The 115343-nt window shown below is 43.7% G+C and carries 112 protein-coding genes, 5 tRNA genes and 1 other annotated feature (1 of these 118 only partly in view); of the genes, 62 read left to right on the top strand and 55 right to left on the bottom strand.

All coding sequences use genetic code 11. The features are described 5' to 3' along the window. Both rhaI and CYL31_RS17400 read right to left on the bottom strand, forming a co-directional pair. Window positions 1–49: the start of an L-rhamnose catabolism isomerase gene (rhaI, locus tag CYL31_RS17405; RefSeq protein ID WP_212916409.1), read on the bottom strand. 1244 nt of this gene lie to the left of the window's left edge; only the first 49 of its 1293 coding nucleotides appear in the window; its start codon is at window positions 47–49; its stop codon lies off the left edge, out of view. A 36-nt stretch (window positions 50–85) separates the two neighbouring features. After that, window positions 86–2176: a bifunctional rhamnulose-1-phosphate aldolase/short-chain dehydrogenase gene (locus tag CYL31_RS17400; RefSeq protein WP_212916408.1), complete on the bottom strand. Its 2091-nt coding sequence runs from the start codon at window positions 2174–2176 to the stop codon at window positions 86–88. A 237-nt stretch (window positions 2177–2413) separates the two neighbouring features. On the opposite strand from CYL31_RS17400, the gene CYL31_RS17395 reads away from it, so the two are divergent. The 6 genes from CYL31_RS17395 (at window position 2414) to CYL31_RS17370 (ending at window position 9588) form a co-directional block, all read left to right on the top strand. Further along, window positions 2414–3196, top strand: a complete 783-nt coding sequence (locus CYL31_RS17395; RefSeq protein WP_169459278.1) for a DeoR/GlpR family DNA-binding transcription regulator — start codon at window positions 2414–2416, stop codon at window positions 3194–3196. Between the two features lie 62 nt (window positions 3197–3258). Further along, on the top strand, window positions 3259–4254 hold the full coding sequence (rhaS, locus tag CYL31_RS17390) for a rhamnose ABC transporter substrate-binding protein (RefSeq protein ID WP_212916407.1): 996 nt from the start codon (window positions 3259–3261) through the stop codon (window positions 4252–4254). 108 nt (window positions 4255–4362) lie between these two features. Continuing rightward, a complete protein-coding gene (locus CYL31_RS17385; RefSeq protein WP_212916406.1) occupies window positions 4363–5862 on the top strand; it encodes a sugar ABC transporter ATP-binding protein in 1500 nt (499 codons plus the stop codon). Further along, the gene (locus CYL31_RS17380; protein ID WP_212916405.1) at window positions 5856–6854 is read left to right on the top strand and encodes an ABC transporter permease; all 999 of its coding nucleotides are present in this window, start codon (window positions 5856–5858) and stop codon (window positions 6852–6854) included. Before CYL31_RS17385 ends, CYL31_RS17380 begins: the two co-directional genes overlap by 7 nt. Before the next feature lie 8 nt (window positions 6855–6862). Next, window positions 6863–7882, top strand: a complete 1020-nt coding sequence (locus CYL31_RS17375; protein ID WP_205113485.1) for an ABC transporter permease — start codon at window positions 6863–6865, stop codon at window positions 7880–7882. Next, the gene (locus tag CYL31_RS17370; RefSeq protein WP_212916404.1) at window positions 7879–9588 is read left to right on the top strand and encodes an L-rhamnose mutarotase; all 1710 of its coding nucleotides are present in this window, start codon (window positions 7879–7881) and stop codon (window positions 9586–9588) included. Before CYL31_RS17375 ends, CYL31_RS17370 begins: the two co-directional genes overlap by 4 nt. Window positions 9589–9720: 132 nt before the next feature. Here the strand turns inward: CYL31_RS17370 and CYL31_RS17365 are convergent, their stop codons facing one another. The 5 genes from CYL31_RS17365 to CYL31_RS17345 all read right to left on the bottom strand — a co-directional run bounded on the left by CYL31_RS17365 (window position 9721) and on the right by CYL31_RS17345 (window position 12163). Beyond that, the gene (locus CYL31_RS17365; RefSeq protein WP_212916403.1) at window positions 9721–9954 is read right to left on the bottom strand and encodes a hypothetical protein; all 234 of its coding nucleotides are present in this window, start codon (window positions 9952–9954) and stop codon (window positions 9721–9723) included. Then, window positions 9951–10409 (bottom strand): Tse2 family ADP-ribosyltransferase toxin, encoded by a 459-nt coding sequence (locus CYL31_RS17360; RefSeq protein ID WP_212916402.1) that lies wholly within the window; start codon window positions 10407–10409, stop codon window positions 9951–9953. Before CYL31_RS17360 ends, CYL31_RS17365 begins: the two co-directional genes overlap by 4 nt. A gap of 459 nt (window positions 10410–10868) precedes the next feature. After that, entirely contained in the window at window positions 10869–11144 is a 276-nt protein-coding gene (locus tag CYL31_RS17355; RefSeq protein WP_212916401.1) for a helix-turn-helix domain-containing protein, read from the bottom strand. Window positions 11145–11225: 81 nt separating this feature from the next. After that, on the bottom strand, window positions 11226–11603 hold the full coding sequence (locus CYL31_RS17350) for a hypothetical protein (RefSeq protein WP_212916400.1): 378 nt from the start codon (window positions 11601–11603) through the stop codon (window positions 11226–11228). Between the two features lie 128 nt (window positions 11604–11731). Beyond that, entirely contained in the window at window positions 11732–12163 is a 432-nt protein-coding gene (locus CYL31_RS17345) for a hypothetical protein (RefSeq protein WP_212916399.1), read from the bottom strand. Between the two features lie 14 nt (window positions 12164–12177). On the opposite strand from CYL31_RS17345, the gene CYL31_RS17340 reads away from it, so the two are divergent. After that, window positions 12178–12459 carry a type II toxin-antitoxin system Phd/YefM family antitoxin gene (locus tag CYL31_RS17340; RefSeq protein ID WP_249411622.1) on the top strand — a complete coding sequence of 94 codons (282 nt, stop codon included), beginning with the start codon at window positions 12178–12180 and terminating at the stop codon, window positions 12457–12459. Window positions 12460–12510: 51 nt separating this feature from the next. Here CYL31_RS17340 and CYL31_RS17335 read toward each other — a convergent pair whose 3' ends face one another. Further along, complete coding sequence (locus CYL31_RS17335) at window positions 12511–13659, bottom strand: alpha-hydroxy acid oxidase (RefSeq protein ID WP_212916397.1); 1149 nt, start codon at window positions 13657–13659, stop codon at window positions 12511–12513. A gap of 115 nt (window positions 13660–13774) precedes the next feature. On the opposite strand from CYL31_RS17335, the gene CYL31_RS17330 reads away from it, so the two are divergent. From CYL31_RS17330 to CYL31_RS17315, 4 genes are all read left to right on the top strand, one after another. Then, a complete protein-coding gene (locus tag CYL31_RS17330; RefSeq protein ID WP_212916396.1) occupies window positions 13775–14674 on the top strand; it encodes a LysR family transcriptional regulator in 900 nt (299 codons plus the stop codon). A gap of 83 nt (window positions 14675–14757) precedes the next feature. Further along, window positions 14758–15000, top strand: coding sequence for a hypothetical protein (locus CYL31_RS17325; protein ID WP_212916395.1), 243 nt, complete (start codon window positions 14758–14760; stop codon window positions 14998–15000). Window positions 15001–15053: 53 nt separating this feature from the next. Further along, a complete protein-coding gene (gene lepB, locus CYL31_RS17320; protein ID WP_212916394.1) occupies window positions 15054–15857 on the top strand; it encodes a signal peptidase I in 804 nt (267 codons plus the stop codon). A gap of 44 nt (window positions 15858–15901) precedes the next feature. Next, window positions 15902–16564: a hypothetical protein gene (locus CYL31_RS17315; protein WP_212916393.1), complete on the top strand. Its 663-nt coding sequence runs from the start codon at window positions 15902–15904 to the stop codon at window positions 16562–16564. Window positions 16565–16646: 82 nt separating this feature from the next. Here the strand turns inward: CYL31_RS17315 and CYL31_RS17310 are convergent, their stop codons facing one another. The 7 genes from CYL31_RS17310 to CYL31_RS17280 all read right to left on the bottom strand — a co-directional run bounded on the left by CYL31_RS17310 (window position 16647) and on the right by CYL31_RS17280 (window position 23317). Further along, the gene (locus CYL31_RS17310) at window positions 16647–17252 is read right to left on the bottom strand and encodes a DoxX family protein (RefSeq protein WP_249411621.1); all 606 of its coding nucleotides are present in this window, start codon (window positions 17250–17252) and stop codon (window positions 16647–16649) included. A gap of 122 nt (window positions 17253–17374) precedes the next feature. Then, window positions 17375–18352 (bottom strand): 2-hydroxyacid dehydrogenase, encoded by a 978-nt coding sequence (locus tag CYL31_RS17305; protein ID WP_212916392.1) that lies wholly within the window; start codon window positions 18350–18352, stop codon window positions 17375–17377. Between the two features lies 1 nt (window position 18353). After that, window positions 18354–19313 carry a sugar kinase gene (locus CYL31_RS17300; RefSeq protein ID WP_212916391.1) on the bottom strand — a complete coding sequence of 320 codons (960 nt, stop codon included), beginning with the start codon at window positions 19311–19313 and terminating at the stop codon, window positions 18354–18356. A 27-nt stretch (window positions 19314–19340) separates the two neighbouring features. Then, a complete protein-coding gene (locus CYL31_RS17295; RefSeq protein WP_212916390.1) occupies window positions 19341–20600 on the bottom strand; it encodes a TRAP transporter large permease in 1260 nt (419 codons plus the stop codon). Next, complete coding sequence (locus CYL31_RS17290; RefSeq protein ID WP_072840685.1) at window positions 20585–21082, bottom strand: TRAP transporter small permease; 498 nt, start codon at window positions 21080–21082, stop codon at window positions 20585–20587. The genes CYL31_RS17295 and CYL31_RS17290 overlap by 16 nt, the downstream gene beginning before the upstream one ends. Before the next feature lie 54 nt (window positions 21083–21136). Then, window positions 21137–22132: a TRAP transporter substrate-binding protein gene (locus CYL31_RS17285; protein WP_212916389.1), complete on the bottom strand. Its 996-nt coding sequence runs from the start codon at window positions 22130–22132 to the stop codon at window positions 21137–21139. 168 nt (window positions 22133–22300) lie between these two features. After that, a complete protein-coding gene (locus CYL31_RS17280; protein WP_212916388.1) occupies window positions 22301–23317 on the bottom strand; it encodes a LacI family DNA-binding transcriptional regulator in 1017 nt (338 codons plus the stop codon). A 134-nt stretch (window positions 23318–23451) separates the two neighbouring features. Between CYL31_RS17280 and CYL31_RS17275 the strand changes: the two genes are divergently transcribed. From CYL31_RS17275 to CYL31_RS17265, 3 genes are all read left to right on the top strand, one after another. Beyond that, window positions 23452–24525: a zinc-binding metallopeptidase family protein gene (locus tag CYL31_RS17275; RefSeq protein ID WP_212916387.1), complete on the top strand. Its 1074-nt coding sequence runs from the start codon at window positions 23452–23454 to the stop codon at window positions 24523–24525. Between the two features lie 162 nt (window positions 24526–24687). Further along, window positions 24688–25032 carry a DUF6172 family protein gene (locus CYL31_RS17270; protein ID WP_212916386.1) on the top strand — a complete coding sequence of 115 codons (345 nt, stop codon included), beginning with the start codon at window positions 24688–24690 and terminating at the stop codon, window positions 25030–25032. A gap of 271 nt (window positions 25033–25303) precedes the next feature. After that, window positions 25304–26119: a DUF2076 domain-containing protein gene (locus tag CYL31_RS17265; RefSeq protein ID WP_212916385.1), complete on the top strand. Its 816-nt coding sequence runs from the start codon at window positions 25304–25306 to the stop codon at window positions 26117–26119. Window positions 26120–26188: 69 nt separating this feature from the next. Here CYL31_RS17265 and CYL31_RS17260 read toward each other — a convergent pair whose 3' ends face one another. Together CYL31_RS17260 and CYL31_RS17255 are read right to left on the bottom strand one after the other, a co-directional pair. Next, window positions 26189–27544 carry a multicopper oxidase family protein gene (locus tag CYL31_RS17260; RefSeq protein WP_249411620.1) on the bottom strand — a complete coding sequence of 452 codons (1356 nt, stop codon included), beginning with the start codon at window positions 27542–27544 and terminating at the stop codon, window positions 26189–26191. Continuing rightward, window positions 27541–28455 (bottom strand): LysR family transcriptional regulator, encoded by a 915-nt coding sequence (locus tag CYL31_RS17255; RefSeq protein ID WP_212916384.1) that lies wholly within the window; start codon window positions 28453–28455, stop codon window positions 27541–27543. Before CYL31_RS17255 ends, CYL31_RS17260 begins: the two co-directional genes overlap by 4 nt. Before the next feature lie 107 nt (window positions 28456–28562). Between CYL31_RS17255 and CYL31_RS17250 the strand changes: the two genes are divergently transcribed. Continuing rightward, window positions 28563–29486 (top strand): DMT family transporter, encoded by a 924-nt coding sequence (locus CYL31_RS17250; protein ID WP_212916383.1) that lies wholly within the window; start codon window positions 28563–28565, stop codon window positions 29484–29486. A 25-nt stretch (window positions 29487–29511) separates the two neighbouring features. On the opposite strand, the gene CYL31_RS17245 is transcribed toward CYL31_RS17250, so the two are convergent. Continuing rightward, a complete protein-coding gene (locus CYL31_RS17245; RefSeq protein WP_212916382.1) occupies window positions 29512–31347 on the bottom strand; it encodes an ABC transporter ATP-binding protein in 1836 nt (611 codons plus the stop codon). A 193-nt stretch (window positions 31348–31540) separates the two neighbouring features. Between CYL31_RS17245 and CYL31_RS17240 the strand changes: the two genes are divergently transcribed. The 6 genes from CYL31_RS17240 (at window position 31541) to CYL31_RS17215 (ending at window position 37112) form a co-directional block, all read left to right on the top strand. After that, window positions 31541–32776, top strand: coding sequence for a cystathionine gamma-synthase family protein (locus tag CYL31_RS17240; protein WP_212916381.1), 1236 nt, complete (start codon window positions 31541–31543; stop codon window positions 32774–32776). Window positions 32777–32934: 158 nt separating this feature from the next. Next, the gene (locus tag CYL31_RS17235; protein ID WP_212916380.1) at window positions 32935–33741 is read left to right on the top strand and encodes a transporter substrate-binding domain-containing protein; all 807 of its coding nucleotides are present in this window, start codon (window positions 32935–32937) and stop codon (window positions 33739–33741) included. Between the two features lie 108 nt (window positions 33742–33849). Beyond that, on the top strand, window positions 33850–34797 hold the full coding sequence (locus CYL31_RS17230; protein ID WP_212916379.1) for an amino acid ABC transporter permease: 948 nt from the start codon (window positions 33850–33852) through the stop codon (window positions 34795–34797). A 1-nt stretch (window position 34798) separates the two neighbouring features. Further along, the gene (locus tag CYL31_RS17225) at window positions 34799–35536 is read left to right on the top strand and encodes an amino acid ABC transporter ATP-binding protein (RefSeq protein WP_249411619.1); all 738 of its coding nucleotides are present in this window, start codon (window positions 34799–34801) and stop codon (window positions 35534–35536) included. 329 nt (window positions 35537–35865) lie between these two features. Further along, window positions 35866–36756, top strand: coding sequence for a LysR substrate-binding domain-containing protein (locus CYL31_RS17220; protein ID WP_212916378.1), 891 nt, complete (start codon window positions 35866–35868; stop codon window positions 36754–36756). A gap of 80 nt (window positions 36757–36836) precedes the next feature. Beyond that, entirely contained in the window at window positions 36837–37112 is a 276-nt protein-coding gene (locus tag CYL31_RS17215; protein ID WP_283248210.1) for a TIGR03643 family protein, read from the top strand. Window positions 37113–37158: 46 nt separating this feature from the next. Here CYL31_RS17215 and CYL31_RS20880 read toward each other — a convergent pair whose 3' ends face one another. Next, complete coding sequence (locus CYL31_RS20880) at window positions 37159–37578, bottom strand: YebG family protein (RefSeq protein ID WP_212916377.1); 420 nt, start codon at window positions 37576–37578, stop codon at window positions 37159–37161. A gap of 127 nt (window positions 37579–37705) precedes the next feature. Between CYL31_RS20880 and CYL31_RS17205 the strand changes: the two genes are divergently transcribed. The 8 genes from CYL31_RS17205 (at window position 37706) to CYL31_RS17170 (ending at window position 45293) form a co-directional block, all read left to right on the top strand. Beyond that, window positions 37706–38578 carry a mechanosensitive ion channel family protein gene (locus tag CYL31_RS17205; RefSeq protein ID WP_212916376.1) on the top strand — a complete coding sequence of 291 codons (873 nt, stop codon included), beginning with the start codon at window positions 37706–37708 and terminating at the stop codon, window positions 38576–38578. Then, window positions 38575–39165: a DUF1439 domain-containing protein gene (locus CYL31_RS17200; RefSeq protein ID WP_249411618.1), complete on the top strand. Its 591-nt coding sequence runs from the start codon at window positions 38575–38577 to the stop codon at window positions 39163–39165. Before CYL31_RS17205 ends, CYL31_RS17200 begins: the two co-directional genes overlap by 4 nt. A 112-nt stretch (window positions 39166–39277) precedes the next feature. After that, on the top strand, window positions 39278–39757 hold the full coding sequence (locus CYL31_RS17195; RefSeq protein WP_212916375.1) for an FKBP-type peptidyl-prolyl cis-trans isomerase: 480 nt from the start codon (window positions 39278–39280) through the stop codon (window positions 39755–39757). A gap of 246 nt (window positions 39758–40003) precedes the next feature. Beyond that, window positions 40004–40360, top strand: coding sequence for a hypothetical protein (locus tag CYL31_RS17190; RefSeq protein WP_212916374.1), 357 nt, complete (start codon window positions 40004–40006; stop codon window positions 40358–40360). A gap of 15 nt (window positions 40361–40375) precedes the next feature. Further along, window positions 40376–41752, top strand: a complete 1377-nt coding sequence (locus tag CYL31_RS17185) for a class II fumarate hydratase (protein ID WP_212916373.1) — start codon at window positions 40376–40378, stop codon at window positions 41750–41752. A gap of 350 nt (window positions 41753–42102) precedes the next feature. Next, window positions 42103–42594 carry a MarR family winged helix-turn-helix transcriptional regulator gene (locus CYL31_RS17180; protein WP_212916372.1) on the top strand — a complete coding sequence of 164 codons (492 nt, stop codon included), beginning with the start codon at window positions 42103–42105 and terminating at the stop codon, window positions 42592–42594. A gap of 2 nt (window positions 42595–42596) precedes the next feature. Next, window positions 42597–43787 carry an HlyD family secretion protein gene (locus CYL31_RS17175; protein ID WP_212916371.1) on the top strand — a complete coding sequence of 397 codons (1191 nt, stop codon included), beginning with the start codon at window positions 42597–42599 and terminating at the stop codon, window positions 43785–43787. Window positions 43788–43796: 9 nt separating this feature from the next. Beyond that, window positions 43797–45293 (top strand): DHA2 family efflux MFS transporter permease subunit, encoded by a 1497-nt coding sequence (locus tag CYL31_RS17170; RefSeq protein WP_212916370.1) that lies wholly within the window; start codon window positions 43797–43799, stop codon window positions 45291–45293. A gap of 89 nt (window positions 45294–45382) precedes the next feature. Here the strand turns inward: CYL31_RS17170 and CYL31_RS17165 are convergent, their stop codons facing one another. Together CYL31_RS17165 and CYL31_RS17160 are read right to left on the bottom strand one after the other, a co-directional pair. Then, window positions 45383–46078 (bottom strand): aspartate/glutamate racemase family protein, encoded by a 696-nt coding sequence (locus tag CYL31_RS17165; protein ID WP_212916369.1) that lies wholly within the window; start codon window positions 46076–46078, stop codon window positions 45383–45385. A 115-nt stretch (window positions 46079–46193) separates the two neighbouring features. Next, window positions 46194–46649 carry a GNAT family N-acetyltransferase gene (locus CYL31_RS17160; RefSeq protein ID WP_212916368.1) on the bottom strand — a complete coding sequence of 152 codons (456 nt, stop codon included), beginning with the start codon at window positions 46647–46649 and terminating at the stop codon, window positions 46194–46196. Between the two features lie 153 nt (window positions 46650–46802). Between CYL31_RS17160 and CYL31_RS17155 the strand changes: the two genes are divergently transcribed. Further along, the gene (locus CYL31_RS17155) at window positions 46803–47267 is read left to right on the top strand and encodes a GNAT family N-acetyltransferase (RefSeq protein WP_212916367.1); all 465 of its coding nucleotides are present in this window, start codon (window positions 46803–46805) and stop codon (window positions 47265–47267) included. Between the two features lie 17 nt (window positions 47268–47284). Here CYL31_RS17155 and CYL31_RS17150 read toward each other — a convergent pair whose 3' ends face one another. Both CYL31_RS17150 and CYL31_RS17145 read right to left on the bottom strand, forming a co-directional pair. Further along, window positions 47285–47548 carry a DUF3820 family protein gene (locus tag CYL31_RS17150; RefSeq protein WP_100188303.1) on the bottom strand — a complete coding sequence of 88 codons (264 nt, stop codon included), beginning with the start codon at window positions 47546–47548 and terminating at the stop codon, window positions 47285–47287. A 59-nt stretch (window positions 47549–47607) separates the two neighbouring features. Next, window positions 47608–48498: a LysR family transcriptional regulator gene (locus CYL31_RS17145; protein ID WP_212916366.1), complete on the bottom strand. Its 891-nt coding sequence runs from the start codon at window positions 48496–48498 to the stop codon at window positions 47608–47610. 193 nt (window positions 48499–48691) lie between these two features. On the opposite strand from CYL31_RS17145, the gene CYL31_RS17140 reads away from it, so the two are divergent. Together CYL31_RS17140 and fghA are read left to right on the top strand one after the other, a co-directional pair. Next, complete coding sequence (locus CYL31_RS17140) at window positions 48692–49807, top strand: S-(hydroxymethyl)glutathione dehydrogenase/class III alcohol dehydrogenase (RefSeq protein WP_212916365.1); 1116 nt, start codon at window positions 48692–48694, stop codon at window positions 49805–49807. A gap of 65 nt (window positions 49808–49872) precedes the next feature. Then, on the top strand, window positions 49873–50703 hold the full coding sequence (fghA, locus tag CYL31_RS17135; RefSeq protein WP_212916364.1) for an S-formylglutathione hydrolase: 831 nt from the start codon (window positions 49873–49875) through the stop codon (window positions 50701–50703). A gap of 53 nt (window positions 50704–50756) precedes the next feature. On the opposite strand, the gene CYL31_RS17130 is transcribed toward fghA, so the two are convergent. Then, entirely contained in the window at window positions 50757–52271 is a 1515-nt protein-coding gene (locus CYL31_RS17130) for a cobyric acid synthase (RefSeq protein ID WP_212916363.1), read from the bottom strand. An 86-nt stretch (window positions 52272–52357) separates the two neighbouring features. Between CYL31_RS17130 and cbiB the strand changes: the two genes are divergently transcribed. The 6 genes from cbiB to CYL31_RS17100 all read left to right on the top strand — a co-directional run bounded on the left by cbiB (window position 52358) and on the right by CYL31_RS17100 (window position 56590). After that, window positions 52358–53338 (top strand): adenosylcobinamide-phosphate synthase CbiB, encoded by a 981-nt coding sequence (cbiB, locus tag CYL31_RS17125; RefSeq protein WP_212916362.1) that lies wholly within the window; start codon window positions 52358–52360, stop codon window positions 53336–53338. Continuing rightward, the gene (locus tag CYL31_RS17120; RefSeq protein WP_212916361.1) at window positions 53323–54441 is read left to right on the top strand and encodes an aminotransferase class I/II-fold pyridoxal phosphate-dependent enzyme; all 1119 of its coding nucleotides are present in this window, start codon (window positions 53323–53325) and stop codon (window positions 54439–54441) included. The genes cbiB and CYL31_RS17120 overlap by 16 nt, the downstream gene beginning before the upstream one ends. Next, the gene (cobU, locus tag CYL31_RS17115) at window positions 54438–54950 is read left to right on the top strand and encodes a bifunctional adenosylcobinamide kinase/adenosylcobinamide-phosphate guanylyltransferase (RefSeq protein ID WP_212916360.1); all 513 of its coding nucleotides are present in this window, start codon (window positions 54438–54440) and stop codon (window positions 54948–54950) included. Before CYL31_RS17120 ends, cobU begins: the two co-directional genes overlap by 4 nt. A gap of 98 nt (window positions 54951–55048) precedes the next feature. Further along, window positions 55049–55546 carry a xanthine phosphoribosyltransferase gene (gpt, locus tag CYL31_RS17110; RefSeq protein WP_212916359.1) on the top strand — a complete coding sequence of 166 codons (498 nt, stop codon included), beginning with the start codon at window positions 55049–55051 and terminating at the stop codon, window positions 55544–55546. 253 nt (window positions 55547–55799) lie between these two features. Then, window positions 55800–56207 carry a DUF2914 domain-containing protein gene (locus CYL31_RS17105; protein WP_212916358.1) on the top strand — a complete coding sequence of 136 codons (408 nt, stop codon included), beginning with the start codon at window positions 55800–55802 and terminating at the stop codon, window positions 56205–56207. Between the two features lie 50 nt (window positions 56208–56257). Next, a complete protein-coding gene (locus tag CYL31_RS17100; RefSeq protein WP_012071338.1) occupies window positions 56258–56590 on the top strand; it encodes a DUF1904 family protein in 333 nt (110 codons plus the stop codon). 421 nt (window positions 56591–57011) lie between these two features. Here the strand turns inward: CYL31_RS17100 and astB are convergent, their stop codons facing one another. The 4 genes from astB to CYL31_RS17080 all read right to left on the bottom strand — a co-directional run bounded on the left by astB (window position 57012) and on the right by CYL31_RS17080 (window position 62027). Beyond that, window positions 57012–58358, bottom strand: coding sequence for an N-succinylarginine dihydrolase (gene astB, locus CYL31_RS17095; protein WP_212916357.1), 1347 nt, complete (start codon window positions 58356–58358; stop codon window positions 57012–57014). Between the two features lie 33 nt (window positions 58359–58391). Beyond that, entirely contained in the window at window positions 58392–59864 is a 1473-nt protein-coding gene (gene astD / locus CYL31_RS17090) for a succinylglutamate-semialdehyde dehydrogenase (RefSeq protein WP_212916356.1), read from the bottom strand. 26 nt (window positions 59865–59890) lie between these two features. Beyond that, a complete protein-coding gene (astA, locus tag CYL31_RS17085) occupies window positions 59891–60943 on the bottom strand; it encodes an arginine N-succinyltransferase (RefSeq protein WP_212916355.1) in 1053 nt (350 codons plus the stop codon). Between the two features lie 70 nt (window positions 60944–61013). After that, window positions 61014–62027 carry an arginine N-succinyltransferase gene (locus CYL31_RS17080; RefSeq protein ID WP_212916354.1) on the bottom strand — a complete coding sequence of 338 codons (1014 nt, stop codon included), beginning with the start codon at window positions 62025–62027 and terminating at the stop codon, window positions 61014–61016. Between the two features lie 154 nt (window positions 62028–62181). Between CYL31_RS17080 and CYL31_RS17075 the strand changes: the two genes are divergently transcribed. Continuing rightward, complete coding sequence (locus tag CYL31_RS17075) at window positions 62182–62403, top strand: DUF1653 domain-containing protein (protein WP_212916353.1); 222 nt, start codon at window positions 62182–62184, stop codon at window positions 62401–62403. Between the two features lie 21 nt (window positions 62404–62424). On the opposite strand, the gene CYL31_RS17070 is transcribed toward CYL31_RS17075, so the two are convergent. The 4 genes from CYL31_RS17070 to CYL31_RS17055 all read right to left on the bottom strand — a co-directional run bounded on the left by CYL31_RS17070 (window position 62425) and on the right by CYL31_RS17055 (window position 68748). After that, window positions 62425–63405 (bottom strand): LysR family transcriptional regulator, encoded by a 981-nt coding sequence (locus CYL31_RS17070; RefSeq protein WP_212916352.1) that lies wholly within the window; start codon window positions 63403–63405, stop codon window positions 62425–62427. Between the two features lie 92 nt (window positions 63406–63497). Beyond that, window positions 63498–66587 carry an efflux RND transporter permease subunit gene (locus CYL31_RS17065; protein ID WP_212916351.1) on the bottom strand — a complete coding sequence of 1030 codons (3090 nt, stop codon included), beginning with the start codon at window positions 66585–66587 and terminating at the stop codon, window positions 63498–63500. Beyond that, window positions 66587–67699, bottom strand: coding sequence for an efflux RND transporter periplasmic adaptor subunit (locus CYL31_RS17060; protein ID WP_212916350.1), 1113 nt, complete (start codon window positions 67697–67699; stop codon window positions 66587–66589). The genes CYL31_RS17065 and CYL31_RS17060 overlap by 1 nt, the downstream gene beginning before the upstream one ends. 140 nt (window positions 67700–67839) lie before the next feature. Continuing rightward, a complete protein-coding gene (locus tag CYL31_RS17055) occupies window positions 67840–68748 on the bottom strand; it encodes a LysR family transcriptional regulator (RefSeq protein WP_212916349.1) in 909 nt (302 codons plus the stop codon). A gap of 177 nt (window positions 68749–68925) precedes the next feature. Here CYL31_RS17055 and CYL31_RS17050 point away from each other — a divergent pair, with 177 nt between their 5' ends. After that, window positions 68926–70416, top strand: a complete 1491-nt coding sequence (locus tag CYL31_RS17050) for a CoA-acylating methylmalonate-semialdehyde dehydrogenase (RefSeq protein ID WP_072840641.1) — start codon at window positions 68926–68928, stop codon at window positions 70414–70416. Window positions 70417–70476: 60 nt separating this feature from the next. Here CYL31_RS17050 and CYL31_RS17045 read toward each other — a convergent pair whose 3' ends face one another. Continuing rightward, window positions 70477–71643: a GGDEF domain-containing protein gene (locus tag CYL31_RS17045; RefSeq protein WP_212916348.1), complete on the bottom strand. Its 1167-nt coding sequence runs from the start codon at window positions 71641–71643 to the stop codon at window positions 70477–70479. A 37-nt stretch (window positions 71644–71680) separates the two neighbouring features. Between CYL31_RS17045 and CYL31_RS17040 the strand changes: the two genes are divergently transcribed. Continuing rightward, window positions 71681–72295: a COG3904 family protein gene (locus CYL31_RS17040; protein ID WP_212916347.1), complete on the top strand. Its 615-nt coding sequence runs from the start codon at window positions 71681–71683 to the stop codon at window positions 72293–72295. A gap of 34 nt (window positions 72296–72329) precedes the next feature. Then, complete coding sequence (locus CYL31_RS17035) at window positions 72330–72617, top strand: DUF1289 domain-containing protein (protein ID WP_072840638.1); 288 nt, start codon at window positions 72330–72332, stop codon at window positions 72615–72617. A 25-nt stretch (window positions 72618–72642) separates the two neighbouring features. Here CYL31_RS17035 and radA read toward each other — a convergent pair whose 3' ends face one another. The 4 genes from radA to glnK all read right to left on the bottom strand — a co-directional run bounded on the left by radA (window position 72643) and on the right by glnK (window position 77444). Next, on the bottom strand, window positions 72643–74031 hold the full coding sequence (gene radA, locus CYL31_RS17030) for a DNA repair protein RadA (RefSeq protein ID WP_212916346.1): 1389 nt from the start codon (window positions 74029–74031) through the stop codon (window positions 72643–72645). Window positions 74032–74092: 61 nt separating this feature from the next. Further along, entirely contained in the window at window positions 74093–75622 is a 1530-nt protein-coding gene (locus tag CYL31_RS17025; RefSeq protein WP_100188287.1) for a carbon-nitrogen hydrolase family protein, read from the bottom strand. Window positions 75623–75800: 178 nt separating this feature from the next. Next, window positions 75801–77066: an ammonium transporter AmtB gene (locus CYL31_RS17020; RefSeq protein WP_100188286.1), complete on the bottom strand. Its 1266-nt coding sequence runs from the start codon at window positions 77064–77066 to the stop codon at window positions 75801–75803. A 39-nt stretch (window positions 77067–77105) separates the two neighbouring features. Continuing rightward, complete coding sequence (gene glnK, locus CYL31_RS17015; protein WP_012071322.1) at window positions 77106–77444, bottom strand: P-II family nitrogen regulator; 339 nt, start codon at window positions 77442–77444, stop codon at window positions 77106–77108. A 491-nt stretch (window positions 77445–77935) separates the two neighbouring features. Between glnK and CYL31_RS17010 the strand changes: the two genes are divergently transcribed. Further along, window positions 77936–78175 (top strand): accessory factor UbiK family protein, encoded by a 240-nt coding sequence (locus CYL31_RS17010; protein ID WP_212916345.1) that lies wholly within the window; start codon window positions 77936–77938, stop codon window positions 78173–78175. A gap of 1 nt (window position 78176) precedes the next feature. Here the strand turns inward: CYL31_RS17010 and CYL31_RS17005 are convergent, their stop codons facing one another. Next, on the bottom strand, window positions 78177–78392 hold the full coding sequence (locus CYL31_RS17005) for a TIGR02450 family Trp-rich protein (protein WP_212916344.1): 216 nt from the start codon (window positions 78390–78392) through the stop codon (window positions 78177–78179). Between the two features lie 107 nt (window positions 78393–78499). Between CYL31_RS17005 and CYL31_RS17000 the strand changes: the two genes are divergently transcribed. The 3 genes from CYL31_RS17000 (at window position 78500) to rep (ending at window position 83402) form a co-directional block, all read left to right on the top strand. Further along, a complete protein-coding gene (locus CYL31_RS17000) occupies window positions 78500–80011 on the top strand; it encodes a YifB family Mg chelatase-like AAA ATPase (RefSeq protein ID WP_212916343.1) in 1512 nt (503 codons plus the stop codon). 255 nt (window positions 80012–80266) lie between these two features. Further along, window positions 80267–81196: a bile acid:sodium symporter family protein gene (locus CYL31_RS16995; protein WP_212916342.1), complete on the top strand. Its 930-nt coding sequence runs from the start codon at window positions 80267–80269 to the stop codon at window positions 81194–81196. A 157-nt stretch (window positions 81197–81353) separates the two neighbouring features. Further along, window positions 81354–83402: a DNA helicase Rep gene (gene rep, locus CYL31_RS16990; RefSeq protein WP_212916341.1), complete on the top strand. Its 2049-nt coding sequence runs from the start codon at window positions 81354–81356 to the stop codon at window positions 83400–83402. A gap of 12 nt (window positions 83403–83414) precedes the next feature. Here the strand turns inward: rep and CYL31_RS20760 are convergent, their stop codons facing one another. Beyond that, entirely contained in the window at window positions 83415–83879 is a 465-nt protein-coding gene (locus CYL31_RS20760; RefSeq protein WP_249411617.1) for a c-type cytochrome, read from the bottom strand. Window positions 83880–83973: 94 nt separating this feature from the next. Between CYL31_RS20760 and CYL31_RS16980 the strand changes: the two genes are divergently transcribed. Further along, window positions 83974–84050 (top strand) — tRNA-Arg (locus CYL31_RS16980). A gap of 151 nt (window positions 84051–84201) precedes the next feature. Beyond that, complete coding sequence (locus tag CYL31_RS16975) at window positions 84202–85188, top strand: PIN domain-containing protein (protein ID WP_212916340.1); 987 nt, start codon at window positions 84202–84204, stop codon at window positions 85186–85188. On the opposite strand, the gene CYL31_RS16970 is transcribed toward CYL31_RS16975, so the two are convergent. The 13 genes from CYL31_RS16970 to CYL31_RS16910 all read right to left on the bottom strand — a co-directional run bounded on the left by CYL31_RS16970 (window position 85169) and on the right by CYL31_RS16910 (window position 99144). Continuing rightward, window positions 85169–85534, bottom strand: a complete 366-nt coding sequence (locus CYL31_RS16970) for a tyrosine-type recombinase/integrase (protein ID WP_212916339.1) — start codon at window positions 85532–85534, stop codon at window positions 85169–85171. The genes CYL31_RS16975 and CYL31_RS16970 overlap by 20 nt on opposite strands. 49 nt (window positions 85535–85583) lie before the next feature. Then, window positions 85584–86441: a ribokinase gene (locus tag CYL31_RS16965; RefSeq protein WP_212916338.1), complete on the bottom strand. Its 858-nt coding sequence runs from the start codon at window positions 86439–86441 to the stop codon at window positions 85584–85586. A 1-nt stretch (window position 86442) separates the two neighbouring features. Further along, window positions 86443–87300 (bottom strand): MurR/RpiR family transcriptional regulator, encoded by an 858-nt coding sequence (locus tag CYL31_RS16960; RefSeq protein WP_212916337.1) that lies wholly within the window; start codon window positions 87298–87300, stop codon window positions 86443–86445. Further along, a complete protein-coding gene (locus CYL31_RS16955) occupies window positions 87300–88271 on the bottom strand; it encodes an ABC transporter permease (protein ID WP_212916336.1) in 972 nt (323 codons plus the stop codon). Before CYL31_RS16955 ends, CYL31_RS16960 begins: the two co-directional genes overlap by 1 nt. A 20-nt stretch (window positions 88272–88291) precedes the next feature. Continuing rightward, window positions 88292–89794, bottom strand: a complete 1503-nt coding sequence (locus CYL31_RS16950; protein WP_212916335.1) for a sugar ABC transporter ATP-binding protein — start codon at window positions 89792–89794, stop codon at window positions 88292–88294. A gap of 14 nt (window positions 89795–89808) precedes the next feature. Next, window positions 89809–90858, bottom strand: coding sequence for a sugar ABC transporter substrate-binding protein (locus CYL31_RS16945; protein WP_212916334.1), 1050 nt, complete (start codon window positions 90856–90858; stop codon window positions 89809–89811). A 53-nt stretch (window positions 90859–90911) separates the two neighbouring features. After that, window positions 90912–91892 carry a sugar phosphate isomerase/epimerase family protein gene (locus tag CYL31_RS16940; protein WP_212916333.1) on the bottom strand — a complete coding sequence of 327 codons (981 nt, stop codon included), beginning with the start codon at window positions 91890–91892 and terminating at the stop codon, window positions 90912–90914. A 332-nt stretch (window positions 91893–92224) separates the two neighbouring features. Beyond that, window positions 92225–94327 carry a TonB-dependent siderophore receptor gene (locus tag CYL31_RS16935; protein WP_212916332.1) on the bottom strand — a complete coding sequence of 701 codons (2103 nt, stop codon included), beginning with the start codon at window positions 94325–94327 and terminating at the stop codon, window positions 92225–92227. A 94-nt stretch (window positions 94328–94421) separates the two neighbouring features. Further along, window positions 94422–95231, bottom strand: coding sequence for an ABC transporter ATP-binding protein (locus tag CYL31_RS16930; protein ID WP_212916331.1), 810 nt, complete (start codon window positions 95229–95231; stop codon window positions 94422–94424). Beyond that, window positions 95228–96268 (bottom strand): FecCD family ABC transporter permease, encoded by a 1041-nt coding sequence (locus CYL31_RS16925; protein ID WP_212916330.1) that lies wholly within the window; start codon window positions 96266–96268, stop codon window positions 95228–95230. The genes CYL31_RS16930 and CYL31_RS16925 overlap by 4 nt, the downstream gene beginning before the upstream one ends. Next, complete coding sequence (locus CYL31_RS16920; RefSeq protein WP_212916329.1) at window positions 96265–97287, bottom strand: FecCD family ABC transporter permease; 1023 nt, start codon at window positions 97285–97287, stop codon at window positions 96265–96267. Before CYL31_RS16920 ends, CYL31_RS16925 begins: the two co-directional genes overlap by 4 nt. Continuing rightward, the gene (locus CYL31_RS16915) at window positions 97284–98261 is read right to left on the bottom strand and encodes an iron-siderophore ABC transporter substrate-binding protein (RefSeq protein WP_212916328.1); all 978 of its coding nucleotides are present in this window, start codon (window positions 98259–98261) and stop codon (window positions 97284–97286) included. The genes CYL31_RS16920 and CYL31_RS16915 overlap by 4 nt, the downstream gene beginning before the upstream one ends. Before the next feature lie 133 nt (window positions 98262–98394). Further along, window positions 98395–99144: a helix-turn-helix domain-containing protein gene (locus tag CYL31_RS16910; RefSeq protein ID WP_212916327.1), complete on the bottom strand. Its 750-nt coding sequence runs from the start codon at window positions 99142–99144 to the stop codon at window positions 98395–98397. A 172-nt stretch (window positions 99145–99316) separates the two neighbouring features. On the opposite strand from CYL31_RS16910, the gene CYL31_RS16905 reads away from it, so the two are divergent. Continuing rightward, window positions 99317–100489, top strand: a complete 1173-nt coding sequence (locus CYL31_RS16905; RefSeq protein ID WP_212916326.1) for a hypothetical protein — start codon at window positions 99317–99319, stop codon at window positions 100487–100489. Window positions 100490–100508: 19 nt separating this feature from the next. Here CYL31_RS16905 and nhaR read toward each other — a convergent pair whose 3' ends face one another. Then, window positions 100509–101405 (bottom strand): transcriptional activator NhaR, encoded by an 897-nt coding sequence (gene nhaR / locus CYL31_RS16900; protein ID WP_212916325.1) that lies wholly within the window; start codon window positions 101403–101405, stop codon window positions 100509–100511. 125 nt (window positions 101406–101530) lie between these two features. Here nhaR and CYL31_RS16895 point away from each other — a divergent pair, with 125 nt between their 5' ends. Continuing rightward, a complete protein-coding gene (locus tag CYL31_RS16895; RefSeq protein WP_212916324.1) occupies window positions 101531–101944 on the top strand; it encodes an HPF/RaiA family ribosome-associated protein in 414 nt (137 codons plus the stop codon). A 155-nt stretch (window positions 101945–102099) separates the two neighbouring features. On the opposite strand, the gene CYL31_RS16890 is transcribed toward CYL31_RS16895, so the two are convergent. Next, complete coding sequence (locus tag CYL31_RS16890) at window positions 102100–102549, bottom strand: regulatory protein RecX (protein ID WP_212916323.1); 450 nt, start codon at window positions 102547–102549, stop codon at window positions 102100–102102. A 196-nt stretch (window positions 102550–102745) separates the two neighbouring features. On the opposite strand from CYL31_RS16890, the gene CYL31_RS16885 reads away from it, so the two are divergent. The 9 genes from CYL31_RS16885 (at window position 102746) to CYL31_RS16845 (ending at window position 110155) form a co-directional block, all read left to right on the top strand. Then, window positions 102746–103999 carry a D-amino acid dehydrogenase gene (locus CYL31_RS16885; RefSeq protein WP_212916322.1) on the top strand — a complete coding sequence of 418 codons (1254 nt, stop codon included), beginning with the start codon at window positions 102746–102748 and terminating at the stop codon, window positions 103997–103999. 31 nt (window positions 104000–104030) lie between these two features. Further along, window positions 104031–105128 (top strand): alanine racemase, encoded by a 1098-nt coding sequence (gene alr, locus CYL31_RS16880; protein WP_212916321.1) that lies wholly within the window; start codon window positions 104031–104033, stop codon window positions 105126–105128. A gap of 225 nt (window positions 105129–105353) precedes the next feature. Beyond that, complete coding sequence (gene alaS / locus CYL31_RS16875) at window positions 105354–107972, top strand: alanine--tRNA ligase (RefSeq protein WP_349304765.1); 2619 nt, start codon at window positions 105354–105356, stop codon at window positions 107970–107972. Window positions 107973–108032: 60 nt separating this feature from the next. Then, window positions 108033–109274 (top strand): aspartate kinase, encoded by a 1242-nt coding sequence (locus CYL31_RS16870; protein WP_212916320.1) that lies wholly within the window; start codon window positions 108033–108035, stop codon window positions 109272–109274. 145 nt (window positions 109275–109419) lie between these two features. Further along, window positions 109420–109608, top strand: coding sequence for a carbon storage regulator CsrA (gene csrA, locus CYL31_RS16865; protein ID WP_072840609.1), 189 nt, complete (start codon window positions 109420–109422; stop codon window positions 109606–109608). Between the two features lie 58 nt (window positions 109609–109666). Continuing rightward, window positions 109667–109756 (top strand) — tRNA-Ser (locus CYL31_RS16860). A 59-nt stretch (window positions 109757–109815) separates the two neighbouring features. Then, window positions 109816–109892, top strand: a tRNA-Arg gene (locus tag CYL31_RS16855). A gap of 56 nt (window positions 109893–109948) precedes the next feature. Then, window positions 109949–110025, top strand: a tRNA-Arg gene (locus tag CYL31_RS16850). A 53-nt stretch (window positions 110026–110078) separates the two neighbouring features. Then, a tRNA-Arg gene (locus CYL31_RS16845) sits at window positions 110079–110155 on the top strand. A gap of 68 nt (window positions 110156–110223) precedes the next feature. On the opposite strand, the gene CYL31_RS16840 is transcribed toward CYL31_RS16845, so the two are convergent. Next, the gene (locus tag CYL31_RS16840; protein ID WP_212916319.1) at window positions 110224–111234 is read right to left on the bottom strand and encodes a tRNA dihydrouridine synthase; all 1011 of its coding nucleotides are present in this window, start codon (window positions 111232–111234) and stop codon (window positions 110224–110226) included. A gap of 92 nt (window positions 111235–111326) precedes the next feature. Here CYL31_RS16840 and CYL31_RS16835 point away from each other — a divergent pair, with 92 nt between their 5' ends. From CYL31_RS16835 to CYL31_RS16825, 3 genes are read left to right on the top strand one after another with little or no spacing between them, the layout of a single operon-like run. Continuing rightward, the gene (locus CYL31_RS16835) at window positions 111327–111635 is read left to right on the top strand and encodes an OadG family protein (protein WP_249411616.1); all 309 of its coding nucleotides are present in this window, start codon (window positions 111327–111329) and stop codon (window positions 111633–111635) included. A 41-nt stretch (window positions 111636–111676) separates the two neighbouring features. Continuing rightward, on the top strand, window positions 111677–113476 hold the full coding sequence (gene oadA, locus CYL31_RS16830) for a sodium-extruding oxaloacetate decarboxylase subunit alpha (RefSeq protein WP_212916318.1): 1800 nt from the start codon (window positions 111677–111679) through the stop codon (window positions 113474–113476). Between the two features lie 19 nt (window positions 113477–113495). Further along, window positions 113496–114668, top strand: a complete 1173-nt coding sequence (locus CYL31_RS16825; protein ID WP_212916317.1) for a sodium ion-translocating decarboxylase subunit beta — start codon at window positions 113496–113498, stop codon at window positions 114666–114668. Window positions 114669–115218: 550 nt separating this feature from the next. Further along, window positions 115219–115338: a sequence feature (16S ribosomal RNA rRNA prediction is too short), on the top strand. Window positions 115339–115343: the final 5 nt, after the last annotated feature.

Here is a 115343-nt window from a genome sequence, read left to right as displayed (position 1 = left end):
GCTTGGCGTTGTGTTCTTGCAGCAAGTTTTGATCAATTAATTGTTTCATGATAATTCCTTTTTATTGTTCTTTTTAATCAATGCTCTAGCGAGTAAACGACGGTGCGTGACCCGCATCGACATTAAGAATATTCCCCGTCGATTTCGACGACGCATCAGACGCAAAGAAGTAAATGGCTTCGGCAATATCTTCAGGAAAAACATTCAGCTTTAACATGCTGCGTTGTCGATAATGTTCTTCTAAATCATCGGTAGACAGTTTATAAGCGCTGGCTCTTTCTTCTTTCCATTTACCAGTCCAAATTTTTGAACCTCGCAACACTGCATCCGGGTTGACCACATTGGAGCGAATACCAAGCGGTGCACCTTCTAGAGCAACACAGCGGGCAAGCTGAATCTCAGATGCTTTTGCAACGCAATAGGCGCTGGCGTTTGCACTGGCAACCAAACCATTTTTACTGGCGATAAACACCATGTTGCCGCCCATGTTCTGTTGTTTTAGCAGACTAAAGGCTTCACGAGCAACTACGAAGTAACCTGTTGATAAGATGCTTTGGTTTTTATTCCATAGAGCAAGAGTGGTTTCTTCTAATGGTGCAGAAGACGCAATACCTGCGTTGGAAACAACAATGTCCAAGCCGCCAAATGCCACAGCGCAATGTTTTACCGCACGGATAACATCGTCTTCGTTAGTCACATCCATCTTGATACTAGACGCGCAATCTTTGCTAAATTCGCTGTTCATATTCGCCTGAGCGGTCTTCAGAGCGTCTTCGTCTATGTCCATCAGTACGATATTAGCGCCTTCTTTGGCGAGACGTTTTGCTGTCGCAAGACCAATGCCGCCAGCGGCCCCAGTCACCAAGGCGATATGACCAGCCAAGGACTTGGGTTTTGGCATGCGTTGCAGTTTGGCTTCTTCTAATAGCCAATATTCAATGTCGAAAGCTTCTTGTTCTGGCAAGCCGACATATTCGCTCACACTGTCTGCGCCGCGCATGACATTAATGGCGTTAACGTAGAATTCCCCTGCGATTCGTGCTGTGGCTTTGTCTTTGGCAAAAGACAGCATGCCGACGCCAGGTATCAAATAAATTACTGGATTTGGATCGCGCATGGCAGGGCTGTTATCGCGTTTACAGCGGTTGTAGTAACCCGCGTAATCTTCACGGTAATCAGCAAGGCTTTGGTCTAGTGACTCGATCACTTCATCAAGGTTGTCGTTTTCTGGATTGTAATTGACCACAAATGGACGAATTTTGGTGCGCAAGAAATGGTCTGGGCAAGAGGTGCCAAGCTTGGCAAGTCGGTCTAAGTCTTTCGAATTGACGAACTGTAGTACTTCGTCTGAAGCGTTGAAGTGACCAATTTGACGTTGTTTTTCGCTGGTTTTGCCACGAATCAATGGCATTAAGCTAGAAACCACTTGTTGGCGTTTTTCATCAGGCAGGGTTTTAAATAACTCGCCACCAAAGGCTGCTTTGCCTGCGCTTTGTTGTTCCAGCCATGTTTGTGCTTTGTTAATAATGTTCAGTGAGTTGAGGTAACAATCTTTGTTGCCATTTGACCAAGTGAAAAGACCGTGGCTTTCTAATACAACACCTTTAAGGTGAGGATTCTCGGTGGCGATTTTATGCAAATCCATACCCAACTGAAAACCCGGACGACGCCAAGGAAGCCAGCCAATTTCACCGTTAAAAATGTTTTCAGTCAGTTGTTTGCTGTTTTTGCTTGCCGCAATAGCAATTACCGCGTCTGGGTGAAGGTGATCCACATGGAGGTAAGGTAAATACGCATGAAGCGGCGTATCGATACTGGCGGCGCGGGAGTTTAGGTTGTAAGTACAATGCGGAAGGTAAGCGACCATCTCATCTTCAAACTCAAGCCCGCGATAAAGCGGCAAAAGCTGATTCAGTTTGTCCATATATAGAGTGGAAAAGCCATCCAATCCCATGGAGCCAATATCGCCGCCAGAACCTTTTACCCATAATACGGTGGTCTTTTCTCCAGTAAGAGGGTCGTCCATTTGCAGCTTTGCTGAGGTATTACCGCCACCATAATTGGTCACGCGCATGTCAGAACCAAGCAAGTTTGATCGATATTGCAATAATTCGGGTTCAGTCAGAAGGGACGCGTCAGCATCGTTCCAAAGATTGGGTAGTAAGTTAGTAGACATCGTTTAACCTCAAGTTCCGTCTTTTTTATGGCCTAAAGCGTTGTTTTATGGCTATTAATCAAAGACTTTAAATTTATTTTTGTTATGCACAATCAGCGGGTTAGAATGATCGATAGCGTTCATACTAGAACAAAAATAATCATTTTCAAGCATTTTTTATCTTTTTACATATATTTTGATCGATAGTGCTTGATAATGATTGAAAATAAATTATATTGATTATCGAGGATTTAATCGATGCACGAAATTGAAAGGCATAGAGTGATCTTGTCTGAAGTTGAAGCTCGACCTATTGTGACGGTAGCGCACCTAGCCGACGTGCTAGGCGCTTCAGAAGCAACGGTTCGAAGAGATATCAGCTTTTTAGACAAGCAAAAGAAACTACGTCGGGTGCGAGGAGGGGCGGAAGCCATTAATCCTCCTTCTGATGTGAGTTTATTGGGAAGGCCTTACTCGGTTAGTCAAACAATTAACATGGACATAAAGCGTTGTATTGCGAAAGCGGCGGTGGATTTATTATCGGACAATATGTCAATAATGATCAGCGGCGGCACAACGACAGCGGCTATGTCTGAGTTTATGCGTGGCTTAAAGCTGCAAGTGCTGACCAATTCGTTTTCCATTGCTGATCAGTTGATTAAAAAGAGTAAGTGCAGCGTTACCGTGCCGAGCGGAAAAATCCATCGGGAACAGAATATTATTTTGAGTCCGTTTCCAGATGATATTTCCAACCACACCTACGCTGATGTTCTTTTTATCGGTGCATATGGCATTAATTCTCACGGTGTGATGGAGACAGATCCACAAATCGTACAAGCGGTAATGAAATTGATAAATCGAGCAGATCAGCGGGTGCTTTTGGTTGATAGTACAAAATTTCAAAACCGATCAAGTATGATCATTTGTCCTCTTTCACAGATAGATATCGTCATCACGGACGATGGAATAGATAACAAGAGTAAAGAAGTGATCAAAGCGGCAGGCTGTCGTTTGATCATAGTAGAAAAACAAAAACAATAAACCGCGTCTCGGATACGACAACTTCTTGTTGTGTGACGATGAGCGCGCTCTTGGAGATAATTATGAAAAACAAACTCATCACGGCATGTGTGTTGGCTTCTGCAACTTTATTTGCTTCTGGTACGTATGCAGCGGATCAGGTTCGAGTGGCGTTGTTAGTGAAGGCGTTAGGTATTGGCTTTTTCGAAGCGGCGTACCGCGGTGCAGAAGAAGCCAAGAAAGAGTTAGGCGATGTGGAGGTTATTTACACTGGGCCAACTTCGACCACAGCGGAAGGCCAGATTGAAATCATCAACTCACTGATCGCGCAGCGTGTTGATGCGATTGCCGTGTCTGCAAACGATGCGGATGCCTTGGTTCCTTCCTTGAAAAAAGCTCAACAACGTGGCATTAAAGTCATCTCTTGGGATTCAGGCGTAGGCAAAGAGGGACGCCAAATTCACTTAAACCCTTCCAGTAATAGCCTAATTGGCGAAATGAACGTACAGCTTGCGGCTGACGCCATTAAAGCCAAAGGCAAAAAGTCCGGTACTTTTGCCATCCTGAGCGCAACGCCAACCTCGACCAACCAAAATATTTGGATTGGTGAGATGAAAAAATCTCTCAGTAAATTCCCTAACTTAAAACTTGTTGATACCGTTTACGGTGATGACTTAGCGGATAAGAGTTTCCGTGAAGCAACAGCCTTGATCAAAAATCACCCAGATCTAGATGTCATCGTGGCACCAACTACCGTTGGTATTTTGGCCGCAGCGCAAGCTGTTAGCGACATGGGCTTAACGGGCAAAGTCTATGTGACAGGTTTGGGCCTACCTTCTGAATTAGCAGGTCATGTGCACAGCGGTGCGATTCATAGCTTTGCAATCTGGAACCCAATCGATCTTGGTTATTCAGCAACCATGCTGGCGTACAACCTTGTGAAAGGTAAAGGTACGAAAACCGAGATTCCAATGGGTCGTATGGGTACGCTTGAAGTAGACAAAAATGGCGACGGCGCAATGGCGAAGCCCTTTATCTACGATGCTTCAAACGTTGATGAATTCTCTTCTATTTTCTAGTCGCTATTAACCCTCTATCAGCCTCCCTTTGTGTCTTTAAAGGGGGGCTAGGATGGGGGACTTGTTCAATAATTTCATAATGAACCAATAACAATAAGAGCTGCCGTTATGAACAATGCAATTTTTAGTTTAAAAAAGGTGAGTAAGGTTTTTCCAGGCGTGAAAGCGTTGGATGGTGTCGACCTTCATCTTTATCCTGGCCAAGTGACTGCTTTGGTCGGTGAAAACGGTGCAGGTAAATCGACGCTGGTAAAAACCATGACTGGCATTTATCAGCCGGATGGTGGGGAAATTATTTTTAACGGCAAGCCTGTGCAGTTTCATTCCCCTCACGATTCTTATGCTTTAGGCATCACTGCGATTCATCAGGAAACCGTTTTGTTTGATGATTTGACGGTGGCAGAGAATATTTTCTTAGGGAACTATCCGCTGACCAAACGCTTTTCTATAGATTGGGCTGCGATGGAGGCTAGATCACAAGAAATTCTGTCGTCAATTAATGCCCACATGGACCCTAATCAAATTTTACGCGAGCTAAGTATTGGCCAGAAACACATGGTCGGTATCGCTCGCGCTTTGTCAGTTGACGCCAAAGTGGTGATTTTGGATGAGCCGACGGCGGCCTTGTCTCATCATGAAATTCACGAATTATATGAATTGGTGAATACCTTAAAAAGCCAAGGTAAAGCGATTCTTTTTATAACCCACAAGTTCGATGAGATTTTTACCTTGGCGGATCGCTATACCGTGTTTCGTGATGGTTCTTTTGTGGGCGAAGGTTTTATCAAAGACACCAACGAGGCGCAGTTAGTGGAAATGATGGTAGCGCGCAGCATCGAAGCCACTTATCCGAAAAAAGACGTAGAAATTGGCGAGACACTATTAGAAGTGAGTAACTTATGCCACACAACTGAGTTCGCTAATATTAGTTTTAGTTTGAAAAAAGGCGAAATCCTTGGCGTTTATGGTTTGGTAGGTTCAGGCAGAACGGAAGTGATGCAGGCTTTGTTTGGCACTACGGATCATGTAACTGGCTCTGTCAAAATGAATGGTAAAGAAGTGATTATTCACTCACCGAAAGAAGCCATTGATAACGGTATTGTTTATGTGCCAGAAGAACGTCAGAAACAAGGCATCGTGTTGGAATTGCCTATTTATCAGAACGTTAGCTTGCCGCAGATGGAACGTTTAGCGAAGCACGGACAAATCGACCAAGAAGGCGAAATGGCACTGGCTCGCCAATATTGTGAGCGCTTGCAAGTGAAAGCGTCTTGTTGGGATGAGAAGGTGATGAACCTCTCAGGCGGTAATCAGCAAAAAGTCGTTATCGCCAAATGGCTCGCCACCAACCCGAAAGTGATTATTTTGGACGAGCCGACTAAAGGTATCGATATAGGATCGAAAGCCGCGGTGCATGAGTTTATGTCTGAGCTGGTGGATTCTGGCTTGTCTGTGATCATGGTGTCGTCAGAGTTACCGGAAATTCTCGGCATGTCAGACCGTATTTTGGTGATGAACGAAGGCTTAATTGTCGGTGAATTATCACGTGCTGACGCGACGCCAGAGAAGGTGGTTTCGCTTGCGACTGGAGGCAGTGTGACATGTTAAAACGTTTAATTTACTCCCGTGAAGGCGTGCTCAGCATCATTGTGCTGGCGATGTTTTTTGGTGTTGGAGTGATCAGTCCTGATTTTATTAGCCTATCGAATAGTGTCAGTATTTTTAATGACACCTCAATTCTGATCATGTTAGCTCTGGGGCAGATGTTGGTGATTCTAACCCGTTGTATTGATTTGTCTGTGGCGGCCAATGTGGCTTTTACCGGCATGTTTGTGGCCATGGTGAATCAATATTTTCCAGAACTTCCTATGGCATTACTGATATTTTTATCCTTGTTTATTGGCGCCTTGCTAGGGGCGATTAATGGCTTATTTGTTTGGCTATTAAAAGTGCCTTCTATTGTTATTACCCTTGGTACCATGAGCATTTATCGTGGCGCGACCTTTTTGTTATCGGACGGCGCCTGGGTGAACTCTCACCAAATGAGTGAGTCTTTTATAGGTTTACCCCGCTATGAAATTTTATCCATGCCCGTGCTTGGCTGGATGGCCGTCGCTGCCATTATCTTATTTTTCTGGGCGATGAAGTTCAGTGTATGGGGACGTAATTTCTATTCTGCCGGCGGCAATCCAATGGCCGCATTTTACTCAGGTGTAAACGTGGGTAAGGTGCAATTTTATGCTTTTTTAGTGTCGGGTACCTTGTCTGGATTATGTGGTTATTTGTGGGTCTCGCGCTTTGCAGTTGCCTATGTGGACGTAGCCAATGGCTTTGAACTGCAAGTAATCGCGGCGTGCGTGATTGGTGGTGTGAGTATCGTTGGCGGTTTGGGCACTGTGGTGGGTTGTGTGATTGGCGCCTTATTTATCGGCGTGGTGAATAACGCCTTGCCAATTATTGGTGTCTCACCGTTTTGGCAAATGGCGATTTCTGGTTTGGTCATTATTATCGCCGTCATTGCCAATGCAACATCTGGCAAAGATAAGGCGCGGATTATCTTACGTAACCCCAATGCAAATGACGAAATACGAGCTAATTAGAGGCGCATATGGATACAACAATAAAAAAATCAGCAACGCCGGATTCAATGTTTACCAGCAAACTACAGGGCTTGCTGCGCTGGGAAAGTTTTTTGGTCTTAATCGTCTTTTTAGTCTGCGTGATGAATTCTTATTTATCCCCTTACTTTTTAGACCCTTGGAATCTATCGGATGCGACCTTTAACTTTACCGAAAAAGCCTTAATCGCTTTGCCGATGGCAATGCTGATTATCGCCAAAGAAATTGATATTTCTGTGGCGGCGATTATTTCGCTTTCCAGTACCTTGATGGGGTTAGTCGCACAAATGGGCGCACCCGTTTATGCGGTCGCATTTGTTGGTATTTTGGCGGGGGCGGCTTGTGGTCTGTTTAATGGCGTCTTGGTGACGCGTTTCAAGATTCCCTCCATTGTGGTGACAATCGGTACCATGAGTTTATTTCGTGGTATCAGTTATATCTTGTTGGGCGACCAAGTTGTACGTGACTATCCAGATGGCTTTGAGTTCTTTGGGCAGGGGTATGTTTATTGGGTATTCTCGTTTGAGCTGGTGTTGTTTGCCTTCTTTGCTTTGGTGTTTTATTGGTTGCTGCATCGCACTACGTTTGGCCGTTACACCTATGCGATTGGTAATAATCCGACGGCGTCTTATTATTCGGGGATCAAGGTGGATAAGCATCGTTTGATCCTGTTTACCTTGGTTGGTGTGATGTCTGGTGTTGCCTCTATTCTGCTTACTTCACGTTTGGGCAGCACGCGCCCAAGTATCGCCATGGGTTGGGAACTCAGCATTATTACCATGGTGGTTCTAGGGGGCGTGAGCATCCTTGGTGGCAGCGGAACCATTGCTGGCGTGGTGTTGGCGGTGATTCTAATGGGCTTGGTCACCTTTGGTATGGGGCTGTTAAATATTCCAGGCATCGTCATGACGATTATCGTTGGCGTGATGTTAATCACTGTTGTGAGCTTACCCGTACTGATTACTATGTATAAAACTTCCCTAAAACGAAAAGAGGCAAAAGCGTTATGAGATATGCCTCAGTGATGTATTTACACAAAGGCTGTGAAGAAGAATACAAAAAACGTCATGATGAACTTTGGCCAGAATTGGCGGAGCATCTTAAGCAACATGGCATCCGTAATTATTATATTCACTTGGATGCTAATGAGAGTGATCGAAACGAAAACCGATTGTATGCCACTTTCGACGCAGACGATCTGGATTCACAAGCCTTAGCGGATCATCCAGTGATGCAGCGTTGGTGGGAATACATGGCGGACATTATGGAAACCAAAACCCCATCGTTTGAACCTGTCGCCGATGCGTTGCAAGAAGTGTTTCGTTTTAATGTGTTGCAGCCTGATAAAACGCGCGTGGTGGCGGTTTTAGATATTGGTAAAACCAACATTAAGATCTGCCTAATGGACGGGCAAACTGGCGCGTTATTGCATATTGAAAAGCGTGTTAATGGCGTGGTTGACGTGCCGCCATATCCACATGTGGATGTGGATTCAATATGGCAATGGATCAAGGACACCCTGGCCGATTTAGCCCAGCGCTACTTTATTGCCAGCATTGCGATTACGACACATGGGGCAACCATTGCCTGTATGAAGGGCGACCAACTTGCCTTGCCGGTTCTGGATTATGAATACGATGGTGTGTCTGAGTTAAAAGAAGAATACGACGCTGCACGCCCAGATTTTAGTGAGTCTTTTAGTCCGAGATTGCCCCAAGGCTTGAACTTAGGTGCGCAATTGTTCTGGCAGCAAAAACGCTTTGCAGATGAGTTTGCAACAGTCGATTCGTTACTCTTGTATCCGCAATATTGGGGCTATAAACTCAGTGGAAATAAAGCCGCTGAAGTCACCTCGTTAGGTTGTCATACCGATCTGTGGAATCCGACCAGCTGTCAGTTTTCTACTTTTTGTGAACAACAAAAATGGGCGGAGCGCTTTCCTGAAGTCATAGAGACGGGCGCCAAGCTTGGTACCATCTTGCCTGACTTAGCCAAAGAAATTGGCTTGCCTACGAGTTGTGTTATTTTCAATGGCATCCATGACTCCAACGCCTCGTTAGTGCCTTACATCGGTCAGCCGATGGAAAAACTCACCGTAGTGTCTAGCGGCACTTGGACAGTTATCGCCACCATCAATGGCAAGCTGGATTCATTACACGAAGACAAAGACATGCTTGCCAATGTGGACGCTCTTGGCCGCGCTACCCCGACGATTCGTTTCATGGGCGGACGCGAGTGGGAGCAACTGCGCAGCCTCAGCAAAGCGACCTTAAGCGATGTGAACTTCATTTTAGAAAACGGTATTTTGGCTATTCCTGCCTTTGCCAAAGGCGGCGGGCCATTTGCCCACTGCGAAGGGCGTATTATTGACCGAGGCATTGAATTAACGCCTGCTCAGCAGTCTGCTTTGGCGGATGTGTACGTGGCTTTGATGACGGATTATTGTCTGGATCTGATGGACAACAGCGACACCGTGATTGTCGAAGGCGCGTTTAGCAATAACATCAATTTTCTCACCTTATTGGCTTGTATGCGCAACCAAAATGAAATCTACGCCTCTCGTGATGTTACCGGCACCTCCGGCGGTGCTGCATTGCTTTCTAACAAAAGCCTAAAACTAAAAGGCCGCCTCAGCCTTGCTTTGTGTGACGCACAAATAAAACCACTGCTGAACCTGTATCGTCAGCAATGGCGGGATTTAGTGGGAGAGTTATGAGGGGATGTCTCTTTCGAAAAATCCAATAAGTATCAGGTTTGAAACTTTAATACTTATTGGATTATAGATTTACTGCTAATGCACGCAGTCAGAATTTTTATTTTAGTTACTCAGTTAAGGCGATGATATACATTATTTTTTTCTTACCAGCCTGTTGTAAGGAAGAAGACTTTGGTTTTCTTTAGCAATTTTAGTGTATTCCTCTTCAAGCCAGCCTTGACAGTTTTCTAAGCAAAGTAAATGTTCTTCATAATCTGCAACGTCTTCAATAGTTTCACTCGATAAGAATTTTTCGTTATATGTTATTGAGTCATTTAACGCGGATACTAAGAGCATCAAATATTGCTCGGATATTTCAAGTTTCATACAGCCTCTTTTGCCATAAGAGCAGCAAGTTGGTTAAGTCGGTTTTTGAATTGAGATAGTGGCATATCGAAAGCGGGTGCTATCGTATAATGTGTTGCTCCCAAGCGTGAGTTAAGTCTGTCTTTCACGATAGCCAACCCGTGAGGAAGCACAGTTCCTTGAGGAATTTTATAATATTCCCATGACTTACCTTTGAAGGTGTTTGGTTTATCAAAGGTACTTATTCCTCTTGGTGTGGGGCGACACGATACCCATTTAATTCCAGCCTTAAGGGAAATAGATATGTCTGCAGGCCGCGGTTGACCATTTGAAAGAATTTTATCTTGTTCTACAAGACCAAACACTGTCCCTTGATCAGAGACTCTTTTAGCTCTCCATAGATTCACAGGGGACTTTTCGAAATATCGATCAATATCACCAGTAGAAATCAATATGTCCTTTAATATCTCAGCCATTCTAATACTCCATTTATAATTACTAACTAGCGGCAAGTTGTTGTTATGATAAGGCCCCATTTAGATTCGCATACTAACAGTACCATCATATTTACAAGGTGTTAGTTTTTATGAGTTTGGCTGCTACCCTGCAAACTTGGCTATACTTAAGTGAATTCTACATGAGCATCTAATATTGGGTAAAGTGCTGAAAACGAAATCTACGCCTCTCGTGATGTTACCGGTACGTCTGGCGGCGCAGCCTTGCTGTCTAACAAAAGCCTAAAACTAAAAGGCCGCCTCAGTCTCGCCCTGTGTGATGCAAACATAAGACCTTTGCTTAATCTTTATCGTCAGCAATGGCGCGACTTGGTGGTGGAGTTGTAGTGTCAAACCACTATCAACGCCTTACTCCGACACTGTCGTGAACACTTCATGAGGCGTTGCGGGTGGTTTTCTATAGTTTTGTAAATGGAAAAATCACACCAAACGGATTTCTAGTTTTTTACCCAGAGCAGTAGCGAAACGTTCAAGAGTCGATAGCTTTACATCATCAGAGTGGTTTTCAATACGAGAGATGGCGCTTTTTTGGGTGTGTAGTTTTAACGCTAACTCATCTTGTGTTAACCCTGCACTTTTTCGTGCTTCTTTGAGCAATACACCAAATTTAAAGGCTTGATAACCTTCCTCGTAACCTTCAGCAAAATCCTTATCGATGGCTTTGCGGTCTGCTAAATACTGTTTTAAATCACTCATGTTTCTTCCTCGCTAAATAGTCGTGACGACGACTCTCTGCAATCTTGATGTTTAGTATTTGTTAATGTTATGTGGCGACTATTAAAATGGAGGGTCTTTACTTTCTATATTGCTATGGTGGTAATTATCTATTATTTCTAAGGTTGACAAAAACTCGGGTGTTTCTGTATATCTTTCTAGTGTAGATAAATAAATATATCTAGATGGTGTGGGTAATGAGAAAATAAATAGGTCATTGATTATTTTGTTTGATACTATGATGAAGTCGCTGAAATTTTTTAAAAGTAGATTGTTTTTTTCATGGAAGTCACCAAGACCTTCTTCAAAAGAAATACAATTATTCTCTTTAAAGCTTAATAAATTAATTGTTTCATTTATAAAGTAGTATAATCTGAAAATCATTCCTTCTTTATTTTCTGTTGTGGTTAAATCTTGGTTTAAAACTCTTATTTTATTCAAGAAGCACATAAAAAAATCATCGTATTGGGCATAGTATTGAAAATTTACATAATCGTTTCTAGGAAATATTTTTTGGTACAACTGTCCTTTTTCATAAAATTCAATTTGATATTTTTTTTCTAATTCTACTAAGAAGTAAAAAAAAATTCTCTATGTTTGATACAGTTTTCAAATGAGTTCTTTGAGTCAGTTTGAGTTATCTGTGCCGCTGTTTGAACAGATCTATGATGGGCCGCTACTAGCCCTGTAAGAGGCAACGACAAAGCAAGTAGCCATACGGGAACTTTAAAGATTTCATATGTGTTAAATATACATGCTGATCTAAAGCAAACATCATAAGTCCAGAGCTGCTCTGCATGAAAAATCAGTCCAGAAAAAATAGCGAATGTAAGAGTAGGCAGTAGATAAGCAAGTTTAAAGAGCTTGAGCTGGCTAAGGTTTGGGTTATCGTTATCTGTGTCTTCTCTCCACCACGATGCAAGTCTTCTCAACATAGAAATTCCTTTAGCAGATGCTTTATTTTGTGATTTTTTTCCGTCACCATAAGTTTCAATGTTCAAGCATGGCGATGCAAATGAAATTTTCCGAAGATGTGGTGCCTCTTTCTGATCTCAAGATAAATCCTGGGAAAGTGGTTAGCAGGACGCAAGAAACACACAGGCCTATCTTGTTAACAAGCCGAGGTCGTGGCGTTGCCGTTGTTCAGAGCTTAGAAGAGTATGAAAAAGCCGCAGAAGAACTTGGTTTTCTTCGTGCTGTTTATCAAGGTTTGGAAGAAGCTCGTGACGGTAATACGATTTCACTTGAGGACGCGAAGAAAAGTTTAGGGGTTTTAGGTGCTATCAATACAAATTAACCCCTCCCTAACCCTCCCCTTGGAAGACAAAAGGGGAGGGTACTGTTAGCTTTAAGACCTAAACCGCAGGTTCTCTCTATTGAGTTGATCAATTGATGTTTTGCCCATGAGTTTCATGTCTCGTTCGAGTTCGGCTTTCATCAGTCCGAGTGCGCGTTCGACGCCAGGTTGCCCAGCGGCAGCGAGTGGATACAAGTACATGCGGCCGATGCCGACGGCTTTGGCGCCGAGGGATAAGGCTTTGAGCACGTGGGTGCCGCGCTGTACGCCGCTGTCAAAGATGACATCGATCTCGTCGCCCACTTCATCGACGATTTCCGCTAGTTGGTCAAAGGAGCTGCGTGAGCCGTCAAGCTGGCGTCCGCCATGGTTGGAAATGATCACGCCAGTGCAGCCAATTTCTACCGCTTTTCGAGCGTCTTCTCGGCTCATTATGCCTTTTAAGCAGAACTCTCCATCCCAGAATTTTACCATTTCCGCCACGTCATCCCAGTTCATCGATGGGTCGAGCATGTTGGTAAAATAGTCGCCAATCGAGGTCGCGCCAGAACCCATGTCGATGTGTTCCTCCAACTGCGGCAAACGGAATTTTTCGTGGGTCACGTAGTTAATGCCCCACATGGGTTTGAGAACAAATTGCAGCATGCCTTTTAGGTTTAATTTAAAAGGAATGGCGAAGCCGGTGCGAAGGTCGCGTTCTCGGTTGCCGCCAGTAATGGAATCGACCGTCAGCATCATCACTTGTACGCCGGCGTCTTTGGCTCTTTGCATCATGGCACGGTTAAGTTCACGGTCTTTATGGAAGTAAAACTGATAGACCTGCGGCGTGGTGGTTTGCTTAGCAATTTCTTCCATGCTGACTGTGCCAAGGGACGATACGCCAAACATGGTGCCGTATTTTTCGGCGGCATTGGCAACGGCTCTTTCGCCATCATGATGGAATAATCGCTGCAAAGCAGTCGGCGAACAGTAGATGGGCAGGGCGAGTTTTTGTCCCATCACGGTGACGGATAAATCTACGTCTTTCACGCCAGTCAGGACACTGGGCACTAGGTCACAGGTTTCAAATGCGGCTGTGTTGCGGCGGTAAGTTGTCTCGTCGTCGGCACCACCATCAATGTAATTGAAGATCGGGCTTGGTAGGCGTTTTTTGGCTAGAGTGCGAAAGTCTTGGAAGTTGTGGCAGTCTTTGAGACGCATGAATTCTGCTCCTTTTATTTTGTTCATTCACTATAGACTGTGTTCTATTTATAATAAATACGACATAAACTAATAAACTCTTTCTAAAAACGCCTTAATAGAAAAGGATACAACATTGAACGCAGCCGATTTAACACTGTTTGTGAATGTAGCGGATGCAGGGTCTTTTAATAAAGCGGCACAACAAGTAGGACTGTCGACACCAGCCTTAAGTAAGCGCATTAGTAAGCTTGAACAAGATCTCGGCGCGCAGTTGATTCATCGAACGACAAGACGGCTCAGCCTTACCGAAGCAGGGGAGAGCTTATACGTTCACGCCAAGAATATAGAAGGCCAAGTGAGCGATGCCATCGCCTCGGTATCCGCTTTTAGTCAAGGTCTCACAGGCACGATAAAGATGTCCGTGCCGACGATTTCTGGGGAATTGTTATTGGCTGAAGCGGTGGCGGAGTTTTGTCAAAAATACCCGAATATCACCGTGGACATGCGCCTTGAAAATGACTTTGTGGATCTGGTTGGCGAAGGATTGGATCTGGCGATTCGGACCGGTAAGTTGGAAGATTCAAGCCTAATTGCCAAGCCTTTGATTCAATCAAATTGGATAGTCTGTTGCTCGCCAAGTTACATCGAGCGTCATGGTGACGTCAGCAGCTTAGAAGCACTGAAAGATCATAATTGCTTAGCTTACACCTACCAAGCGCAAGGCTCGTTTGATTGGCGCTTTACTCGAAACAACATTGAAGAAAGTGTGCGCATCAGCGGTAGTTTCGCTACGAATAACGCTCAAGCATTACGCAAGGCCGCCTTGGCTGGTTTTGGAATCGTCTATGTGCCGCGCTGTTGTGTGTATGAAGATTTGCTGCAAGGTAAGCTCATCGTCATCTTGACGGATTATCAACCGCGCCGACTGGGGGTTTACGCCATTTATTCTTTTACTAAATACCTGCCAGAAAAACTGAGGTTATTAATAGAGCATATAAAGCAGGCGTATCAGGATAAGAAAGAATATTTTTAAAAGGTCGTTTATAGAAGGTGCTTTTCATTTATCTGTTTTGTCCTTATTCTTAATTTTTTAGTGGTTTTATGATGGGAGCTCTTATGTCTGGTCAAGGTTCTGGCGGCAATGTAATTGCTGCACTTTGTAATGTTTTTATTCCTGGATTAGGTCAATTGGTCCAAGGCCGAATCTTTATGGCATTGTTCTTTTTTGTGGCAACTGCTGTGAGTTATGCCTTGGGCGCGACCGTTATTTTATTTTTCATGTGGTTGATTGGAGCGGTATTTCATCTCTGGTCTATCATTGATGCTGCGCGTTTTTCTCGGTTTCGTGTGGGTTTATGATACGCAGTTAAGTTGATTGCAGGCAAACAGTAATAATTGAAGGGAATCAATACGTGATTAAGAAAAGAAAGCCTATTGTGGCATTACCATTATCAATCCTATCGCCGGGCTTTGGTCATGTGTACGCAGGCGATCTTAAAAAAGGTTTATGGCTGTTTTTTCTGCAAATCAGTGGACTTTTTGTATTTGGAAAGCTTGGTTGGCTATCGACAGCTTATGGCATTTGGCTTTTGATTCTATTTTTGCTGTGCCTGTATTTGTACGCCATGTTCAGTGCTGTGCGACTCGCTTTAGCTAATAAAGCCTACGAATTGAAACCTTATAACCGTTGGTATTGGTATCTGGCTATTTGTGCTTTAGTACTAGCGCTTGGTCAAACTCTGATGTCTTATCGTGGCTCTTGGTTGGGCTTCGAACTCTATAACGTCCCCTCTCGCTCTATGATGCCGACGCTTCAGCCTGGTGATTACATTGCCGTTGACACACAAGATCAGTCTTTAAATGTTGGCGATGTGGTGGTATTGCCTTATCCCAATAATAGACAAGTGTTATTTACGAAGAGAATCGTTGCCTTAGGGAATGACAAGGTCTCGATTAAAGATGGTCAAGTTATGTTAAACGGTAAGCCTGAATTTGCTGCTTCAGTTGATGAGAGTTTCAGGCGCAGTGATGTCTCTATTTCTATGCCAGAAAGAGTTGTGCCAGAAGGCCAAGTATTTGTGTTGGGTGATTGGCGAGACAATAGTAACGACAGCCGTTATTGGGGCACTGTTCCTGAATCTGATGTGATTGGTATAGTCACCTATATTTGGCTTTCAAAAGAGTTTAGTCGAATTGGTAATAAGATTAAGCAGTAATAGATTTAAATAAAAAAATTTGAATCTAAAAATAAGGAAATCAAATGAGTGGTAATATTTGGGATGTTTTTATTCAAGCAAGAGAATCAGCTAAAAGTGAAAAATACCCAGAAGCGTTGGCTCAGTATGAGTATTTTTTTGATCATGCCTTAGCTGAAGATGTTTCATTAAGTGGTGTTCGTGCATCTTATTGTTTGTCTGAATGGGCAGCTCTCGGAGAGAAACTGCCAGAGGCCAAAATACATTTAGAAGTGAGGAGAGTCAAAGCGCTAAGCTTGTTCGAAGAAACAAAGAGCCTTGATTATTTCCGCGATTATGTCTCCATTTGCCGAGCGCTAGATTGCGATGATGTTATTTCAACATTCGAGCGCTATTCTCAAACCGACAAGCCATTGGCTGCGATGGTATTTTCTTCACTGGATGAGCTTCTCATTGATGCTGAACGTTGGGACCTTTGTAAACCGTATGTAGAACGTTGGTTGAATAAATACGACCTTTTGGTCCGCGCGCTTGATACGGATATGACATTGAGTAAATCCATAATCGAGGTATTTAAGGAGAACTTGATAACGGTGGTTAATCGTACTTTAGTGATGTTACATCAGTGCGAGGAAGGAGATAAAAAATCGGCGTTCTTTAATCATGTATCCAATAGCTTAGATGAGCTAGGCTTTTCTGAACTAAAAGCCAAAATGGTTGTACTGTAGTTTTTATTTAGAAAGATAGAATAAGAATTAATGAAAGGAAGAGATGGCGTAAATCTCTTCCTTTTTTAAATGGCATAAAACGTTAGAACTGTTTTTTAAGTAGACGATCTAGTGAAAAATGAGCCCCACCGAACGCAGCGATTAAAAATGCACCAGCAGTCCAGAAGATAGAGGCCAGTTCTGCTTTTAGTTGTACTGAAGTAAGAAAAGCACCGCCGCCATCCGCTAAGCGTTTTATACCATTTGGAGTAAAAAAATCACTACCGGCATTTATGACATCGATGCCTGCTTGAGTTAATAAAGCATCGCCATAAGGATGAGCGAAATGGAACCATAATGTAATGGCTAACATGACAGCATTTGCCAGAGCGATTGGTCGAGTTAGTAAACCCACCGCAATGAACATACCGCCAAAAAATTGCATCCCCGCCAACATTGGTGACCAAAGCCAACCTGGATAGAAGCCTAAGTTTTCAACAAAGCCGACTTGAGCAAAGGGAGCTATGATCTTTGGCCAGCCCTCAACAACAAGCATTCCGCCGATAACAATACGGAACAGTACCCAACCAAATGGTTGAGCAAACGCATTGTAGAAGCTGCTCATAAATGGCAAATAAAGGTTATTTTTTTCGTTTTTAAAAACAGGTGATTTAGACATGCTATCCCTCTCGACTTTAGTGGTTTCCATAACGGCTTCCATAAGTAAAAGAGTAGCATTAGCAATTTTATGACAGCTGATTTGGATCAATATATTGTTACTAAAAGAAGCGAGCAGACTAATATCGAAGTAGAGAACAGATAGCCAAAAGGCTATCTGTTTAACAAATGTTGATTGGCGCAGTTTTGTGATACATCCCCATTAAGTGCATTGATCAGGTTGTCCACAGCGCAAGTAATCATAGCAAGGCGTGTTTCTGCTGTTGCCGAGCCAATATGGGGAAACAGTACAGCGTTATCTAGTTTACAAAGCGGTGAGTCGCCTGGTAGCGGTTCGACTTCAAAGACATCTAAACCCGCCGCGCGAATAGTGCCATTGCTTAAGGCGTCGACAAGAGCCGCTTCGTCAATCACTTTACCGCGGGAACCATTAATGAAAATGGCGCTTTTCTTCATCATGGCGAATTCTTTTGCACCAATCAAACGTTCGGTTTCCGCGGTTAGCGGCGTCATCACACAGACGAAGTCGGATGTTTTCAGCAGTTCTTCCAAGTTCATGTAAGTAGCGTTTAGATCTTGTTCGGCGTCTAGTTTGCGGCTTCGGTTGCTGTACTGAATCTTCATATCAAAACCAAAATGTCCGCGTTTGGCAATGGCATAACCAATGCGGCCCATACCAATAATGCCAAGGGTTTTACCGTGCACATCGGTACCGTAAAGTGCTTCGCCTATGTTACTAGTCCAGCGACCTTCTCGCACCATGTTCGATAGTTCAACAGCGCGTCTAGCTGTGCACATTATTAGAGTAAACATGGTGTCGGCGGTAGTTTCGTTTAGTACGCCTGGTGTATGCATTAAGGGAATGCCACGTTCGGTGAGATAATTTAAATCATATAGATCTGTGCCGACGGAAATTGTTGATGCGGCTTTTAGCTTGGGTGCAAGGCTCAATAGCTCTGAGCTCATTTTGGTGCTGGTTCCAATTAAGCCTTCCGCGTCAGCAAGAGCGGCGATAAAAGCAGCTTTGTTATCTTCATTGATGCCATTAAAGAAGATGACATTAAATTGATCATCGAGTCGCTGGCGCTCTGCTGCTGGAATGTCTCGGTATAAAATGACTTTTTTCTTCATTTTATGACTCCTGTTCTAACTGTCTCAGTATGGCTCTAGTTGGCAAGCCTTCGCTGTCGCCACGAACTTGCACAGTTAAAGAGCCTAGCAGATTGCCCCGGCGAGCGGCTTGTTCCATTGCTTTTCCTTCAAGCAACGCAGATATCACGCCAACGGCAAAGCTATCTCCCGCACCAACCGTATCGACCACTTTTGCTACAGGAAAGCCAGCGACGGTGCCAGATTCACCATTACTGGTTTTAAAGTATGCGCCTTTGCTACCGAGTTTGACGATAACCGTTTTGACGCCATGCTGGAGATAAAAGTCCGCAATCACTTCAGGTTGGTCGCTACCCGCGAGGATTTTGCCTTCTTCTATGCCTGGTAGAACGATGTCACTGGCAAAGGCAAACTCATTAATAGTGGCGACCATGGTTGCTTGATCAGGCCATAGGGAAGGGCGCAAGTTGGTATCAAATGAAACGCTGCAGCCTTGTTTTTTGGCGAGTTCTAACGCGTGTTTCGCTGCGTCTCGCATCGATACTGATACGGCTGCAGAGATGCCAGTAAGATGCAAATGTGCGCCCGCTTTGAATAAGGTGTTGTCGATGTCAGTAGTGCTTAATGTTGACGCAGCAGAGTTACGACGGAAGTACTCTACTTTAGGATCGCTGCCATCGGTGACATTGGATTTCAGCATAAAGCCAGTGGCGTGATTGGTACTTTCAGAAATCCAGTCCGTACGAATGTTCTCTTTGCTGATCGCTTGGCGAATAAATTGACCAAAACTGTCTTTACCGACTTTGCTAATGTAGCTGGCTTCAAAACCTAAACGTGCCATACCAATAGCAACGTTAACTTCCGCCCCAGCTAAAGAGCGATGGAATTCTTCTATGTCAGCAAGTTGGCCAGGTGTGTTGGCCACAAACATGGCCATGGCTTCACCAAGAGTGACAAAAGAGTGTGTTTGTTTTGTTTCCATAATGGATGATTCCTTCTTGATTTTCTCTTAGATCAATAACATAAATGGCATAAATATAACGGCAACCAGTACTAGTATAATGACAGAAATATATGGCATAACCGCTTTGAATGACTTGTCTATGGACAGTTCACCGATGGCGCTTGCTATTAACAAACACAAACCATAAGGCGGTGTAATTAAACCAATGGATAAAGTGATGATAACGACTATGCCAAGCTGAACAGGGTCGACCCCTAATGTAAGTGCTACAGGGTAAACAACAGGCACAAACAGCACCATGGCAGGAATGGCATCCATGAAGGTACCGACAAATAGAAAGAAGGCCACAATAATGAATAGGAATAAGTATTCATTGCTGCCCATTCCACTGAAAAATCCCGATACCATCGCGTTGATTTGGTAATAGCCGAGAAACTCCCCGAGAGCTGAGGCCGCAGCTAAAGCGAAGAGTGATAAACAGCTTAGTTTTAATGTTTCGGTAAAAATCTTTGGCAAATCTTTTAGGCTGATGGATTTATAGTAAAACGCGCTGACGAAGTAAGCATAAACGGCGGAGAAAGCGGCCGCTTCTGTTGGAGTGAAGACACCAAAAACAATACCGCCAATAATGATAAGAGGCGTGATCATTGCTGGAATGGCATCTTTTGTTAATGCTATAAATTCCGTACGACTGATTTTTTCTGCTTTTGGTAAGTTGTCACGTTTGGCAATAATACTAATGACAAACATCATTCCAAGTCCGATCAGAATTCCGGGAACCATGCCGCCGATAAACAATTGTCCAACAGAGGTGTTGGTTAATCCGCCATAAATTACCATCGTAATACTAGGTGGAATAATGCCTCCAATGGTAGAAGAAGCCGCGGTAACTCCAACTGACATTTCGCGACTGTAGCCTTTGTTTATCATGTTAGGTATGAGGATTTTACCTACGCCAGCAGTATCGGCGGTAGACGATCCGCTTACACCAGCAAACAACATAGATACCAACACGTTTGCGTGACCAAGTCCGCCCGGTTTACGACCGACTAAGGCGATAGAAAAGTTGATAAGTCGATGAGATATCTGGCCGCTGTTCATGATGTTGGCTGTTAGTACAAAGAGTGGCACAGCGAGCAACACATAAGAGTTCAGGCCGTAGAACATCTTCATTGGGATCATGGTCGTTGGCGCGCCAGTCATGGTGCCGATACCCACTAAAGACGCGATGCCGATAGAGAAGGCAATGGGTATCCCAAGAATAATAAGACCAACAAACAGTAAGGTGATTAGCGCGAGTTCCATGAAGCCCCCTTGAAGCAAGATAATGTTTTTGCTTCGTTGTAGATGTTATCCACCAGATAAACACTGGAGCTAATAAAGGTGATTGGCATAATGAGCCATACATAGCCTTGTCGAAATTCAGGGATACTGATCCAGCGCGAGTTCCAAAATGCTTGAGTGATTTCAACGCTGTATAGCGAGCAGAATAAACAGAAAATCAACATGATAAGATTCTGAATGATTACTAAAACCGAGCGCTTATCGCCTTGGAAATAATGTGTGAGAACGTCAAAACCAAAGTGTTTGTTTTCTTTTACCATGACTGCTGTGCCAAGGAACATGGCCCAGATAAAAGAATTCACGGCGATTTCTTCCGTCCATAACACCGAAATACCTAGGTAGCGAGTAACTACTTGAATCAAGGTCGCGGCGAGGAAAATCACCAGTAGCAAAACGCCTAAACTGATTTGGAGTCGAGCAATAAAATTAGTCAGTATTTTCATACCATATATCCTTGATGCTCCGAGGCGTCCTCGGAGCTAGGCTAGCAGAGAGCGTTATTTAGTCTGACGGATGGTTTCAAGAACCTCTGTCATACCATTTTTCGCCGCCCACTGATCTTGGATAGAGCGTGCTTTTTCAATGAAAGGAGTGCGGTCTAACGTATTAACGATGGCACCATCATCAATGGCTTTTTGCTTGTAAGTCGATTCTTCACTGTATAACGCTTGGCGTTCCGCTTGAGTCGCTTCTTTCACTGCTTGGTTGAAGGCTGCGCGCTGTTCATCATTGAAGCTTTCCCAGACTGAATTTCGCACTAGCAATAGACGAGTGGTGTAGTCGTGACCGGTTTCAGAAATGTATTTGCCATTTGCTGTTTTGTGGTGCTCCATTGGAACGAAGTAGGGATAAGCGTTTTCGGCCGCATCAACCACATTGCTTGATAGTGCTTGGTAAAGTTCAGCCCAAGCTACAGAGGTTGGAACTGCGCCGATTTCTTTCCAGTATTGAGATACCACACCGGATGTTTGGGTACGGATTTTCATGCCTTTTGCGTCTGCAAAGCTATTAACCGGTTGCTTGCCATACCAGTGGCGTACACCAGCGGTCCAATAAGCGGCCACACGATACTTTTCACCTGATTTGGTATAGATGATGTCGGCAATATCTTTACCTACTTTGCCATCAACCACTTTTTCCCAATGGCTGTAATCGTTAAACAAGTACAACAAAGAGAACAGGTCTACTTCTTCAATACCTGATGACGTCATAAAGCCAGGTGAAACGAGAACCATGTCCGCGCCGCCAAGTACTAGTTTTTCAACCAATTCATTTTCATTGGTGCCAATGGTTCCTGCGTGTACTTCTACATTGAAAAGGCCTGATTTATCAGCGACTTCTTTCAGTTTCAGCATGCCTGTTTGGTATGGGCTAGAAAGGTTGGTTTGGTTGTGGGCAGCAACGATTTTAATCGTGTCAGATTTGGTTGAATCATCACTGCATCCAGCGAGAGAAATGGCAGCAGCGGTTAGCAGAGTAAATAGTTTTTTCATGGTAACTCCATTATGGATCGATTTTTATGATTATGGTGATCACACTTTAGGCAAAAGACGATATCATGGAATCGATTCCATGAATAGCCTTCGCCAATCGCTTTTAAAGAATTTTATGGCTATTTTTTGTTCAATTTGATTTTGTCTAAAGACTGTTTTGTGAAAGCGTTAAGTGGAATGACGAACAATGAGCTCAGCTTTGAGTTTGATGTGTTGTGGGGCTTCGTTGTTACCTTGAACTCTAGCAAGCAATCGCTCGCAAGCGGTTTGACCTATGAGTTGCGTTGGCTGGCGCATGACTGTTATGCCGCCTTCGAATAGTTGTGCCCATTCTGGGTCGTCTATGCTGATTAAACCAATTTGCGTGCCGATGCGAATGTCTAGCTGCTTCAAGGCTTTCGCTGTACTCATCATGGCAACACCGTTGGTGGTGAAGATGGCTTTTTTGCGCTTTGGGTGAGCGGCGATGAAGTCTGTAATGACCTTGACTAATAAGCTGACGCTCATCTTTTCGATTTCAATGACATCGCAGGTTATGTTGTCGTTTTCTTTGGCGAAAGCTTGAATGGCGTCGACCCTTGCTTGGCGAGGATCAATTGCGATGGATTCGGTAACCACTAAAATAGATTCATAAGTTTGGGCTTGTAGGTGTTCGCAAGCCTCTTTTGCTGCGGCTTCGTTGTCGAGTCCGATCGTATCGAAGCCGAGGGAAGTATTGATCCTATCAACCAATACCAAAGGACAGGAAATGCGCTTTAAGTTGCTGACTTGTTTTTGTGCCATGCCAGCCGTGTTGACGATGATGCCATCGACTCGGTGGGCTTCGAGCAAGGATAAATAACTGTCTTGTAAGTCTTTTTTGTTATCTGTATTACATACCATCAGCATGTAGCCTTCACGGCGACAAACGTGCTCTATTCCTTGTAACACATCGATAGAATAAGGGTTGGTCACATCTGCGAGTAATAATCCGATCAGTTTTGAGTGTCCAGCTCTGAGCATGCGAGCCGAATGGTTAGGACGAAAATCAAGATGAGCAATGGCTTGCGCGATTTTTTCTCGCAACTCTTCTGATAATTTGTCTTGTTCCCCGTTAAGGTAACGTGAAACACTGGTCTTACCCACTTTGGCGTATTTTGCCACATCTGAAATGGTGGTGAAGCTTTTGTTATTTTTCTTCAGCAATGTGTTGTCTCAATGGCTAGATTAACGGAAAGAACATCCATACGCGCAAATAAAGAGGTAGGCGTTTTTCCGTACTGTAAACTATGATCCTAGCGGGACGCAATTATAGACAGTCTTTTAATAGCAGGAGCACTATGAAAATTTTCAGCTGCCAGCAATGTGGACAGACGGTGTTATTTGAGAACACTCATTGCGAGCAATGTTCTTCATCATTAGGTTTTTTGCCAGATCAATTGGTGATTAGCGCGTTAAAGACAGTTGATAATGCTTGGTATGCGATGGCTGATAAATCCATTCCTGCAAAGCGTTGGTATTACTGTGAGAACCATCAGCACCAAGTGTGTAACTGGTTGGTAGAAGAGGGTGGAAGTACGTTTTGTGTTGCGTGTGAATTGAATCGCCATATTCCTAATTTAGGTAAAATAGAGGAGCGTCAGGCGTGGCAGCAGTTAGAATTTGCTAAGCACCGGTTGGTGTATTCTATATTGCGTCTTGGCTTGCCTTTGATCAGCAAAAAAACGGAGCCAGAAGATGGTTTGTCGTTTGATTTTATTTCTGAAAATAACGTGGTGCCAGAAGATGTGAGCGCCATGACAGGCCATGCTTCTGGACAAGTGACTATTAACGCTGCAGAGGGCAATTCGGTTGATCGTGAGCAAATGCGCGAGGACATGAAAGAGTCTTATCGAACCGTTATAGGTCATTTTCGCCATGAAATTGGTCATTATTATTGGGATCAGCTGGTTTTTGATGATGAACAGGTTTTAGCCGATTTTAGGGCTCTTTTTGGCGATGATCGTGCCAGTTACGCCGATGCGTTAGAGGCTCATTACAAAACGCCAAACCCAGATTGGCAGCAGTCTTTCGTGAGTGTGTATGCGTCTTCACATGCTTGGGAAGATTGGGCAGAAACTTGGGCGCATTACCTGCATATTGTCGATACCCTGGAAATGGCCAGTGATCTTGGTTTGAGTCTGCAGCCTGTTGGTTCAAATCGACAAAATCTCGCTGTAATGGTGAATATTGATCCTTATCGACACGATAATTTCGATGAGATTCTTGCGCAATATGTGCCGCTAACTTTTGCAGTAAACAACCTAAACCGTGGCATGGGGCAACCGGATTTGTATCCTTTTATCTTGGTTCCAGCGGTACGTGATAAGTTGGCTTTTATTCATCGTTTATTGATGGCTTATCAAGCTGAATAACGGGTAATTAAAGTAAAACTGTCTGATATGTGGCTGGTGGATTGCCAGCAGCTGTGTATTTTAACGACTAATTCATGGCGACAAATAAGGCGATCCGTTATCATGCTCTGCAATGGGAGCATGATAACCTCAGCTCCTGATCTTTAATCCTTTAGGATCCCAATGAAAAAGACCTTTAAGTTATCTCACCCAACCATCAAATACCCACGCCTAATCGAAGCAACGAAAAACGAAGTTAAAAAATATTTAAAAAGAGAGCGCAATAAAAAATTGCCAGAATACGCTGACTTTTGGGGATTTGATTGCCGCTTTGGTCAAACCGAAGCCTTGGCTGAAGAGATTCATGTTGCTCAAATCAATGAAAAAATCAGCTTTGCTGAAAGCAAAGAGTGGACTGAGTTCTACCTTGAAATTCTAGCCACGCCAGCACAACGTACAAAACGTGACGCTGCTGACGAGCAAGAAGATGAATATCTAGAAAGTGAAGAGCACGACGAAGATCGATAAGCAATGCTATTTGATCACAAACATTAAACGCCAGATCATATCTTGATCTGGCGTTTTTGTTTTCAGCCTAGTGCTTTGTGTATTGTTCGCAACTAAGTAAAAATCTTAACTCATTTCAAGATCTTGTTTCCTTTTTCCTGACTCTTTAATCACTTGTTCGCGAGTCGGGCGGCCTTATCATTAAGAGATCGCAGGCCCCTTTTTTTATTTGCCTGCTGACTATTTTTATAGACCTTTGTGCAAAGGTAATATTTAGGTTGGAGATAAAGTGATGAGTAACGACGCGAGCGGTTTAATTGATAGTTTGTTTGAGCGTATTAATATTGCTGAGAAAAACACAGGTGAGCGGGACAAAGAAGCAGAAGCGCAGATTAACAAACACCTTGTTGCGAATCCAGCTGCTCCTTATTACATGGCGCAAACTATCATCATGCAAGAAGCCGCGTTAAAGCAGTTAAATACTCGGGTAGAAGAGCTAGAGCGTAAAGCGTCGGCAAAGCCTAATTCTGGTGGATTCTTGTCTGGGTTATTTGGTGGCGAGCAGGGTGCTTCACAAGAGTCAGTGAAACAAGGTTCAGGTTGGAGGAGAGGTAATTTCTCTCAACCAGGCTTTCAACAGCCCAACAATCAACAGGCAGGCAATCAAGCTTATAACCAACAGCGAGGTACTGGGCGAGGTAGTAGCTTTTTAGGTGGCGCCTTGCAGACCGCCGCTGGCGTGGCTGGTGGCATGGTCGTTGGGAATATGTTGATGAACATGTTTAGCCATCATTCCGAAGCGGACATGGCCAATGTTATTAATGAAACGCCTGCGGCCTCTGATCTTGGGCAAGAGCCAGATATTGGACCCGCATCAGATTCTGGGCAGGAGAGTTTCGCCGATAGCGGTGGCGCAGACCAAGGTGGATTCGGTCAGGCGGGTTTTGATCAATACGGTGAGAGTTTAGACCCTAATCGAGGCTTTGGGCAGGCAGGTTTCGATCAAGCTAATATGGATCAAAGTGACATTGATTCTGGCGGTGTTGATCAAGGTGGATTTGACGACATGGGCGGCTTTGATGACTTTGGTGACGATGACTTTATTTAGTCATAAGCTCTAATAAGTAAAGAGACCAGATTAATTTCGAATCTGGTCTCTCAGTGAGAATTTTATGCTTTATGTCACTTCAACAAAACTCATAAAGCCTGTTTTTAAGTGTTCGATAATATGGCAGTGATACATCCAACGCCCAGGGTTATCGGCAACTAGCGCAGCAAACACGGTTTCGTTTTGACCAAGTAAAACCGTATCCGTATGAAATGGTGTGATGTCTTTTTTATTCGATTTTAAAACCGTGAAAGTATGACCATGTATGTGAATCGGATGGTGATATTGGGTTAAATTCGACAGCTCGAAAATGTAGGTTTTGCCGCGCTCTAATGTGGCAAGAGGGTCAGGAATGTGGCCTTTTGACATGCCTTCCCACGAGCGGCGATTCATCGTCCAGAAGTTGTAGCTGACTTCGCCACCTTTCTCAATCGGCGTAATGTTCGCGTTCCACTCGAAAGCAAATTTAATGGTTTCTGCGTTATCTAAATCTGGTGCGGGAATTGGGTTGAGTGGCAGCTTAGGTAAGCTGCGGTCTTTAAGTTGGCTCGCCACGGCTTTGATGGTCACCATGGGTTTACCCTTGTGTTTAAAGGTGACGGTTTCTCCAACTTTGCTAGGCGCGATTACACCAAGGTCAAGGCGCATGCCAGGCGCTGTCATATGTTGGGTTAAGGCTACGGGTTCGGTGATTGGGTTACCGTCTATGGCGATGATTTGCGCTGCGGGATCGGTTGAGTTTATTTGATACATCACTGTGTTATCGACGTTCAAGAAGCGCACTCGAATCGCGCCGCCGGCAGGCACGTCATAAGTTGGATGGATTTCACCATTGATCGTCATCACTCGACCGGGTGTTCCCATGCGAAAAGCATTTTGTGGCGTTGTCAACGCGGTAAAAGAGCCATCGTCTTTGATGTGCCAGTTTTTCATGCAAAGCACCAGATCTTCATCAAAATCTGGCTTTTCGGCTTCATCTACAATTAGTGCGCCAACCAAGCCTTTACCAAGCTGTTCGACGCTGTTCATATGTGGGTGATACCAGAAAGAGCCAGCATCGGGCGGCGTGAACTCATAGTCGAAGGTTTCGCCGGGCATGATGGGTGGTTGGCTTAAAAACGGCACGCCATCCATTGCAATCGGGATTCTCATACCATGCCAATGAATCGTCGTCGGCTCGTTTAACTTGTTGATTACACGAATACGAATCAGCTGATGTTGCTTGGCGCGAATTACAGGCGCAGGATAACCGCCATTAAAGCAAAGCGCTGGCGTGCTGCCGCCAGAAACAATGTTTACATCGGCTGGCGCGACGATCAATTCATAGTCGAAACCAGCAGACGGCGTAGCAGCAAGAACGACTCTAGGCAGTGTACTTGTCATGGCTACTAAAAGGCTGGATTTTATAAAATTACGTCGGTTCAAAACGGTTTTTCCTGTGCATGCTGTGAATGGTTTGATGGTGATTCACCATGATTATTTTGTTTAATCATCTGAGTGAAAGCGTCTAAAGCGGGAAATTGACCACCATCATTGCGCCAAATAAAGTGGTTTTCAATGGTTTCTAGTTCTTCGAATTCATATCCGACTAATCCCATGCCCGATTGATATTGTTCGTAGATGCCTTTTGGAACCAGTGATATGCCGCTTCCCGCGCTGACACAGCCAATGATGGTGCCGTAGCTGGCGATACTGGTAATGGGCGCTTTTACCTTGTTTTGATTGAGCCAAGTTGCTAGTGCGGCTCGATATGGGCAAGGTTCCGGCCACATGAAGATGGTTTTTCCCTCTATATCCTTCACGGACTTGATGGGATCGGCAGAGGTGGAGGAAATAAGCACCAGATCTTCATTGAAGAACGTCGTACTGTCTACAAAGGATCGGTCAATATCAACGGCGACAATTGCACCATCCAGTCTGTGATGTTGTATATCGTCTAAAAGTTGTGACCAAGTGCCGGTTTTAAATTGCAGTTCAACGTTCGGATATTGCGTGTGAAACTTTGTCAGCATAGGCGGTAAACGACTGGTTGCCGAAGACTCAATGGCACCAATTCGCAGTGGGCCAGATGGCTCTGACGTTGGGTCAACCGCGCGCTTGGCTTCTTCGGTTAGCGATAGAATTTTATCCGCATAGGTTAGAAATACTTCTCCAGCTGGCGTAATGCGCAAGCCGCGTCCTTCTCGGTAAAACAAGGTGGTTTTTAGCTCTGTTTCCAGGGCTTTAATTCTCGCCGTGACATTAGAAGGAACGCAGTGTAATGCAACGGACGCTTGCGCCACACTGCCAAGATTGGCAACCATTTTAAACATTCGAATTTGAGCGAGTTCCATCATTCATTCCAAGTGAATACTGACCTCAGTATTCGTTAATTGTTGTATTGAGCCTTTCTCTTAATACTAACTCCTTCTTAGACGGCGAGTGAATTTTAAAAGGGTTATATATGCAAAAGGTGAATAGAAAGACGGAGGCCAAGCTGGTTATTGCTACGATGTTTGTTGTGGTGTGTTGGGCGTATTCACCCATTGGTATTCATATCGGCCTTGCATCATATTCGCCCGGTCAGTTAGCGTTATTACGCTTTATCATTGCCTCTGTTTTTATGGGAATGGTAGCGATTTATCAGGGTGTGCAAGTGCCTAAATTTAAGGATATTCCCTTGTTGTTTGTGCTTGGTTTTTTTGCCGTAGCCTTACATCACATTGCGCTAAATTTTGGTCAGCGCGGTGTGAGTGCAGGGGCGGCGAGTGTGTTAGCGCAATCGACGCCGATTTTTACCGTAATTATTTCGCGCTGTGTGTTAAAGGAGCGGATTAATGCATGGCGTTGGTGCTGTGTATTGGGCGGCATGATAGGCGCGGTGATCGTAGTGATCGGTGATAAAGGCATCGGCAATATCAACTTTAATGGTTTATTGATTCTTGTGGCGGCTTGCTCTTGGAGTGTGTATTTCATTCTGCAAAAACGTTCTTCGCAGAGTTACAGTACCTTAACCATGGTGTGTTATACGGTGTGGACAGGCACAGTAGTTTTGTTGGTATTTTCTTCTGGGTTGTTGACCTCTATGTTGGATTCTAACTTTCAGGTAAATTTTGCAGTGGTGATTTTGGGCATTTTTCCGAGCGCATTGGCGTACGTGGCTTGGGCTTATGTTTTGTCGCACACAGAAGTCAGTAAAATATCCATTGTGCTGTATTTGATTCCGCCTACTGCTATGGTAATGGCCTCGTTTGTTTTGGGTGAGTTGCCTTCTGCTTTGGTTATGCTTGGTGGCGGTATTGTGATTTTAAGCGTATTGGCAATGAGCCTAGAAAAAGTGTGTCGCCATAATGTCTTTGTTAAAAGACTGTATGGCAAAATACGTTAGTGGCTATTTATAGCAATGCGCCTAGCTATTTATAACCCTGCGCCTGCAAGGTAAACAAATGTGCGTATTGGCCTTGTTGAGCTAATAGTGACTCGTGGGTGCCGCGCTCTTTAATTTGCCCATGTTCCATGACAATAATCTCGTGTGCGAGACGAACGGTGGAGAAACGATGTGAAATCAGAATCGCCATTTTGTCTTTGGTGTGTTTTTGAAAATGCTGGAAAATATTGGCTTCGGCTTGGGCGTCCATGGCTGCGGTCGGCTCGTCTAATACCAAAATATCCGCGTCTTCGCGCATAAAAGCACGCGCCAAGGCGATTTTTTGCCATTGCCCACCAGACAATTCTTGTCCGCCACGGAACCAGCGGCCAAGTTGGGTGTGGTAACCTTGTTCCAGCTCATCAATAAAGTCGGTGGCCTTGCCAAGTTCCGCTGCTTTTTTCCAGCCAGTTTGATCATTAAATCTGTCGTTGTCGCCCGCGCCGATGTTTTCACCAACAATAAATTGATAACGCACAAAGTCTTGGAATATCACGCCAACACGCTTCAGTAGTGCACTTTCTTCCCATTCCAGTAAATCTAAGCCGTCTAGCAAAATGCGCCCTTGTGTTGGGTTATAAAGACGAGTCAGCAGTTTAATGAGAGTGGTTTTGCCTGAGCCATTTTCACCGACAATCGCTAGGCTGTGGCCAGGGCGAATGTGTAGATTGATGTTGGCAAGTGCGGGTCGTTCGCTACCTGGATATTGGAAAGAGACATTTTCAAAACGAATGCCATCGTTTGGAGTTGGCCCTACTAACAAACCGGATGTTGAAAGCGGCGTTTCTTGTTCTAGATACTCGTAGAGATTGGATAAATACAAATTGTCTTCGTACATGCCACTAATGGCGGTAAGAGAAGCGGAAACCGAACTTTGACCTTGTTTGAATAACAGCAAATACATTGTCATTTGCCCCAAAGTAATCGCGCCAATAATGGTATCGCTGACGATCCAACCATAGGCGCCATAAAACACCAAAGTACTTATCACGCCAAGGGCGAAGCCCCAGCTTTCGCGACGCAAAATCAGTCGCTTACTTTCTTTGAATAGTTTGATGAATATTTCTGTGTAACGCTGTAAAAAACGATCACCCAATTGATATAGGCGAACTTCTTTTATGTTGTCTTCCCGAGCCAATAAGGTTTCTAAATAGTTTTGCTGACGCACTTCTGGCGAGCGCCAACGAAACATCAAAAAGGCATCGCCAGAAAACTTGGCCTCAGCGATAAAGGAAGGTAAAGCACCGCACACCAATAACGCCAACGCCCACGGTGAAAAATGCCACAGCAAGACCGCAAAGCTGGATAACGAGATAGCATTTTGCAGTAGTGCAAAGGTTTTATTCACCAGAGCAAGCGGGCGGCTAGATGCTTCGCGGCGAGCGCGAACTAATTTGTCGTAAAATTCAGAATCTTCAAAATGGGACAGGGTTAAGCTTTGTGCTTTTTCTAATATTAGCAGGTTGACTTTTTGACCTAATAAACCTTGTAAAATGGCCTGCTGAGCGCTTAATGCGCGTTGCGCGGCGGCAATCACCAACACCAAAATTCCCTCTAACACCACATAGTTGAGCGCGGTTTGATAGTGCAGAACTTGGTCTTGTTTATAGCTTTCCATGGCGGCAACAACCGCATCCACGATCAACTGTCCCACATACGCCATGGCGGCTGGCGTGACACCAGCAATTAGGGTTGCCAATGCCAAACCGATAGTTAACGCAGGTGAGGTTTTCCAAACCAAATCAATTGCGCGACGGCTATAACGAAAGACGCCAAACATATTTTTATCGACAGTATTATTAGGCGAAGCAGCAGGTTTCATTAAAGGTCCTAGAAGTCAGGAAATGAGCGCAGAGGAGTGAATAGTATAAGTCATTAAGCCGAAGTTTTATCCATTAAAAAAACCGACCCTTAGTGCTTGATAAGATGATTTCTCGCGTTTTCATCGTTTGGCTATAGTGAAAGCTAATGGAATTTATACTGGCTGTTTAGCCATAGAATGTGAGAGATCTGTAATGAGTAATAAATTGGCGAAGCCTACCTTTGATAAAGCAGGAAGTGGAACGCGTTCGGTATGGAGCGGCGAGCAAGTGGATCACCCTTATCGTGCGACGCAAACTCCTATTGTAGCGAGTGCCGCTTATGGCTACCAAGATATTGATGAATGGTACGACGTTGCTTTGGGGGCCGCTCCCGGTTTTATTTATAGCCGCATGAGTAATCCTACCGTAGAAACCTTAGAGGCAAAGATCTGTGGTCTAGAAAACGCCGAGTCGGCGGTTGCTTTTAGTACGGGTATGGCAGCGATCAGCAGTGTGCTTTATACCTTTTTATCAAACGGCTGCCGTGTTGTATCGACGAAAGACAGCTATGGCGGTACCAATAAAGTCTTTGAAGAATTTTTACCCCGAATGGGCGTGAGTGTGATGCTTTGCGAAACGCACAGTCATGAGCAAATTGAAGAAGAAATCGCCAAAGGTTGCGATGTTTTATATTTGGAAACACCAACTAACCCGACGTTGAAAATTGTCGATGTGAAACGTCTTGTCGCTGCCGCTAAAAAAGTTGGCGCTTTGGTGATGGCGGATAACACTTTTGCGACGCCTTTGAACCAAAGCCCTTTGGCGCTAGGTGTCGACATTGTTGTGCACAGTGCGACTAAGTTCTTGAGCGGTCACGCCGATGCTATGGGCGGTTTGGTATGTGGCTCTGAAGATTTGATGGCCAAAGTCCGCCATTATCGAGAAATTAACGGTGCGTCGTTGGATCCGTTTTCTGCGTATTTGATTATTCGTGGTATGAAAACCTTGGCACTACGTATTCGCCAACAACAAAGCAGCGCGCAGGCGATTGCGGAATATTTATTGACTGAACCCTTGGTGGAAGCGGTGAATTATCCAGGACTGCCAAACCACCCGAATCACGAGATTGCCTGTGAGCAGATGCTAGGCTTTGGAGCAATTGTCAGTTTTGTTTTAGTGGGGGGTATGGATACGGTTAAAGTTTTATTACCACAATTACAATACGCCCATTGCGCGGGGAACTTGGGCGCAGTAGAAACTATTTATGGGCCTGCCAGAACAACAAGTCATGTGGAAAATACCTTAGAAGAGCGTTTGGCTCTGGGCATTTCAGAAGGTTTAGTGCGGATATCTGTGGGGATTGAAGACACTGAAGATTTAATCGCTGATTTGCAGCAGGCGTTTGAACGAGTCAGGACGCTTGCTTGCTCAGCAACTGACTGGGTTTAATTTTGAGCAAAATGAAAAATACGTTGGAGTTCATTAACGTTTCAATAGGGACTGTTCGTCGCAACTCCTGTATTATGCGCCGCTAGAAAATGGCGTTCGAGTAATGCATTTAAAACAGATTAGGGTTTGTTTTTACAAAAAATTGGGGACATATAAGAATGAAAAAAATATTTATTACTGCATTGGCTCTATGTAGTGCAACGCTGGCATCAGCTTCAGACAATGATCTGTGGGAAAAATCAACGTTAAACCAAGTGCTTAAGCGTGGTGAACTTCGTGTTTGTGCGGAAGCAGGCTACATGCCTTTTGATATGCGCGATAAAAAAGGCGACATCGTTGGTTTTGACGTGGATATTGCGAAAACCATGGCAAAAGCGATGGGCGTTAAACTGGATATTCGTAACACTGCTTGGGATGGGATCATTCCTGCGTTGTTGACAGATAAGTGCGATATCATTATTTCTGGTATGACGATTACGCCTGAGCGTAATTTGAAAGTGAACTTCACCGATCCCTACATTGTTGTTGGTCAAACAATTTTGTTAAGCCCTAAGCTTAAAGGCAAAGTGACTAATTACCGTGATTTAAACGATGCTAAATACACCATAGCTACTAAATTGGGTGCGACATCCGATTACGCTGTAAAAAGATACATGAGCAAAGCCAAATTGAATCTGTTTGAAACAGAATCAGAAGGCGTGCTTGAAGTGGTGAACGGTAATGCCGATGCTTTCGTTTATGATTTGCCATATAACGCGATTTATTCAGCTCAGAATGAAGGCAAAGTAGTGCATTTAGACGAGTCTTTCACCTATGAGCCGCTCGGTTTTGCGATTCGTAAAGGTGACCCAGACTTTATGAATTTCTTGAATAACTACCTTGCGCAAATTAAAGGCGATGGTACTTACGACAAGATCTATCAAAAATGGTTTGCTAGCAGCTCTTGGATCAGCAACGTTCAGTAATATAGATATCAGACAAAAGTGGCGCAGATTAGCGCCACTTTTTGTTGGCTCTTCTTTGAATAAAACACGGCTCTTTGAGTTAAAAAAACACGACGGGACTTCTCATCGATGGAAAAACAATCTCATCTACTTTTGTGGAAAGCAGTCTTCGTTCTAATCATCATAGGACTAGGCTTTGGCATTTATGCTGGCAGCAAAAGCATTGACTACACTTGGCGCTGGGAACGAATTCCGCAGTACATAATCAACACTGAAGCAACGACGGTGCGATCACCTTTTGATGGAACAGCCACTATCGAAAAAGGCAATAAGCTGGTAGTGACTTCCGACTACGGTGATGATCCGTTGGTAATCAAGAAGTTTGATAACTTGTTGGTGAGTAATGGTGATTTGGTGTTTGAGGGTGATCCTCTTGTTGAGGTAGAAAACTGGAATATTGGCCCGCTTACGTGGGGGCTGGTGATGACATTGCAGTTGTCTGTGGTGTCTTTGGTTTTTGCTGTGGTTATCGGTTTATTCGCTGGCTTGGCTCGAATATCGACTAATCCGGCACTACGTTATTTGTCCGTTACTTATATCGAACTTATTCGTGGTACGCCCTTACTAGTTCAGATTTTTATCTTCTACTTTTTTATTGGCACCGTGTTAGATCTAGATCGTTTTACTGCCGGTGTGGCGGCCTTGTCTGTGTTTACTGGCGCCTACATTGCAGAAATAGTGCGCTCTGGTATTCAGTCAATTAGCCCAGGGCAAATGGAAGCAGCGCGCAGCTTAGGAATGAATTACGTTCAGGCCATGGTTAATGTGATTTTGCCTCAGGCGTTTAAGCGTACGCTACCGCCAATGGCGGGACAGTTTATTAATTTGATTAAAGATTCGTCTTTGGTGTCGGTTATTTCCATTACCGATTTAACTAAGGCTGGCCGAGAAGTGGTGAGTTCTACTTTTGCGCCATTTGAAGTGTGGTTCGCCGTGGCTCTTATGTATTTAGTGTTAACCGGCGCTTTGTCTTGGGCCATTCAGCGTCTTGAAAAGAGGTTATCTGCCAGTGACTAATATGACCGATAAGAGCATCATTCAAGCTCGTAATATTGAAAAGATTTACCCGAATGGCTGTCATGCTTTAAAAAACGTTTCTCTCGATATTAATCGTGGTGAAGTGGTGGTGATTATTGGGCCAAGCGGCTCAGGTAAGTCGACGTTTTTACGTACCTTGAATCAGTTGGAAACCATTTCTGATGGCACGATTCATATTGACGAAGTGAGCCTGACAGACAGGAAAACCAATATCAATAAAGTACGTGAAGAAGTGGGCATGGTGTTCCAGTCCTTTAATCTTTTTCCGCACAAAACCGCGCTTGGTAACGTAGCTTTATCACCGATTAAAGTGAAGAAAAAGCCTCGTACAGTCGCGGAACAAGAAGGCCGTGAGTTGCTTAAAAAAGTAGGCCTAGCTGAACGCATGAATAACTACCCGTCGCACTTGTCTGGTGGTCAGCAGCAGCGTGTGGCAATAGCAAGAGCATTAGCCATGCACCCTAAGATTATGCTGTTTGATGAACCAACCAGTGCGCTTGATCCAGAAATGGTTGGGGAAGTGTTAGACGTTATGAAAAGCCTCGCCAGCGATGGCATGACTATGGTCGTGGTAACGCATGAAATGGGCTTCGCTCGTGAAGTGGCAGATCGCGTAGTGTTCATGGAAGAGGGCGAGTTAGTGTTCGAAGAAAGCCCTGAGCGCTTCTTTAGTTCTGATAACCCACGTCTACAGCGTTTCCTTGGGCAAGTCCTCTAGGGAAGGTACGAACAAGTCCTCTTGTCTCAGCATGTGGATAAAAGCCTGTTTTTCGAGGCGAGTGCCGAATGGGAATAGTGGTTCTATTTTCGAGGTGCTCAACAAAGAATACAGGCTTTTAGAGCATGCCCTGCGGGTCTTTCAGAGAAAACGCCACATGTTGTTGCGACTCTTTGAAAGGTACCTACATTCCTTCAGAGTCGCGCCTTATTTGACGATTTCTCTGAAAGACTGAGTCTTAGTAGACTTATTCGCACCTTCCCTAGTATTGATGACAAATCTTGGCCACAATTGTTGGTCAAGATTCTCTCCTTGTTTGGATATTCATCATGAATAAGAAATCCCTTCCTCCATTAAATTGGCTGCATACCTTTGAAGTATCGGCTCGATGTCTTAATTTCACTCATGCTGCTGAAGAGTTGTGCTTGACCCAAGGAGCAGTGAGTCAGCAGATTCGTTTGTTAGAAAGCCATTTGGGGGTGTCGTTATTTAAACGTTTGCCACGTGGTTTGAGTTTAACGGAAGAAGGGCGTTCTTACTTTCCCGTGGTAAAGGACGCTATTTCTCGTTTAGCTGTCGGCACGAACGAGATCTTTACCCAACATGATAAACAAACCATCAAAATTTGCGGGAGCTTGTCGTTCTTTTCTCACTGGTTAGCGCCCAAATTGGCTGATTTTAGTGTGACTTATCCTCAATACGATATTCGCTACGTGAGCAATATTTGGGTACAAGCATTAGACGATGAAGATGATATGGAAATTCGCTGGGGACATGGCGAATGGACAGGATTGATCTCGCAGCGACTGACTTGGGATCGCTTGGTGCCTGTTTGTTCACCTGAATTGATGGCGCGATCACCTTTGTTGGAGCCAGCGGATTTAGCGAATCATTCGCTTCTGCATGTTATCGGTTACGAAGAGGGGTGGGGCTATTGGCTGAATATAATGGGTGTGGACATTGTTGATTCGTCAGTGGGCATGCAATTCGATACGCTTGTTTCTACATTGCGCATGGCAGAACTTGGGCAAGGTGTGGCCTTGGCGCGTTCTTCTATGGTTGAAGACATGTTGAATGAGGGAAAACTAGTCGCGCCGTTTGGACAAGGCATTGAAGCCAGTGAATCGTTTTATTTAGTGCGACGATCTGGTGCTGAATTACATGGTGCTGCGGCTGTGTTTTTCGATTGGTTGGTTAGACAGACTCATATGTCTAAATAAGTGTCTTATTGAAAATAGGTGATCTGTTGATTGAGGCCTTTCGTATAATGCATATCATGGTTATTACTTAAGGGCATATTTTGACTCCAGACTATATTTTGACTCCAGATAAGTCACGAATTATCGAAATGGCTTGGGAAGATCGCACGCCATTTGAAGCCATTCAAACTCTTTATGGTCTTTCAGAGCCTGATGTTATTTTGTTAATGCGCAGCAATCTAAAATCTAAAGCCTTTAAAAATTGGCGGGCTAGAGTATCTGGGCGTGCAAGTAAACATTTGGCGCTGCGCAATCCTGATGTTTCTCGTGGTTACTGTAAAACGCAGTATAAAATCCGCGCTAACAAAGGTTACTAATTATTTGAGCCATTATTAGCTTCGGAGTAATGAAAGTGATGCTGCATTACGCGGCATCACTTTCACGAAAATCGACTAGTTCGTCATCAAACACTACGTTGCTTTCATCTTCGTTATATACCACATCTTCATCTGGTTCTATCACTAGGTCTTCAAGCGTTTTTTTAGGCGCAGTTTCTGCTAGATCAAGCTGTGCGCTGGCAGCCTTGTTTGCTTTTTTAGTTTTCTGAGGGCTTTTCTTTTTGTTACTAAAGACGTCTAAAATAGAGTCTTTGTTCTGTGCAAGATACATGGAAAGCGCTTCTTTTTGACTGTGATCTCCAGCTAGTTCGCTTTGATCCAAAATCTCATATAGCGCTTCAGCAGTATCCAACAATTTGTCGTACGCATCGGCTTCCGCTTTTGAAGTAAACGTCATTTTTTCGATTCCATCGCGTTCTACAACATATTTGATAATTACAGGCATAATCCACCTCGTGAAAAATAATACTGTATAAATATACAGTTATTTTTCGTTGTTTGTCTAGCGCTTTTATTTGTTGATCCTAACAATGATTGTTAAAGTAGCCTGCTCAATAAAGGAAACACTTTTTATGCCTGTTGATTTTTCCCAATTAGACTTTTCCATTCTGATGGATCACGTTGAGATTGTTTTAACAGTCGCTTGGATTTTATTGTCTTACATTGTTCGACGTTACACTAAGCGCGCTATTCGACTCCATCAAAAGATTGAACACGATAAGAAACGTCAAAGAATTAATACCGTCGACAATATATTTAACCTGTTTTTGGTGGTTGGTCTGGTTCTAATTTGGTCATCTGAATTGCAAAATATTGCTATCTCAATCGCCGCCTTCATGGTGGCATTGGTTATCGCAACGAAAGAATTTATCGCCTGTATCGTTGGTGCGTTTTATCGCGCTAGTACACGGCCGTATCAAGTTGGTGACTGGATACGTATCGCTAATTATGAAGGTGAAGTGACCGACAGTGACTGGCTATCGACAACCTTATTTGAAGTCGACTTGAAAGGAGCAAGTTATACTTATACAGGCCGGACAACGGTTGTCCCGAATAGTGTTTTATTGCAGCATACAGTGCAAAATTTAAACTACATGCGCCGTTATGTGACGCATACGTTTTCTATTTCTCGTCATGCGGATGATGTGAACTTGTTTACGATAAAAGAACAGATTCTCGATAAAATTCGCCAATACAGCGAGCATTTTCACGATGTGGCTATTCGTTATAACAGCCTCATTGAGAAACGTTTGGACATCAAGATTTCAGGCCCCGAGCCGCGAGTTCGAATTACAACAACGGTTGAAGGCTATAACGTTTTTACTATTTCATTGTTCTGCCCAACCGATGAAGCGGTTGAAATAGAGCAAAAAGTCACCGAAGATTTTATGAGATTCTGGTATGAAAAACGCGACATGAATGCTAACGGAGTACAGGAAGAATGATGCGATTTACTCGTACTATTGCAACTCTTATGCTGATATCAACTTCAGTGCTTTTGGTCGGTTGTAATAGCTTCCGTGTCAGCGAAGATGATGTAAATAAAGAAGTTGCTAAGCAATTAGCTCAGCCACAGGAAAATCATATTCAGCTGACTTTAGACAGTAATACCCTCAATCTGGACCTTTTGGTAACATCTGCACAGATCGATTTTACCGAGCGCGATGGTGGTCTGGTACTTGTTGATCTTATGAGTAAAATGACCGGTACTTTAACTGCATTTGGTCAGACTTTTTCACTGACTACAAATGTGAACCCTTCTTTTGAATCTGGTGTGAGAATCGAAGAAGATCGCTTGTATTTGGTCGCGCCAAAAATCACCCAAATTGAGGTAGAAGGTTCAAGCTTTAACGACAAAATGCTGCGATCTACTTTAGGATCCTTACATGATGATTTTGAAAAGGCGCTGGTGCAGTATTTTGATGAACATCCAGTCTACGTACTAAACCATTCTCCATTTGAAAAAACCGCCGCGTCCTTGGTGAAAGACATCATTATTAAAGAAGATTTCTTAGAGCTTTCTATTTTTTAGGTAAGACGGGTCTAGGTAAGTTTCTACATAGTCACTATAATGCCCCAATACTACAGAACCCGATAGACTAAGCCTTAGCGCTTAATTATTGAATTAAAAATGAGGAAACAGCATGTCGATTGCAGACAATCAAGTCGTTCAATTTCACTATACTTTGCGTCATGGCGAAGAGTTGATCGAAACTTCTGCGGGTAAAGATCCAGCGGCGTATTTACATGGCCACGGTAATGTTATTCCAGGGCTTGAAAAAGCAATGGAAGGAAAAGAAGTCGGTGACGAGTTTGAAGTTACCGTTGCTTGCGCTGATGCCTATGGTGAGCGTCATGAAGATCGTCAGCAACAAGTACCAGTCAAACATCTACAAGGCGCGAAACGCTGGAAAGCTGGCATGGTTGCTATGGTGCAAACCGACAAAGGTATGCGTCAGGTAACCGTCGTGAAAGTAGGTTTGAAGCACGCCACGGTTGATTTGAATCACCCATTGTCTGGTAAAGACCTGACTTTCAACATTCAAATCGTTGACTCTCGTGAAGCGACGAATGATGAAATTGCTCATGGTCATGCGCACGGTGTTGGTGGTCATCATCACTAAGAGCAAAGCTCTTTAAGTATTGTTGTTTACAAAGAAAGCCCCTGTTATGGATGACATAGCAGGGGCTTTTGCGTTTTATCCTTTTATTTTTTGAGTTGTGAGGAAACGACTGATTTGAATCAAGTAATCGCAGCAAATAGTTAAATTTAATAAGAATCGTTATCAACTACTTGACAGGTCTCGCCTTCATGCACATTATTGATAATAGTTATCATTTATGTTGTTAGATTTTCAGAGGGCAAAGCGATGAGTCATTATTTAGTGCCATTTTCAGTACTCGAGCAGACCATTCAGGGCGGGCAGTGTGCAGATTCCCCAGAAGTGCTCTATCATTATTTGAACTTAACAGAAGAGTACGCTGAGCGATTGAACATTACCGATGCAACTTTGCTGCATCAAAGAGTGTTTAATGTGTTGCTGGATACGGTTTGTGATACCAGTGTTGCGCCTCACTGGCGCCAGACTTGTTTAGATAAGGTGTATTTGCCCTTGTCACACCTCAAACATTTAATTGTGACGTATCAAGATGCCAAGAACTATTTCAAGATGGAGCATAATTTACGAATTTTGAGCCATTACTTTATTTCTTCCTTCGAACAATAAGGACATCATTTACTAATGAAAATGCGTATTGAAAAAGATAGCATGGGCGAATTAGAAGTCCCAGAAAAAGCACTCTATGGCGCCCAAACACAACGAGCCATTAACAACTTTCCTATCAGCGACGAGCCACTTCCAGAAGCCTTTATTCGCTCTCTTATCTTAATCAAGGCCGCCGCTGCACGAGCTAATGAATCCCTTGAATGCATAACGCCTGAAATGTCTAAAGCGATTCAAAATGCCTGTGACGAACTTCTAAACACCGATGATTTGATGCAGCATTTTCCTGTGGATGTATTTCAAACAGGCTCGGGTACCAGCTCGAATATGAATGCTAACGAAGTGATCGCAACCATTGCCAGTAAAAAGTTGGGAGCACGCGTTAATCCAAATGATCATGTGAATTATGGTCAAAGCAGCAACGATGTTATTCCTAGTGCTATTCATGTCAGCGCCACATTGGAATTAACTGGTCATCTTTTGCCTGTATTGGTTCATCTAAAAGACACTATTCTAGAGAAAGGCACAGCTCTGGCGGGATACACTAAAACTGGCAGAACACATTTGATGGATGCTATGCCAGTTCGCATGGATCAAACCTTTCATGCTTGGGCGGCTCAGCTGCAAGATCATATCGATAACTTAACCTATCTGGAGAACAAAACGACTCAATTGGCGCAAGGAGGTACCGCAGTGGGAACGGGTATTAATGCCCATCCAGAATTCGCTGAACTATTTGCCAAAGAACTGTCTAACCTAACAAATGTCACTTTCAGCCAGGGTAATAACTTTTTTGCCTTGATTGGTTCTCAAGATACTGCTGTTGCCTTATCTGGTCAGTTAAAAGCGGTAGCGGTGACTTATATGAAAATTGCCAATGACCTTCGTTGGATGAATTCTGGCCCATTAGCAGGGTTAGGTGAAATTTCCCTACAAGCCTTGCAACCAGGTTCATCTATTATGCCAGGTAAAGTGAATCCAGTGATTCCAGAAGCAACGGCTATGGTCGCGGCGCAGGTGATAGGTAATGACGCGGCGATTACCATAGGTGGGCAATCCGGTAATTTCGAATTGAACGTCATGTTACCAATGATTGCCAAGAATCTATTAAACAGTATCAAGCTGCTGGCAAACAGTGGGCAGCTTTTGGCTGACAATGCTATTGCGACACTAGTGGTAAATGAAGATAAATTGAACCAAGCATTGCATCGTAATCCTATTTTAGTGACCGCACTTAATCCGATTATTGGTTATGGCAAAGCCGCAGAAATTGCCAAAAAGGCTTACAAAGAAGGTCGTCCAGTGGTGGATGTTGCCGAAGAAGAAACAGACATTAGCCGAGAAGAATTACTTACTTTATTAGATCCAGCCAAGCTAACCCACGGGGGGATTTAATAAAGTGGAGAAAAGGTTTCCTTATTTGGTTGTTCCCTTACCTAATAAGGAAAACGAGCCAGCGCCCGCGCTGGCTTTTTTTTGTCTTGGCGCTATTCTTTTCAGCATAAGCAAAACTTACTTGTTAAGCGCTTTTTTAGGTGTGATGTTGGTTAGCTTGCGATCTTATATACCACTCATGTTGCATCCCTAATTTATTAAGAATGTGCATAAAACAATCAATTTTCAAAAACACCATTAAATAGTGCAGCGCTAATATTGACGGGTTGAGGGCATAATAGCGATAATTTAATTGCCTAGGCATCTATTGCATAGGCAATTTTCTTTATGTCACTCTAACTAGGCTGAAAATGACTCAATCCCCCCAAGACTCTCATGAGTTTTTATTTACTAATATTGGATTTTTACTCGGTAAAACCAATCAGATAAAAGATCGTTTACTTGATCAATTCTTGATTGAAGAGGACATTACAGCGGGTCAAGTTAAGGTGCTGTTTAGACTTTATTTCCAAAATAATCAGCGTTCTTCTGATATTAGTAAGTCATTAAACGTTGATGGCGGTGCAATGACGAGAATGTTGGATCGGCTGGAGAAAAAACACTTAATTCAGCGAATAGCTGATCCTGATGACCGTCGTTCCGTTTTAATTAAATTAACTGACAACGGCCATATTGTGACATCCCGTGCTATTCCTCTTGCTCAAGCTGCCATTGACAATTTAACCGAATGTTTAACATTCGAAGAAAAGCAAAATTTATTACATGGCTTAAGTAAAATTGTTGCCTCGTTTCTATCAGAAGATTGCCCTTCTTCTCTTTTTAAAACTAATGGTGAAAAATAATCATGCAAGACAATGTTGAAAACACAGTGACACCAAAAAACAGCAAGCGAACTAAGAGCTTAGTGATTCTGTTTAGTATTGTTGTGCTTGGTGCATTAGGTGCTGGCTGGTACTACAAAGAGTATGTTGTTGGCAATCAAAATACAGATGATGCCTACGTTCAAGGCAATATCGTTTCTATCACGTCTGAAACGGAAGGAACGGTTACGCGTATTACCGTTGACGATGGTGATTTTGTGCTGAAGGGACAAGTGTTAGTCAGTTTTGATAACGCCGATACAGATCTCCAATATGAAAATGCCAAATCAGAATTAGCTCAAACAGTCCGCCAAGTAAGAGTTATGTTTAACAATGAGACCCAAGCGAAAGCGGTTGTTGAGTCTAAGAAAATAACGCTAAACAAAGTACAAAGAGATTATGAACGCCGTAAAAATATGGTGAATGTCGGAGGCGTGACCAGAGAAGAATTAAGTCATGCAAAAGATACGGTGGATTCAGCTACCACGGAACTGGATGTTGCGATAGAGCAATTGAATGCAGAATCATCCATGATCTCTGGTACAACAGTGGAAACACATCCGCTTGTTAAATCCGCTATTACCAGTTTGAAACAAGCTTATCTAGCTAAACAGCGAACAGACATTGTTGCCCCTGTGACCGGTTATGTAGCCCGTCGCCAAGTGCAGTTGGGCCAACGAGTTTCGCCAAGCTCAACACTCATGGCCGTTGTGCCACTAAACGAAGTATGGGTAGACGCAAATTTTAAAGAAACTCAATTGGATGATATGCGTATTGGTCAGCCAGTTTCTATGGTTAGTGATTTGTATGGTGACGAGGTTATTTTTCACGGCACCGTAGAAAGCTTAGGCATTGGTACAGGCAGTGCTTTTTCTGTGTTACCGGCACAAAATGCCACAGGTAACTGGATTAAGATTGTCCAACGCTTGCCTGTTCGTATCAAGCTAGACGGTGATGATATTGCACGTCACCCTTTGCGTATTGGTCTTTCTATGAGTGTTGATGTGGACACCACAGATATGTCGGGGCAATTGTTATCGACCACCAGTCCCAAAATGCCGCGTTTTGAAACGAATGCTTATAACCAACCTACAGAAAAAATTCAGCAGGTTATCAGCCAGATAATCAAAGACAACGATGCTCAGCTTAAACAGACATCTACTGATAAATCGTAAGGTCGACTTATGAGTCAACAAGAAGAGTTCCGTCCAGCGAATATGGCACTGTGTATCTTTGCCATTTCGCTGGGTGTATTTATGCAAGTGTTGGATACCACCATTGCAAACGTGGCTCTACCAACTATTGCAGGTAACATGGGGGTGAGTTTTAACCAAGGTACTTGGGTTATTACTTCCTTTACTGTTTGTCTTGCGATTGGCTTACCTATTACCTCTTGGTTAAGTCGTCGCTTTGGGGAAGTGCAGCTTTATGTTGCGGCTTTGCTCAGCTTTATTATCACATCGTTTTTGTGCGGTATCTCACAAAACATGGCGGAAATGGTGTTTTTTCGCGCATTGCAAGGTTTATCCGCTGCACCTTTGTTTCCGATGAGCCAAGTGCTTTTGATGTCGATTTTTCCGCGGGCGAAACGAGGAATGGCGCTTGCTTTGATAGGCATGGTCGCGGTTGTTGGGCCTATCGTAGGTCCAATACTTGGCGGCTGGTTAACCTACAACTATAGTTGGCCATGGATTTTCTTTATCAATATTCCGGTAGGTATTTTTTCGATTGTAGTTATCTCAGCGCAGTTTAAAAACCGTCCTCAGCAGAAAACCAAACCGAAACTGGATGTCATCGGATTAGCAAGCATGGCGTTGGGCGTTGGAGCATTGCAAATCGTCTTAGATAAAGGCAATGATTTAGATTGGTTCGCAAATAACTGGATTATTGGTGGGGCAGTATTTGCCGCCATCATGCTGACATTTATGGTTATTTGGGAGTTAACAGATGATCATCCGGCAATTAATCTTCGTTTGTTTTTAAATCGAAATTTTTGTATCGGTACCATTTTGCTGACATTGGGTTATGGCGGTTTTTTTAGTCTTAACCTCATTCTTCCGCAGTGGCTTCAGACTCAAATGGGTTATACCGCATTATGGGCAGGATTAGCGGCTGCGCCAATGGGTGTTTTACCGCTATTAATGTCGCCTTTTTTGGGTAAATTCGGCAGTCGACTTGATATGCGCTGGTTGGCAGGTGGTTCATTTGTAGTGATTGGTATAAGTTGTTATTGGCGAACGCTATTTAATTTAGAGGTCGATTTTACGACGATTGCGCTTATACAGTTGTTTATGGGTATTGGCATCGGCTTATTTTTTATGCCAATGACGACGATTTTGATGGCTGATTTGAATGGTCCTGATATTGCGGATGGAGCCTCTTTGTCTACCTTTATTCGAACGCTTGGAGCGAGCTTTTCATCTTCTTTAACCGCGTGGATATGGGCTCGTAACTCAAGCGCCCATCATTCGGTATTAAGTGAAAATATATCGCAATATAACCCGATAGTGTCACCGCAACTTCAAAACCCAAGCACGGCAAGTCTGATGAGCTTTAATGAAACAGTGACGTCACAAGGCTTAATGCTGTCAACTATCGACCTATTCATGATGCTGACAGTCTTATTTTTTGTTCTGACACCGTTTGTTTTTTTTACGAAAAAGGCTGCCAGCGGACACTAATTGATAAATCCCGACTTAATATTCATATATTGGTATATCAGTTCAAGGAGTAATTAGCGTTTGATATAGTCTTCATTGATAGATGCATATCAAACGCTTAACGCCTTATCCACAGCGGCTTTGGCGTGAATATAAGTAGTATCAAATAAAGGCACATCAACGTGTTCTTGTTTGAGTAGTAGAGTAATTTCCGTGCATCCTTCGATAACAGCTTCCGCTCCGCTTTCTTGGAGTCGATCGACGATATCGATATAAACTTGTCTCGATTCAGGAAGAATTTTGCCAAGGCATAATTCGTCGTAAATAATTCTATGTATGTTGTCCCTGTCTTGCTTGGATGGAGTGATTACCTCCAAACCATATTGTTCTTCTAATCTCTTAATATAAAAGTCTTCTTCCATCGAATAACGCGTACCGATAAAGCCTACTTTTTGATGCTTTTGTTTAACAAGCTCTTTGGCAGTGGCATCGGCAATATGTAGTAAAGGAATTTTTACCGCACTTTGAACAACATCAGCTACCTTGTGCATGGTGTTGGTTGCGATAAGGATAAAATCAGCTTTAGCTTGTTCTAAACGTTTGGCTTCTGCAGCGAGGATTTCCCCTAATTGAGTCCAATCGCCTTGATGTTGCAACCGCTCAATCTCGGCAAAATCAACACTGGATAAAATAATCTTGGCTGAATGCAGCCCGCCTAACTTTTGTTTAGTCATCTTATTGATATTTTGGTAGTACAAAGCGGAAGACTCCCAGCTCATGCCACCAATAATGCCGATTGTTTTCATGCTCGAATCCTTTGTTTCCCATTCTGAATACATAAAGTCTAACGAGCTTATTCAATGGCTGTAATGTACAGATAATGAAATAAGTGAAGCGGACTGTAATGCAACAATAACCTTTTTACAGGCTACGAGTCATAAATACGCTATAAGGATCTAGCTTATAGTCGGCAAAAGGACCGCACTCAATAAAGTCGTGTTTTGCGTAAAGTTTTCTTGCTGGCGCAAAGAAATCTTGCGATCCGGTTTCTAGACTTATTTTGTTAAGACCTTTCTTTTTTGCGGCTTCAAGAATATGGCGGAGCAGCGTCGAAGCAACGCCTTTGTTACGGGCAGCGCTGGTGGTGCGCATGGACTTAATTTCAGCGTGTGTTTCGTCTAACGTTTTAAGCGCTCCACAGCCGAGTAATTGCTTATCTTCCCAAACCGTCCAGAAGGTAATGTTCGGCTTTTTTAACCCATCTAAATCTAATGCAAAAACGCATTCAGGCGGCGATGCAGCAAACATATCTTCAAGGTGTTCTGTGAGTATTTTTTTGACTTCTGTGCCAGATAAATCGTCGATTCTGATGTCCATTTAGTGTTCTTTCCTTACTGAAAATAATGGGCTATTTGATACGCCAAAGTAAGCAATTTTTGTACCTTAATTTAGTGTATTTTAGTCGTTAAACAAAAGTGTATACTGTTTTCCAAAATAGGCTTTAGATTAGGGAAAGACATAAGGTGTAATATGACAGATCGAGTGAATTTACGACCTGCCGAAATGAAAGACGCTGAAAAACTTTTTATATGGCGCAATGATCCAGAAACCCGTAATGCATCCCATAACACCGATGAAGTCGTGTTGGAATCACATTTTACATGGTTAAAAGCATCCTTGAGTAATCCTGAGCAAAGGCTTTTGTGGATAGCGGAAGTAGATGGCATCGCGGTTGGGTCTTGTCGAGCGGATCGTGTGGGGAATGCGTGGGAGCTATCATGGACCATTGCACCAGAAGCGCGCGGAAAAGGCTTTGCTCATCAAATGTTGTCTAAATTGGTGCGTTACTTTGATGAGCCACTGTTAGCTGAAGTCAAAGCGGATAATATAGCCTCTATTAAAGTGGCTGAGCGTTCTGGCTTTGTTTTAAAAAAGAGCGTCAAAAAAGGCGGCAATACGTTAATTTATAGCCGTCAACCACCCCAGAAATCTTAGCAAATTTAGGTTAGAGATTAATCATCAAAGCGAATGCGGACTTTCGGTTCGTCTGGCTTTTTCTCGGTCGGTTTACGCAAAGGATCGACCAACTTTTCAAGGCCATTGATTTTTATTTCCAGCGCGAGCTGCAACCATTGCCCTAAATTGCCATTCGGCCAACCTTCGTGGGCAAACCAAAGTAAATAGGCTTCCGGTAGATCAATCAAAACACGACCTTGGTATTTACCAAATGGCATGGTTTGACGAGCAACTTGAACTAGATCTTCTTGTGAGAACATGGGCTTCGCTTAATGATGCTTAAGAGTGAGTATGTGGTGCGTATTTAAACATACGTGTGTTATTTGGCAAATGGCGGATCTTGTTTAAAACGCTGAATCAGGTAATCACAAATACTTTGTAACTTTGGTGAGGGTTGGCGAACTTTCGGGTAAACAAGCCAAACACCACTGTACGGATACTGGTATTGCGTTAGTAATGGGATGAGTTTGCCGCTGGCGAGATCGTCGGACACGTAATAGTCTGGCAATTGAGCGATTCCCAAACCTTTGCGAACGGCATCGAGCAAAGCGGGCCCAGAATTACTGCGCCATTGACTGCTGACTTTTACTTCTTTGCGCTGTCCATCTTGTTGAAACAGCCAGTGATTTTTTGAACCGATCAAGCAGCGGTGTTTGTTTAATTCGGCCAACGTATGCGGCATGCCGTGTTGGTCTATGTATTCTCGTGACGCACAAAGGTATTCGACCCGATCACACAAACGGCGTGACAAATGGCTGGAATCCTTCATGGCACCCATGCGAATAGCAAGGTCGTAACCTTCCTCTATCAAATCTACCGAGCGGTTGGTGAGGTGAAAATCGAGCTCAATTTTTGGATGATGCAATAAAAAATCGTTCATCAAAGGTGCAATGTAGCGTTCGCCAAAGGTAGTGGCACAGGTCATTTTAAACGGGCCAATTGGCGCTTGGTTGAGGGTAGAAATCATTTCCTCGGCACTACTCAGCGCTTCAGGCAAGCCACGACAGTGCTGGTAATACAATTCTCCCGCTTCGCTTAAACGAATACGGCGCGTGGTGCGAAACAGCAGGGTGGTTTCAAGCTCCGCCTCTAGTTGGGTGATCAATCGACTAATGTGCGAAGCGGATACGCTCAGTTTGACTGCGGCGGCTGAAAAGCTGCCTTGTCTGACAACTTCGACGAACGCTTCCATGGCTTCCCAGTTTTTCATAGTCTTTTTGTACCAATAGATAAAGGTTTAGCTTGATGCTTGAGTTGTTACATTATAACCAAATAAAAGATTTTTAAAATGATTGTTGCTGTATGGCAATAATCATTTTCCAAATTGGGGATTATCCTTGTAATTATTTACGTCTACACTGGTTGCATCAAGACTGAATTTAAAACACACATTGGAGTGCGCTATGAAATGTAAAGCAGCTGTTGCTTGGGGACCAGGCCAACCACTTAAAATCGAAGAAGTAGATGTTCAAGATCCACAAAAAGGTGAAGTACTTGTTCGTATGGTTGCAACAGGCGTTTGTCACACAGATGCGTTTACCTTGTCTGGTGAAGATCCAGAAGGTATTTTCCCTGCGATCCTAGGTCATGAAGGTGCAGGTGTTGTTGAAGCGGTAGGCGAAGGCGTAACCACGTTAAAAGTGGGTGACCACGTTATTCCTCTATACACCGCAGAATGTGGCGAGTGTAAGTTCTGTAAGTCTGGCAAAACCAACCTTTGCCAAGCGGTCCGTGTTACCCAAGGTAAAGGCCTAATGCCAGATGGCACTAGCCGTTTTAGCATCAATGGCGAGCCAATTTTCCATTACATGGGTACGTCTACTTTCTCTGAATACAGCGTTGTTCCTGAAATTTCTTTGGCGAAAATCCACGTTGATGCGCCGCTAGAAAAAGTCTGTTTGTTAGGTTGTGGTATCACAACAGGTATCGGTGCGGTACTAAACACAGCGAAAGTTGAAGAAGGCGCAACGGTTGCTGTCTTTGGTTTGGGTGGCATTGGTTTATCGGTTATCCAAGGCGCTCGCATGGCAGGCGCTTCTCGCATTATCGCTATCGATATCAACGAATCTAAATTCGAAATGGCGAAACAGTTTGGTGCGACTGATTGCATCAATCCAAAGAAATTCGACGCGCCAATTCAGCAAGTTATCGTTGATATGACAGACGGTGGCGTAGATTACTCATTCGAATGTATCGGTAACGTACAAGTTATGCGTCAAGCGCTTGAGTGCTGTCATAAAGGCTGGGGCGAATCCATCATCATCGGTGTTGCTGGTGCTGGCCAAGAAATCTCCACGCGTCCATTCCAATTGGTAACCGGTCGAGTCTGGAAAGGCTCTGCTTTTGGTGGTGTAAAAGGTCGCAGCCAATTGCCAGGTTACGTAGAAGACTATATGAACGGCAAGATCGAAATCGACCCATTCGTGACACATACTATGCCACTTGAGCGCATCAATGAAGCGTTTGATTTGATGCACAAAGGCGAGAGTATTCGTACTGTCATTCTTTTCGATAAATAATCGAAATCACACCGTTTTGATAAGCCCGCTAAGCGGGCTTTTTTAACACAGCTAAGGAGACAGCTATGGAATTGTTATCCAGCACCAAAAGCTTCGGCGGTTGGTTGAAGCGTTACAAGCATGAAAGCTTGTCAGTGAAAAGCGAAATGACCTTTGCTATTTACCTACCTCCACAAGCAGAAACGCAAAAAGTGCCAGTCTTGTATTGGCTGTCAGGTTTGACTTGTAATGACGAAAACTTCACACAGAAAGCGGGCGCTTTTCGCAAAGCAGCAGAATTAGGTTTAGCCATTGTTTGTCCAGATACCAGCCCACGCGGCACGGATTATCCAAACGAGCATGAAAGCTACGACTTTGGTTCTGCAGCAGGGTTTTATATCAATGCGACGGTTGAACCTTATTCGAATACTTACCACATGTATGATTACGTGGTTCAAGAATTGCCGCATTTGGTAGAAGCCAACTTCCCTGTGACCGACAAGCGTTCGATCTCTGGTCACTCAATGGGTGGTCACGGCGCTTTGATTTGCGCGTTGAAGAACCCAGGCAAGTATCAATCTGTTTCAGCGTTCGCACCGATCGTTAATCCAACTAACTGTCCTTGGGGCGAAAAAGCCTTTACTGGATACTTGGGTGAAGACAAAGCCACTTGGAACGAATGGGATGCGACTTTGCTAATCGAGAAGGCAAGTGAACGTTTGCCTTTGTTCATTGACCAAGGCGAAGCGGATAACTTCTTGGTAGAACAACTTAAGCCAGAAGCCCTAGAAGCGGCCTGTGAAAAAGCCGGACATCCGATTACGCTACGCCGTCAACCGGGCTACGACCACAGCTACTTCTTCATCGCCAGCTTCATCGACGATCACCTAGAACATCACTCCAGAGCTTTGGGTTAACACTTAGTTTTCTCTTCATTGGAATCGACAAAAGCGAGCTACGGCTCGCTTTTTTACTGCTGGAAGTTTCGACACTGTTCAATTAATACATCGATATTCATATTTTGTTCTGTGCTGTCGGCGAGGCGGTTGATTTCGTTGTCTCGGTATTGGTCGTAGTCGAATGTGGCGGCTTGGTCGACGCCTGCCCAGTTTAGTAAGGTTTGCAGGGCTTCTGGGTGGTCAAATACGCCGTGCAGATAGGTTCCGATGATTTGACCGTCTTCTGATATGTAGCCTTCTTTTTCACCGTTTTCTTTGTTTTTTTCGTTATTTAAGAGAGCGAAATGGTTTATTGTCGTATTGGCTGAAAAGCTCGACACGCCAGAGTGGATTTCGTAGCCAGTGACTTGTGGGTAGCTGCTGGCGTTCGTTGATAACGTAAGTTTTCCGTGGCGTTGTTTAAGCTGTTTTTCTTCTTTAAGGACAGTTTTCATGGGAATAAAGCCAAAGCCAGCAGATTGAGTGTTGGCGTGTTGGTTTTCTAGTCCTAGCGGATCAAGCAGTTGCTCGCCGAGCATTTGATAGCCGCCGCAAATCCCGATGACTTTTCCGCCGTATCTAAGGTGTTTATTCAAATAATCTTCCCAGCCTTCTTGACGTAGAAAGGCGAGGTCGCTTTGTACGCTTTTGCTGCCTGGCAAAATGACTAGATCCGCAGGTGGAATGGGGGCGTTGGCTCCCACTAGGGTGACTTGAACATCTGGATGAAGACGTAACGCGTCCCAGTCTGTGTGATTACTAGTGCGCGGCATAATAGGGATGACGATGTTTAGCTTGGTGTTGCTGTCGGTTTTAATGGGACTTTTGGCGACGGCGTCTTCGGATTCTAGATGAAAACCTTTTAAGAAAGGTAGAACCCCTAGAACCGGTTTGCCGGAGCGTTCTTCTAACCAATCTAAGCCAGATTGCAGCAAGCTGATGTCGCCACGAAAACGGTTAATTACAAAGCCAATCACTCGGTCTTGCTCGCTTTGGCTAAGTAAATCCAATGTACCAACGAGATGAGCAAATACACCGCCTTTGTCGATATCGGCAATGATAATAACTGGGCAATTGATGCTTTCCGCAAAGCCCATGTTGGCGATGTCGCGAGCGCGTAAATTGATTTCTGCTGGGCTGCCAGCGCCTTCAATTAAAACAGCTTGGTATTGTTCGGCTAAGCGATGATAAGAATCCAATGCGGCGACTTTGGCGATGCTTTTGTATTCGTGATAGCCAACCGCGTTCATGTTGCCCACGGCTTTGCCTTGGATGATGACTTGTGCGCCTGTGTCTGTGTTGGGTTTGAGCAGAATTGGATTCATATCCACGTGTGGCTCAAGCCCAGCGGCATAGGCTTGCACGGCTTGAGCTCGGCCAATTTCATTGCCATCTTGCGTGACCGCGCTGTTTAAAGCCATATTTTGTGGTTTGAATGGTGCGACCTGAATGCCTCGGCGGATGAATAAACGGCATAGCGCCGTGACTAATGTGCTTTTTCCGGCGTCCGAGGTAGTTCCTTGGATCATTAAACTAAAGGCTGGCATTCAGTATCATCACGCTTCAAATCAATAAGGTGGTAGAATTCTACCTTACCTGTCCACCTTGTTAAGTGAAAATACGACCTATATTTATGATCCTTGCTAATTTAAACAGTAGTTTTGATGGTTTTCTTGGTGTGTTCTCTATGGCCAGTTTCATTTTGGTCGCGGCCTTGGTATTGGATCGCTTATTAGGCGAGCCAAAAACTTGGCATCCTTTGATTTGGTTTGGTCGCTGGGTGGATCTTTGTCGCAAGCATATTCAGTTGCCTTTAGACGCTTCTTTATCTCGTCAACGCATGGTTGGTGTGTTGGCATGGCTGGTGGCGGTTTTGCCTTGGGGGATGATTCTATTGGCTTTGTTTTGGTTGTTGCCGAGTTGGCTAGATACTTTGCTGTCTGTGGTGGTGTTGTATTTTGCCATTGGTTGGCAGAGTTTGCGTGAGCATGCTTTGGCGATTTATCAGCCTTTGTCTGTCTCTCCACTGTCGGCAGAAAAACTCGATGAAGCACGTCTTGCTGTGAGCTATATCGTCAGCCGTGACACACAGAATTTGGATGAATCATCGGTGGCAAAAGCGGGTATTGAGTCGGTTTTAGAAAACGGCAGTGATGCGATATTTGCACCGATATTTTGGTTTATTCTCTTCGGTGCGCCGGGTGTGCTCCTGTATCGTCTTGCCAATACGCTGGATGCTATGTGGGGCTATAAAACCGAGTCATTGCTGCACTTTGGTTGGTTCGCGGCGCGCTTTGATGATGTATTGAATTATATTCCGGCTCGTCTTGTGGTTTATACCTATGGGGCTTGTGGTAAATGGCATTCAGCCATTCGCAGTGCTCGTCGTCCTTCTGCCCGTTGGAAAAGCCCTAATGCTGGCCCGGTGATGGCTGCAGGGGCGGGCGCTTTGGGGATTCAGTTAGGTGGCGAAGCGCCGTATTTTGGTAAAGTCGAAACGCGACCCATTCTAGGCGAGGGTGATTTACCGACGCCTCGACATTTAAAAGAGGCCATTTGGCTGGTGGATAAAAGCGTGATTTTGTGGGGATTGGTTATATGTCTATTGGTCTAAAATCTTCTAAGTTAGAAAGCTTACCCCCAAAGCACGGTGGTGATTTGGCTTTTTGGCAGCGGAAAGTCGGTAATGAAGCGTTGAATTGGTTGGATTTATCCTCTGCGTGCAATCGTGAGCCTTGGCCCATTCCAGAAGTAGATACCTCTTTATGGATGGATTTGCCTGATCAAGTGAATTTATTAGACGAAGCAGAGCGCTATTTCGGTCGTCGTCCCAATGCGATTGGCGCGGGTTCCCAGCATATTATCGAATCTTTACCGCCCATGTTGCTGGCGAGTCAGTCTTCGGCTCTGCTTACTGTATCGCAAATCGTTTTTGTGCCCCGTATTGGATATCAGGAACATGCCTTTGCTTGGGAAAAATGGGGCTTTGAGATTGCCTATTACGATGCATTGGAAGAGTTATTAGGACAGAAATGGGCGGTTGCCGTGGTGATTCAGCCGAATAACCCAACGGGGGAAATTGCTTCGTCCAAGATTCTGTCTCAGTTAATTGTCCATGCTGAGCAGCAAGGGGCGAATATCGTTGTGGACGAGGCTTTTGTTGATGCTTGCCCAGAGTTGAGTCTGTTGAATAGCAAACAAGGTGAAGCGCTGAGTGAATCGCTTTTTGTATTACGCTCTGTTGGTAAGTTCTTTGGCTTGGCTGGTGCTCGCGTGGGTTTTGCTTTTTGTGCGGAAAAATGGCAAACCGCGTTAAAGAATTTGCTGGGACCTTGGCCAGTGGCTACGCCAAGTTTGCATTTGGTGAGATTGGCCTTTGCTGATACGGCTTGGCAGTCTCAGGCTAGACAGAACTTAGCAGTACGGCAAGCGGCGTTTGTTGAACGTGTTGTGCCTAAATTTAATACTATCTTTGATTCTCAAGAGTATGTATTGAGTCCGCTGTTTGTGACCTGGACTCTCGAAAGTGGTGACTATGCGGCGCAAGTATTTGAGATGTTGCATCAAGTTGGCGTTCATACTCGTTTAGGCGAAGGTTGGATTCGTGTGGCATTACCGGCTTTGCATGAAATGGATGCTTTAAATAGCGCATTGATTCGTTTATTAAAAACGGCAGGAGGCCAAACGCAGGGCTTTTCAAGGGGGCAGCTAGCATGAAGCATCTCGTTTTAGGTGGCGTTCGTAGTGGTAAAAGTGCCTTTGCTCAAGAACAAATAGCCGCTTCTGGAAAACCGGTGTGTTATGTGGCGACGTCTCAAGTGTGGGACGACGATATGGCGGATCGTGTTCGTCAGCACAAAGACAACCGACCGAGTGAATGGCAATTGATAGAAGAGCCGTTAGCATTGGCAAGTGTCTTACATTCTCTTAATTCACCTGATCAAGCAGTCATTGTTGAGTGTTTTACCTTATGGATGACAAATTTATTGTGCCTAGAAGATGAAACTCGTTTGGAAGAGGAAAAACAAGCACTATTAAATGCGGTTGAAGTGTTTGAAGGAGATTTAGTTCTAGTATCGAGTGAGGTAGGTCTAGGTATTATGCCGATGAATGCGCTGGCTAGGCGTTTTGGTGATGAGGCTGGCACAATGAATCAGGCGCTAGCTAAATTGACCGATCGGGTAACTTTTGTTGCGGCCGGCCTACCATTACCGCTAAAATCTTAATCTTTTATTTCCACTCAATCTTTTCTTGTATTATGTTATTCCTTTAGCGGTACATAATTGAGAAATCAAAACCAATAGCGAAAGGCGTAGGAGCTTTGATGACCCCTTATTCAAAAGATTTTCCGGTATCTTGGGAAGAGTTACATAGGAATGCTCGCGCTTTGTCTTGGCGTTTGCTTGAGCAAGGTCCTTGGAAGGGTATTATCGCTATCACTCGTGGTGGTTTAGTGCCCGCGGCTATTTTATGTCGTGAAATGGATATTCGTTTGATTGATACGATTTGTATTGTTAGTTACGGCGCTGGCGAAAAAGCCGACGGAGTAATGAAACAAGGTGAGCTGAACGTTTTGAAAGGTGTAGAAGGCGACGGTGAAGGTTTTATTTTGATCGATGATTTAGTTGATACGGGACGTACTGCGGCAAAAGTACGTGAAATGTTGCCTAAAGCGCATTTTGCAACCATTTACGCAAAACCTGCCGGCAAGCCATTAGTTGATACTTTTATTACCGAAGTAAGCCAAGATACGTGGATACGCTTTCCTTGGGATATGGAATATACGTTTTCAACCCCTTTGGCAGATCGTCACGCAAAGTAAGTATTCACTTCAGCCACATACTCCCTAAAAAAGTCTAAAGAGAAAACCTCAACAGAAAGTTAGTTATCGTTTGACACAAAAGGAGCGAGAGAGTTTGCAAAATTACACAAAACTCTCGCTTCCTTTACACAGTTTTCAGCTAACTTTATGGTTATATTCATTTCTAAATTAGAGTCAAAGAGCGGCGAAATAAATAGCGTGTTCCACGCATTTTTAATGCAAATGTTTTATGTGATTACAATAGGGTTTTAATATGTGGCAAACGTTAACTAGAGTTGCTTTGGCTGGTATTTTATCGTTTGCGATGATTTTACCTGCTTGGGCTGAAGGTACTGTGGCTCGTGCTCAATTTTCAACAGATGTTGTTGATCGCGAACCAATTGATGATATTGGTCCCACTGTAAAAGTAGAATACGGTGAAATTCAAAGAATATACTTCTTTACTGATTTGCGTGATATGTCGGGCAGCCAAGTGATTCATCGTTGGAAGCTAGACGGCGAAGATCAAGCGGATGTAGGTTTTGATATAGGTGGTGACCGTTGGCGTGTGTGGTCAAGTAAACGACTAATGCCCGGTTTTGATGGCAAATGGAGTGTGGATGTTGTTCAGGATGGCCAAGTGATAGAAACTCGTACGTTTGATTATGTAGATGAAGGCTAGTAAATCAGGCATTATTTATGGCTAATTTTTAATATCGACTAAGGATTAATATGCCTCATTTACGTGTTCGTGGACTCGCTTTTGACGAATTAGAATCTATCGCAGATATTTTGATAGAAAATTTAGCTGAAATTACCGATACGCCTAATTCGCATTTTACACTTGAATACCAAGCAACAACCTACCTTGCTGTCGGCGGTGCTTCTCCTGCTTATCCGTTTTTTGATGTTTTGTGGTTTGACCGAGGCGATGAAGTAAAACGCAAAGTAGCGTTAATCATTGAAGAGTTGGTTAGACCATTGGTAGATAGTGGCCAAGACATTACCGTTTTGTTTCATGATCTACAGGGCAAAGATTATTACGAGAATGGCGAGCATTTTTGAGCAACCTTTTCTCGATTACTACGCTTGCTAACACTTTGTTAAAAATAGACTCGTTTTAGCTTCGCTCGTCACATCGAGTAAAGACCTCTCTCATGCCATAAAAATAGTTTTGTAGGCCTGATGAGGGAGGTACGACAGTGATCAGGCGTGTGACAGATAGCTTCTTCCCCTCAATTAATTTTGCCTTCAATTGGTTGATTTATATGATTTTTGGTATGGAATCACTAGCTAATCGGCTCTTTTCAAAAGTAATGCCGAAAGGGTATTTTTCAACCGTTATGTATACCGTTAACCGTCAGATCACACCTTCGTTCCTCGGTTCATCTGACCTACAAAATCGACGGAATCATGTATTTACATAACTTAGTGTTAATCCAATGAAACACTGATACCTCGCCCCTTGGAGCGGGGCGGTTCATTCTTACCTTTGAAATTCGTAGACACTTCCCAAGTTCATTATCTGAGTTAATTCATCTAATGCGTTGCGGCTTTCGATTAGCAATTGCGGATCGGCAAGGTCTTTTTCATGCAGTTCATCTCGGTAATGCTTATCTACCCAAGTATTTAAAAGCTCAAACAAGGTATTATTCATTAGAGTAGATGGGTTAATCGCCGCTTGCTCAGCTTGCGTTAAAGCAACGCGAAGTCGCAGGCAAGCTGGGCCGCCGCCGTTGCTCATGCTTTGTTTAAGATCGAATACTTTGATTTCATTTATGGGTGATTGACCAGCAACTAGGCTATTTAAATACGTCCAAACTGCAGTATTATTCTCACATTCTCCTGGTACAACCAGTACCATGTCATCGTCGCCACGGCTTAATAATTGGCTATTAAACAGGTAAGACTGAATGCAGTCTTGTACCGATACCGCGTCGCTTGGTACTTCAATCAGGTGGAACTTAGATGCCCTATCTCCCCACGCTGTGAGTAAGTCTTGCTTCATTTTAGCCGTATCCAAGAAGGCTTCTTGATGATAAAAATGCGCATTGCGATTGCCAACGGCGATCACGTCATTATGGAAAACACCAGCGTCAATGACACTTGGGTTTTGCTGTGCGTAAACCACTTGATCCGCGGATAAACCGTGACGACGAGCAACCGCTTGTGAAGCTTCCAGAGTGTGACGAGCTGGAAATTTAGCAGGATGCGGTGCGTTATAATTAAAAGCTTCCATTCCATACACAAAGAATTCGATACCTTGTTCGCCATAACCATGACAAAAACGTGTGTGGTTTGCTGCGCCTTCATCACCAAAATGATCGACGCTAGGCAAGGCGGGGTGATGAGCGAAGTGCTTATCGTCGCTGAAAGTCGCTTGTAAAATCGCGCCAGTGGTTTCATGTTCTATTGAACGATGGAACTTGTTTACCAAGTTGGCTGGCGTGAAATGTACTCGTTTGTCGCTGGTGTCACCACTTGGTGATACGGTTGCGGCATTGGCTGTCCACATACAAGACGCAGAGCTAACCGCAGCAAGCAGTTTTGGTGCTTGTTTAGCGGCTTGTTCCAATATATAGGCATCAGTACCAGAAAAACCTAAACGACGCAGCGTAGGGATGTGCGGACGTTCGTGTGGCGCGAGTACGCCTTGTACAAACCCCATGTCTGCCAGGGCTTTCATTTTTACCAAGCCTTGTTTTGCCGCCGCTTTCGGATTGGATGGGCGTGCAGAGTTATTCAATGAAGCGACGTTACCAAAAGATAGGCCGCTGTAGTTGTGGGTTGGGCCCACTAAGCCGTCAAAATTGGCTTCTGTCGCTATGTTCATAATTGCCTCTTGTAAATTGCGTATTCTATTTCGTTAAAGGGTAATGCCGTGACCGAGTTTTTCTGGCATGGTTAAGCTGTCTGCCTCAATACTGGCCACTGGGTAAGCGCAGTAATCAGCTGCATAGTAGGCACTGGCTCTATGATTACCACTAGCTCCTGTGCCACCAAATGGCGCATTACTGGAAGCTCCCGTTGTTTGACGGTTCCAGTTGATAATCCCTGCTCGGCTATGCTGTAAGAACCATTCATACTCGGCTGCCTCATCGGATAATAGACCCGCAGACAAGCCAAATTTTGTATTGTTGGCAATGGTCATGGCTTGATCCAAAGAATCATAGCGAATCACAGTAAGCAACGGACCGAAATATTCCTGATCTGGAAGTTCGTCTAGCATGTCTGTTGCGTCGATAATACCCGGTGTAACAAAGCCGGTTTGGCTGTCGCCGCGAGTCATTTCTAGGATCGGTGATGCGCCTAATTTGATCAGTTTTTGGTAGGCTTGCAGTAAACCGTCGGCGGCTTGAGCAGAGACGACAGGTCCCATAAAGGGTTGTTCGATTGCATCAAAACGATCAATTTTTAGGGCTTTGGTTGCGGTAACAAGGGATTGCAAAATCGCATCACCTAGCGCGCCTTTGGGCAATAATAAACGGCGTGCACAAGTACAACGTTGTCCTGCTGATATAAACGCTGATTGGATGATTTCATGCACAGCAGCACGCTGATCCGTCACTTTTTCAGAAACCAATAATGGGTTGTTACCGCCCATTTCTAGTGCCAGAATTTTCCCTGGATGGCCGGCAAAACCTTTATGTAAAATATGACCAACCTGTGGGCTGCCAGTGAAGAAAAGCCCATCTATGCCTTGGTGGTTTGCTAGGGCAACACCTGTTTCACGCTCGCCTTGAATCAAGTTAAGTACGCCAGCTGGCAAGCCTGCTTTTTCCCATAATTGGATGATTAGGTCAGACGTGGCCGGTGCTTGTTCGCTTGGTTTGAAAACCACTGTATTACCCGCAATCAGCGCTGGCACAATGTGTCCGTTAGGCAAGTGACCTGGAAAGTTGTATGGGCCGAATACAGCAACCACGCCATGTGGACGATGACGCAGTCGAGCTGTTGCGCCCGGCATAGGCGTGTTTTTTTCGCCTGTTCTTTCGTGATACGCCTGTTTGGAAATCGCGACCTTGCCCACCATAGCAGCGGCTTCGGTACGAGTTTCCCAAATCGGTTTGCCAGTTTCTCGGCTGATGGTCGTAGCGATGTCTTCGCTGTGTTCTTTTACCAATTCTGCGAAGGCTTCAATAATCGTTAAGCGTTCTTCTAAAGGACGATTGGCCCAAGCAGGAAAGGCAGCGCGAGCGGCTTTGATAGCTAAATCTACTTGGCCTGAAGTTGCGGTGTTAGCTTGCCATACTAAACTGGCGTCCGCTGGGTCGATAGAGCGTAGTGGTTGGCCTTCACCTGCTAACCATTGACCATTAATATAATGTGCTTGCTTCATGATAGCTCCTGTTAATTCGTGCGTATTTATCTTGAATAGGGGGATAATTCCACGATTCGAACGGGTTCTTTATTTGTTATGCATAGACTGTCAGCTTCTTCTTGAGTCAAGGTCATGGCACTGCCTGGCGGTATTGAGCGTTGAATCAGAATGCAACGAAAGTCTTTTACCTTTGCATTCGAGACTAGGTAGTAATTACCTTCGTTTTTACCTTCACGGATGCCTTTAGGCTGGCCTATGTTTGCAAGGCAAAGTCGGCTGTCACGGACTGCGCGTATGTCTTGAACGCGAGCTTCTAAGCTTGGGCCGCCATCAAAAATGTCGACGTAGTTTTCGTAACGAAAGCCTTCTTGTTCTAATAGACGACGGGCTGGCACTGTATTTTTGTGAACTTGTCCCAGGACGTCTCGAGCTTCTTGTGGCAGCAAGTTCACGTAAACTGGATTGTTCGGCATTAGCTCGGCAATAAACTGTTTGTTGCCTTGCGCGGTAAGCTCGTCGGCTTCTTTGAAATCTATCGAGAAAAAGTGACGACCAAGACTTTCCCATAGAGGAGATACTCCTTCTTCGTTACTGACACCACGCATTTCAGCGAAGACTTTCTCTGTAAAGCGTTCAGGAAATTGTGCCATGAACATAAAACGTGCTTTAGAAAGCAGTTGGCCGTTTTTTGAGTGACGGTAATCTTCTTCTAAAAACAGCGTACAGATTTCACTAAATCCAGTGAAGTCGTTGTTGAGTATTAAAGTTGGAATGGCATTATGCACGCCAAGTTCACGAGAAGCGTGAGTAATGGTTCCTAGGTGATAGCTGTAAAATGGCTCGTCTAAGCCAACGGTGGCTAATATTCCACAGGTACCTACGATGTCACCTGTTGTGGTGTCTTCAAGCACCATTAAGTAATCTTCATTGTGAGGTTTGGTGACGTTTTCTTTGTTAAAAGAACGCACGGCGCCGTCGATTTTCTTTTGTAAAATGGCTTCGTCAGACACCAAAGAGGTAAAACCTATGCCGGTTTTTTCGGCAAGTCGGTAAAGTGACTTTAGGTCATTCTGACAAATGGGGCGTATGACCATCATGATGGTGTTCCTCGTGTTTAATTAAGCTGCTTTTGACGGTTATTAAGGTCACGCAGGTGGTTATTATTGTTTATAGAGCAACCCATTGGATGCGTTTTCCTGAAGAAATACCCAATCGTTCTTGGGTGGATTTTTCTAATGCTAATCCTGCTGCTTGTGGTTCAGCAGGTGCAGCAGTCACTCTAAAATGTTCTAAATGGCCTGTTGATATAAGGTGCATAGCGCCTTTTGAGGTTTCTGTTAGCGTTAGTGCCTTGTCAGTTTTCTGGTTGGTAATGGTGTGCAGGCTTTCTGTTCTTGCTTCGATACTTGGTCCAGCGTCAAATATGTCTACATAGCCTCGGAACTCAAAACCTTCCCCTAATAAAATGTCGGCACTTTGACCTGAGTTTTCATGCACAACACCAATGGCTTCTTGTGCTGCTTCTGGAAGCGTTGGTACATAAATCGGGTAGCGCGGCATTAATTCTGCGATGAAGTTTTTGTTACTGACACCTGAAAGATAGTCGGCTTTCTTGAAGTCCATGGTAAAAAAGTGTTTTCCCAAGGCATCCCAAAAAGCAGAGTAACCGTGTTTGTCGCTTTCACCACGTAGCTCTGCGAATAATCGTTTGGTAAAACGCTCTGGGTAACGAGCGATAAAGAGTAAGCGAGCTCGTGATAGCAAAGACATGGCAACGGGATTCTGGTGGGCCTTGTCGACAACTAAGGCGATAAGCCGACTGGTTCCGCTGTAGTCGTGACATAAGAAAAGAGCAGGGATACGATTGTGAATTTGTAACTGTGGCGACGCGTGTACCACTTCATCAATTCGGTAGCTGTAAAACGGTGTATCGACTCCGACCATAGCATCAATACCACAGCAGCCAACAATCTGTTCATTGCTGGTATCTACCAACACAAACAAGTAGGATTCGTCGCCTGGCTGCACTACGTCGGTTTGAAAAGAACGGCGTGAAGAAGCAATTTTGTCGTTCAGGCGCTCTCTATTGGCTGGGAAATTTGTAATACCAATACCTGCCTGTTGAGCAAGGCGTTCCAGCGCAGGAAGATCTGCAAAATCTACTGGACGTACTAGATACATAGAAAATTCCTGAAAATGAGTTAGGGCGATAGTATGTAAGTATTATTGCTGAGTTCTATTAGGCGTGTAAGAGAGCAACTTTCGAATTGGCGACAAGTTTTTCTAGATATTGGCTAATTATGGTCGATTTTTAAAAAGTATAGAGGGTTTAGATATGAAGGCTGGCGTTTATCAACATTATAAAGGGGCGCTGTACTGGGTTGAGCGAGTGGTAAAGCACAGTGAAACAGAAGAAGAACTGGTGATTTATCAGGCCTTATATGGTGAGTTCGGTTGGTGGGCAAGACCATTAAGTATGTTTCAAGAGTCTGTTGAGATAAATGGAGAAAGAATCCCGCGTTTTGATTGGGTCAGAGCAGAGCTCGACGCGGGATAATAATATTATATTAGACATGTATTAGGCTGGCGAATGCATCCAAGGTGATTCGCGCATGAAGTAAATGATTTGCTCTCTCAGCCAGCGATGGGCAAGGTCATTGTTAAAACGCTCATGCCAAAAAATATGTATAGGATGTCGACCATGATATTCATCGATCTCCAATACTTCTTTTGGAATTGGTAGTATTCTTACTGGGTAAAAATGTGCTTTTTCACACATCACTTGCAAGAATAAGTCTCCAATTGAGCGCGAAGTGACAAGTGCCATTCCTCGTTTCACCGCCTGCATAGCGACCATTAAGCTATCTGTCTCTAAGCTAGGTTGAATGATGTGGCCTTGTTGTTTGAGCTTTTGTTCTGTTTTTGAAAAAGAGCTATTGCGATGACTGCGCAGGTGATGAGTAACCACTTTATGTGCAAGTAGATCTGTCACCGATAATTCATCTTGATGGAATAATGGATGCGCTTCACTTAATACAATGCAGGCTTCCATATAACCTATGAGTTTGCTGCGAATATTTCCAGGCGTATCATTAATGCGCATAATTCCAAGATCTATATTGCCAGAAACAAGTTCATCAAGCTGTGAGTCACCCCATGAGCTTATTGATAATCTCATGCCTGGTGCTTGGTATTGTAATGATGCTAGTAATGGCTCAATAAAGTTTTCAAGATCGCCTTCATCTGCACGTAATTTAAAGCGACGATCTAAATTTTTTAGATCTAATGAATTCGGACTCATTAATTCAGATAGAGAGCTTAAAATTGGCTGTATCAGGTCGTGTAACTCTGAAGCGCGAGCCGTTGGGCTTAAGCCATAAGCTTGGCGGGTGAATAGAGAATCTTTAAACAAGTCCCTTAATCGCTGCAAACTTTTGCTAAGTGCTGGTTGGGTCACTCCAAGTCTTTCTGCTGCTCGTGAAACACTGCCTTCTTCCATAATAGTGACGAAGGCGACGAGTAGCTTAATGTCCAGTTTTAAGATTTCGTCTAAATGCATAAATTTCTCAAATAAGATAGATTACTGGGTAATCAAGAGCCTTACCTTCTATCCACGATAAGGCTCTCTCTTTTTAATATCACATTTAGGTATTATTCAAAGTCATTGTGATTACGATATTTGACTCGGAATAATATAGTGTAAAACACAGGTACTGCGACTAGTGTCAGTAAGGTTGCAAACCCTAACCCAAAGGAAATAACTACCGCCATTCCTTCAAAGAACGCGTCGTAAAGTAAGGGTACCATACCCAGAATAGTGGTAACGGCGGCCATACATACTGGGCGAACTCGGCTCACTGCGGAGACGAAAATGGCTTCGTACTTCTCTGTACCTTGTTCAAGCTCGTAGTTTATTTGGTCTGCTAATACGATACCGTTTTTCACAGTCATGCCAGATAAACTCAAGAACCCAAGCAATGCCATAAAACTAAACGCAGAGTTCATTACTAACAATCCGGTTGATACACCAATCAATGCTAATGGTACACAGAACCAAATAGTCAGCGGAACACGAACTGAGTTGAATAGTAGTATGGTAATAATGAACATAAACAAGTAGCCCATAGGCAATGCTTTGAATATATTCGCTTGGGCGTCGGTACTGCTTTCGTATTCACCGCCCCAATCTAAGACATAACCTGGCGGCAATGGAATAGCTTCGATTGCACCACGAGTACGAGAGAAGATTGCCATGGCAGTTTCATCCCCTAGAATCTTCGGATCTGCCATTACAGTAATGGTTCGTTTACGATCACGACGCTCAATGATGGGATCTTCCCAGACGGTTTCAAATCCAGATACCAGGGTAGAAAGCGTTACGTACGATCCTGTCGCTGGGCTATAGATTTGTAGATCTCTGATTTGATCAATAGAAACTCGCTCATTCTCTGGTGCTGTTCGTACGATAGGCAATAAATCTGTGCCTTCACGATACAAGCCAATTTGTGATCCAGTGAAGTTCGTTAGCAGAACATCGTCTAGCTCTGTTTTGCTAATACCTAAACGTCGAGCTTGAGCATCATTAAAGAGAGGCCGAAGTACCTTAACAGGCTGACGCCAATCATCTTTAATATTTTCAAGTCCACCATCATTACGGTAGATTTCTTGAACTTGAGCACTGAATTGACGTAAAAGCTTAGGATCAGGGCCACTAATACGAGCTTCTAATTTTGCACCTGTTGAGGGGCCTAACTGAAGGCGCTGTAGTTTAACTTCAAGCTCTGGGTACTCTTCCTGCATTTTGTAATACAAGTCTTTGAGCAAGCCAGGAATAACGTCAGTGTCTTTAGTTCGAACAATAAACTGCGCGTAGCTTGAGTTAGTTTGCTCTGCCTCGTAAGTTAGCATGAAGCGCAAAGCGCCTTGTCCTGTGGTTGAGGTGACGTATTCAATTCGGTCGTCTTTCAATAGTTCTTTTTCGATCTCCTGCACAGTAAGGTAAGTATTATCAATGTGCGTTCCTTCAGGCATTTGAATGTCCATATAGAACATAGGTGTCGTTGAAGGTGGGAAGAAAGATTGTTTTACAAATTGGAACGCCCAACCTGCAGTAAACAAGCTACCTACCAAAAGAATGACAGTTATCCAGCGGTAATGCATGGCTTTATCTAACAACCATTTATAACCAGTAAAGATAAATCCTTTGTAAGGGTCGACTAGTTCCTCAGCAGAACTGTCTTCACTGTTGGCTTTTGCAATCGTTTCTTTGAAAAATAAATCGCAGAAGAAAGGTGTTAGCGTAATAGCTGTGATCCAACTGAGCAGCAGTGAAATCAACAATACATAGAAAAGTGAACCGACGAATTCCCCTACAGCATCTGGAGATAAGCCAATGGGTGCAAACGCAGTAACAGCAATTACGGTTGCGCCTAAAAGAGGCCATTTAGTTTGTTTCACAACGGCGCTAGCCGCTTGCAATTTGGTCATGCCTCTTTGCATGCCAATAAGCACACCTTCGGTTACCACTATGGCGTTATCGACCAGCATCCCGAGCGCTATAATTAATCCACCAAGGGAAATACGCTGCAGGTTGATATGGAAGTAATCCATCACGATAAAGGTGCCAAGAATGGTAAGTAGTAAAATGATACCAATCAAAATACCAGAGCGAATGCCCATAAAAACCAACAGCACAAGGATAACGATACCCACAGCTTCAGCTAGGTTTAGTAGGAAATTCGATACGGAACGTTCTACTTCTTTAGATTGGAAGTAGATTGGTTCCATGTTTAAACCAACCGGTTGCTGATATTGCAGCTCCTCAATTCGGTTTTCTAATGCTTCACCAATTTTGACGACGTTTACACCCGATGAAAACGAGACGCCAAGTAATAGGGATTTGGCACCGTTAAAATCGACAATGTGAGTTCTTGGCTCTACGTATTCACGTTTGATGGTGGCTATGTCACTCAAACGAATTAAATTCCCATCCGTTGGTGTACCAACAATGAGGTTTTCAAGTTCAGAAATATCTTTGAATTCACCTGTAGGGCTGATGCGAATGTATTCACTACCTACTTTGACGCTACCAGCATTAGATACGCTGTTTTGGTTTGATAACAAGGTTTCTAACTGACTAGGAGCAATGCCCATATTAGTTAGCTTAGAGCGAGAGATCTCAATGGTGACTTGCTCATCTTGCTCGCCAGCCTCAGTCACTTTAGCAACGCCGTCCACAAGAACTAGCTCGCGTTTGACATAATCTACGTAGTTTTTAAGGTCTTTATATGGATAGCCTTGGCCATTGATTGCCAGCATGACACCGTATACATCGCCAAAATCATCTAAAACGATAGGTGTTGCAACGCCACTAGGAAAAGTACCAGTAATATCACGAATTTTCTTACGTACTTCATCCCATATCTGTTTAAGTTCTTTTGCTCGATAGGTATCTTTTATCGTCAATTGAACTTTTGAATAGCCTGCCTTTGAGGTCGATGTGATTTTATCAACGTAAGGCAAGTTTTGTAGTTCTCGCTCAATAGGGTAAGTAACTTCTTCTTCTACCTGTTCTGGTGAGGCGCCAGGGTAGTAAGTAATAATAAGAGAGTCCTTGATAGTAAACTCAGGATCTTCTAATTGACCAAGGCTTGTGAATGCAATAATACCGCCAACCAATAAGATCAGCGTGACCATCCAGCTCGTAACTTTACGTTTAATAAAATAAGCAGCAATATCCATTATAGGCCTCGCTCACGTGTCCATGGGCGAACGTGCATAGCTTCAGTCAGGCTATGTACACCAGCTGCAACTACTTGGTCTCCGGCTTTAAGTCCTGAAACGATTTCAATTTGATTACCTTGTAATGCCCCTAACTTCACTTGGCGAGCATTAACTTGGTTAGTGTCTTTATTAAATACCCAAACAGTGCTATTTGATTCTCCAGTTGTCGTGTCTTCGTGGCGAAGAACTGCTTCAACGGGAACAACATAATGTTTCTTCTGACCTAATAGGCGGCTAAGATCTATGTCTACGTTGGCTGTCATACCAGGTAGTAGCGTATGGTGTGGGCCATCATAACGCTGGAGTCGTAATGTTACATCGTAGGCTTTTGTTGTTTGATCTGGTGTGGTTTTGTGTTCTTTATAGCTGCCAGTTAAAACTTCGTCTGGTGCAACGTCCACAACAACCGTCGGTTTGTAATCTGAATTAGTGGATTTAATACTGACGACTAAACTTTCAGGTACTTGAAATTCCACATCTAAATCTTCGATGTTTTGTATGTGCATGAGTGTTTGTGTCGCACTTACGTATTGGAAGTTTTCTGTGGGTACAGAGGCAATGACGCCTTTGAATGGCGCGTATACTTTAGTGTATTTAAGCTGGTTTTTTGCCGTTTCTAGAGCATTATTCATTTGATCTAATGTTGCTTTACTTGAATCGTACTCGGATTTTGTTGTAGCGTTTTGCTTATATATTGCTTGAATACGTTTGAATTGTGCTTCGGCAAGGCTTTGGTTTGCTTGAGCAAGTTCTACTTGAAGTTTGAAATCCGTTGGATCAAGAACTGCAAGTAGTTCGCCTTTGTTCACGCGTTGCCCTGCAACAACATTTAACTCCATTAACTGTCCACCAACACGAAATGCTATATCAGCTTCTTCACTGGCTTTTAATTCAGCAGGGAAACGACGGACATTTACAGCATCGGTTGCGGCAATTGAAATCAGCTTAACTGGGCGAATAATTTCTTTTTCTACGACGGCTTCATCTTCGTTCGATGAGCAACCGACTAGAAGCAGAGAGGCAGCCAGCGTCATACCAATAATCGTATTTAAACGTTTTTTGGGGTTCATTCATTGCTCCGTAAATATTTAGGAAATTAATAGTTAGATGAATCTATATTATATCTCTTGCTTAAGGATATGAACTTTTAAATATATATGAAAGATATTCCTCTAAAGGGATATCTAATGAGAATAGCTGCTATTTTGCCTTATTGTGTTTTTTCTAACTCATCTAAAAAAGTTTCTAAAATAAGATTGGCGCGGGCACCTTTTCTGGTGATAGCTGAGAATTGTGTTATGTAGTGGCATTCTTCTGGGAGAATAGGGCGCATGCGTCCGTCACGAATCCAGTGGGCAGCCACATGATCTGGTAAAAAACCGATATAACGGCCAGTTAAAATAAGGAAGGCAATTCCTTCTCTGTCTGTGGCTGTGGCACTTGCGGTAAGAGGTTGATGCTGGGCTTTTATTTCGGGTGTTTGGGCATAGGCAGGAAGTACAGCATCAAACTCTTTAAGTTTGGCTTTTGATATTTTATTATCAGCGACACTAAACAATGGATGAGTGTCACTACAATAGAGTTTGGACTCTTCTTCGTAAAGGTGGTGATAATCCAAACCGCTGAGTATTTTTAAATCTGGCACGATACCAACATGTAAACGCCCATCTAGCACGCCTCGCTCTACATCCGTAGGCGGAATCATTCTAATGTTAATGGCAACCTGTGGGCCTTTGTCTTTTAGTCCTGCTAAAGCTCTTGTGATACGAGTATGCGGCAAGGTAACGAGATTATCAGTGATGCCAATATTTAACTCACCTTTTAGATGTTGGTGAAGAGCGTTGATATTGGTTCTGAAATCTTCGATGGAAGACAGTAGCTGTAAGGTAAAGTCATAGACTTGACTGCCTTCGTTTGTCAGCGAAAACCCTGAGCGTCCTCGTTGACATAAACGGAAGCCTAAACGTGTTTCTAAATCAGATATGGCAATACTGATCGCGGCTCGACTGATATTTAACTCAACCTCTGCGGCTGAAAAGCCACCGCATTCCACCACGGTTCGATAAATCCGCAATACGCGTAGATCTGCATCGCTTACCTGACTTTGAAATTGGTTCATTGTTGGCCTATATGTTCGTTAAGTTAGTTAAGTAAATGATTAACTAAGCGTTAATAGATTCGACTTTTTATAATCTATTCCCATAGGCATAGTAGAGTCAATGTTTGTTACTAATGTGACTTTTTTATGTCGTTATGATGCGACTAACCCTTTTAGAATGACTATAATGGAGTACTCATGGAAATCATCGGGCATTTGATCGACGGCAAGTATTCAGAGCAAGCCGAACGTACTCAGGATGTGTTTAATCCAGCAACTGGTAAGGTATCAAAAAAAGTCGCTATTGCTTCTCGTGCAACGGTTGAAGAAGCGATTGCCGCTGCTCAAGCTGCTTATCCAGAATGGCGTAATACTCCGCCATTAAAGCGCGCCCGCATTATGTTTAATTACAAAGTCTTATTAGAAAAACACTCGGATAAAATTTGCGAACTGATTGGCGCTGAGCATGGCAAGATTTGCCATGACGCCGCCGGAGAGTTGCAGCGCGGCATTGAAAATGTTGAATACGCCTGTGGTGCGCCAGAGTTATTAAAAGGCGAGTTCAGTAAAAACGTCGGTCCAAATATCGATTCTTGGAGCGAGTTTCAGCCGTTAGGAGTAGTTGCTGGTATTACACCATTTAACTTCCCAGCCATGGTGCCGCTATGGATGTTCCCGATGGCGATTGTGTGCGGCAATACTTTTGTTTTGAAACCATCGGAACGTGATCCGAGCACTGCATTATTTATCGCTGAGTTACTGCATGATGCGGGCTTGCCTGCCGGCGTCTTTAACGTGGTAAATGGTGATAAAGTGGCAGTTGATACCTTGTTGGAAGACAAACGAGTAAAAGCTGTGAGTTTTGTGGGTTCCACACCAATTGCTGAATATATTTATAGCAAAGCCAGTGCAAATGGCAAACGCTGCCAAGCTCTAGGCGGAGCAAAAAATCACGCGATTGTCATGCCAGATGCAGATATGGATAACGTCGTCAGCCAGTTACTTGGTGCGGCCTTCGGTTCGTCTGGGGAGCGTTGCATGGCTTTGTCGGTTGCTGTTGCGGTTGGTAAAGCGGCTGGAGATGCTTTGGTGAGTAAAATGGCCGACGCCATGAAACCGCTTAAGGTGGGGGAATGCTCAGATAAGAGTAATGACTTTGGTCCAGTTATCACCAAAGAGCATAAAGACAAAATCGTCGGTTTTATTGATAGTGCAGAATCGCAAGGCGCTACTGTTGTGGTGGATGGACGTTATCCACAAGTGGCAGGTTATGAAAATGGCTTTTTTGTTGGCGCGACACTCATTGATGGTGTGACCAAAGACATGGATAGCTACCAGCAAGAGATTTTTGGTCCTGTGCTGCAAGTGGTGCGAGTCGATACTATGGAAGAGGCTATGACGCTGATTAACGACCATGAATACGGTAACGGCACCTGTATCTTCACTCGTGATGGCGAAGCGGCGCGTTATTTCTCTGATCATATTGAAGTGGGCATGGTAGGTATTAATGTACCTTTACCTGTGCCTGTGGCGTATCACAGCTTTGGTGGTTGGAAACGTTCTCTGTTTGGTGATTTGCACGCTTACGGTCCAGATGCCGTGCGCTTTTACACTAAACGCAAAACCATTACTCAGCGTTGGCCTTCGGCTGGTGTTCGTGAGGGAAAGAGTTTTTCTTTCCCTTCATAAGTTGAATAAGTTAAATCTCAGACGTTTCTTTCGATTCTTTTATGCAATGTGAGAAATGTTTTAATGGTCGCTTACTACTTGGTAGCGGCCATTTTTTTTAGCTTGATAAAGCGAATCATCGACTCGTTTTAAAGCGTCTTCAGCGGTTTCATTTTCTTCTACTTGAATCAGACCAAAGCTACAACTGATAGTCTTATCCCAGTTTTCTAAAAATACATGATTAGGCATCTCTTTACAGATTGTCTCTATACGTTGTTGAATTTTAGCGAGTTCCACATTAGGGAAGATGAACAGAAACTCTTCGCCACCCCAACGGCTTGAAATATCGGTTTCACGCATGGATTTCGACAGATAACTTGAGATCTTGACGAGAATCTCATCACCCTTGCTATGCCCCAGTTGGTCATTTACTCTTTTGAAATGGTCAACGTCAACTAAACTAATACAGAAAGGGGCTTTATCCTCACCCTTTTGATTAGCGTAATAATTTAACGCTTCAAGACCAAAGCGACGGTTAAATAGCTGTGTTAGTTCATCTTTCTCGGCTAACTCAGCCATTAAAAAGTATTGTTTATCATACGCCGAGCGAGAAATAGCTGCAGTGATGATGAAGGGAAGGCTTGCTCCCATTACATTGAATATAAAAAACAGCGGATAGTAAGAGGTTAAGCTATCTGCTTTATCCTGGGAGAATACGTTAAGCAGAGTGAATGCTGTTATATGGATTAAAGCAATCACTGTTGACCAAGCAACACTAAAGCAGGGAATGGCCATCAAGAGTAGAGCCATCGGCCAAAGGTAATACTGAAAGCCTGCCTCAACTCCCAATAAGCTGGTGGCTAAAATAGCATGGCTGAGTACTTCGATACTCATGATTAAAATAGAAATATCGTGTCGTCCAATACGATTAAACCAAAATGTCAGTAGCCAAGCGGATACACTTAAAATATTGATCCAAGCAAGCAGGGGGTGATCGAGGTAGATAAATAATAAAATGAAAATAAAATGAGCAACACACCCAATAGAGGATGCTGTATTTAAAATTTTAGAGGTTTGCTGGAGACTATTGAATATGTGGTTTGAAGTGAAAGAATGCTGGTGCTTAAATTTGCTAGTATTTACCACGAGTGCTGCAATCCTTGACTTGTTTAGTTGAGTATACAAAAGTGCTTTTTCATCAATTAATTGCACTTTTATAATTACGAAATAGAATCCACTTTGGTTCATTTCTATTAAATTTTTTCTTTACACTACCGGATGTCATATGAAGAAAAAGCGTAGCGTTGCTTCATTATCAAGATTCTTATGCTTAATCATAGCGTTATTTTTAACCGCTTGTTCAGGAATGGAGGCAAATAAAAAAGCAGATGTCGACGTATCTGACAGTTTAGTAATTGATGTAGAAGGAAATTCGGCTTATTTGTCCGGCGTCTTAGGTAGTGATCTAGTTAAACAGCTCAGTGATATGGTGCGTAAAAATCCGAATGTAACGGACTTAGTCTTAGTTGACGTGCCTGGTTCTGTTGATCAAGAAGCGACAATGGAAGGTGCGCGATTGATTCGTCGCCTTGGCTTGAATACTAGTATCGCTCAGACTGGTTATGTGCTTTCTGGCGGAGTTGATTTATTCTTAGGAGGCGTAACACGAAGTATCGGTGCAGGTGCTGGCGTAGGTGTTCATGCTTGGTCGGATGGTACAAGAATTAAAGCAACAAATTTAAATGTATCTGATCCTGTTCACGCCGCCTATGTTAATTTTTATTTGGAAATGGGTGTGCCAGAACGTTTTTATTGGTTTTCCTTGGATGCCGCTCCAGCGGACCGAGTGTATTTTTTGTCGCCTGAAGAAGTGTACGATTTTCAGCTAGCGACAGAATAAAGCAGACTCACATAAACCTTTAGAGGGAGGCGTTATGGAACAAATAGAACTGTTTGCCATAGAAAGCCCTTGCCGAGGTGTGTGTGAAAACAGTGCCAAAGGATTCTGTAAAGGTTGTTTGCGCAGTAGGGAAGAGCGCTTTCATTGGTTTTCTTTGTCCAATGAAGCGCGACATCATGTATTGGATCTTTGTCAGCAACGTCGTGCGCGTCTGCTAAAAGCTCGCCAAGAAAGATTGGAAGCCGATTCTGCCAAGGCGCTTCCATATGGTATGGAAGATGAACAGATGACAGACCTGTTTGAACTAACAAATGATTACTGACCTATTCGGGTTGTTAATCGGTCAATTAATTCTCAAAAATTGCGTCTAGCGCTTCAGATAAACGTTCAACTCCGATGACTTTCATGCCTTCGATAGGCTTTTTCGGGCAGTTAGCTTTTGGTACCACAGCTCTGGTAAAGCCATGTTTCGCCGCTTCACTGATACGTTCTTGTCCTGATGGTACAGGACGAATTTCACCCGATAAACCAACTTCCCCAAGCACCACTAAATCATGCGGTAATACTCTATCGCGGAAACTAGAAACGACTGCAGCGATGGCCGCGAGATCTGCGCTGGTTTCCAATACTTTTACACCGCCAACCACGTTCAGATACACATCTTGATCTGATGTTAGTAAGCCGCCGTGCTTATGCAAAACGGCCAAAAGCATGGCTAAACGATTATGGTCAAAGCCCACTGTGACCCGTCTTGGATTACCTAAAGCTGAATCATCGACCAGCGCTTGCAGCTCCACCAAAAGAGGGCGAGTGCCTTCCCAAACGACCATCACAAGACTGCCAGCCGCTGGATGATTGCTACGGTTTAAGAAAATGGAACTTGGGTTCTTGACTTCTTTTAGGCCATTTTCTAGCATGGCGAAAACACCTAACTCATTCACGGCACCAAAGCGGTTTTTCATGCCGCGAAGGGTGCGAAAGCGTGAGTCTTCTGAGCCTTCGAGCAACACAGAGCAATCCACCATGTGTTCTAGTACTTTTGGTCCAGCCAAAGAGCCGTCTTTAGTCACATGACCAACGAGCAATACCGCAGTTTGTGTTTGCTTGGCAAAACGTGTCAAGACAGCCGCACTTTCTCGAACCTGTGATACGCTGCCTGGAGCGGATTCAACACCATCCAAATGCATCACTTGGATCGAGTCGATAACCATGACTTTCGGTTTAACTTGTTGGGCGATGGTTAAAATCGCTTCCACATTGGTTTCTGACAGCATCTTGAGGTTTTGAGTCGGTAAGCCAAGGCGTTGTGCTCGCATGGCAACTTGTTGAAGGGATTCTTCGCCAGTTACATACAACGCGGTTTGTTGTTGCGCAAGCCAGCACATGGTTTGCAGCAATAAGGTACTTTTCCCTGCGCCTGGATGTCCACCAATCAGTACTACACCACCAGGAACCAATCCGCCGCCTAATACTCGGTCGAATTCGTTTGCACCTGAGCTAAAGCGAGGAACATCGCCTAAATCCACATCGGATAAATTCTGTATACCAGTAACAGCGCCAGCGTAACCTTGATAACGTGGATCTTGGCTAGCGGAAACACGAGCAGAAGTTTTGCTAGAAGTAAGGCGTATTTCGGATAGTGAATTCCACGCACTGCAGGCTTGGCACTGTCCTTGCCATTTTGCGTAGTCGGCTCCGCATTCATTGCATACAAAGGCGGTTTTTGCTTTGGTCATGAGAGGTCTCTTTAAGATGTTGCGATAACGTCCATGTTATCACAGGAAAAAGCTGTATCGCTTATTTCGATTTTTTCCAATTGACTGAGTAAAGATCGGTACGACGGTCTTTTAGGTTGTTCACTGAGCCTTCGCTGCGAGTCAATTTTAGCTTATCTAAATCTAGATCCGAGAACATGATCATTTCTGTGTTTGGTGTGGTTTCCGCCATAACCGCATCGTGCGGATAAGAGAAATCAGATGGTGAAAACACGGAACTCTGTGCATATTGAATGTCAAGGTTTTCCACTTGTGGAAGGTTGCCACAGCTACCACAAATAACCACGTAACATTCGTTTTCAATGGCACGTGCTTGGGCACAGCGACGTACACGCAAGTAGCCATTTTTCGTATCTGTCCAGAATGGTACAAACAAAATGTCCATGTCTTGCTCGGCCAGTAATCGACCTAGCTCAGGGAATTCCACATCGTAACAAATCAAGATGCCTACTCGGCCCGCATCAGTATTGAAGACGCGTAAATCATTGCCACCTTCAATAACCCAGTCACGGCGTTCGTGGGGAGTGATGTGTATTTTCTTTTGCTCTTCCACGGTACCGTCACGACGACATAGGTAACTGACGTTATAAACAGTCTCGTCTTCAATTACTGGCATGGAGCCGGTAATGACGTTGATGTTATAGCTGACTGCAAACTGGGACATTTCATTGATAAAGCGTTCAGTGAAGCTCGCTAAAAAGCGAATGGCTTCAGTCTGGTTACTTTGATCTGGGCTTAGTCCAATCAATGGTGCATTGAAAAATTCAGGGAATAATACAAAGTCACTTTTATAATCAGATACTGCATCGATAAAGTATTCGACTTGCTTTAGTAGCTCGTCAACGCTTTCTACTTCACGCATTTGCCACTGAATCGCACCGATACGAACTTGGGTTTTACGTGAACGAATCACGTTAGTATCTGGTTCGAAGAAGATGTTTTTCCATTCCAACAAGGTTGCGTAGCCTTGAGATTTTTCATCTTCAGGCATGTAGCGTTTTAGTAAACGAGTAACTTGGAAATCGTTAGACAATTGGAAAGTCAGAATAGGGTCGTAAATTTTGCGTTCGCGAACGGATTCTAAGTATTCCGCAGCGCTCATTTCATGGGCGTGTTCGTGGTAACTTGGAATACGACCACCCGCCAAAATAGCTCGTAAGTTATGCTGACGACAAAGGTCTTTTCTCGCTTCATATAAACGACGGCCAAGACGGTAGCCGCGGTATTCTGGCGCGATCAAAACATCTAGACCGTACATAGCGTCGCCACGATCGTCGTTTAAAATATTTTCTTTTTGATCGATAAGATCATCATAAGTATGCGGGTTACTAAAACGCTGATAGCTGACTTGAACAGACAAGGCTAAGCCAACGATTTTACCGTGGTCTTCTAGGCAGATTTGTCCTTCAGGAAAGTCTTTGATCAGCTTGTGGATTGTGTGTTCCGGCCATGAGCCACCAATGTCGTGATAGACCTTATCCATCAGTACTTTTATTTCGTCGTAGTCGTCGTTGGTAAGGTTACGAATGGTTAAATGTAAATCGTCGTGCATGTTGGCCTCTATAAATCGGTCTTATGTATTGCTCATGATAACGCGTATCGGTGTGAGTAAGTAAGAGATCAGTATGTCATAAGGGTGTATAACGCTAACTCAATAAGGGATATAAAAAGAAAACCCCCGCCGAGGCGAGGGTTTTGATATTAAAATGTCTAAGTTTTATGAAGAGATATTACTTCTTGCTGAATTCTGGGTACGCTTCCATACCACATTCAGAAAGGTCAACACCCTCATATTCTTCTTCTTCAGTAACTCGAACACCCATGATGGCTTTGATGATTAACCAAACCACTAGGCTAGAAACGAATACCCAAACGAAGATAGTAAGAGCGCCCGCGATTTGTCCGCCGAACGTAGTGCCATCGTTAGTTAGTGGCACAGCTAGCAAGCCCCAAAGACCAACCACACCGTGAACAGAGATCGCGCCCACTGGATCATCGATTTTAAGCTTGTCTAGAGTCAGGATAGACACAACAACAATCAAACCACCAACAAGACCGATAAGCGTCGCACCTAGAGCAGATGGCGTATCAGGACCCGCGGTGATTGCTACCAAGCCAGCAAGTACACCGTTTAGAAGCATAGTTAGATCGGCTTTGCCGAATAAGATTCGAGCGAGAATAAGTGCACCGATTGCGCCGCCAGCTGCTGCTGCATTTGTGTTCAAGAACACCATGGCAACTGAGTTAGCACTAGCGATATCGCCAAGTTTTAGTACAGAGCCGCCGTTGAATCCGAACCAACCCAACCAAAGGATCAAAGTACCTAATGTTGCTAGTGGTAGGTTAGCACCAGGAATAGCGCGAACTTCACCGTTTGGACCGTACTTGCCTTTACGAGCGCCAAGTACCAATACGCCAGCTAATGCAGCAGAAGCACCAGCCATGTGAACGATACCAGAACCTGCGAAGTCAGTGAAACCTAGGTCGCCAAGGCTAAACATACCGAATACAGAACCGCCACCCCAAGTCCAGTTACCTTCCATTGGGTAAATGAAGCCAGTCATTACGATTGCAAATACTAGGAAAGCCCAAAGCTTCATACGTTCAGCAACTGCGCCAGATACGATAGACATCGCTGTTGCAACGAACACAACTTGGAAGAAGAAATCTGAAGCACCAGAGTAGATTGCACCGCCTTCAAATCCACCCTCACGTCCTGCAAAGTCCGTTAAAGTAGAAGCAACATCTACGTCTTGAATACCAGTAAGGAACCACTCGCCACCGTACATGATAGCGTAACCACAAACTAGATACATGATGCAAGAAATGGCAAACAAAGCCACGTTCTTGGTTAGAATTTCAGTGGTGTTTTTAGCACGTACTAGACCTGCTTCCAACATGGCAAATCCAGCTGCCATCCACATGACCAGCGCGCCACACACCAAGAAATAAAAGGTGTCCATCGCATATTGTAAGTGAAAAATTTGATCTTGCATGTCTCGCCCCCCTAAAGGCTTGTATAATTAGAGCAGTGATTAAACTGCTTCTACACCAGTCTCGCCGGTACGAATACGAACCGCTTGTTCAAGGTTAACGATAAAGATCTTACCGTCGCCGATTTTGCCAGTGTTTGCTGCGCCAGTGATGGCTTCAACCACTTGGTCGGTCATTTCATCTGCAATGGCAAGTTCGATTTTTACCTTAGGTAAAAAATCCACTACATATTCAGCGCCGCGGTATAGTTCTGTGTGGCCTTTTTGACGTCCGAAACCTTTTACTTCTGTTACGGTGATACCTTGAACGCCGATTTCAGAAAGTGCTTCTCGAACATCATCGAGTTTAAATGGCTTGATGATGGCAGTTATAAGCTTCATACCCACTGTCTCCTTTAAAAGTCAGTTTTATTGTCGTATCGCAGGTACTTAGCTTTATTCAATATGCGTGCCATATATAGATATGCCCTTATAACAATGGCTTTGTAAGGATTTTGTCGACTTTTCGAAATTAAAAAGAGCATCAGATGGCTTTATTTAGTGCGGCATATTGGGGTGTCTTGGTTGGTCATTGCATTAACTTGGTGCGAATGGGTGACTTGTGTGAGTGGCATTACTGGACGAGATCCCTATCTTATTGCTTCTGATCAGAAAATAAACATTTAGCTAAGAGTGTAATGCGTGCCTTATTTAGAGGATTTGTTTTGATTAAAGCCCGCAATATTTTATTTCTCGCACAAAAAAGAGGCAATTTAATAGTATTGCGTGTTTATAAAGGAGCAGGGATATAAAGATGTGCAGCTGAGAGCTTGTTTGCACCTTACTTAGGCTTCTATACTATTAAGTATTGTAAATGCAAAAATGAGAATGACATGATTGATCAATTTATAAAGCAGCTTGGAACCGGATTAGGACAAGCAGCAGAAACATTGGGTAAGCTGCCAAAAGAAGAGATTCAGGCGCAACTGCACGAAGTGGCACGTAATACATTAAGCAAAATGGATTTAGTCACACGTGAAGAGTTTGAAGTGCAAGCTGCAATGTTGGCCAAGTACCGTGAAAAATTGGCTGTATTGGAAGCTCGTTTAAATGAGTTAGAGAAAAAAGACTAACTCATTTCCAACCTTGGAGCCATTTTTCAGGCGATGTCAGGGCTTGCCAAGGTAGAGAGTACTGATTTTTGTTGATTACGGCTTCAAGCACGCATTCTATGACGATGTCGTTATCATCTTTAATGAGTTTGGTGACGATAAAATGCTTTTCTTTTTGCTGTGGTGAGGTGGACGTCCATTTTGATAACAGCAGTTTGTTGGGGTTTATTTGGTGCATGGGAAGTCGGTAACCTTAATAAGCGAATGAAATAGAGATACGAAAGAAATGACAAGCTGGATTGCTTGTCGTTGAAAATTGCCAATTAAATTGATCAAGGAGTGATCATGAGTTTAGCTACTATTTATAGTCGTGCCCGTGTGGGCGTGTCTTCTCCTCTCGTTACCGTTGAAACTCATATTTCAAATGGATTGCCTTCCCTTAATATAGTGGGTTTACCTGAAGCTGCCGTTCGAGAAGCAAAAGATCGTGTGCGTAGCGCGATTATAAACAGCCATTTTGAATTTCCCACTCGACGAGTCACCATCAACCTAGCGCCAGCGGATTTACCCAAAGAGGGCGGTCGATATGATTTGGCGATTGCTATCAGTGTGTTAGTCGCGTCTGGGCAACTTGGAGAGTTGAATTTACGTGATACCGAGTTTATTGGCGAATTGGCTTTGTCGGGTGATATTCGTGGCGTGCCAGGATTACTACCATCGGCCATTGCTTGTCATCAGTCTAACCGTCAGCTGATTCTTCCTGAAGACAATCAACAAGAAGCCGCTTTAGTGGAAGGCGACGCGGTATTTGCTAAACACCTTACCCAAGTGACAGCCCATCTACTAAAATTAAGTAAGTTACCTGTTTGCGAATCTAAACCCACAGAGCCGTTGCCTTTGGATCATAAAGACATGCGCGATGTAAAAGGCCAATATCAGGCGCGGCGAGCGTTAGAAGTCGCAGCAGCAGGCGGGCATAATCTATTATTTATAGGTCCAGCTGGAACAGGCAAAACCATGTTAGCGTCACGTTTACCAAGTATAATGCCCGCTATGACTGAAGCTGAAGCACTGGCTGTGGCGTCAGTTCAATCGGTAGCTGGACGAAAAATGGGACTCGATTGGTATTGGTCTGAACGCCCCTTTAGGTCTCCGCATCATTCTTGTTCGGCTGCTGCATTGGTAGGAGGCGGTTCAATTCCTAAACCAGGCGAAGCCTCTTTAGCGCATTGTGGCGTGTTATTTTTGGACGAGCTACCAGAATTTGATCGCAAAGTGTTAGAGGTACTGCGCGAACCATTGGAAAACGGCGAAGTGCATATTTCCCGAGCTCGCGGTCAAGTGACTTTTCCGGCTCGATTCCAATTGGTTGCCGCTATGAACGCCAGTAACGAAGCCTACAATGGTGGACAGGATTATTATCAATCCAGCGCTAGCCAAAAATACCTTAAAAAACTTTCTGCGCCATTTTTGGATCGTATCGATTTACATGTAGAGGTTCCACCTTTGCCTTCTAATGTTTTAGTGAACGCGCAAGAAGAAGGGGAGTGCAGTGCCAATGTTCGCGAACGAGTTGAACGCGCAGTTGCAAGGCAAAGAGCGCGTCAAGGCGTACAAAATGCATTGCTAAGTGGCCGCCAATTAGAAGCTATTTGTGCGCTAAGTGATGATGACAAGCAGTTCATGCAACAGGCATTGGAAAAACTAAAACTCTCGGCGCGTGCTTATCATCGAGTCTTAAAAGTGGCGCTTACTCTAGCAGATTTAAACGACTCTCCAGTAACAAGAGCGCATTTAATGGAATCGTTAAGTTATCGAAAAATGGAAAAAACCTTATCTGTGGCGGTCTCTTCTTAAACGAAGGCTACTTTTAAAAACGGCTTAACCATAGACTTTACTCCGAAACATTGGAGGCGAATCATGCCTTCAATGAGGTTTAATTAAAGATTTTCAGCTCTTTTAAATGCAGGATAAAAGCTGTTTTAACCTTGCTCATTTCGTTACAATCCTCTTCCCATTTTTGGGACTAATAATAATTAAATAGTCGTTGCGTGCTCGCAGTTGTTGATTTATTAGCGGCAAGGGTGAGTGGCCTATGTGGAGTGTTGTCTTATGGTTATCCAGCTGTTCCCTTTTTGGGCGTTATTGCTTTCAGCAATTGCCTTTTTTCAACCGGATTTATTTGTCGGCTTGAAAACTCAAATCGTTCCATTATTGACCATCATTATGTTGGCAATGGGATTGACCTTAAGCCCTGCAGACTTCAAACAAGTATTGAAGAATGGTAAAGCCGTTGGTGTGGGTGTGTTATTGCAATTTTTAGTCATGCCTATTGCGGCGTTTGGTGTGGCCTTTGCATTTGGTTTTGATACGGAATTAACCGTTGGCATGTTGCTTGTGGGCAGTGTGGCAGGCGGTACCTCATCGAATGTTATGTGTTACTTAGCAAAAGGCGATACGGCGCTGTCTATTTCCATGACGGCTATTTCGACCTTACTTGGCGTAATACTGACACCATTCTTAGTATCTCTAATGATTGGTCAGAGCGTCGATGTACCAGTCGCTGGTATGTTAATGAGCTTGTTTAAAATCGTATTATTGCCTGTTGCGGCGGGTGTGTTGATTAATACCTTCTTCTCAAAGTTTGTACGCAAAGCTGAGCCGATTTTTCCGTACATCTCAATGTTTGCCATCGTGCTGATTATTGCCATTGTAGTGGCATTGAGTGCATCCAAGATCGTTCAAGTAGGTCTAATTGTTGCGGCAGCGGTTATTCTGCATAATGCGATTGGTTTGACCTTGGGTTACTGGGTCACTTACCTACTTGGTTTTGACGCTCGTGTTTGTCGTACTATTGCCTTTGAAGTAGGCTTGCAGAACTCTGGTCTAGCAGCAGCGCTAGCGGTGAAATTCTTCACGCCAATGGCAGCTTTACCTGGAACGATTTTCAGTGTGTGGCACAATATTTCAGGATCTTTGTTGGCGAGCTATTGGAGCCGTCGACCAGTTGCTGAAAACAACGCTCAAGAAACAGGTAAATAATCTATTTGCTTAGCGTCAAAAAAGGGATGCCATTTGTGCATCCCTTTTTTGTGCTTGTTAGTTTTTGCTTTTATGATTTTTCTCTCAGTGCGAGATTCTTTATTGTCGGGTACACTTACGGCTGATTTTTAATAGCCATACGAGCCAGAGTTTTTCCATGAGTCAATCCATGCCATCCATATCCCATCGTCTTCGCAATCTGAATGAGCGTCAGCTAGATGCCGTCAAACAGATCGATGGACCTTTGCTAGTATTGGCGGGTGCTGGCTCGGGAAAAACCAGTGTTATCACCACAAAGATTGCCTATCTGATTCAAACATGTGGCTTCAAAGCTAATAGTATTATCGCGGTGACTTTTACCAATAAAGCGGCGCGAGAAATGAAAGAGCGTGTTGTCGGCATGTTGTCTAAACAAGAAAGTCGAGGCTTGAGTATCTCGACTTTCCACAATTTAGGCTTACGCATTCTTCGTAAAGAATATCGCCGCGCGGGTTTAAAAGAAGGCTTCACCCTTTTTGATTCTCAAGACTCCCTTAGTCTGATCAAAGAAATCCTCGATAAAGAATTTAACGGTCAAACTGACTCTGCCGCTTACTGTCAAAATACGGTTTCCAACTGGAAAAACGATCTAACTACGCCACAAGAAGCCATGACCAATGCGGACACCGAAGAGTTTCTGCTAGCGGCGCAAGTGTATGTGCAATATCAGCGTTATTTGCGCGCTTACAACGCAGTAGATTTCGACGATTTGATCTTATTGCCGGTTAGTTTGTTAATGGCCGATGCAGAGCTGCGCGATCGTTGGCAAAACAAAGTTCGCTACTTGCTGGTGGATGAGTGCCAAGACACCAACGCCAGTCAGTATGAATTGATTCGTTTGTTAGCTGGATTTCGTCGTTGTTTCACTCTAGTAGGCGATGATGATCAATCTATTTATGCGTGGCGTGGTGCACGCCCTGAAAACCTTGAGCGTTTGTCTGTCGATTACCCGAGTTTGAAATTGGTCAAGTTGGAGCAAAACTACCGTTCGACTAAAACCATCCTGAAAGCGGCCAATACGCTGATAGCGAACAATCCGCATATTTACGATAAAGCCTTATGGAGTGATCACGAAGAGGGCGACCCGATTCGCGTTATGGTGACCCGTAACGAAGATGCGGAATCGGAGCGTGTGGCAGCCGAAATACAATCACGTCATTTACGTCATGAAATTCCCTATCGAGATTTTGCCATCTTGTATCGTGGCAACCACCAAGCGCGCTTGTTAGAGATCAAGTTACAAGCGTACCGTATTCCTTACAAGATGAACGGCGGTACTTCGTTTTTCTCTCGGGCGGAAATCAAAGATTTAATGAGCTATTTGCGTCTTTTGGTAAACCCTTCCGACGACAACGCTTTCCTACGCATCGTTAACTTGCCGCGTCGAGAGATTGGACCAGCCACGCTTGAAAAAGTGGGGAACCTCGCTACTGAGCGCGGTGTGAGTTTGTTTGAAGCATCGGGTTATAAAGAGCTGGAAGACACCGTTACTGGGCGCTCATTAAAAAGTTTGCAGGACTTTGAACGTTGGATGTCCAACTTGCGCCAACGCCTAGAAGGCGCTTCACCTGTTCCAGTGATCGAGCAAATGATTCACGACATGGATTATTACGGCTGGATTCAAGAGCAAACCTCCTCTAACAAAGCGGGTGATCGACGCATCGAAAACGTGCGCTTCTTGCTGGATTCCATTCAACGCATGATGGAATCCGCTTGGGAAGAAGACGAAACAGCAGGCTTGGATCAAGCCATTAGTAAGCTGTTATTAATCGACATGCTGGAACGCCAAGAAGAAGAGGAAGACGAAGACAAAGTTCAGTTATTAACGCTTCATGCTTCCAAAGGTTTGGAATATCCACATGTGTTCTTGATTGGTTGTGAAGAGGAACTGTTACCTCATAGAAACAGCATAGAGAACGACGACATTGAAGAAGAACGTCGACTGGCTTATGTGGGCATCACTCGGGCGAAAAAGACTTTGTGCATCACCTTAGCTGCGAAACGTCGTCAATACGGTGAAGAGATCGACTGCTTGCCAAGTCGATTCTTGGACGAATTACCAGAAGAAGACTTGGTGTGGGAAGGCCGCAGCGACGAAGGGGAAAGCACTAAAAAAGAACGCGGCCAAGCTTCATTATCTGCCTTAAAAGCCATGCTAAATGGCTAAGTAGTTAAACAGCTAGTTGCTTGAGCTATTGTCGATCATGTATTGAATCGCACCACGTAGCTCATCTTCACTGCAATCGAAGCATAAACCTTTTGGTGGCATGGCTTTAAAACCATTGGTCGCATCTTTTAATAAAGTGTCTATGCCTTTTTCAATGCGTGGTTGCCAATCAGCCTTATTACCAAATTTCGGTGCGCCTGCGACGCCATTCATGTGACAGGCAATGCAATAGCTGTTGTAAAGTGTTTCACCAGAACGTGCGGCATATGCCGAATTGCTCAGCAGCAAGCTCATAGCGAAACCACTAAATAAAAGGGCTGTAAAACTGAGCGGGAAACGCTTGCATTGCATCGGTAGAGACGCTCCTGATAACATGAATAAGTGAACAGCGAGTGAATTATCCTCGACTTCAACCACTAGGTAAATGAGAGAAAAGCAGATAAAAACATGAATCTGCGGCTTTCCGTCATTAAGCACTGGAATCCTGAAGAATTTCCTTTAGAATACGCACTCCAATTTGTTCTGGCTCACTTTGCATCGCGCAAAGTATTATTGCCACGCAACAAGTCATGCGCCCGTAGCTCAGCTGGATAGAGCGTCGCCCTCCGGAGGCGAAGGTCGGAGGTTCAAATCCTCTCGGGCGTACCATTTTTACTCACCTATGCTGTTGAATTACAAGTATATTTTTAAAAAAATATTTTGCATTTCTTAATCCTTGACTACAAAATGCCTACGTAATTTGTATATTTATTAATTATGTCTAAAATGCTCTATAAGCTTTTTTTGTAATGGATGCAAAATGTTAAGACCGAGAGTTTTTTTAGACACAGAAGTTTTTGATTCAAATCAGTATAACTTTAATAGTCGGGATCTAAAGCAGCTAAAAACTCTTGCTGAAAGTCTTTTTGTTGAACTGTTGCTTACCGATGTTGTTGTTGATGAGGTTCGCAAGCATTTACGCGATCGAGCAAACTTATTAGCTAAAGAAACACAAAAAATCTGTAAGCAATTTAACAATATTGATCCTGAAGGGGTTGGAGTTGAACTTCAAAAGGATAGTTATTCTGCTGATCATGTATACAGTCTCCTTTGTAAAAATTTCAATGACTTTTTAGATTCATGTAATGCTGAAGTTGTTAGTGTTGAAAATGTAAACTCTACAGAAGTTTTTGCCTTATATTTTCAAGAGCGATCACCTTTTAGTAGCTCAGGAAAGAAAAAAAATGAGTTTCCTGATGCTTTTACTCTCTTGGCTCTTCGTGACTACAGTCAAGAGCACAATATCGAGATATCTATTGTAAGTAATGATGGCGATCCCATAGGCTTTTGTGCTCAAGAAGACAACTTGACTCACTATAGTAATCTAAAGGAATTTTATGAAAAATCTTTAGAATCTATTGGTTATACAATGGAGTACTATAATGAGTTAGTTCTAAAGCACTGGGATGATCTTGAATCATATATTATTGATAACATTCCGAATCATTGCTCGTATCAAGCTTCTCACAGTTTCTATGATATCTTACAAGCTGAATGTATAGAGCTATCTTATTTAAATCATTCATTACTTGATATTGATGAGCCATATATAGATGTTTCTCTTGATGTGACAGCTACATTTAGTGTTGAGTATTTAGATCTAGATCTAGACCGTCTTTTCAATTATGAAATCACAGTTGAATTAAGTCCTAGTCTAGCTTTTTGTGTAAAAGAAAATTCTTGTGTAGATTTTTTAGATCCTATCGAATTTGATAACTTAGGCATTATTACTTTCGACCTTCAGTGATACTGTATAGAGGGTTGAATATTAAGGCATCTTTCAAGTGTTCAGGTGCCAGATGAGCATATCTCATTGTCATGATGATAGTTGAATGACCAAGAATTTTTTGAAGCGTTAGAATGTTTCCGCCATTCATCATGAAGTGACTAGCAAAGCTGTGTCTCAACACGTGTGATGACTGGCCTTGAGGCAGCTTTATACTTGTTGTTTTCAGATATTTTCTGAAAGATTTGATGCAATCAAAGAATCTACCATGAGTTCTCATATGCTCTTCAAGTTGTTTGAATAAGCTCTTATCGATTGGAATAGAGCGATTTTCACCTCTTTTTGTCATAAAGCGAACCAATATCATTGGCTCACCTTATGTTTTCGCTTCTTTAGTTATTGTGTCGTCTTGCTAGTTATGGGGTTGAGACATGAATTGCCGCGGCTTTATTCGCTCTGCTGATGGCCTCTGTAAGCTCAACATCGTTCGCTAAGGCTGAACACAATACCCCCATAAAACAATCGCCAGCGCCATGGGTACTGATGAGCTGTATTTTTTCTGCGGCTAATTCACCATATGTGCCAGATTGTTCTGAATAAGCTACGCCATATTCCCCCGCCGTTACTATGACAGTAGGGTAGATTTTATTGAGAAGCGCAGCTGCTTTAGCAGCCGATCTCAGATTGTTGACGGTTACGCCAGACATATCTCGAGCCTCAATGGCGTTGACCACAAGTACATCTATGTGTGTTTTAAAGTCTTCTGAGAGTATTTTTGCTGGTGCTGCATTGAGACAAACCTTGATGCCTCTCTTTTTAGCTTCTTGTGCTGCTATCAGGTTGATGTGCTCTGGAAGCTCATTTTGCAGCACTAATAGGCGAATATTTTCCCATATTTCTGCCTTATAGAATGTTTCTATATTAATCTGAGTGTTAGCGTTCGGTATGACCACAGCTGAATAATCGTTATCTGCATCTGTGATTGCGACGCTCATACCAGAAGGTGTACTAGGAATGACATCAATAAACTGAGTGTCTACTGAATGTTGTTTTAGTACAGATAGTAAAAATTGACCGTTTGTATCGTCGCCGATAGCCCCAGCAAAGCGTGTATGTACGTTAGACTCTGCTACGGAGACAGCCTGATTGCCGCCTTTACCGCCAAACTTATAATCACAGTTTGTACCAATAACCGTTTCTCCGGTTTCTGGTTGGTGTGGAGCGTTTATCATAATATCGTAGTGTAAGCTGCCAACGACTAATATTGTATTCATGTTAATACTCTCTTAAATTTTGCACGGCTTGTTGAGTTTTATTTAAGTTCTGCTCGGCTTTTTTAAGATCTTTTTGGGCAATGGCGACAAATAATGCGTCTAGAATGTTTAATTGGGCAATTCTTGACGCAGCATTTTCTCCGAGTAAATGTGACCCTTGCGAGGTAGAGTTCAAAACGATATCGGCACATTGTGCTAATGGTGACTCATCATAGTTGGTTATTGCGATTACTTTAGCGCCATTTCGAGAGGCTAACTTAATCGGTTCAATCACGCTTTTTGTCATGCCTGAGTGACTAATCGCAATCACCACATCGTCATCGGTTAAAATAGAAGACGACATCATCATGATATGAGCATCATCATGAACCATGGCTTTTATGCCAATTTTTAATAACTTATGTGATAAATCACGGGCGACGGAGGAAGATCCACCGATGCCGTAAAGATCAATGTGTTTTGCCTTGAATATGATATCTGCGGCTCGGTTAAATTGATAAACATCGAGTACAGATAATGTTTCTTCAATTGCCTGAATCGATGTTTTAAACACCTTTTCAAGTAAGGACTCTGAAGAATCATTTGGCTCAATCTCAGCATGCAAGTTCGCGACATCAGAGTTCTTGTAATAAATGAGGCTGGTTCTAAATTCTCGAAATCCCGAAAAATTTAACTTCTTAGCCACTTTTACCACCATCGCTTCAGACACATTATTTTCAAGGGCAATGGCTTTTAACGACGTTTTTTCTGAAATGTCGTTTTTAGACATGACTGATTCGACAACTCGCTTTTCAAGTTGGGTCAGTTGGGGCAGCCTCATGCGGATTTGTGCGCCAATTGCTCTAGGATCTTGTGTCATTATTTTCCTCTGGTTGCTCGGTCTATTAACATGGCAATGATAATTATGAGGCCAGTTGCGAGCAATTGATAGAAGGCTTGTATGTTCAAAAGGGTTAAACCGTTACTCAAGGTGCCTAAAATCACAGCGCCAATAAGCGTACCAATCACACTGCCTTTTCCGCCCATTAATGACGCACCACCAATAGCTGCTGCAGCGATAGCATTTAGCTCCCATAAATTTCCCATTGTTGGATCTGCAGCACCTAGGCGTCCGACTAAGATAAGTGCGGCAAAGGAAGCTAGAATTCCTGAAATAACATAAACGGTAATCTTGGTTCTTTTTACCGGTACACCAGCTATTCGAGCGGCTTCTTCATTGCCACCAATGGCTAAAATGTATTCGCCTAGCGGGGTTTTGTTCATGATAATCCAAAGAAGTAGAGTAATAAGCAAGACTAAAACAACAGGCAGTGGAAGGCTAAAAACTTGGCCGTTCATGAAGTCGCGAAACTCGATTGGAATACCAAAAATAGGGTTGCCGTCTGAATAGATTAACGAGGCTGCACGAAATAATGAAAGGCCACCTAATGTAACAATAAAAGGCTGTAGTCCAGCGTAGGCAATTAATACTCCACTAAACACACCGCTTAAGGCGCCAATAAGTAAGGCACCAATCACTGCAAGGGGCACAGGTACGCCCGCTGTCATAAGTGTTGCACCAATAATGGCGGAAATGGCAGCAACCGAGCCAACAGACAGATCAATACCTCCGGAAATGATGACTAACGTCATGCCAAGGGCGATGGCCGCATTAATGGATGATTGTTGTAAGATAATTAGAATATTTGGAATGGTTAAAAAATTTGGCGTTAAAAATGAAAAGGTGCCTGCAATAATTAAAAGACCAATTAATGTGCCAGCATTACGCAGATTAAATTTAAAGACGATGGAAGGATGCTGTTTTATCAAGGTGTTTTCTGTTGTTTTCATTGTATTGTCCTCTTATTTTTTTAATGGAGCTGAGTCATGTTGTTAATGGCGCAATGGGCAATCATCTCTTCATTAATATCCGTTCCACTTAACTCTGCGGTGACTTTTCCTTCTTTCATAACGAGTACTCGATCACAGATACGAATGACTTCGGTCATTTCCGAAGAAACCACGATGATGGCTTTGCCTGCCTGAGCCAGCTTTTCAATTAAGGTATAGATTTCAGATTTAGCGCCAATGTCTATGCCGCGTGTTGGCTCGTCGAATAAGAAGACCTTAGCGTCTGCCGCAATCCATCGGCCAATAATTACTTTTTGCTGATTGCCGCCACTTAGTGTACCTATCTGCCTTTCTACATCGAGAGGACGTAAGTTTAAATCCGACATGATTTCCAATGCCTTTTTGTCTAATTTTGCTTTCTGTAGTAGACCTGACACAGTGAATTTTTTAAGAGATGGAAGCCCCATATTAATAGCGACTGAGCGTTCTTTGATGATGCCTTCCTTTTTTCGCTCTTCTGGAACAAGTCCAATGCCTGCTTTGATTGCATTGTCCACATTTAACTTTTCAATCTGCTTGCCATTAACAAACACAGCTCCAGTTGACGTTGGATCGACACCAGCGATGAGTTTTAGTAGTTCTGTTCTACCGGCGCCTACTAATCCAGCAATACCAAGCACTTCTCCTGCGTGTACACAGAAGCTGGTTGGATGAACTGCTTTATCGCGGGATAAGTCGACGATTTGTAGTATTTCTTTATCGGTAACAAAGGATTGATGTGCTACTTTTTCAATTTTTCTCCCCACCATTTTAGTGACGATGCTTTCTTCGGTTTCGTCTTTTATATTCACTGTGTCTATAAAGCGACCATCTCGAAGAATGGTGGCTCTGTCACAGACTTTGAACACCTCATCCATTTTGTGAGAAACATAAATGAACGAAACACCTGTATCTTTAAGAGATAAAATGAGACTTGCAAGGCGTTCAAACTCAGTAGGAGTAAGGCTTGAAGTAGGCTCATCCATCGCAATAAGTTTGGCGTTGTCTAATAAGGCTCGAGCAATCTCAACAATTTGCTGTTGCGCCACTTTTAAGTTTTTTACCTGTTCATTTGGGTCAATACTAGGATCCAAACGCGCAAGGATGCGTTTGGCTTTAGCGTATTGGGCGCTTCTATTTACGAAGAGACCGCCTGATCGAGTCAAAGGTTTGCCCAAAAACATATTTTGAGTAACCGATAGTTCTGGGATGAGTTGCAATTCTTGGTGAATCATTGCAATTCCAGCTTCACGAGCCGATAAGGGCGTCTTCATATCTATAGTGTTGCCGTCCACTTTTATCGTGCCGGAGTTCGCGAAGCGAACCCCGGATAAGATATTGAGCAAGGTGGACTTTCCTGCGCCATTTTCCCCGACTAAAGCGTGCACTTCACCTATTTTCACAGTTAAGCTTATATTTTCAATCGCAATGAAGTTACCGTAGGATTTTGTAATTTCATGCATGGTTAAACGAGAATAGTCCATAGCCCCTCCTGTTTTTATTGGTTTAGAAGGTTAAGCAATTGCTGATTGTCTGCTGACTTTTTAGCTTCTATAAAGGTATCAACATTGTCTCGGGTTATTAGTGCCTGTGGAGTAGAAACCACACGAGAGATAGGCTGGCCGTCAATAATACGTAATAAGACATTCATTGCGACTTCCCCTGTTAGAACTGGAAAACTGTCAACAGTACCAGTTAACTCACCGCGTTTTATCGAATTGTAGGCATCGGCAATTCCATCTGTGCCAAATACTGCAACCTGCTCGGATTTTTTGGCCGCTCGGACTGCCTCAACAACGCCTAATGCCATGCCATCGTTGTTAGCATAAATGCCTACTAAATCAGGATGTTGCTGCAAAATGGTTGCAGTCGCGTTGTAGGCTTTTTCACGGCTCCAATCGGCGGGAATAGAGGCGACAATTTCAAGTTTTCCATCTGCTTTAATGGTTTCTTCAAAACCTTCTGTACGCTGACGGGCAGCGAATACCCCAGCTTGGCCTTGAATGATAGCGACTTTCCCACCCTTAGGGTTGTGCTTGATAAACCACTTGGCAACTCGAACACCATTGTCTTTTTGCACGTTACCAACATAGTATTGAGCGTTTGGCATGACGGCATCATTTACGTTAACTACTGGGACACCTTTTCTTTTGGCTGTTTCGTAAGCCGGCTGTAAATTTGAATCAGTCTGCGGTGATACCAGTAAGCCATTAAAACCTTGTGTTATTAATGTCTCAGCAATAGACAGCTGGCCTAATTGATCACCTTCGTTTGCGGCAGCTTGGTAAACTGTAGTGAAGCCGTCTTTTTCGGCGATGTTTTTATAACCATCACCTAAAGAACGCCAATAAGCGTTGGTCAGAGTTTTTGAGACACCCGCAATTTTTAGCTTACTATTTGCCTTGGGCATTGGGCCGTACTTCTCAGTCAGCTGTGTCCAGTCAGTGCGATCTTGCTCTGTGTCTGGATTGAGTGTTGATAGGTCTGCGGCCCATAGATTGGCGGTTAATGTGCTGCAAGCAAGCAATGTAATAATTGACTTTTTCATGATTCACCTTTTGTTTTTATTGTGGTTTTAAATAAATTTTTAGTTAACGATTTTTATTTCATGAACAAAATGTCGTTGATAATTTGCTGTGAGGCAACGGCATCTTGTTTTTCTATCGCTGCGGCTAATTCAGGGTTATTGTCTAATTTGTCACACAGACCTAGTAGACGCTTAACCGTAGCGATGTTGGTCTCTGCTTCACGAACGGGGTCAAGGCCACTAGCATCAGGGAAGGTGTCAAAATAATAGGCGCCGTTATAACCGTCTTTTTTCATCTGCCATAAAAACTCTAGTGTGGCTCTTGGGTTTACCGAAGCGACCATTAATCCATCATCTCGTTTGCCCCAGCCATCATTGCAATCCAGACCCATTAGCTTAGAACGACGAGCTACCATAGCGGCGGCATAAGCAGGGATTTCATTTGCGTAGAGAACGTGAGCAAAATCGAGTGTAACGCCTAAGTTTTCACAGCCAGCTTCTTCAATAGCTAATAGGCAAGTGGTGACATTGGGGAAAATACTGTAAGCACGAGGTTCATTGGGTTTGTATTCGATACTAATGTCACAGTCAGGAGCATATTCCGCTATTTCACGCACAGCACTGACTGCGTCTTCCCAAATTTTTTTATAATCGACTTGGAAGCAGTAATCGAAACCATCCTGTCCCATCCAAAGTGTCATTAGGTTTGAGCCGAATTCTCGGCCAGCGTCGATGCCTCGTTTGGTCAACTCAATCGCTTGTCTGCGAATTTTTGGATCAGGGTTGGTGAAGGCACCGATTTTAAACTCAGGAGCATCCCAACGCATTTGCATACCATTGACAGCTAGCCCTAATTCTTCAAGCTTATTTTTAATAGTCGAAATATCTGTTGTGATGTGTTGAGGGTAGTTTAAGTCAACATGCGTTAAACCTTTTGCAGTTGAGGCACGTTCAATCATTTGTAAAACGCTGGGTTTACCTTGTTGTTCTGGCCAGTATTTATGTGCGCCAGAGGCAAATGAGTTTAATCGTGTAGCAAACCTTAATTCAGCCATGTTAGCTCCTTTATTTTTAGTGAAGTACTTTACAAGAATATATATATTTGTGATGTTGTGTATTTTTAGCACTGTAGATTTAAAAAATCAACACTCTTCAAGCATTTTTTGTTTTATTACGACGGGGGAATAAATCAAGATTAGGTTGTCATTTGTTGTTTTTTTATACACAAAATACAAAAAACTTGAGGGATAAAGGGGAGTAGACGGACGCTTTTTTAAAGTAATGTCGTTTCTTGTTCTGCTTTGTCTGAGGGCAAAAAAAAGCCAGTATGGGTGCTCATACTGGCTAAATAAAAGGGATGGTGTTCGATTTATTGTTTTACGGCTGTTTACCAGCTGTGGTTTAAGGTAAGAGTGATATCTCGGCCTGGGTTGTAGTAATTTGCAGTAGCCGAACCGACTACATATTGCTTATCCAGTAGGTTTTTAATATTTAAGCCTAGCTTGGTGTCTGCGGTGATTTGGTAATCAAAAGACGCATCGAATAGGGTTGCCGCTTCACTTTTAGATGTGTTCACAGTGTCAAAGTAATAAGACCCAACATAACGTGCCCCAAGACCAATACTCATGGTTTGATTTGGTAGAGTGTAATGACTCCATAGAGAGGCTGTGTTCCTTGGCGCGGTAACAAACTCATTACCTTTGAGTGATGGGTCGCTATCATTAACGACTTCTGATTTCATGTAGGAGTAAGCTGCGGTGATGCTTAGGTTCTCTGTTATGTCTGCTTTGGCTTCTAAATCCAATCCTTTTGTTTTAGATTCCCCAATGGTTTTTTTCACAAGATCGGTTGTTGTGATAGTGACATTGTCTTTGGTTAAGTCATACACTGAGGCAGAAAATATCGCATTCATATTGTAAGGTGCATATTTTACTCCAACTTCATACTGTTCTCCGCGTTCAGGCTTATTGGCTGTCCCTGTGCTTTCTATAGAAGGAGGTGCCACCGACTCGACTTGGCTTAAGTAAGCTGAAACTTCATCATTTATCTTATACGTAATGGCACCACGTAGTGATGTTTCTGAATAATCGGCATCAAATTTTTCGTTACTAACGTTCTCGCTAGATAGGTCTAAATTATCATTACGTACGCCTACGGTAACAATGACTTTGTCATGAAAAGACAAGTTCTGCTGTAGGAAAATGGATTTAGTCGTATAGTCTTGTTTTTTATTGCCATAAGGCGTGGGTCCAGAAAGGGCGCCTGTGTAGACAGGATTTGATACGTCAATTGAAGCTGCATTACCATATGAAGAGTTTAGGTTGGTTGAGGCATTTCTATACTCAATGCCTACTGTTGTGCTGCTGTCGATGTCATCGAAGCTAGCATCGTATTGCAACATAGTATTACCAATAAACTCTTGTGCTTCGGTGTCATTGCTTAAATAGCCACGAGCGACATCATTGCCTGTATGTCCATTTGCATCAGAAATGTATATGTAGCCATAATCATCAGTTAAATCGCTGTAGCGCAAGTTGCCAAGTACTTTAAATTGACGGTTAATTCGATGGGTAATTTGTGCGCTGATATTGGTACGTTCAACATTGTGAAAGTTGTAATCAGGCTCACCAAAGAAGTCGCTACGGCTGTATTCACGATCCATCGGATAGCCGCCGCTGTTTGGTGTTGAATCTGTATTCAAGTAGTCAATTAAAAGTGTCGCGCTGGTGCTGCTGTTTGGTTCCCATGTTAATCCACCCATGATGAACTCAGAATCATCTTTGGAATAATCGTATTCTCGGTCGCTGTCTTTTACCTTGCCTGTTAGTCGGTAGGCTAGGGTTTCGTTTTCATTTAATGTGTCACCGACATCGATACCCACTTCTTTATGGTCATTAGAACCATAGGTAACATAAGTATTTCTGATACTTTCAAATTTTGGGCGCTTGCTAACGAAATTTACTGATCCGCCTGGGTCTGCGGGGCCAAATAGAGTGGAGTTAGCACCGCGTAAGACTTCCACACGTTCAAAAGCATAAGGGTCTTCACGTACGCCACGCATAGAACCCAACGTCATACCGTCGCGATAGGTGGTTGCTTGAAATCCTCGAATCATAAAATAATCGTTGCGGTCATCGGTTCCATAATAGTCAGTAACCAATCCTGGAGAGTACTGCAAAACCTCTTCTGTGGTGCTGGCGCCACGCTGCTTGATTTCTTTTTCAGTGATGACAGAGACAGACGCGGGTGTGTCTTGAATACTGGTGGCGACTTTGCCGCCGACCCATAGTTCTTTGGCCACAACAGATTCGGAGTCATCATCGGCTAATGCTTGATCATTGACGATGATAGGGGAAAGTCGAAAGGTGCCTGCTTCACTTTCTGTTTCTGCATACCCAGCAATTGGTGTGAGTACGGAGCAGCAGAAAAGTGTCGCGGCAGCGCAGTGATTTTGCTTTAACTTCAAGGGAAGAGCGTTTTTCTTGTTCATTTTTGGTTCCTCTATAATTTCATAATATGAAAATAGTATTGCTAATGATTATTGATATATATTTGTTATGGATAAGGGTTTCAGTCTGCTTTGCTTAAGTGTGTTTTATTCTCTTGTGACGCCCAATGGGTAAAACCATTGGGCTGCCGGAAATAGGGTCTGTGATGACTTGGCTCTGGAGGCCAAAAACAGCGTGAATCATGTCTTCTGTTACCACTTCATTTGGCGCTCCATTGGCAAAGACTTGACCTTGTTGTATGGCGATGAGCTGGTCTGAATAACGCGCTGCCAGATTAAGATCATGCAATACCAATACGATGGTGGTGCCACGGGTTTGGTTTAGGTCAACAAGCAGGTCCAATACTTCAATTTGGTGAGCGACGTCCAAGAAGGTGGTCGGCTCGTCTAACAGCAATATGTCGGTTTCTTGTGCTAATGCCATGGCGATCCAGACTCGCTGGCGTTGACCACCTGATAATTCGTCTATTTCTCTGTCCAAAAGCTCTGTGGTTTTGGTGGTTTCTAGTGCTTTGGCAATGGCTTCATCGTCTTCTTTGCGCCACCTTGATAGGAATCCATGATGTGGGTGCCTGCCACGGCTGACTAGATCGCTGACCGTAATGCCTTCCGGTGCAATGGGGGATTGAGGTAATAAGCCAAGCGTTTGCGCTAGTTGTCGTGTTGGCGTGTTGTGTATCGATCTGCCATCCAGTAAGACATGACCATTAGACGGCGATAATAAGCGTGACATAGTGCGCAATAAGGTAGATTTTCCGCAGGCATTGGCGCCAATGATAGATGTAATTTGACCGGGTTTAATGTCTATATTGATGTCGTTAAGGATGGTTTTTTCACCATAACCAGCGGCAAGATGATCGACAACGAGTTGGTGTTTTAGTGTCATAGTGAGCCACCTTTACGGTTAACACGAATAATAAGGTAAATAAGGTAGGGCGCGCCTAGAGCGCCAGTAATCACGCCGACAGGGTAGCGACTTGGCAGCAAGAATTGCCCGATGTAATCACCGCCCATCACTAAGCAAGCGCCTACTAAACCAGAAGGAATCAGCAGTGAACCATTGTTCTTCACAAGGCGAACCGCAATGGGGCCTGACAAGAAAGCAACAAACGCAATAGGCCCTGTTATCGCGACTCCCACAGCAATCAGCCCAACAGCGGATACAATGACGGTAATGCGCGTCATGCCGACACGAACACCCAATGCGTGGGCGGTATCGTCGCCCATACGTAACGCTTCTAGGTCTCGGGTGCGGCTTAATAGAAACCCACCAAATATCAAAAAAGAGATAATCAATGGCAAGGCTTGATGGATTTGTGCGGAGTTGACACTTCCGCTTAGCCAACGCATGGCTTCTTGACGGTCCCATGCTTGAGCTTGTGATAGTAAATACACAATAAAGCTTTCAATCATCGCAGAGACGCCAATACCAACCAGAATAAGTCGAGCACCTGACGCACCATTTCGATAGGACAAGCCGTAGACCGCTAAGGCGACCAATAAGCCTACGGCGATTGAGAAGAAAGCCACGCTAGTGCCATCCATGTGCAGCACAATAATGGCAAATACGGCGGCGGCAGTCGCACCAGAACTTACTCCGATGATATCGGGGCTGGCCAATGGGTTTCTCAGCATGACTTGAAATGCCACGCCAGCCATACCAAAGCTCATGCCGACAAGAAGAGAAATAATCGCTCGTGGTAGGCGCAACTGACCCACCACAAAAGAGGCTCCAGGGACGTTTTCACCCAGTAAAACCTTTATGACGTCTTGTGGTGGTGTAAAGGATTGCCCCAAGGTTAAGGTGATTGAAAACGCAGCCACAGCCAATAAGCAAAGTAAGCAAGCTACGTATTTCCAGCGCTTGGACCGGTTTTTTCGTCCACTAGTAACGCGTGCGAGCGTTGAGTTTGTGTTAATCATAACTCTTTCACCCTTTGTCTGCGGACTATCCAGATGAAGAAGGGTGCACCAACGAAGGCGGTCACGACGCCAACCGAGAGTTCGCTTGGTCTTGATATAATGCGTCCTAACACATCCGCACTTAATAATAAGCATGCGCCGACTAGCGCTGAAAAAATGAGCAACCAGCGGTTGTCCACTCCGACAAGTAGTCGACATAAATGGGGAACCACGAGACCAACAAAGCCGATAGGGCCACAAATGGCGGTTGTGGCCCCACAGAGTAAAACTGCAGACAGCCAAGCGATGGCACGAATCCAAGCGACATTTTCCCCTAGTCCAGCGGCGATATCGTCCCCAAGCGCCAGCGTATTGAGCTTTCTAGCCACAAATACACTGAGTAAAAAACCAACGATTAAGAAGGGCAGTACGAGCTGTATGCTATCAAACGTGGCGCCACCGACGCCGCCAATTTGCCAAGAATTTGCGCTGCCGGCAATGTCATTTCTTGGCAAGACGACAGCAACAATAAAAGAAGACAAGGCTGCAGACGTGGCGGCACCCGCCAAGGCGAATTTGAGCGGGGTGGATTTGCCGTAGCCTAATGAACTAATGAAATACACAAATAGCGCGGTAATACCTGCGCCCAATATGGCGAGCCAAACATAGGTTTGCAGCTGGTTAATACCAAACCACGCTAGCCCAATAACAACAAAGAAAGCGGCACCCACATTAACGCCAAGAACCCCAGGGTCAGCTAATGGGTTGCGGGTCACACTTTGCATAATGGCACCAGATAATCCCAAGGCGCAGCCAGCAATGATGGCAAGCACTGTGCGTGGTAGGCGCATGGTGACAGAGGCTTCCCCCATGGTGTTCATCTGGCCTTGTAGTGCTCCTATTATCTCTTGCCAAGAAACATTTCTCGTCCCTACAGCGATAGAGGAAAAGCACAACAGCAGTAAGACCACCGTGACAAACAACAGAGCAATGGGCTTTTGTTTTAGAAAGCCTTTATGTTTGGCGTTGCTTTGGCTCATTTGGCTTTACGTGCCGCTTCTGCAAGAGCTTGAAGGTAATCATCTAACACCCAAGTAATAGACAGTGGCGTCGGATTAGCAGCAGTCGCCATTTTGCTATTGCCCAGCATGACGATCGAACCATTTTTAATGGCTCGCATCTTCGACATAAGAGGGTTCGATTCTAAAGGTGCCTGTAACTCTTTATTGCCATAGGTAACGAAAATGTCTACGTCGTTAAACATGTCTATTTGCTCAATGCTGCTTTCGCCAGAGAAGAGCCCATCTTTACTGATGTCTTTGATGCTTTGTGGAGAGTGCATGCCGAGGTCATCAAAAAACTTCACACGGGTATCATTGGCGCTGTAAAAGCGAATAACACTTAAATCGGTTGGATCCAGATGGGTGATAAACATGGCGGATTTGCCTTTTAACTCTGGGTATTGATCAACACGTTCGGCGATGTCTTTTTCAATGCTGGCAATGAGCTCTTCGCCTTCTTCTGCCATTCCCAGCCCTGCACTATTAATACGAATCATGCTGCGCCAGTTGGTAGACCAAGGTTTGTCTGGGAAAGCGACGACAGGTGCGATCATACTTAGCGTGTCATAATCGGATTGGCTTAAGCCGGAGTAAGCCGCCAGAATAACGTCGGGTTGTGTTGCTGCGACCGCTTCGAAATCGATTCCATCGCCTTCGTCGAATAACACCGGTGTCTTGGCGTTGAGTTTTTTAAGTCGTGCAGCCACCCAAGGCAACAAACCGTCGTTATCGTCGTCTCCAAAGGTTGCAGCAGCAAAACCAACAGGAACGATGCCTAACGCAAGTGGAACTTCATGGTTTGCCCATGCCACAGTCGCAACGCGTTTGGGTTTATGAGTAATGGTTGTTGAGCCAAAAGCGTGTTGAATCGTAATTGGGAAGCGTGAGTTGTCCGTCGCCCATGCATTGCTAAAAAATGCAGAAACAATGGTAATAACGATAATCATCTTCATATTATTTATGTGCCATGCCAATCAAATAGAGTGCGAAATAAAGGAGCGAGGTCGTTAGGAATTACAAAACAATGAGTGGGTTTTTATGGGAATGAATCTCATCATCAATTGCAAAACGAGTCGGATGATAGAGTTAATCTTCAGAATATAATTGTATAAATCGGTCGTTTTCGTCTTGAGCTAGTTGCTTAGGTGTCAGGCTAGAGTATTTTTTGATCAATTTGATATAGTGAGATTGGTCGTTAAAACCTTCTTTGGGAAAGAGTTCGCCCACTTTGAGTGAGTCGAAGCTGTGGCGAAACCGCAAAATGTCACAGTAGCTTTTTAGCGGTAAGCCAAGCCACTTATTAAAATAGCGATTGATTTGGCGACTGCTCCAATTGGCTGCTTGAGATATTTCAGTCACTGTTATTGAACCATGTGTCTTATAAATCAGTTCTGACATGACTTTTTTTCGAGGGTCTATTGGCGCTGTTAGCTGTGAAGCAAAATACAAACTGAGCTTATTAGCAAAAGTATCCAGGCTTTTTAGGTCGTTTAGTTCTATGCCCGCGAAGCCAATGTCGAGTGTAATGCGATCATTTAGAATGTTGGCGACAGATTTGTTTAATAAATACTCTGCGGCCAGTATTTTTAAGCGAACACCCAGTAACACAGAGTGTTTGGGCATAGCGCCTACTTTGGCGTCTGTTTCTAGTCCAACCAAGGAAATATGCAGCGGATATTCGGCATTGTGGAAAAAATACAAATCAATCCCGCCATCAGGGAAGGTGGAAAGTTCTTCATCTTTATCGCTTGGATTTTCGATCATCCAAAAGCTTTCAACGAATGGAGCTAAGTCGTCGCTTGGTACTAATGACGTTAGTTGAATGGTCTCTTTCATTACCTAATCGCAAAATTGGAGGTGAGTGCGGCGCGTTCGTTCCTTCGATGGCTACTTTAAATGTAAGTAGATAGTATAACGATTAAAAAGCGATCTTCTAGCTACAATTGAGATAGATTCGTATTAACACCTAGTTGTCATTATGATGCACTGGGGATCAAAGAGGTGATACATGGTCTTGCAACTAGAAAAACTGAACGGTTATTACATCGCTATCTTGCTGGCGATTATTTTTTCTTGGTGGGGCTTGCTAGACACCAAGGCGTCTGATTATGTTTCCTCTTCCTTGGTGCAGGCGTTAAGTGCCTTTGGTTTAGCCAAATTATTTAATGCAACAGTTTCTGTGCTGCAAAGTATTCAGATAAGTGTGTTTGTCAGCTCCGTCACCATTGGCGAATTATTAGATCCATTTAACGATATGGTGGAAGATTTTTCTGGCGTAATGAAGGTGGCAGTGTCGTCGCTTATTTTTCAGAGTATTTTGTTAAAAATTATTTCTACTGTGTATTTCAAAGCCTTTGTTACTTTGTCGGGTTTGCTGTTTGGTTATTTGTATTGGACAAAAAGCCGTTTTACCGAAGTGGCTTATAAAGTCTTTGTGACAGCCGTTGGTGCGAAGTTCTTATTGGTGCTGGTGGTATTGTTATCTGCTTTGGTCGATGCGTCTTTTTTGAATGAAGAAAAGACGCAAACCATGGATAAAATCCAAATACATTCTGACGAGATGAACGAGGTTACGACAGGGCTAGGTGTCGCAGCGGATCTTAAACAGTCTCTTGATAAAGACAAACAAATATTACAAATTAAGCTGGATGAAGAGCAACAAACCTTGTCGAAACAGGATGAGCGTTTAGTGAATTTGACCGCTCAAAATGAATCTCTTAATCGTCAAATAGCCGCGCGCAAAGAAACCTTGTCTACCTTAGATATTCTGTTTAATAACGATAACGTGCTGGCTGGGCTGCGAACGCAACAGAGCCTTTTAATGGGCGAACGTCAACGTACAGAGCAAGACATCAAAATGTCGAAAAGTAAGATTGAGGCTTTGCAGCAATCCATAGACGACCTTGGCAATCTTACTTTAGAAGACCAAGGTTTTTTCGCCTCTATTAAACAAAGTACGTTCGGGCTGAGTCATTTTAAAGACAAGATCAGCGAGTATGTGGAAACCCTCAATGGTTTGGTAAACGACTTCCTTACTTTATTGGCGTTGTTTGCCTTTAATACTGTATTGATCCCAGTGTTATTTCTCTATTTGGGCGCAAAAGGCTTCAAATTAGTGTGGCAAATGAAGCCGTCTGATTTAATAGCGCGTGCCAAAAAAGGTGTTAAAGAGAGTCTTTAAGTGCTGCTACTTTTGTTTACTATTGATGCTTTAGCCAGCCTTTCGCTGCATCAGTAATGGCTACAATGGCGGGGTTGGATAAGCGTTGCTCGGTAGCAATGACGAAGAATTGCTCGCGTATTTCTTCGGTGCTACCTATGATCTCGACTTTAAACTGCTTCGCCACTTCGTTGGCAATGGCGGAAGGGACAATGAACACGCCCGCGCCTGCTTGACCGAAGGTTTTCATTAAGGCTCGGTCATCAAATTCACCCATGATTTTTGGATGAAGATGGTGCTTTTCAAGCCATTGTAAAAGTTGGATTTGTATTAAGGATTGGTCGCTGGGAATTAAAAATGGCGCGCTCCTCAAGCATGCTGGGAAGCCTCCTTCAACCTGCTCTATTAAATTGGGGGCAGCCATAAACGATGTGCCACATTCCCCCAAAAAATGATTGAAGCCGCGTACCGCCAGGTGAGGTGGGATTGGGCCATCAGCAATGATCATGTCTAATTTATGTAGGGCTAACTCGCCCAGCAAATCTTCTAAACTGTTTTCTTTGCAGACAAGTCTTACCGGATCTTCTAACGACATGGCGGGAGCCAGCAAACGATACGCGATGGATTTTGGAATTGAATCCGCAATGCCAATACGTAGTAATTGTGTTCGATCACCTGATGCGATGCGCACCGATTGTTCCAGCTCGTTGCCTAAGGAAAAAATCTCATCGGCGTAACTTAATACCATGTGACCAGTATTCGTTAATTCTAGGTTGCGTCCAACCTTGCTAAATAAGGTTTTTCCTAGCTGTTCCTCCAATAAACTGATCTGTCCACTGATGGTTTGCGGTGTTATGTGCAAATGTTCGCTGGCTTTTGTAATGCTGCCTTGCTTTGCCACCATCCAAAAATAATGCAAATGTTTGAAATTGATCATATTTCACCAATACTTCGAGAAAAACTGATTATTTACATAAATAATTCGATTATATCTTAAGAGTATTTGTTAGTAATTTGAAATTTCCAACATAACTTACTCATTCATGAGTAAAGGAGAGCAAGATGAGAATTAAAGTACAAGCACGTCGCCTAGCCCTTACTAAAAGTTTAAAAGCTTATGTTAAGCGTCGCCTAAATTTTGCATTGAATTCCCGTTATGACAATATTCAACGAGTGATCGTCACGCTTACCGATGTGAACGGTCCTAAAGGTGGTGAAGACAAACACTGCCAAGTTTTGGTTAAAATCAACGGCCAAAAAGAAGTGGTAATCAGCGAGCAACAAGCCGATATGTATTCTGCGATAGATGGCGCTGCTAACCGTACTAGCCGAACCGTAACACGACGTATCGAACGATTACAGCACAAGGCCACGCGACTAAAAGCCGCTTTCCATAAGATGAGACCGCAGAAAAAAATGCCTCGCGACATATATGAAGAATATGAAAACGAATACGGCTACTACCAACATGCCTAGGTGGTATTGATAGCAATAGCTTTTTTAGATAGATAATCCCAACACCCGCTTTAGGCGAACCACTCCACTTGGTTCGCTTTTTTTTTGTTCGTTAGAAAGAGATACTTTGGTAAGGAGGAATATGAGCGCTAGAAGGTCTGGCTTTGTGAGTGATGTTAGTCTTGGGGAGATATGGCATATTTGATTTGTTCGAAGTCAAATCCTCGGTATTGGAGGTAGCGTGACTGTTTAGCCTTTTCTTTGAAGTCGGTACTGATTTCTTCTCCAAACCTTCTTTCTTTGAGTTGTTTCGCTAACTCAAACCAATCTGCATTGGCATCAGTGATGGCTGTTTTTGCTAGCTCGCTATTGATACCTTTTTGTATGAGTTCTTGCTGAATCCGGCTTGCTCCAAGAGGTTTGCTTAGTCGGCTCCTTACAAATATTTCAGCGAAGCGCTCATCATTGAGATAGTTCATTTCTTCAAGACGCTCAATTATCGCGCTGATCTCTTCTTCCTCGTGACCTCTTGTTTTTAATTTGGTGACTAGCTCCTTTTTGCTGTGCTCCCTGTGGCTTAGCAGTGACAAGGCTTGGTCGAATATTGATGTCTGGTGTTCTTTCATATCTATATCTCTGCTTGTCTTGGTTGAGAGGTTATTTTATCAGCTGAATGAGGTTTTTACATTTCGTTTCTAATAAACTGCTTTGTTTTTATTTTATAGTTTTTTATTCTTCAATATAATAATAAATAAGATGATAAAACTACATATCTTATGTGATTATGGGTGATATGACTTTGTCTTTATTTGAGGTTTTTCTATGCGTGTTTGTGTGCTGGGTGCAGGTGTTGTTGGTTTAACGTCAGCCTATTATTTGGCGAAGAAAGGTTTTGAAGTGACGGTGATTGACCGTCAAGAAGGGGTGGCTCTTGAGACGAGTTTTGCTAACGCAGGGCAAATTTCTCCTGGCTATTCTGCACCTTGGGCTGCACCAGGCATTCCTCTTAAAGCTATTAAATGGTTGATGCAAAAACACGCGCCGCTAAAAGTAAGTGCTGATCCTGAGCTTAAAAAACTAGCTTGGATGGGGAAGATGTTGGCGAACTGCAATGAAAAAGCCTACGACGTGAATAAGTCTCGCATGGTGGCATTGGCGGAATATAGTCGCGATCAGTTCATTGCGATGCGTAAAGACATTGGTATTAAGTACGATGATGGTCAGGGTGGTTTGACTCAACTATTTCGTAAGGATGAGCAAGTCGAAGCGTCTGAAAAAGATATTAAGGTGCTAAAAGCCTTGAATGTTCCTCATCAAGTATTAACTCCTGCGCAAATTTTAGAAGTAGAGCCAGGTTTGGCTCCGGTAATTGATAAGTTCAAAGGTGGGCTTCGTCTGGTCGGTGATGAAACTGGCGATTGCTTTGTTTTTTGCCAAGAACTGAAAAAACACTGTGATGAATTAGGTGTGAAATTTAAATTTGGCGTAGCGATTGAGCGCTTGGTTGTAGAAGGTGGTAAAGTACGCGCCGTTAAAACCGACCAGGGTGACTTTGAGTTTGATAATGTCTTGGTGTCTATGGGGAGTTATTCAAAAGAGTTACTTAAAGCGATTGATATTTCTATTCCAGTTTATCCTGTGAAAGGCTATTCCTTAACTGTGCCTATTACGGATGAACAGTTTGCACCAGTTTCAACTGTAATGGATGAAACCTACAAAGTTGCTGTGACTCGATTGGGTGGCCGTATTCGTGCTGCCGGAACCGCGGAGTTGAATGGCTATAATCTTGATTTGCCAAAAGTGCGCACAGAAACCATTACGCATGTAGTACACGATTTATTTAATCAAGGTTGTGAGTTGTCCCAAGCGGATTATTGGACCGGACTTCGCCCAATGACGCCAGATGGCACGCCTGTAGTTGGGCGGACAGGTATTGATGGTTTGTATTTGAATACGGGGCACGGAACATTAGGTTGGACTATGAGCTGCGGTTCTGCGGCGGTGATTGCCGATATTATGTCTGGCGATAAAACCGAGATCGATTCACAGGATCTTTCCGTACAACGTTATAAGTAAATAAGACGCTTTAAAATTTTAAGGGGCAAAAATGGCAAGGCCACTCACGGCAACGGTAGATTTGGAGGCGATTCTACAAAACTACCGCTATGCAAAAAAGTTACAACCAACTTGTAAGGCGTTTGCTGTTGTTAAAAGCAATGCGTACGGACATGGTGCGGTTGAGGTCTCTCGTTACTTGGATGAGGAAGTGGATGCTTTTGCAGTGGCAGCCATTGAAGAAGCCATTACTTTACGAGAAGCAGGCATTGTTTCACCTATATTGTTGTTGGAAGGTGTATTTGAAGGTGAGGAGTGGGCGCTGTGCGAGAAGCATGGTTTTTGGTCTGCTCTAGAAAATGCTCAACAGCTTGATGAATTGCAAGCTAGTCATGCAAAAATTGAAAAGATTTTCCTGAAACTAGATTCTGGTATGCATCGCCTTGGTGTGGATAAAGAAACAGCACCAGTGTTTGTCGCGGCGTTGAAAGACAGCGGCCAAGTGGGAGAGGTGGTTTTAATGACACATTTTTCTTGTGCGGATGACTTGTCAGATCTAGCAACTATGCAGCAGTTAGCTTATTTTGAGCTAGCTCGTCAATCGATTGGTGATATTGAAGCCAGTGTAGCGAACTCAGCAGCGATTATGAAGTGGAGCGTGCCTGAAGGTGGTTGGATTCGACCAGGTATTATGTTGTACGGAATTTCGCCTTTTGCTGAAGTGAGCGGTCGCGCGCTGGGTTTGCGTCCAGCGATGACTTTGTCGTCAAAAGTGATATCGACGCGTCAGCTTAAACAAGGCGATAAAGTAGGTTATGGCCTTGGTTATGTTGCGGCAGAAGATCATGTATTAGCAACCGTCGCGGTGGGTTATGGTGATGGTTATCCGCGTCATGCTGAAAATGGCACTCCATTGCAAATTGATGGAAAACCCGCTTGCCTCGCAGGCCGTGTATCTATGGATATGATTACGGTGCGTATGCAAGATTTCGCTGCTGAGCCTGCCATGGGGCAAGAAGTAGTGCTTTGGGGTGGCGATGTGCCCGTCGAAGAAGTCGCAGATTATGCCGGTACCATTGGTTATGAGTTGGTGACTAGGATGACCGCACGACCTCATTATCGTTATGTTCGCGGTGAAGATTCTCAGTAATACCTTTCTAAAAACATACTGTAAAAGTAGGTTTACATCCGTAAATCCTACTTTTGCTTAAGTTATGCACAAAATAAGCTTTAAATTACTACGGTTTCTTTTGAAAATACCTATCCTTTGCGTGTACTATTTTGTGCTTTTCGTTGCATCGAGTCGGCATATATTAATCTGCCATTCACGCAATCCAATTCGTCCAGAAAAATAGAGATAGAGACTCATCCCATTATGAAGAGTTCTGAGTTACGCCAGTCATTTTTATCGTACTTTGAAAGTAAGCAGCATCAGATCGTAGAATCCAGTTCATTGGTTCCTGGAAATGATCCTACATTGCTGTTCACCAATGCTGGTATGGTCCAGTTTAAAGATGTGTTTTTGGGAGAAGATCTTCGCCCATACTCACGAGCAACGACGTCTCAACGTTGTGTTCGAGCGGGTGGAAAACACAATGACTTAGAGAACGTCGGTTATACCGCACGTCACCACACTTTCTTTGAAATGTTGGGTAACTTCAGTTTTGGCGATTACTTCAAAAAAGACGCTATTCATTATGCGTGGGAGTTTCTAACGGTTGTGCTGAAGTTGCCAACTGAAAAGTTGTTGGTAACCGTTTACGCAGACGACGATGAAGCGTTTGATATCTGGAACAAAGACATCGGTCTTCCTGCAGAAAAAATCATCCGTATTGGTGATAACAAGGGGGGGCGTTATCAGTCCGATAATTTCTGGGCGATGGGCGATACAGGTCCTTGTGGTCCTTGTTCTGAAGTGTTTTATGATCACGGTGAGCATATTTGGGGTGGGCCTCCAGGTTCTCCTGAAGAAGACGGCGACCGTTTCATCGAAATCTGGAACGTGGTTTTCATGCAGTTTAACCGTTCTGCAGATGGCACTATGGCTCCTTTGCCAAAACCTTCTGTTGATACGGGGATGGGCTTGGAGCGTATTGCAGCGATTTTGCAGGGAGTCCATAGCAACTACGAAATCGATTTGTTTCAAAATCTTATTAAAGCGGCAGCACAAGTGGTTGGTACTCAAGACCTAAGTGCCCAGTCACTACGCGTTATTGCTGATCACATCCGTTCTTGTTCCTTCATGATTGTTGATGGCGTGATTCCGTCCAATGAAGGTCGTGGTTATGTTTTGCGCCGTATTATTCGTCGAGCGATTCGTCACGGTAATAAGCTTGGACAAAAAGGTGTGTTCTTCCATAAATTGGTGGAAGCACTTGATGTCGAAATGGGTGATGCTTACCCAGAGCTAACTAAATTAAAAGAGCGTGTGGCTTCTATTCTCTTAAAAGAAGAAGAGCAGTTTGCCAAAACCCTTGATCAAGGGATGAAGATTTTAGAAGAAGCCATTTCTGAACTAGGCGATGAAAAGATTATTCCTGGTGAGACAGTTTTCAAACTATACGACACGTATGGTTTCCCAGCTGATTTAACCAACGATGTTGCGCGTGAAAATGATCTAGAAATAGATGAGGCTGGATTTGAAGTGGCGATGGATGCACAGCGTGCACGTGCTCGTTCAGCAAGTAACTTCTCTATGGATATGTCGAGCGGCGTTAAGTTGGATTCTGTTACTGAATTTACTGGCTACGAGAATCTAAACGCTACCTGTGAAGTTGAGATGATCCTTGTTGATGGGGAGTTTGTTGAAACTATTGAAGCTGGTCAAGTTGCGGCAGTGATTTTGAAATCAACACCTTTTTACGCTGAATCAGGTGGTCAAGTTGGCGATCAAGGTTGGTTGCGTGGTCCAGGCGCTTTCAAAGTATCTAGCACCACTAAGCAAGCTAAAGCACATTTGCATTACGGTGAGCTAAAAGAAGGTCGTTTGGCGGTTGGTGATCAGGTGACTGGCGAAGTGGATCGCACTTTGCGCATGGCGACCACATTGAACCACTCTGCTACTCACTTAATGCACGAAGCACTGCGTCGTATTTTGGGTGATCATGTTTCGCAAAAAGGCTCTTTGGTAAATCCTGAGCGTTTGCGTTTTGACTTCTCGCATTTTGAAGGCGTTACGGCGACAGAAATTGAGCAAATTGAAGACATGGTTAACGAACAGATTCGCTTAAACCGTCCGGTAGAAACAGACATCATGGATGTTGAATCTGCTAAAGCGAAAGGTGCGATGGCGTTGTTTGGCGAGAAATACGATAGTGAAGTGCGTGTATTGACTATGGGGGCTGACTACTCGATTGAGTTGTGTGGTGGTACTCATGTTAGTCGTACGGGAGATATTGGTTTCTTTAAAATTATTACAGAAAGCGGTATTGCTGCTGGCGTTCGTCGTATTGAAGCGGTTACAGGCAAAGTTGCAATAGATACGACTCGCCAGACTGAGTCGGTTCTTGATGGTATTGCTAGCCTTGTCAAAGGTAATAAAGACAGCGTGTTAGACAAGGTTGTTGCCTTGAATGATCAAGCGCGCAGTTTGCAGAAAGAATTGGATGTATTGAAAGGTAAAATGGCAGCTTTAGCTGGCGCTGACTTGGCTTCTCAGGCGGTAGATATCAACGGCGGTAAGTTGTTGGTTGCTCAGGTTGAAGTAGAAGATCCAAAAGCGTTACGTGATTTACTAGATGAGCTGAAAAGCAAGTTAGAGTCTGCCGTTATTTTATTGGCTGCGGTGAATGATGGCAAAGTAAGTTTAATTGCTGGCGTAACCAAAGAATTGACTAAAAACGTGAAGGCTGGGGATCTGATTAAAATGATTGCGCCTTATGTTGATGGTAAAGGTGGTGGTCGTCCAGATATGGCTCAAGCTGGTGGTAACAATCCAGATGGCTTGTCTGCAGCTCTTGAATTGGTGCCTGGTTGGGTTGCTGAAAGAGTTTAAGTTGAATCGTTTCTTAAGAGCTTGGAATTCGGCTTTTTTGATTTAAATAGTGGAAAAATTATGGCGTTGTTAGTTCAAAAATACGGCGGCACCTCGGTAGGTACAATAGAGCGTATCGAGGCAGTTGCAGATCGAGTGTTAAAGCATAAGCAACAAGGCGATGACATAGTGGTTGTGGTTTCTGCTATGAGTGGTGAAACCAATAGGCTGATTGCTCTTGCGAAAAGCATTAATGCTTCACCAAGTGCGCGAGAAATGGATGTGCTTTTGTCGACAGGGGAGCAGGTTACTATCGCACTTTTGTCTATGGCATTAATGAAGCGTGGTCTTGATGCTCGTTCTTATACAGGCTCTCAGATTCGTATTACAACTGACAGCGCTCATGGCAAGGCTCGAATTCAAAAAATTGATACCGAAGCAATGCGCGCAGATTTAGACGCTGGACGAGTGATTGTTGCGGCGGGTTTCCAAGGCGCGGATGAATTGGGCAACATTACGACATTAGGTCGAGGTGGTTCTGATACAACTGGTGTTGCGCTTGCTGCCGCTTTGAAGGCGGATGAGTGTCAAATTTATACTGACGTGGATGGGGTTTATACGACGGATCCTCGTGTTGTAGATAGTGCGCGACGTTTGGATAAAATCACCTTTGAGGAAATGCTAGAAATGGCTAGCCTTGGCTCCAAGGTGCTACAAATTCGTTCTGTAGAGTTTGCTGGTAAATATCAAGTGCCGCTTAGGGTGCTGTCTAGTTTTGTTGAAGGTGAAGGTACGTTGATTACAACTGAGGGGAGTAAAGGTATGGAACAGCCAGCGGTTTCTGGAATTGCATTCAATAGAGATGAAGCGAAATTAACCTTGAAAGGTGTTCCTGATATTCCAGGTATTGCTTCTCGTATTCTTGGTCCTATTAGTGATGCCAACATCGAAGTGGATATGATTGTCCAAAATGTATCTGTGGATGGCACTACAGACTTTACCTTTACGGTGCATCGCAACGAATATGATCAAGCTTTATCTACCTTGAATATCATCGCTAAAGAACTTGGGGCGAGTGCTGTGCTTTCTGACGCTAAAATTGCCAAGGTGTCTATTGTTGGTGTGGGGATGCGCTCTCATGCGGGCGTAGCAAGTACCATGTTTAAAGCATTGGCTGCAGAGTCTATCAACATTCAGTTGATCTCTACTTCGGAAATTAAAGTGTCTGTCATTATCGATGAAAAATACATGGAGTTGGCGGTTCGTGCATTGCATTCCGCGTTCAAATTAAATGAAGTGGCATCAGGGGTTCGAGAAGCTTAACAATTGGATACATAAAATCCTGTAGTTATGGATGGTTTAATTTTTATTGAGAGGCTACAATTGGCTTTGTAGGAATTGCCCTACAAGATTTGTCGGGCAATTCATCTCAATAAATGATTGAAAGCAATTACAGGGAGATATTCTTATGCTTATTCTTACTCGTCGTGTTGGTGAAACTTTGATGGTTGGTGATGAAGTTTCTGTCACTGTATTAGGTGTAAAGGGAAATCAAGTGCGTATTGGCATCAATGCGCCTAAAGATGTATCTGTTCACCGTGAAGAAATTTATCTTCGCATTCAGAAAGAGCAAGATGAACAAATTTCTGAAGATTAATTTTTAAAAAAGCCTTTACAAGACAAATGTGTCGTATATAATGCGCCCCACTTGTTACGGAGAGTTGGCCGAGTGGCCGAAGGCGCGCCCCTGCTAAGGGTGTATGGGTTAACACTCATCGAGGGTTCGAATCCCTCACTCTCCGCCATTTCAAGTTTGTCTTTTGAGGGTTTACTCTCTGAGCAAAAAAGGCAGGGATTTTGTTTTGCACCAGTAGCTCAGCTGGATAGAGTACTCGGCTACGAACCGAGCGGTCAGAGGTTCGAATCCTCTCTGGTGCACCATTCAAAAAAAGTATTTTAAGATATATTCTTTAAATACTATGAGTAAAGATTGTTCTGCACCAGTAGCTCAGCTGGATAGAGTACTCGGCTACGAACCGAGCGGTCAGAGGTTCGAATCCTCTCTGGTGCACCATTCTTAAATCTCACAAAAAATATTTCTTCTCTTTTTTAAAAGAAATACGATATGCACCAGTAGCTCAGCTGGATAGAGTACTCGGCTACGAACCGAGCGGTCAGAGGTTCGAATCCTCTCTGGTGCACCATTCTTAATTTCCCCATCAGTACTTCAAAATTCCCAATCTAATTTATAATTTTATTATTTTCTCTCTTATTACGTTTCTGTCATTATACTCTCGAATGTTTGTGTTAGTTCATTGACGCTCTTGCTGCGTCGTAATGTCTGAAGGTGTTCTTTAATTTCCGCAAAACCAAATCGTAAATGTCCGCACCATTGTTTCAGCCTGCCAAGCGTAGCGATTTCATCATAATATTTTTGTAATTCGGTGCTATAATCTGCGAAGAGTGCGTTCAGGGTTGTTGTATCTGCTGTGCTTTTTTTTCCGTTTAGCTCATCTCTTATTTGTTGGAAAACAAATGGGTTGTTGAGTGAGCCTCGTCCAATCATGAAATGTTGGCATCCTGTAATGGATCTGCAGCGTAAGAGTGACTCAGTGTCTGTGATGTCTCCATTGGCGACGACAATCATGTTTGTCTTATCTTGAATTTCGCCTATTTTTTCCCATCTTGCTGGTGGTTTGTAACCATCTTTTTTAGTACGTCCGTGTATTGTGAGTGTGCCAACGCCTGCTGCCTCAATGGCGGCTACGTTATCAAATAACAATGCTTCATCTTCGAATCCTAAACGAATTTTCGCTGATACAGGGATTTCGCTTGGTAGTGTATTTCGAATTGCACTCATGATGTCGTAAAGTGCATCAGGGGTTTGTAATAAAACAGAGCCGCCACCATGGCCATTTACACGTTTTGCTGGGCAGCCAAAATTGACATCAATGTGAGTTGCGCCAGCTTCAATTGCATTTAAAGCGCTTTCCGCCATAAGTTCTGCGTTGCTGCCTAGTAGTTGGGTGTGAACGGGGTGGTTGTGTATTGTTCTTGCTTTGTTGGTGTTTTCTGGTGCAAGGCGTTTGAATGTTGTTGTTGGAATAGAGTATTGAGTGACTCGGATGAATTCTGTTACTAAGTAGTCCATGCCGCCAATTTTTGATAGCAATGCTCTCATTGTGTGATCCATGACACCTTCCATCGGTGCAACGGCCAGTACAATGCTGTTGTTATTAGTTAAGGTCTTTAAGGTGGTTGTTGTTTCTAAGGAATTGTTCACGAAATAAGTCTAACTGTTATGCAATAAAAATATGAAACTGTTCTGGTTTGTGGTAAAAAACTAACTATCAAAAATAAACAGCGCTCTTGGGTGTGCATCTGATCACATTAGATCTGTACAAACAAGACGAGAAAAAAGGTATCGATGCTATGAATGGCTTGCTAGAAGATGGTGTGGGATTGATGGTCCTAGGGATGGGTTTTGTATTCCTGTTTTTAGTGGTGTTAATTTTTGCGACAGGTTACATGTCGCGACTACTAAATTATTTGTTTCCTGAAGCACCTATTGTTGTAGCGTCAAAGCCTGTTTCTAAAAATCTCTCTTCTTCTGGTGTTGATGCGCAAATGACAGCTGTCATTACTGCTGCCGTTCATCAGCACAGAAACAGTAAAAAATCTTAATTTTCTAATACTAACTCTTCTGATTTCTTTGAGGCTGAAATATGACAACAACAAAGCAACCTCTTGGCATTACTGATGTCGTTTTGCGTGATGCTCACCAATCCTTATTGGCAACGCGTATGCGAATTGACGATATGCTTCCTATCGCAGAAAAACTGGATCAAGTCGGCTTTTGGTCGCTTGAATCTTGGGGTGGTGCGACGTTCGATTCCTGTATTCGCTATATTGGAGAGGATCCTTGGGAGCGTATTCGTGAATTAAAAAAAGCCATGCCAAAAACGCCGCAGCAGATGTTATTGCGTGGGCAGAATTTGCTTGGTTATCGCCATTATGCAGATGATGTTGTGAATAAGTTTGTTGAGCGTGCAGCCTTTAATGGCGTCGATGTGTTTCGAATCTTTGATGCAATGAATGATCCCCGCAATCTGGAAACAGCAATTAAAGCGGTTAAACAGCAAGGTAAACATGCTCAAGGGACGATTTCATATACTAAGAGTCGCGTTCATACCACTAAGAACTGGGTGGATTATGCTAAGGCGCTTGAAGATATGGGGGCGGACTCCATCGCTATTAAGGATATGTCTGGCATTTTGACGCCATACGATGCCTTCGAATTGGTTAGTTTATTGAAAGCTCAGACTCAGTTGGAGGTGCAATTGCATGCGCACGCTACGTCTGGCTTGTCAGATATGACGATTTTGAAAGCTGTTGAGGCTGGGATAGATCGAGTCGATACAGCTATTTCTTCTATGTCGATGACGTATGGTCATAGCGCGACAGAGTCTGTGGTTGCTGCGTTGCAGGGTACAGATAGAGATACTGGCTTAGATTTAGCGTTATTAGAAGAGATTGCCGCTTATTTCCGCGAAGTGAGAAAGAAATATGCGAAATTCGAAGGCTCTCTTCGTGGTACGGATTCTCGTATTTTGATAGCTCAAGTGCCTGGTGGCATGTTGACCAATATGGAAAGTCAGCTTAAAGAGCAAGGTGCGGCGGATAAGTTTGACGAAGTGCTAAAAGAAATCCCTAAAGTCCGCGAAGACTTGGGTTTGATTCCGCTTGTTACGCCTACTTCTCAAATTGTTGGTACTCAGGCGGTTTTGAACGTCCTGACTGGCGAACGATATAAGTCTATTTCAAAAGAAACGGCGGGTATCTTGAAAGGTGAGTATGGTGCGGCTCCTGCTGAATTCAATAAAGAGTTGCAGGCCCGTGTTCTAGATGGGGCAGAGGCGATTACTTGTCGACCAGCAGACTTATTGTCACCTGAAATGGATAAGTTGACCGAAGAGTTGGTTGGCCTTTCAAAAGAAAAAAACATCCAGTTGTCTGATGATCAGATTGACGATGTTTTAACTTATGCCTTATTCCCTCAGATAGGTCTTAAATTTTTACAGAATCGTGGTGACGCAAGTGCGTTTGAGCCTGTGCCGACAGTTAATGATGTTGTTGAGAGTAAACCCGCGGCAACAAGTGCTTCATCTGGTGAAGCGAGTGTTTACACGGTTTCTGTATCTGGGCAGAGCTTTGTTGTCCAAGTATCGGAAGGGGGTGATGTTAGTAATATTCAGCCTGTTGCTAATGTTCAAAATTCTCCAGCTCAGGCGGCGCCATCTGCTGCTGCGCCATCTGGCGAAGATGTTCCTTCTCCGTTAGCGGGCAATATCTTCAAAGTGCTTGTGTCTCCAGGTCAGCAAGTTGAAGAGGGTGATACTGTGATTATTCTCGAGGCGATGAAGATGGAGACAGAAATATCTGCGCCTAAGTCCGGTGTCGTTGGTTCCATTAGTGTAAAAGAAGGTGACTCTGTGCAAGTTGGCCAGTCACTTCTTACTTTGTAGTTGAAGGAATCGATCGAAAATGGAAAACAAATTATTAAATCTTTATCACGACACGGGCATTTACCAGCTGGAACTTGGTCAGTTTGTGATGATCTGTGTTGGTTTGTTGTTGGTTTACCTGGCAATTAAAAAAGGTTTTGAGCCGCTGCTGCTTTTGCCTATTGGTATTGGTGCGGTTCTAGTTAATATTCCTGGGGCAGGTTTTATGGCTGCGCCAGTTTATGATGCGACGGGTCACATGGTTTCTCCGGGTGGTCTTCAATACTATATTTATCATGGTGGTATTGAGACAGGTTTGTTCCCATTGATAATCTTCATGGGAGTTGGGGCGATGACGGACTTTGGCCCTATGCTTGCTAACCCAAAAACATTGCTCCTTGGTGCTGCTGCGCAGTTTGGTATCTTTGCCACGGTTATTGGGGCGGTTTTATTAAGTGCGTCCGGCATTATGGATTTCTCATTAGCGGATGCGGCGGCAATTGGTATTATCGGTGGCGCGGACGGTCCGACTGCTATTTTTGTTGCTAGTCGCTTGGCGCCTGATTTGCTTGGTGCGATTGCTGTGGCAGCTTATTCCTATATGGCATTAGTGCCACTTATTCAACCGCCAATTATGCGAGCGCTAACAACAAAAGAGGAACGCTCTATTAAGATGGAACAGCTCAGGCCTGTTACCAAGAAAGAGAAGATTGTCTTTCCAATTGTAGTGACTATTTTGGTTGCGATGTTCTTGCCGTCTGCGGCGCCTCTGCTTGGGATGTTCTGCTTTGGCAATCTGATGCGTGAATGTGGTGTTGTGGACCGTTTAAGTGATACCGCTCAAAATGCATTGATTAATATCGTAACTATCTTCTTGGGTTTGGGGGTTGGTTCAAAGTTGAGTTCCGAGGCTTTTTTGAATTTGGAAACACTAGGAATTTTGAGCTTAGGCTTGATTGCTTTTTCTATCGGCACAGCTGCAGGTGTTTTAATGGCAAAGTTGATGAATAGATTCTCTAAAGATGCTATTAATCCATTGATTGGTGCTGCTGGTGTATCTGCTGTCCCTATGGCTGCGCGCGTGGCCAATAAGGTCGGGCTTGAGGCGAATAAGCAAAATTTCTTATTAATGCATGCGATGGGGCCTAACGTGGCGGGCGTTATAGGTTCTGCTGTGGCGGCTGGCGTAATGCTGAGTTATGTTGGTGGTTAGTCACCTAGCTAAAGCTGTTTTTACAAAAAGACACTTCGGTGTCTTTTTGTTTATCTAAGCTTTCTGCATGAAATTCAAATTAATTAAAAGAATTTCAAAAAAGAGCTTGCGCTAAAACTTCTAGGCTGTATTATACGCCTCCACTGACACGGACAACGACGCAAACAAGAGTTTGCCACTTACTTAGGTAAGAGAGTTGAACGTAGATCAGACGCTCTTTAAAATAGATAATCAGATAATTTGTGTGGGCGCTCGCTGGAGGCTTCAGAAGATTGTCCGGATTGGTTTTTAACTTATTCGAGATGATCAAAAAAATTGAAGTCTTGCGAAACGTCTAACACGTCAATTCGCTTTATGTTGTTTTGTTGTTCTTAGAGACGATGAAATGATTAAGTTATTGTTAGTGTAATAGATTTTGAGTAAGCAAACTTTTTAACTGAAGAGTTTGATCATGGCTCAGATTGAACGCTGGCGGCAGGCTTAACACATGCAAGTCGAGCGGTAACAGGGGAGCTTGCTCCTGCTGACGAGCGGCGGACGGGTGAGTAACGCGTAGGAATCTACCTAGTAGAGGGGGACAACATGTGGAAACGCATGCTAATACCGCATACGCCCTAAGGGGGAAAGGAGGGGACTTTTCGGAGCCTTCCGCTATTAGATGAGCCTGCGTAAGAT

Origin of the sequence: Marinomonas sp. A3A, assembly GCF_018336955.1 — a bacterium.
GTDB classification, from domain to species: Bacteria; Pseudomonadota; Gammaproteobacteria; order Pseudomonadales; family Marinomonadaceae; genus Marinomonas; species Marinomonas lutimaris.
This window is presented reverse-complemented; position numbering and strand designations above follow the sequence as displayed.

Coding starts and splice junctions, on each gene's coding strand:
- CYL31_RS17400 (WP_212916408.1), bottom strand. CDS start 2,176: ATGTCTACTAACTTACTACCCAATCTTTGGAACGATGCTGACGCGTCC.
- CYL31_RS17395 (WP_169459278.1), top strand. CDS start 2,414: ATGCACGAAATTGAAAGGCATAGAGTGATCTTGTCTGAAGTTGAAGCT.
- rhaS (WP_212916407.1), top strand. CDS start 3,259: ATGAAAAACAAACTCATCACGGCATGTGTGTTGGCTTCTGCAACTTTA.
- CYL31_RS17385 (WP_212916406.1), top strand. CDS start 4,363: ATGAACAATGCAATTTTTAGTTTAAAAAAGGTGAGTAAGGTTTTTCCA.
- CYL31_RS17380 (WP_212916405.1), top strand. CDS start 5,856: ATGTTAAAACGTTTAATTTACTCCCGTGAAGGCGTGCTCAGCATCATT.
- CYL31_RS17375 (WP_205113485.1), top strand. CDS start 6,863: ATGGATACAACAATAAAAAAATCAGCAACGCCGGATTCAATGTTTACC.
- CYL31_RS17370 (WP_212916404.1), top strand. CDS start 7,879: ATGAGATATGCCTCAGTGATGTATTTACACAAAGGCTGTGAAGAAGAA.
- CYL31_RS17365 (WP_212916403.1), bottom strand. CDS start 9,954: ATGAAACTTGAAATATCCGAGCAATATTTGATGCTCTTAGTATCCGCG.
- CYL31_RS17360 (WP_212916402.1), bottom strand. CDS start 10,409: ATGGCTGAGATATTAAAGGACATATTGATTTCTACTGGTGATATTGAT.
- CYL31_RS17355 (WP_212916401.1), bottom strand. CDS start 11,144: ATGAGTGATTTAAAACAGTATTTAGCAGACCGCAAAGCCATCGATAAG.
- CYL31_RS17340 (WP_249411622.1), top strand. CDS start 12,178: ATGAAATTTTCCGAAGATGTGGTGCCTCTTTCTGATCTCAAGATAAAT.
- CYL31_RS17335 (WP_212916397.1), bottom strand. CDS start 13,659: ATGCGTCTCAAAGACTGCCACAACTTCCAAGACTTTCGCACTCTAGCC.
- CYL31_RS17325 (WP_212916395.1), top strand. CDS start 14,758: ATGTCTGGTCAAGGTTCTGGCGGCAATGTAATTGCTGCACTTTGTAAT.
- CYL31_RS17315 (WP_212916393.1), top strand. CDS start 15,902: ATGAGTGGTAATATTTGGGATGTTTTTATTCAAGCAAGAGAATCAGCT.
- CYL31_RS17310 (WP_249411621.1), bottom strand. CDS start 17,252: ATGGAAACCACTAAAGTCGAGAGGGATAGCATGTCTAAATCACCTGTT.
- CYL31_RS17305 (WP_212916392.1), bottom strand. CDS start 18,352: ATGAAGAAAAAAGTCATTTTATACCGAGACATTCCAGCAGCAGAGCGC.
- CYL31_RS17300 (WP_212916391.1), bottom strand. CDS start 19,313: ATGGAAACAAAACAAACACACTCTTTTGTCACTCTTGGTGAAGCCATG.
- CYL31_RS17295 (WP_212916390.1), bottom strand. CDS start 20,600: ATGGAACTCGCGCTAATCACCTTACTGTTTGTTGGTCTTATTATTCTT.
- CYL31_RS17290 (WP_072840685.1), bottom strand. CDS start 21,082: ATGAAAATACTGACTAATTTTATTGCTCGACTCCAAATCAGTTTAGGC.
- CYL31_RS17285 (WP_212916389.1), bottom strand. CDS start 22,132: ATGAAAAAACTATTTACTCTGCTAACCGCTGCTGCCATTTCTCTCGCT.
- CYL31_RS17275 (WP_212916387.1), top strand. CDS start 23,452: ATGAAAATTTTCAGCTGCCAGCAATGTGGACAGACGGTGTTATTTGAG.
- CYL31_RS17270 (WP_212916386.1), top strand. CDS start 24,688: ATGAAAAAGACCTTTAAGTTATCTCACCCAACCATCAAATACCCACGC.
- CYL31_RS17265 (WP_212916385.1), top strand. CDS start 25,304: ATGAGTAACGACGCGAGCGGTTTAATTGATAGTTTGTTTGAGCGTATT.
- CYL31_RS17255 (WP_212916384.1), bottom strand. CDS start 28,455: ATGATGGAACTCGCTCAAATTCGAATGTTTAAAATGGTTGCCAATCTT.
- CYL31_RS17250 (WP_212916383.1), top strand. CDS start 28,563: ATGCAAAAGGTGAATAGAAAGACGGAGGCCAAGCTGGTTATTGCTACG.
- CYL31_RS17245 (WP_212916382.1), bottom strand. CDS start 31,347: ATGAAACCTGCTGCTTCGCCTAATAATACTGTCGATAAAAATATGTTT.
- CYL31_RS17240 (WP_212916381.1), top strand. CDS start 31,541: ATGAGTAATAAATTGGCGAAGCCTACCTTTGATAAAGCAGGAAGTGGA.
- CYL31_RS17235 (WP_212916380.1), top strand. CDS start 32,935: ATGAAAAAAATATTTATTACTGCATTGGCTCTATGTAGTGCAACGCTG.
- CYL31_RS17230 (WP_212916379.1), top strand. CDS start 33,850: ATGGAAAAACAATCTCATCTACTTTTGTGGAAAGCAGTCTTCGTTCTA.
- CYL31_RS17225 (WP_249411619.1), top strand. CDS start 34,799: ATGACCGATAAGAGCATCATTCAAGCTCGTAATATTGAAAAGATTTAC.
- CYL31_RS17220 (WP_212916378.1), top strand. CDS start 35,866: ATGAATAAGAAATCCCTTCCTCCATTAAATTGGCTGCATACCTTTGAA.
- CYL31_RS20880 (WP_212916377.1), bottom strand. CDS start 37,578: ATGCCTGTAATTATCAAATATGTTGTAGAACGCGATGGAATCGAAAAA.
- CYL31_RS17205 (WP_212916376.1), top strand. CDS start 37,706: ATGCCTGTTGATTTTTCCCAATTAGACTTTTCCATTCTGATGGATCAC.
- CYL31_RS17200 (WP_249411618.1), top strand. CDS start 38,575: ATGATGCGATTTACTCGTACTATTGCAACTCTTATGCTGATATCAACT.
- CYL31_RS17195 (WP_212916375.1), top strand. CDS start 39,278: ATGTCGATTGCAGACAATCAAGTCGTTCAATTTCACTATACTTTGCGT.
- CYL31_RS17190 (WP_212916374.1), top strand. CDS start 40,004: ATGAGTCATTATTTAGTGCCATTTTCAGTACTCGAGCAGACCATTCAG.
- CYL31_RS17185 (WP_212916373.1), top strand. CDS start 40,376: ATGAAAATGCGTATTGAAAAAGATAGCATGGGCGAATTAGAAGTCCCA.
- CYL31_RS17180 (WP_212916372.1), top strand. CDS start 42,103: ATGACTCAATCCCCCCAAGACTCTCATGAGTTTTTATTTACTAATATT.
- CYL31_RS17175 (WP_212916371.1), top strand. CDS start 42,597: ATGCAAGACAATGTTGAAAACACAGTGACACCAAAAAACAGCAAGCGA.
- CYL31_RS17170 (WP_212916370.1), top strand. CDS start 43,797: ATGAGTCAACAAGAAGAGTTCCGTCCAGCGAATATGGCACTGTGTATC.
- CYL31_RS17165 (WP_212916369.1), bottom strand. CDS start 46,078: ATGAAAACAATCGGCATTATTGGTGGCATGAGCTGGGAGTCTTCCGCT.
- CYL31_RS17160 (WP_212916368.1), bottom strand. CDS start 46,649: ATGGACATCAGAATCGACGATTTATCTGGCACAGAAGTCAAAAAAATA.
- CYL31_RS17155 (WP_212916367.1), top strand. CDS start 46,803: ATGACAGATCGAGTGAATTTACGACCTGCCGAAATGAAAGACGCTGAA.
- CYL31_RS17150 (WP_100188303.1), bottom strand. CDS start 47,548: ATGTTCTCACAAGAAGATCTAGTTCAAGTTGCTCGTCAAACCATGCCA.
- CYL31_RS17145 (WP_212916366.1), bottom strand. CDS start 48,498: ATGAAAAACTGGGAAGCCATGGAAGCGTTCGTCGAAGTTGTCAGACAA.
- CYL31_RS17140 (WP_212916365.1), top strand. CDS start 48,692: ATGAAATGTAAAGCAGCTGTTGCTTGGGGACCAGGCCAACCACTTAAA.
- fghA (WP_212916364.1), top strand. CDS start 49,873: ATGGAATTGTTATCCAGCACCAAAAGCTTCGGCGGTTGGTTGAAGCGT.
- CYL31_RS17130 (WP_212916363.1), bottom strand. CDS start 52,271: ATGCCAGCCTTTAGTTTAATGATCCAAGGAACTACCTCGGACGCCGGA.
- cbiB (WP_212916362.1), top strand. CDS start 52,358: ATGATCCTTGCTAATTTAAACAGTAGTTTTGATGGTTTTCTTGGTGTG.
- CYL31_RS17120 (WP_212916361.1), top strand. CDS start 53,323: ATGTCTATTGGTCTAAAATCTTCTAAGTTAGAAAGCTTACCCCCAAAG.
- cobU (WP_212916360.1), top strand. CDS start 54,438: ATGAAGCATCTCGTTTTAGGTGGCGTTCGTAGTGGTAAAAGTGCCTTT.
- gpt (WP_212916359.1), top strand. CDS start 55,049: ATGACCCCTTATTCAAAAGATTTTCCGGTATCTTGGGAAGAGTTACAT.
- CYL31_RS17105 (WP_212916358.1), top strand. CDS start 55,800: ATGTGGCAAACGTTAACTAGAGTTGCTTTGGCTGGTATTTTATCGTTT.
- CYL31_RS17100 (WP_012071338.1), top strand. CDS start 56,258: ATGCCTCATTTACGTGTTCGTGGACTCGCTTTTGACGAATTAGAATCT.
- astB (WP_212916357.1), bottom strand. CDS start 58,358: ATGAACATAGCGACAGAAGCCAATTTTGACGGCTTAGTGGGCCCAACC.
- astD (WP_212916356.1), bottom strand. CDS start 59,864: ATGAAGCAAGCACATTATATTAATGGTCAATGGTTAGCAGGTGAAGGC.
- astA (WP_212916355.1), bottom strand. CDS start 60,943: ATGATGGTCATACGCCCCATTTGTCAGAATGACCTAAAGTCACTTTAC.
- CYL31_RS17080 (WP_212916354.1), bottom strand. CDS start 62,027: ATGTATCTAGTACGTCCAGTAGATTTTGCAGATCTTCCTGCGCTGGAA.
- CYL31_RS17075 (WP_212916353.1), top strand. CDS start 62,182: ATGAAGGCTGGCGTTTATCAACATTATAAAGGGGCGCTGTACTGGGTT.
- CYL31_RS17070 (WP_212916352.1), bottom strand. CDS start 63,405: ATGCATTTAGACGAAATCTTAAAACTGGACATTAAGCTACTCGTCGCC.
- CYL31_RS17065 (WP_212916351.1), bottom strand. CDS start 66,587: ATGGATATTGCTGCTTATTTTATTAAACGTAAAGTTACGAGCTGGATG.
- CYL31_RS17060 (WP_212916350.1), bottom strand. CDS start 67,699: ATGAACCCCAAAAAACGTTTAAATACGATTATTGGTATGACGCTGGCT.
- CYL31_RS17055 (WP_212916349.1), bottom strand. CDS start 68,748: ATGAACCAATTTCAAAGTCAGGTAAGCGATGCAGATCTACGCGTATTG.
- CYL31_RS17050 (WP_072840641.1), top strand. CDS start 68,926: ATGGAAATCATCGGGCATTTGATCGACGGCAAGTATTCAGAGCAAGCC.
- CYL31_RS17045 (WP_212916348.1), bottom strand. CDS start 71,643: ATGAACCAAAGTGGATTCTATTTCGTAATTATAAAAGTGCAATTAATT.
- CYL31_RS17040 (WP_212916347.1), top strand. CDS start 71,681: ATGAAGAAAAAGCGTAGCGTTGCTTCATTATCAAGATTCTTATGCTTA.
- CYL31_RS17035 (WP_072840638.1), top strand. CDS start 72,330: ATGGAACAAATAGAACTGTTTGCCATAGAAAGCCCTTGCCGAGGTGTG.
- radA (WP_212916346.1), bottom strand. CDS start 74,031: ATGACCAAAGCAAAAACCGCCTTTGTATGCAATGAATGCGGAGCCGAC.
- CYL31_RS17025 (WP_100188287.1), bottom strand. CDS start 75,622: ATGCACGACGATTTACATTTAACCATTCGTAACCTTACCAACGACGAC.
- CYL31_RS17020 (WP_100188286.1), bottom strand. CDS start 77,066: ATGCAAGATCAAATTTTTCACTTACAATATGCGATGGACACCTTTTAT.
- glnK (WP_012071322.1), bottom strand. CDS start 77,444: ATGAAGCTTATAACTGCCATCATCAAGCCATTTAAACTCGATGATGTT.
- CYL31_RS17010 (WP_212916345.1), top strand. CDS start 77,936: ATGATTGATCAATTTATAAAGCAGCTTGGAACCGGATTAGGACAAGCA.
- CYL31_RS17005 (WP_212916344.1), bottom strand. CDS start 78,392: ATGCACCAAATAAACCCCAACAAACTGCTGTTATCAAAATGGACGTCC.
- CYL31_RS17000 (WP_212916343.1), top strand. CDS start 78,500: ATGAGTTTAGCTACTATTTATAGTCGTGCCCGTGTGGGCGTGTCTTCT.
- CYL31_RS16995 (WP_212916342.1), top strand. CDS start 80,267: ATGGTTATCCAGCTGTTCCCTTTTTGGGCGTTATTGCTTTCAGCAATT.
- rep (WP_212916341.1), top strand. CDS start 81,354: ATGAGTCAATCCATGCCATCCATATCCCATCGTCTTCGCAATCTGAAT.
- CYL31_RS16975 (WP_212916340.1), top strand. CDS start 84,202: ATGTTAAGACCGAGAGTTTTTTTAGACACAGAAGTTTTTGATTCAAAT.
- CYL31_RS16970 (WP_212916339.1), bottom strand. CDS start 85,534: ATGATATTGGTTCGCTTTATGACAAAAAGAGGTGAAAATCGCTCTATT.
- CYL31_RS16965 (WP_212916338.1), bottom strand. CDS start 86,441: ATGAATACAATATTAGTCGTTGGCAGCTTACACTACGATATTATGATA.
- CYL31_RS16960 (WP_212916337.1), bottom strand. CDS start 87,300: ATGACACAAGATCCTAGAGCAATTGGCGCACAAATCCGCATGAGGCTG.
- CYL31_RS16955 (WP_212916336.1), bottom strand. CDS start 88,271: ATGAAAACAACAGAAAACACCTTGATAAAACAGCATCCTTCCATCGTC.
- CYL31_RS16950 (WP_212916335.1), bottom strand. CDS start 89,794: ATGGACTATTCTCGTTTAACCATGCATGAAATTACAAAATCCTACGGT.
- CYL31_RS16945 (WP_212916334.1), bottom strand. CDS start 90,858: ATGAAAAAGTCAATTATTACATTGCTTGCTTGCAGCACATTAACCGCC.
- CYL31_RS16940 (WP_212916333.1), bottom strand. CDS start 91,892: ATGGCTGAATTAAGGTTTGCTACACGATTAAACTCATTTGCCTCTGGC.
- CYL31_RS16935 (WP_212916332.1), bottom strand. CDS start 94,327: ATGAACAAGAAAAACGCTCTTCCCTTGAAGTTAAAGCAAAATCACTGC.
- CYL31_RS16930 (WP_212916331.1), bottom strand. CDS start 95,231: ATGACACTAAAACACCAACTCGTTGTCGATCATCTTGCCGCTGGTTAT.
- CYL31_RS16925 (WP_212916330.1), bottom strand. CDS start 96,268: ATGATTAACACAAACTCAACGCTCGCACGCGTTACTAGTGGACGAAAA.
- CYL31_RS16920 (WP_212916329.1), bottom strand. CDS start 97,287: ATGAGCCAAAGCAACGCCAAACATAAAGGCTTTCTAAAACAAAAGCCC.
- CYL31_RS16915 (WP_212916328.1), bottom strand. CDS start 98,261: ATGAAGATGATTATCGTTATTACCATTGTTTCTGCATTTTTTAGCAAT.
- CYL31_RS16910 (WP_212916327.1), bottom strand. CDS start 99,144: ATGAAAGAGACCATTCAACTAACGTCATTAGTACCAAGCGACGACTTA.
- CYL31_RS16905 (WP_212916326.1), top strand. CDS start 99,317: ATGGTCTTGCAACTAGAAAAACTGAACGGTTATTACATCGCTATCTTG.
- nhaR (WP_212916325.1), bottom strand. CDS start 101,405: ATGATCAATTTCAAACATTTGCATTATTTTTGGATGGTGGCAAAGCAA.
- CYL31_RS16895 (WP_212916324.1), top strand. CDS start 101,531: ATGAGAATTAAAGTACAAGCACGTCGCCTAGCCCTTACTAAAAGTTTA.
- CYL31_RS16890 (WP_212916323.1), bottom strand. CDS start 102,549: ATGAAAGAACACCAGACATCAATATTCGACCAAGCCTTGTCACTGCTA.
- CYL31_RS16885 (WP_212916322.1), top strand. CDS start 102,746: ATGCGTGTTTGTGTGCTGGGTGCAGGTGTTGTTGGTTTAACGTCAGCC.
- alr (WP_212916321.1), top strand. CDS start 104,031: ATGGCAAGGCCACTCACGGCAACGGTAGATTTGGAGGCGATTCTACAA.
- alaS (WP_349304765.1), top strand. CDS start 105,354: ATGAAGAGTTCTGAGTTACGCCAGTCATTTTTATCGTACTTTGAAAGT.
- CYL31_RS16870 (WP_212916320.1), top strand. CDS start 108,033: ATGGCGTTGTTAGTTCAAAAATACGGCGGCACCTCGGTAGGTACAATA.
- csrA (WP_072840609.1), top strand. CDS start 109,420: ATGCTTATTCTTACTCGTCGTGTTGGTGAAACTTTGATGGTTGGTGAT.
- oadA (WP_212916318.1), top strand. CDS start 111,677: ATGACAACAACAAAGCAACCTCTTGGCATTACTGATGTCGTTTTGCGT.
- CYL31_RS16825 (WP_212916317.1), top strand. CDS start 113,496: ATGGAAAACAAATTATTAAATCTTTATCACGACACGGGCATTTACCAG.